104 protein-coding genes and 4 pseudogenes (2 of these 108 cut by a window edge) are annotated in these 114,314 nt (G+C 64.9%); 67 read left to right on the forward strand and 41 right to left on the reverse strand.

The features are described from left to right. From E3T46_RS08845 to E3T46_RS08870, 6 genes are all read left to right on the forward strand, one after another. Nucleotides 1–985: the 3' portion of a DUF3375 family protein gene (locus E3T46_RS08845; RefSeq protein WP_166790224.1), read on the forward strand. It extends 524 nt beyond the left edge of the window; the window shows 985 of its 1,509 coding nt (coding positions 525–1,509); the start codon falls outside the window, past its left edge; it ends in the stop codon at nt 983–985. Continuing rightward, nucleotides 978–1,637, forward strand: a complete 660-nt coding sequence (locus E3T46_RS08850) for a DUF4194 domain-containing protein (protein ID WP_104131709.1) — start codon at nt 978–980, stop codon at nt 1,635–1,637. The genes E3T46_RS08845 and E3T46_RS08850 overlap by 8 nt, the downstream gene beginning before the upstream one ends. After that, entirely contained in the window at nt 1,634–5,002 is a 3,369-nt protein-coding gene (locus E3T46_RS08855; RefSeq protein ID WP_134578270.1) for an SbcC/MukB-like Walker B domain-containing protein, read from the forward strand. Before E3T46_RS08850 ends, E3T46_RS08855 begins: the two co-directional genes overlap by 4 nt. A gap of 87 nt (nt 5,003–5,089) precedes the next feature. Further along, nucleotides 5,090–5,743: a hypothetical protein gene (locus E3T46_RS08860; protein ID WP_134578271.1), complete on the forward strand. Its 654-nt coding sequence runs from the start codon at nt 5,090–5,092 to the stop codon at nt 5,741–5,743. Between the two features lie 133 nt (nt 5,744–5,876). Continuing rightward, entirely contained in the window at nt 5,877–7,112 is a 1,236-nt protein-coding gene (locus tag E3T46_RS08865) for an amidohydrolase (protein ID WP_241980552.1), read from the forward strand. Further along, nucleotides 7,102–8,439: a DUF3100 domain-containing protein gene (locus E3T46_RS08870; RefSeq protein WP_134578272.1), complete on the forward strand. Its 1,338-nt coding sequence runs from the start codon at nt 7,102–7,104 to the stop codon at nt 8,437–8,439. Before E3T46_RS08865 ends, E3T46_RS08870 begins: the two co-directional genes overlap by 11 nt. 15 nt (nt 8,440–8,454) lie before the next feature. Here E3T46_RS08870 and E3T46_RS08875 read toward each other — a convergent pair whose 3' ends face one another. Beyond that, complete coding sequence (locus E3T46_RS08875) at nt 8,455–8,976, reverse strand: UPF0158 family protein (protein WP_134578273.1); 522 nt, start codon at nt 8,974–8,976, stop codon at nt 8,455–8,457. 132 nt (nt 8,977–9,108) lie between these two features. After that, nucleotides 9,109–9,642: a GNAT family N-acetyltransferase gene (locus E3T46_RS08880; RefSeq protein WP_134578274.1), complete on the reverse strand. Its 534-nt coding sequence runs from the start codon at nt 9,640–9,642 to the stop codon at nt 9,109–9,111. Nucleotides 9,643–9,934: 292 nt separating this feature from the next. Between E3T46_RS08880 and E3T46_RS08885 the strand changes: the two genes are divergently transcribed. Next, nucleotides 9,935–12,229 carry an FdhF/YdeP family oxidoreductase gene (locus tag E3T46_RS08885; RefSeq protein WP_134578275.1) on the forward strand — a complete coding sequence of 765 codons (2,295 nt, stop codon included), beginning with the start codon at nt 9,935–9,937 and terminating at the stop codon, nt 12,227–12,229. 66 nt (nt 12,230–12,295) lie between these two features. Here the strand turns inward: E3T46_RS08885 and E3T46_RS08890 are convergent, their stop codons facing one another. Then, complete coding sequence (locus E3T46_RS08890) at nt 12,296–12,613, reverse strand: DUF6457 domain-containing protein (RefSeq protein WP_134444595.1); 318 nt, start codon at nt 12,611–12,613, stop codon at nt 12,296–12,298. Between the two features lie 99 nt (nt 12,614–12,712). Beyond that, nucleotides 12,713–13,201 (reverse strand): DUF427 domain-containing protein, encoded by a 489-nt coding sequence (locus E3T46_RS08895; RefSeq protein WP_134578276.1) that lies wholly within the window; start codon nt 13,199–13,201, stop codon nt 12,713–12,715. Between the two features lie 271 nt (nt 13,202–13,472). Between E3T46_RS08895 and E3T46_RS08900 the strand changes: the two genes are divergently transcribed. Further along, the gene (locus tag E3T46_RS08900) at nt 13,473–14,306 is read left to right on the forward strand and encodes an aldo/keto reductase (RefSeq protein WP_134578277.1); all 834 of its coding nucleotides are present in this window, start codon (nt 13,473–13,475) and stop codon (nt 14,304–14,306) included. A 96-nt stretch (nt 14,307–14,402) separates the two neighbouring features. Then, nucleotides 14,403–15,020 (forward strand): annotated as a pseudogene (locus tag E3T46_RS08905) (ATP-dependent DNA ligase); the annotation flags it as partial. A 10-nt stretch (nt 15,021–15,030) separates the two neighbouring features. Here E3T46_RS08905 and E3T46_RS08910 read toward each other — a convergent pair. Then, nucleotides 15,031–16,032 (reverse strand): glutathione S-transferase C-terminal domain-containing protein, encoded by a 1,002-nt coding sequence (locus E3T46_RS08910; RefSeq protein WP_134578278.1) that lies wholly within the window; start codon nt 16,030–16,032, stop codon nt 15,031–15,033. Nucleotides 16,033–16,061: 29 nt separating this feature from the next. Further along, nucleotides 16,062–16,376, reverse strand: coding sequence for a hypothetical protein (locus tag E3T46_RS08915; protein WP_134444602.1), 315 nt, complete (start codon nt 16,374–16,376; stop codon nt 16,062–16,064). A gap of 253 nt (nt 16,377–16,629) precedes the next feature. Between E3T46_RS08915 and E3T46_RS08920 the strand changes: the two genes are divergently transcribed. After that, nucleotides 16,630–17,433 (forward strand): DUF1206 domain-containing protein, encoded by an 804-nt coding sequence (locus E3T46_RS08920; RefSeq protein ID WP_134578405.1) that lies wholly within the window; start codon nt 16,630–16,632, stop codon nt 17,431–17,433. A 27-nt stretch (nt 17,434–17,460) separates the two neighbouring features. On the opposite strand, the pseudogene E3T46_RS18815 reads toward E3T46_RS08920, so the two are convergent. The 3 genes and pseudogenes from E3T46_RS18815 to E3T46_RS18445 all read right to left on the reverse strand — a co-directional run. Next, nucleotides 17,461–18,153: pseudogene (locus E3T46_RS18815) on the reverse strand (phosphatase PAP2 family protein); the annotation flags it as partial. Nucleotides 18,154–18,179: 26 nt separating this feature from the next. After that, complete coding sequence (locus E3T46_RS08930) at nt 18,180–18,887, reverse strand: phosphatase PAP2 family protein (protein WP_198419159.1); 708 nt, start codon at nt 18,885–18,887, stop codon at nt 18,180–18,182. A 25-nt stretch (nt 18,888–18,912) separates the two neighbouring features. Continuing rightward, nucleotides 18,913–19,689 (reverse strand): hypothetical protein, encoded by a 777-nt coding sequence (locus tag E3T46_RS18445; protein WP_347232613.1) that lies wholly within the window; start codon nt 19,687–19,689, stop codon nt 18,913–18,915. 201 nt (nt 19,690–19,890) lie between these two features. On the opposite strand from E3T46_RS18445, the pseudogene E3T46_RS18450 reads away from it, so the two are divergent. Together E3T46_RS18450 and E3T46_RS08945 are read left to right on the forward strand one after the other, a co-directional pair. Then, nucleotides 19,891–20,055: pseudogene (locus E3T46_RS18450) on the forward strand (Ku protein); the annotation flags it as partial. Nucleotides 20,056–20,174: 119 nt separating this feature from the next. Then, complete coding sequence (locus E3T46_RS08945; protein ID WP_166790213.1) at nt 20,175–20,618, forward strand: hypothetical protein; 444 nt, start codon at nt 20,175–20,177, stop codon at nt 20,616–20,618. Here the strand turns inward: E3T46_RS08945 and E3T46_RS18260 are convergent. Further along, nucleotides 20,589–22,499, reverse strand: coding sequence for a M12 family metallopeptidase (locus E3T46_RS18260; RefSeq protein ID WP_198419161.1), 1,911 nt, complete (start codon nt 22,497–22,499; stop codon nt 20,589–20,591). The two genes, E3T46_RS08945 and E3T46_RS18260, sit on opposite strands and share 30 nt — an antisense overlap. A gap of 147 nt (nt 22,500–22,646) precedes the next feature. Next, nucleotides 22,647–24,209, reverse strand: coding sequence for a phosphotransferase (locus E3T46_RS08955; protein ID WP_134578281.1), 1,563 nt, complete (start codon nt 24,207–24,209; stop codon nt 22,647–22,649). Between the two features lie 242 nt (nt 24,210–24,451). Here E3T46_RS08955 and E3T46_RS08960 point away from each other — a divergent pair, with 242 nt between their 5' ends. Then, nucleotides 24,452–25,099: a GntR family transcriptional regulator gene (locus E3T46_RS08960; protein ID WP_241980554.1), complete on the forward strand. Its 648-nt coding sequence runs from the start codon at nt 24,452–24,454 to the stop codon at nt 25,097–25,099. An 87-nt stretch (nt 25,100–25,186) separates the two neighbouring features. On the opposite strand, the gene E3T46_RS17890 is transcribed toward E3T46_RS08960, so the two are convergent. The 3 genes from E3T46_RS17890 to E3T46_RS08970 all read right to left on the reverse strand — a co-directional run bounded on the left by E3T46_RS17890 (nt 25,187) and on the right by E3T46_RS08970 (nt 27,003). Then, nucleotides 25,187–25,324, reverse strand: coding sequence for a hypothetical protein (locus E3T46_RS17890; protein WP_166789546.1), 138 nt, complete (start codon nt 25,322–25,324; stop codon nt 25,187–25,189). 173 nt (nt 25,325–25,497) lie between these two features. Beyond that, a complete protein-coding gene (locus E3T46_RS08965) occupies nt 25,498–26,001 on the reverse strand; it encodes a GNAT family N-acetyltransferase (RefSeq protein ID WP_134578283.1) in 504 nt (167 codons plus the stop codon). Between the two features lie 45 nt (nt 26,002–26,046). Then, complete coding sequence (locus tag E3T46_RS08970; RefSeq protein WP_241980556.1) at nt 26,047–27,003, reverse strand: ornithine cyclodeaminase family protein; 957 nt, start codon at nt 27,001–27,003, stop codon at nt 26,047–26,049. Nucleotides 27,004–27,109: 106 nt separating this feature from the next. On the opposite strand from E3T46_RS08970, the gene E3T46_RS08975 reads away from it, so the two are divergent. The 3 genes and pseudogenes from E3T46_RS08975 to E3T46_RS18705 all read left to right on the forward strand — a co-directional run bounded on the left by E3T46_RS08975 (nt 27,110) and on the right by E3T46_RS18705 (nt 29,429). Then, nucleotides 27,110–28,828, forward strand: a complete 1,719-nt coding sequence (locus tag E3T46_RS08975) for an AMP-binding protein (RefSeq protein WP_134578284.1) — start codon at nt 27,110–27,112, stop codon at nt 28,826–28,828. 81 nt (nt 28,829–28,909) lie between these two features. After that, a pseudogene (locus E3T46_RS08980) lies at nt 28,910–29,271 on the forward strand (pyruvate formate lyase family protein); the annotation flags it as partial. 32 nt (nt 29,272–29,303) lie between these two features. Next, nucleotides 29,304–29,429 carry a hypothetical protein gene (locus E3T46_RS18705; protein WP_277870964.1) on the forward strand — a complete coding sequence of 42 codons (126 nt, stop codon included), beginning with the start codon at nt 29,304–29,306 and terminating at the stop codon, nt 29,427–29,429. On the opposite strand, the gene E3T46_RS18220 is transcribed toward E3T46_RS18705, so the two are convergent. Together E3T46_RS18220 and E3T46_RS08990 are read right to left on the reverse strand one after the other, a co-directional pair. Then, entirely contained in the window at nt 29,430–30,290 is an 861-nt protein-coding gene (locus tag E3T46_RS18220; protein WP_241980558.1) for a TIGR00645 family protein, read from the reverse strand. A 130-nt stretch (nt 30,291–30,420) separates the two neighbouring features. Next, nucleotides 30,421–31,188: a BTAD domain-containing putative transcriptional regulator gene (locus E3T46_RS08990; protein WP_134578286.1), complete on the reverse strand. Its 768-nt coding sequence runs from the start codon at nt 31,186–31,188 to the stop codon at nt 30,421–30,423. 238 nt (nt 31,189–31,426) lie between these two features. On the opposite strand from E3T46_RS08990, the gene E3T46_RS08995 reads away from it, so the two are divergent. Continuing rightward, nucleotides 31,427–32,284: a caspase family protein gene (locus E3T46_RS08995; protein ID WP_134578287.1), complete on the forward strand. Its 858-nt coding sequence runs from the start codon at nt 31,427–31,429 to the stop codon at nt 32,282–32,284. A 27-nt stretch (nt 32,285–32,311) separates the two neighbouring features. Here the strand turns inward: E3T46_RS08995 and E3T46_RS09000 are convergent, their stop codons facing one another. Then, on the reverse strand, nt 32,312–34,081 hold the full coding sequence (locus E3T46_RS09000) for a hypothetical protein (protein WP_134578288.1): 1,770 nt from the start codon (nt 34,079–34,081) through the stop codon (nt 32,312–32,314). Nucleotides 34,082–34,279: 198 nt separating this feature from the next. On the opposite strand from E3T46_RS09000, the gene E3T46_RS09005 reads away from it, so the two are divergent. Both E3T46_RS09005 and E3T46_RS09010 read left to right on the forward strand, forming a co-directional pair. Beyond that, on the forward strand, nt 34,280–36,475 hold the full coding sequence (locus E3T46_RS09005; protein WP_134578289.1) for a caspase family protein: 2,196 nt from the start codon (nt 34,280–34,282) through the stop codon (nt 36,473–36,475). 183 nt (nt 36,476–36,658) lie between these two features. Next, nucleotides 36,659–38,335 carry an SPFH domain-containing protein gene (locus E3T46_RS09010; RefSeq protein WP_166790225.1) on the forward strand — a complete coding sequence of 559 codons (1,677 nt, stop codon included), beginning with the start codon at nt 36,659–36,661 and terminating at the stop codon, nt 38,333–38,335. A gap of 126 nt (nt 38,336–38,461) precedes the next feature. Here E3T46_RS09010 and E3T46_RS09015 read toward each other — a convergent pair whose 3' ends face one another. Both E3T46_RS09015 and E3T46_RS09020 read right to left on the reverse strand, forming a co-directional pair. Beyond that, nucleotides 38,462–39,088, reverse strand: a complete 627-nt coding sequence (locus E3T46_RS09015) for a PKD domain-containing protein (protein ID WP_134578291.1) — start codon at nt 39,086–39,088, stop codon at nt 38,462–38,464. A gap of 939 nt (nt 39,089–40,027) precedes the next feature. Continuing rightward, on the reverse strand, nt 40,028–41,122 hold the full coding sequence (locus E3T46_RS09020) for a YbdK family carboxylate-amine ligase (RefSeq protein ID WP_134578292.1): 1,095 nt from the start codon (nt 41,120–41,122) through the stop codon (nt 40,028–40,030). Nucleotides 41,123–41,297: 175 nt separating this feature from the next. Here E3T46_RS09020 and E3T46_RS09025 point away from each other — a divergent pair, with 175 nt between their 5' ends. Next, on the forward strand, nt 41,298–43,571 hold the full coding sequence (locus tag E3T46_RS09025) for a transglycosylase domain-containing protein (RefSeq protein ID WP_134578293.1): 2,274 nt from the start codon (nt 41,298–41,300) through the stop codon (nt 43,569–43,571). Between the two features lie 15 nt (nt 43,572–43,586). On the opposite strand, the gene dnaE is transcribed toward E3T46_RS09025, so the two are convergent. Together dnaE and E3T46_RS09035 are read right to left on the reverse strand one after the other, a co-directional pair. Beyond that, nucleotides 43,587–47,015, reverse strand: a complete 3,429-nt coding sequence (dnaE, locus tag E3T46_RS09030) for a DNA polymerase III subunit alpha (RefSeq protein ID WP_134578294.1) — start codon at nt 47,013–47,015, stop codon at nt 43,587–43,589. Next, nucleotides 47,012–47,284: a hypothetical protein gene (locus E3T46_RS09035; RefSeq protein ID WP_092450722.1), complete on the reverse strand. Its 273-nt coding sequence runs from the start codon at nt 47,282–47,284 to the stop codon at nt 47,012–47,014. The genes dnaE and E3T46_RS09035 overlap by 4 nt, the downstream gene beginning before the upstream one ends. A 245-nt stretch (nt 47,285–47,529) precedes the next feature. Between E3T46_RS09035 and E3T46_RS09040 the strand changes: the two genes are divergently transcribed. The 7 genes from E3T46_RS09040 (at nt 47,530) to fdhD (ending at nt 57,246) form a co-directional block, all read left to right on the forward strand. Further along, a complete protein-coding gene (locus E3T46_RS09040; protein WP_166790227.1) occupies nt 47,530–48,672 on the forward strand; it encodes a sugar diacid recognition domain-containing protein in 1,143 nt (380 codons plus the stop codon). Nucleotides 48,673–48,744: 72 nt separating this feature from the next. Further along, complete coding sequence (locus E3T46_RS09045) at nt 48,745–49,917, forward strand: glycerate kinase (protein ID WP_166790228.1); 1,173 nt, start codon at nt 48,745–48,747, stop codon at nt 49,915–49,917. 37 nt (nt 49,918–49,954) lie between these two features. Then, entirely contained in the window at nt 49,955–51,319 is a 1,365-nt protein-coding gene (locus E3T46_RS09050) for a GntP family permease (RefSeq protein ID WP_134578296.1), read from the forward strand. 207 nt (nt 51,320–51,526) lie between these two features. After that, a complete protein-coding gene (locus E3T46_RS09055; RefSeq protein WP_241980597.1) occupies nt 51,527–53,566 on the forward strand; it encodes a PhoX family phosphatase in 2,040 nt (679 codons plus the stop codon). A gap of 192 nt (nt 53,567–53,758) precedes the next feature. Further along, nucleotides 53,759–54,976, forward strand: coding sequence for a formaldehyde dehydrogenase, glutathione-independent (fdhA, locus tag E3T46_RS09060; RefSeq protein ID WP_092450714.1), 1,218 nt, complete (start codon nt 53,759–53,761; stop codon nt 54,974–54,976). 250 nt (nt 54,977–55,226) lie between these two features. Then, complete coding sequence (moaA, locus tag E3T46_RS09065) at nt 55,227–56,345, forward strand: GTP 3',8-cyclase MoaA (RefSeq protein ID WP_092450712.1); 1,119 nt, start codon at nt 55,227–55,229, stop codon at nt 56,343–56,345. Nucleotides 56,346–56,394: 49 nt separating this feature from the next. Further along, nucleotides 56,395–57,246: a formate dehydrogenase accessory sulfurtransferase FdhD gene (gene fdhD / locus E3T46_RS09070; RefSeq protein ID WP_134578298.1), complete on the forward strand. Its 852-nt coding sequence runs from the start codon at nt 56,395–56,397 to the stop codon at nt 57,244–57,246. Between the two features lie 6 nt (nt 57,247–57,252). On the opposite strand, the gene E3T46_RS09075 is transcribed toward fdhD, so the two are convergent. Then, complete coding sequence (locus E3T46_RS09075; protein ID WP_134578299.1) at nt 57,253–59,553, reverse strand: FdhF/YdeP family oxidoreductase; 2,301 nt, start codon at nt 59,551–59,553, stop codon at nt 57,253–57,255. Between the two features lie 207 nt (nt 59,554–59,760). Here E3T46_RS09075 and E3T46_RS09080 point away from each other — a divergent pair, with 207 nt between their 5' ends. The 3 genes from E3T46_RS09080 (at nt 59,761) to E3T46_RS09090 (ending at nt 65,243) form a co-directional block, all read left to right on the forward strand. Next, nucleotides 59,761–61,155, forward strand: a complete 1,395-nt coding sequence (locus E3T46_RS09080) for an OFA family MFS transporter (RefSeq protein ID WP_134578300.1) — start codon at nt 59,761–59,763, stop codon at nt 61,153–61,155. A 399-nt stretch (nt 61,156–61,554) separates the two neighbouring features. Next, nucleotides 61,555–63,933 (forward strand): glycosyltransferase, encoded by a 2,379-nt coding sequence (locus E3T46_RS09085; RefSeq protein ID WP_134578301.1) that lies wholly within the window; start codon nt 61,555–61,557, stop codon nt 63,931–63,933. After that, a complete protein-coding gene (locus tag E3T46_RS09090; RefSeq protein WP_134578302.1) occupies nt 63,930–65,243 on the forward strand; it encodes a nucleotide disphospho-sugar-binding domain-containing protein in 1,314 nt (437 codons plus the stop codon). The genes E3T46_RS09085 and E3T46_RS09090 overlap by 4 nt, the downstream gene beginning before the upstream one ends. 81 nt (nt 65,244–65,324) lie before the next feature. On the opposite strand, the gene E3T46_RS09095 is transcribed toward E3T46_RS09090, so the two are convergent. Continuing rightward, a complete protein-coding gene (locus E3T46_RS09095) occupies nt 65,325–66,035 on the reverse strand; it encodes a nucleotidyltransferase family protein (protein WP_134578303.1) in 711 nt (236 codons plus the stop codon). Between the two features lie 318 nt (nt 66,036–66,353). Then, nucleotides 66,354–66,527: a hypothetical protein gene (locus tag E3T46_RS17905; RefSeq protein ID WP_166790229.1), complete on the reverse strand. Its 174-nt coding sequence runs from the start codon at nt 66,525–66,527 to the stop codon at nt 66,354–66,356. A 227-nt stretch (nt 66,528–66,754) separates the two neighbouring features. Between E3T46_RS17905 and E3T46_RS09100 the strand changes: the two genes are divergently transcribed. The 3 genes from E3T46_RS09100 to E3T46_RS09110 are packed head-to-tail and all read left to right on the forward strand — an operon-like array spanning nt 66,755 to nt 68,651. Beyond that, nucleotides 66,755–67,681 carry a M20/M25/M40 family metallo-hydrolase gene (locus E3T46_RS09100; protein WP_241980560.1) on the forward strand — a complete coding sequence of 309 codons (927 nt, stop codon included), beginning with the start codon at nt 66,755–66,757 and terminating at the stop codon, nt 67,679–67,681. Next, on the forward strand, nt 67,678–68,529 hold the full coding sequence (locus E3T46_RS09105) for a MurR/RpiR family transcriptional regulator (RefSeq protein ID WP_241980562.1): 852 nt from the start codon (nt 67,678–67,680) through the stop codon (nt 68,527–68,529). The genes E3T46_RS09100 and E3T46_RS09105 overlap by 4 nt, the downstream gene beginning before the upstream one ends. 14 nt (nt 68,530–68,543) lie before the next feature. Then, nucleotides 68,544–68,651: a hydroxyisourate hydrolase gene (locus tag E3T46_RS09110; RefSeq protein ID WP_134578304.1), complete on the forward strand. Its 108-nt coding sequence runs from the start codon at nt 68,544–68,546 to the stop codon at nt 68,649–68,651. 68 nt (nt 68,652–68,719) lie between these two features. On the opposite strand, the gene E3T46_RS09115 is transcribed toward E3T46_RS09110, so the two are convergent. From E3T46_RS09115 to E3T46_RS09130, 4 genes are all read right to left on the reverse strand, one after another. Further along, a complete protein-coding gene (locus tag E3T46_RS09115; RefSeq protein WP_134578305.1) occupies nt 68,720–70,132 on the reverse strand; it encodes an amidohydrolase family protein in 1,413 nt (470 codons plus the stop codon). Continuing rightward, nucleotides 70,113–70,505, reverse strand: coding sequence for a hypothetical protein (locus E3T46_RS09120; protein WP_134578306.1), 393 nt, complete (start codon nt 70,503–70,505; stop codon nt 70,113–70,115). The genes E3T46_RS09115 and E3T46_RS09120 overlap by 20 nt, the downstream gene beginning before the upstream one ends. A gap of 110 nt (nt 70,506–70,615) precedes the next feature. After that, a complete protein-coding gene (locus tag E3T46_RS09125; protein WP_134578307.1) occupies nt 70,616–73,579 on the reverse strand; it encodes a molybdopterin cofactor-binding domain-containing protein in 2,964 nt (987 codons plus the stop codon). Then, complete coding sequence (locus E3T46_RS09130; RefSeq protein ID WP_134578308.1) at nt 73,576–74,391, reverse strand: FAD binding domain-containing protein; 816 nt, start codon at nt 74,389–74,391, stop codon at nt 73,576–73,578. The genes E3T46_RS09125 and E3T46_RS09130 overlap by 4 nt, the downstream gene beginning before the upstream one ends. A gap of 209 nt (nt 74,392–74,600) precedes the next feature. Between E3T46_RS09130 and E3T46_RS09135 the strand changes: the two genes are divergently transcribed. Then, complete coding sequence (locus E3T46_RS09135) at nt 74,601–76,094, forward strand: NAD(P)/FAD-dependent oxidoreductase (protein WP_134578309.1); 1,494 nt, start codon at nt 74,601–74,603, stop codon at nt 76,092–76,094. Here E3T46_RS09135 and E3T46_RS09140 read toward each other — a convergent pair. Then, nucleotides 76,076–76,609 carry a DUF2017 family protein gene (locus E3T46_RS09140; protein ID WP_134578310.1) on the reverse strand — a complete coding sequence of 178 codons (534 nt, stop codon included), beginning with the start codon at nt 76,607–76,609 and terminating at the stop codon, nt 76,076–76,078. The two genes, E3T46_RS09135 and E3T46_RS09140, sit on opposite strands and share 19 nt — an antisense overlap. Then, nucleotides 76,606–76,890: an ATP-dependent Clp protease adapter ClpS gene (clpS, locus tag E3T46_RS09145; RefSeq protein WP_134443168.1), complete on the reverse strand. Its 285-nt coding sequence runs from the start codon at nt 76,888–76,890 to the stop codon at nt 76,606–76,608. Before clpS ends, E3T46_RS09140 begins: the two co-directional genes overlap by 4 nt. A 109-nt stretch (nt 76,891–76,999) precedes the next feature. On the opposite strand from clpS, the gene E3T46_RS09150 reads away from it, so the two are divergent. Together E3T46_RS09150 and sufU are read left to right on the forward strand one after the other, a co-directional pair. Continuing rightward, nucleotides 77,000–78,364 carry a cysteine desulfurase gene (locus E3T46_RS09150; RefSeq protein ID WP_134578311.1) on the forward strand — a complete coding sequence of 455 codons (1,365 nt, stop codon included), beginning with the start codon at nt 77,000–77,002 and terminating at the stop codon, nt 78,362–78,364. Beyond that, nucleotides 78,361–78,900: a Fe-S cluster assembly sulfur transfer protein SufU gene (gene sufU, locus E3T46_RS09155; protein WP_134578312.1), complete on the forward strand. Its 540-nt coding sequence runs from the start codon at nt 78,361–78,363 to the stop codon at nt 78,898–78,900. Before E3T46_RS09150 ends, sufU begins: the two co-directional genes overlap by 4 nt. Nucleotides 78,901–78,974: 74 nt before the next feature. Here sufU and E3T46_RS09160 read toward each other — a convergent pair whose 3' ends face one another. From E3T46_RS09160 to flgN, 4 genes are read right to left on the reverse strand one after another with little or no spacing between them, the layout of a single operon-like run. After that, nucleotides 78,975–79,358, reverse strand: coding sequence for a flagellar assembly protein FliW (locus E3T46_RS09160; protein ID WP_134578313.1), 384 nt, complete (start codon nt 79,356–79,358; stop codon nt 78,975–78,977). After that, a complete protein-coding gene (locus E3T46_RS09165) occupies nt 79,355–80,275 on the reverse strand; it encodes a flagellar hook-associated protein 3 (protein WP_134443164.1) in 921 nt (306 codons plus the stop codon). The genes E3T46_RS09160 and E3T46_RS09165 overlap by 4 nt, the downstream gene beginning before the upstream one ends. Before the next feature lie 3 nt (nt 80,276–80,278). Beyond that, entirely contained in the window at nt 80,279–81,691 is a 1,413-nt protein-coding gene (flgK, locus tag E3T46_RS09170) for a flagellar hook-associated protein FlgK (protein ID WP_134578314.1), read from the reverse strand. Nucleotides 81,692–81,701: 10 nt separating this feature from the next. Further along, nucleotides 81,702–82,187, reverse strand: coding sequence for a flagellar export chaperone FlgN (flgN, locus tag E3T46_RS09175; RefSeq protein WP_134471752.1), 486 nt, complete (start codon nt 82,185–82,187; stop codon nt 81,702–81,704). Nucleotides 82,188–82,531: 344 nt separating this feature from the next. Here flgN and E3T46_RS09180 point away from each other — a divergent pair, with 344 nt between their 5' ends. The 30 genes from E3T46_RS09180 (at nt 82,532) to csrA (ending at nt 108,169) form a co-directional block, all read left to right on the forward strand. Continuing rightward, the gene (locus tag E3T46_RS09180) at nt 82,532–83,398 is read left to right on the forward strand and encodes a sigma-70 family RNA polymerase sigma factor (protein WP_134578315.1); all 867 of its coding nucleotides are present in this window, start codon (nt 82,532–82,534) and stop codon (nt 83,396–83,398) included. A gap of 129 nt (nt 83,399–83,527) precedes the next feature. Further along, nucleotides 83,528–84,844, forward strand: a complete 1,317-nt coding sequence (locus E3T46_RS18710) for a flagellin (RefSeq protein WP_134578316.1) — start codon at nt 83,528–83,530, stop codon at nt 84,842–84,844. A gap of 157 nt (nt 84,845–85,001) precedes the next feature. Further along, nucleotides 85,002–86,369, forward strand: a complete 1,368-nt coding sequence (gene fliD / locus E3T46_RS09190; protein ID WP_134578317.1) for a flagellar filament capping protein FliD — start codon at nt 85,002–85,004, stop codon at nt 86,367–86,369. A 134-nt stretch (nt 86,370–86,503) separates the two neighbouring features. Then, nucleotides 86,504–86,947, forward strand: coding sequence for a flagellar export chaperone FliS (gene fliS / locus E3T46_RS09195; RefSeq protein WP_241980564.1), 444 nt, complete (start codon nt 86,504–86,506; stop codon nt 86,945–86,947). A 37-nt stretch (nt 86,948–86,984) separates the two neighbouring features. Then, a complete protein-coding gene (locus tag E3T46_RS09200) occupies nt 86,985–87,383 on the forward strand; it encodes a hypothetical protein (protein WP_134578318.1) in 399 nt (132 codons plus the stop codon). A gap of 188 nt (nt 87,384–87,571) precedes the next feature. After that, nucleotides 87,572–87,913 carry a flagellar basal body protein gene (locus E3T46_RS09205; protein WP_134443157.1) on the forward strand — a complete coding sequence of 114 codons (342 nt, stop codon included), beginning with the start codon at nt 87,572–87,574 and terminating at the stop codon, nt 87,911–87,913. Continuing rightward, nucleotides 87,913–88,305 carry a flagellar basal body rod C-terminal domain-containing protein gene (locus E3T46_RS09210; protein WP_134578319.1) on the forward strand — a complete coding sequence of 131 codons (393 nt, stop codon included), beginning with the start codon at nt 87,913–87,915 and terminating at the stop codon, nt 88,303–88,305. The genes E3T46_RS09205 and E3T46_RS09210 overlap by 1 nt, the downstream gene beginning before the upstream one ends. After that, a complete protein-coding gene (gene fliE, locus E3T46_RS09215; RefSeq protein WP_134471746.1) occupies nt 88,305–88,619 on the forward strand; it encodes a flagellar hook-basal body complex protein FliE in 315 nt (104 codons plus the stop codon). The genes E3T46_RS09210 and fliE overlap by 1 nt, the downstream gene beginning before the upstream one ends. Further along, nucleotides 88,619–90,217 (forward strand): flagellar basal-body MS-ring/collar protein FliF, encoded by a 1,599-nt coding sequence (fliF, locus tag E3T46_RS09220; RefSeq protein WP_134578320.1) that lies wholly within the window; start codon nt 88,619–88,621, stop codon nt 90,215–90,217. Before fliE ends, fliF begins: the two co-directional genes overlap by 1 nt. Then, a complete protein-coding gene (gene fliG / locus E3T46_RS09225) occupies nt 90,214–91,290 on the forward strand; it encodes a flagellar motor switch protein FliG (RefSeq protein WP_134578321.1) in 1,077 nt (358 codons plus the stop codon). Before fliF ends, fliG begins: the two co-directional genes overlap by 4 nt. Next, on the forward strand, nt 91,280–91,903 hold the full coding sequence (locus E3T46_RS09230; RefSeq protein WP_166790230.1) for a FliH/SctL family protein: 624 nt from the start codon (nt 91,280–91,282) through the stop codon (nt 91,901–91,903). The genes fliG and E3T46_RS09230 overlap by 11 nt, the downstream gene beginning before the upstream one ends. Then, nucleotides 91,900–93,267, forward strand: coding sequence for a FliI/YscN family ATPase (locus E3T46_RS09235; RefSeq protein WP_134578323.1), 1,368 nt, complete (start codon nt 91,900–91,902; stop codon nt 93,265–93,267). The genes E3T46_RS09230 and E3T46_RS09235 overlap by 4 nt, the downstream gene beginning before the upstream one ends. Continuing rightward, nucleotides 93,267–93,716 carry a flagellar FliJ family protein gene (locus tag E3T46_RS09240; protein WP_134578324.1) on the forward strand — a complete coding sequence of 150 codons (450 nt, stop codon included), beginning with the start codon at nt 93,267–93,269 and terminating at the stop codon, nt 93,714–93,716. The genes E3T46_RS09235 and E3T46_RS09240 overlap by 1 nt, the downstream gene beginning before the upstream one ends. Next, nucleotides 93,713–94,357 carry a C40 family peptidase gene (locus E3T46_RS09245; protein ID WP_134578325.1) on the forward strand — a complete coding sequence of 215 codons (645 nt, stop codon included), beginning with the start codon at nt 93,713–93,715 and terminating at the stop codon, nt 94,355–94,357. Before E3T46_RS09240 ends, E3T46_RS09245 begins: the two co-directional genes overlap by 4 nt. After that, nucleotides 94,354–95,895 carry a flagellar hook-length control protein FliK gene (locus tag E3T46_RS09250; RefSeq protein WP_134578326.1) on the forward strand — a complete coding sequence of 514 codons (1,542 nt, stop codon included), beginning with the start codon at nt 94,354–94,356 and terminating at the stop codon, nt 95,893–95,895. Before E3T46_RS09245 ends, E3T46_RS09250 begins: the two co-directional genes overlap by 4 nt. Nucleotides 95,896–95,904: 9 nt before the next feature. Continuing rightward, a complete protein-coding gene (locus E3T46_RS09255) occupies nt 95,905–96,345 on the forward strand; it encodes a flagellar hook capping FlgD N-terminal domain-containing protein (protein WP_134578327.1) in 441 nt (146 codons plus the stop codon). A gap of 82 nt (nt 96,346–96,427) precedes the next feature. Then, nucleotides 96,428–97,606 (forward strand): flagellar hook protein FlgE, encoded by a 1,179-nt coding sequence (locus E3T46_RS09260; RefSeq protein ID WP_134471738.1) that lies wholly within the window; start codon nt 96,428–96,430, stop codon nt 97,604–97,606. Between the two features lie 164 nt (nt 97,607–97,770). Further along, complete coding sequence (locus tag E3T46_RS09265; RefSeq protein ID WP_134443146.1) at nt 97,771–98,004, forward strand: flagellar FlbD family protein; 234 nt, start codon at nt 97,771–97,773, stop codon at nt 98,002–98,004. Continuing rightward, nucleotides 98,004–98,825: a MotA/TolQ/ExbB proton channel family protein gene (locus tag E3T46_RS09270; RefSeq protein WP_134578328.1), complete on the forward strand. Its 822-nt coding sequence runs from the start codon at nt 98,004–98,006 to the stop codon at nt 98,823–98,825. The genes E3T46_RS09265 and E3T46_RS09270 overlap by 1 nt, the downstream gene beginning before the upstream one ends. Further along, nucleotides 98,822–99,616 carry a flagellar motor protein MotB gene (locus E3T46_RS09275; RefSeq protein WP_241980566.1) on the forward strand — a complete coding sequence of 265 codons (795 nt, stop codon included), beginning with the start codon at nt 98,822–98,824 and terminating at the stop codon, nt 99,614–99,616. The genes E3T46_RS09270 and E3T46_RS09275 overlap by 4 nt, the downstream gene beginning before the upstream one ends. A gap of 49 nt (nt 99,617–99,665) precedes the next feature. Beyond that, complete coding sequence (locus E3T46_RS09280) at nt 99,666–100,577, forward strand: flagellar motor switch protein FliM (RefSeq protein ID WP_241980568.1); 912 nt, start codon at nt 99,666–99,668, stop codon at nt 100,575–100,577. Next, nucleotides 100,574–101,323 carry a flagellar motor switch protein FliN gene (fliN, locus tag E3T46_RS09285; RefSeq protein WP_166790231.1) on the forward strand — a complete coding sequence of 250 codons (750 nt, stop codon included), beginning with the start codon at nt 100,574–100,576 and terminating at the stop codon, nt 101,321–101,323. Before E3T46_RS09280 ends, fliN begins: the two co-directional genes overlap by 4 nt. Before the next feature lie 3 nt (nt 101,324–101,326). Continuing rightward, nucleotides 101,327–101,788 (forward strand): flagellar biosynthetic protein FliO, encoded by a 462-nt coding sequence (locus tag E3T46_RS09290; RefSeq protein WP_134578329.1) that lies wholly within the window; start codon nt 101,327–101,329, stop codon nt 101,786–101,788. A 41-nt stretch (nt 101,789–101,829) separates the two neighbouring features. Continuing rightward, on the forward strand, nt 101,830–102,615 hold the full coding sequence (gene fliP, locus E3T46_RS09295; RefSeq protein ID WP_241980570.1) for a flagellar type III secretion system pore protein FliP: 786 nt from the start codon (nt 101,830–101,832) through the stop codon (nt 102,613–102,615). Further along, nucleotides 102,615–102,890 (forward strand): flagellar biosynthesis protein FliQ, encoded by a 276-nt coding sequence (gene fliQ, locus E3T46_RS09300; RefSeq protein WP_134578330.1) that lies wholly within the window; start codon nt 102,615–102,617, stop codon nt 102,888–102,890. Before fliP ends, fliQ begins: the two co-directional genes overlap by 1 nt. A gap of 18 nt (nt 102,891–102,908) precedes the next feature. Then, on the forward strand, nt 102,909–103,667 hold the full coding sequence (locus E3T46_RS09305) for a flagellar biosynthetic protein FliR (RefSeq protein WP_134443143.1): 759 nt from the start codon (nt 102,909–102,911) through the stop codon (nt 103,665–103,667). After that, nucleotides 103,668–104,795 carry an EscU/YscU/HrcU family type III secretion system export apparatus switch protein gene (locus tag E3T46_RS09310; protein WP_134578331.1) on the forward strand — a complete coding sequence of 376 codons (1,128 nt, stop codon included), beginning with the start codon at nt 103,668–103,670 and terminating at the stop codon, nt 104,793–104,795. A 28-nt stretch (nt 104,796–104,823) separates the two neighbouring features. Further along, nucleotides 104,824–106,848 carry a flagellar biosynthesis protein FlhA gene (locus tag E3T46_RS09315; RefSeq protein WP_241978855.1) on the forward strand — a complete coding sequence of 675 codons (2,025 nt, stop codon included), beginning with the start codon at nt 104,824–104,826 and terminating at the stop codon, nt 106,846–106,848. Then, a complete protein-coding gene (locus tag E3T46_RS09320) occupies nt 106,823–107,839 on the forward strand; it encodes a hypothetical protein (RefSeq protein WP_134578332.1) in 1,017 nt (338 codons plus the stop codon). The genes E3T46_RS09315 and E3T46_RS09320 overlap by 26 nt, the downstream gene beginning before the upstream one ends. A 9-nt stretch (nt 107,840–107,848) precedes the next feature. Next, the gene (gene csrA / locus E3T46_RS09325) at nt 107,849–108,169 is read left to right on the forward strand and encodes a carbon storage regulator CsrA (RefSeq protein ID WP_134471734.1); all 321 of its coding nucleotides are present in this window, start codon (nt 107,849–107,851) and stop codon (nt 108,167–108,169) included. Between the two features lie 60 nt (nt 108,170–108,229). Here the strand turns inward: csrA and E3T46_RS09330 are convergent, their stop codons facing one another. Genes E3T46_RS09330 through E3T46_RS09355 form a run of 7 tightly spaced genes read right to left on the reverse strand, consistent with a single transcriptional unit; the run spans nt 108,230 to nt 113,850 of the window. Beyond that, a complete protein-coding gene (locus tag E3T46_RS09330) occupies nt 108,230–108,607 on the reverse strand; it encodes an RNA-binding S4 domain-containing protein (RefSeq protein WP_134578333.1) in 378 nt (125 codons plus the stop codon). Between the two features lie 29 nt (nt 108,608–108,636). After that, the gene (locus tag E3T46_RS09335) at nt 108,637–109,536 is read right to left on the reverse strand and encodes a prenyltransferase (RefSeq protein ID WP_134471733.1); all 900 of its coding nucleotides are present in this window, start codon (nt 109,534–109,536) and stop codon (nt 108,637–108,639) included. Then, nucleotides 109,529–109,849: a lycopene cyclase domain-containing protein gene (locus tag E3T46_RS09340; RefSeq protein WP_134578334.1), complete on the reverse strand. Its 321-nt coding sequence runs from the start codon at nt 109,847–109,849 to the stop codon at nt 109,529–109,531. Before E3T46_RS09340 ends, E3T46_RS09335 begins: the two co-directional genes overlap by 8 nt. After that, nucleotides 109,846–110,169 carry a lycopene cyclase domain-containing protein gene (locus E3T46_RS09345; RefSeq protein WP_134578335.1) on the reverse strand — a complete coding sequence of 108 codons (324 nt, stop codon included), beginning with the start codon at nt 110,167–110,169 and terminating at the stop codon, nt 109,846–109,848. Before E3T46_RS09345 ends, E3T46_RS09340 begins: the two co-directional genes overlap by 4 nt. Next, entirely contained in the window at nt 110,166–111,812 is a 1,647-nt protein-coding gene (gene crtI / locus E3T46_RS17910) for a phytoene desaturase family protein (protein WP_166790232.1), read from the reverse strand. Before crtI ends, E3T46_RS09345 begins: the two co-directional genes overlap by 4 nt. Further along, entirely contained in the window at nt 111,809–112,717 is a 909-nt protein-coding gene (locus E3T46_RS17915; RefSeq protein WP_166790233.1) for a squalene/phytoene synthase family protein, read from the reverse strand. Before E3T46_RS17915 ends, crtI begins: the two co-directional genes overlap by 4 nt. Further along, nucleotides 112,717–113,850, reverse strand: a complete 1,134-nt coding sequence (locus E3T46_RS09355) for a polyprenyl synthetase family protein (protein WP_166790234.1) — start codon at nt 113,848–113,850, stop codon at nt 112,717–112,719. Before E3T46_RS09355 ends, E3T46_RS17915 begins: the two co-directional genes overlap by 1 nt. A 125-nt stretch (nt 113,851–113,975) precedes the next feature. Between E3T46_RS09355 and E3T46_RS09360 the strand changes: the two genes are divergently transcribed. Continuing rightward, a protein-coding gene (locus E3T46_RS09360) for a MarR family transcriptional regulator (RefSeq protein WP_134578337.1) crosses the window boundary here: on the forward strand, nt 113,976–114,314 show its 5' portion. Its footprint extends 216 nt past the window's final position; 339 of the gene's 555 nt are visible here — the first part of the coding sequence; it begins with the start codon at nt 113,976–113,978; its stop codon lies beyond the right edge, outside the window.

The following is a 114,314-nucleotide window of genomic DNA, read 5'->3' on the forward strand; positions in this document are numbered from 1 at the left end:
CTCCAACGAGCAGATGCACGAGGGCTACGCCAACCTCATCAACCTTATTCAGCAGCTGCCGAGCGACTTCAAACGGGTCGAAGAGTCCGTCGCGGCCATGCATCGCCAGATCGTCAACGACTTCCGCGGCGAGGAACGGCCGATCAGCGAGGTTCTCGACGACTACCTCGCCAAAACGGATGCCCTCATGTCGTCGACCGCGGAGGGTCGCGCCTTCGAGGGCGCCTTCACCCTGCTGCGCAACGACGCTCTGCTGCAGGGGCTGAAAGCGGATCTCGAGACGATTCTGCTGCATCCGTTCGCCCTCGAACTCAGTCGCACCGAACGCCGCAGCTTCATGAGCACGGTCACCCTCATTCGCAAGGGCATCGACGACGTGCTGACCCAGCGCAAGGGGCTCACGACCACGCTGCGCGAGCACATCGTCAACCATGACGTCGTGAAAGATCGCGAGCTTGAACGTGTGCTGCGCGACGTCAATCGCGAGCTCGCGACTTGGATGCAGACCGCCGGGCCGCGCTCCACTGTCACCGCCGAACTGATGCCGGGCACCCTCGACGTTGAGCACCTGCACGAACGGTTCTACGATCCGGTCGCTCACCGCGCTCCGCCCGCGCTGGCCGATGTGTCGGGCGCCGCGCCCGCGGCGCCGAGCCTCGACGCCCTGCGGCAGCAGGGCGGGCCACTGCTCCAAGAACTGCGCGACGCCCTGGTGGCGGCTATGGGAGTGAAATACGGGACGGGAGAGGCGGCATCCATTGGCAGCGCCTTCAACGGGCTCGACGCGAGCCTGCGTCGGCCGGTCGAGATCCTCGGCCTGCTGCAGCTCGCCGCCCAGCTCAGCCCGGGCACGGCGGGGCTGGAGAGCTTTGAAACGGTGCGACCGGATGGCTCGGTGCGTTTCTTCGAGGTGCCGCGCCTCATTTTGACCGACGACGACACGGCGGCACTGGCCGCCCAGAATTTGGGTTCCGAGAATGACTGACGACCTGGCTGACGACGACACCGGCATAGACAGCGACCCGGCCAGCCTCTCGCTGTTCGAGGGGGATGAGGGCGGCCTGAGCGTGGAGCAGCGCCGGACGCTCGTGCTGCTGCTCAAACACCGCTATATTTCGTCGGCACTGCAGCCGGCCGAGTGGCAGACCCTGCTGAAGTCGCAGAGCCTGCTCAAATCCCGGCTCAACGACGTCTTTCTCGACCTGCACGTTGACCTGCACTACGAGATCGCCTTCAAAAGGCAGGCCCTCGCCGAGGGCGGCGAACGCTTCCCCACCCTGCTGCACGACGTCGCCTACAGCCGGGAAGAGACCATTCTGCTCGTGCTGCTCCGCCAGCGTTTTCGCAGCGAACGCGCCAACGGCCTGGAAATTGTGCTGGTCGACCGAGACAACCTGGTCGACAACGTTGCCCATTTTCGGCCGGAGCACGCGACCGACCTGTCCGGCGACGCGCGCAAGGCGACGGCCGCCGTCGACAGCCTCGCGAAGGCGCGGGTGCTGCTGAAAACCAGCGACCCCGACCGCTTTCGCATCTCCGCAGTGATCGAAGTGCTGCTGCCGGTGGAGCGCCTGCGTGAGCTGCTCGAGTGGCTGCGCGCCGAAAATAACGAACCGCTGATGGAGCCCCTGGTATGAACGATTCCCCGCTGTTCTATATCAACGGCGCCACCGAGGGCACCACGCAGTGGCGTGCCGAATCGATGCAACTGGTCAATTGGGGCGGCTTTCATGGCCACCACGAGGTCGACTTCAGTGCCTCGGCCACGCTCGTCTCCGGAGCTTCCGGCACCGGCAAGAGCAGCCTGCTCGACGCCTACCTCGCCCTCATGATGCCCTCGGACACCCCGTTCAACGGTGCGTCGAACGACGCCGGCTCCGGCCGGGCCCGCAGCGTCGACCAGCGCAACCTGATGACCTACCTTCGCGGCAAGACCGACGCCAACCGCGAAGCCGGCACCGACGAGCTGACCGACCAGGTGCTGCGCGGCGCAAACGCAGCCACCTGGGGCGCCATCGCCATGACCTTCGTCGACGACAACCAGCGCCGCTTCACCGTGCTGCGGGCCTACTTCGTGCCGCGCGGCGCCCACAAATTCGCCGACGTCACCATGAAAATGGCTACGACAGACGGATGCCTCGACCTGCGCGACCTCGCCGCCATCGCCGAGAATCGGTTCGACAAGCGCGCCCTGAAAGCCCACTTCGACGGCCTCGACGTCTTCGACACCTACGCGGCGTTCGCCCAGACGCTGTACACGCGGCTCGGCATCGGCGCCAACGGTGAGGGCAGCAAAGCGTTGCGCCTGCTCGCCCGCATTCAGGCGGGCCAGCAGGTGAAAACGGTCGATGGACTGTATAAGTCGATGGTGCTCGAAGAGCCGGCCACCTTCGCCGCCGCCGACAAGGCCGTCGACCACTTCGAAGACCTCGAGCGTTCCTACGGCGCCATGGTCACCGAGGCGCAGAAGGCGCAGGTGCTCGAACGCCTGCCCGAGCTCAACGCCGACTATGAGGCCGCGACGGCCAAAGCCGATCTGGTCGACACCTTCGGCGTGCACCGGGCCGGCGATACCCCGTTCGTGCTGTGGCAGTTGCAGACCGAGCAGGCCCTCCTCGAGACCGCCGCCGACACCAACCGGGTCGCCCGCCGGGACAACCGGGTCGCCCTGAGCGAGGCGCGTGACGGGGAGACCGCTCTGAAAACCAGGGTGGCCGACTTGCAACACCAGCAGCGCAACAACGGCGGCGACCTGCTCGAACGCCTGCAGAACGAACTCACCCAGCTACTCCACCGGCACGACGACGTGGCTCGCGAGCGCGCGAGCTTCGACGATCGGGTGCAGAATCTCGCCCGGCAGCTCGATTCGCCCGCATCCTTCGCGGCTGCTCAGCGCGCCGCCGAAGAATTCGCCGCCGGGTTCGCCGCCGGCGAGGCCGCACTGGAAGCGACCCGCTCTGCGCTGCAACGCGAGTCGTACCCGGTGGAGGAGCGCATCCGCTTGCTCAAGCAGGAACGTGCCTTTCTGACCGGACGCGAGAGCCTCGTGCCCCAGCAACTGCATCAGGCCCGGCTGCTGATTTCCGAAGCGGCGAACATTCCGGTCGATGAGCTGCCGTTCGTGGCCGAACTGATCGACCTCGCCGCCGGTGAAGAGCAGTGGCGGCAGGCCGCCGAGGTGACCCTCGCCTCGGTCGTCAAGGTTCTGCTCGTCGATGAGACCCGGCTCGCTCAGCTCAGCGCGGCGATCGACCCGCTGCAGCTGCCGCTGCGCATCCACTTTGAGGGTGTTGAGCTGAAGCCGCACGTCGTGGCCGTCGGCGACGCTCGTTACGTCTCGGGCAAGCTCGACGTGAAAGACTCGCCGTTCAGCAGCTGGGTGCAGGCGCGCCTGCGGAGCGCAAACCTCGACGCACTGTGCGTGGCCAGCCCATCCGAGCTGGGTGGCGCAGGTGCACGGGTGACTTCGAGCGGGCAGACTCGCAATGGGTCCCGGGGCGCCCACGGCACAAACGCGGGTCAGAAATCGATCATCGGATTCTCCAGCCGCGCCCGGCTCGACGATATTGCGTCGGAACTCGCGGCGCAGGGGCGGGTGGCCGATGCTGTCGCTGGACGGGCATCCGCTGTCGCAGACAGCTTGGTCGGACTGCGCGATAACCAGGCCGCTCACCAGCACATTCTCGACACCGACTGGTCGACCATCGACGTTGCGGCGGCCGCCGAGCGCATTGCGGGCAAGAAATCCGAGCAAGAACGGATGCTCGCCGGCAGCGATATCCTGCGCGCCCTGAACGATGAAGAGGGCCGGCTGGCCCTCCAACTCGATATTGCCGGAAAGCAGAAGCACGCGGCCGACCAGACCGGCGCAACGCTGGCCGAGGAGCAGAGCAGCATCGTCGACGCGCAAGACACGGTGAGCGGGCGGCTGGACCAGATCGATCAGGGCGACGCGCTCGTGCTCGCGGCCGAACATGCCGCGCACCTGAGTGAGCAGTTTGCTCTGGTCACCGACCAGAACGACCTTTCCAGTTTTCCCGCCGGCCTGAAACGCCTGCGCGAGCGGTTGATTGCGCAGTCGGCGCAGGACCGCGACAGCGCGGCACGCGATCGCGCGGCCATGATCGGCATCTTCGAGTCCTTCCAGAGCCGCTGGCCCGACCCGAACATCGGCGTCGCGCTCGAATCGGTCACGAGCTACACCGACATTCTCGACGCGATCCGCACCCTCGGCTTGTCGGAGCGGCGGCAGGAATGGAAGCGCCGACTCTCCGCCTGGAGCGGCCAGGACCTCGTGCCGCTCACCGGCGCGTTCAACTCGGCAATCGAGGAGATCGAAGACCGGCTGCGACCGATCAACGAAATTCTCGCGACCCTGCCGTTCGGCGCGGGCCGGGACCGCCTGCAGATCGCCCTGCGCCGCCTGCACCCGGGTGACGCGACCTCGTTCCGCAAGGAGCTCAAGGCGCTCTCTTCAGGCGCGACGGAGCAATTTACCGATGATGAAACCGAGGACCGCTTCACCCGGCTGCAGCGGTTCATGGCTTTGATTCGCCGGCCCGACGGGCTGAACAACTCCCAGCGGGACCTGCTGCTCGACGTGCGCCAGCATGTCGAAATCACCGCCGTGCGCGTGACGCCCGACGGCGTGGAGGTGAGCACCTATTCCTCGCTCGGCGGCAAGAGCGGTGGCGAGTCGCAGGAACTCGTGGCCTTCGTCGTCGGCGCCGCCCTGCGCTTTCAGCTCGGCGATGAGAGCCGCACCCGGCCGCGTTTTGCCCCGGTCTTTCTCGACGAGGGTTTCGTGAAATCCGATGCCGAGTTCGCCGGGCGTGCGGTCGCCGCGTGGAAGGGCCTCGGATTTCAACTCATCGTCGGTGCTCCGCTCGACAAGGTCACCGCCCTGGAACCGCACATGCAGTTGGTGCTCTCGATCACCAAGAACACCGCCACCGGTTACTCCTACATCACGCCGCTGGCGTCACCGGAGGTCGCTGCCTGATTCACTGAAGTGGATCAACGCTGGCGAACTCTACTCTTTGGGCTGCCAGCGGCTTGGGCGTAGCATGTTGGCGGGTCGGCGCGTGGAATGGCCAACGAGATTGGAGCAGAGATGATCGGATCGCGGCAACTCCATCGCAACCCCAGCTTTCGTAACCCCACTTTTCTCTCAACCTGGCTGCTCTGGCTCGTCGGTTTCCTCGCCTTTCCCATAGCCAGCCTCGCCGGAACCGCCGTCGGTGGGCGGCTCAGCAACCCCGTATCGGCCCTGATCGGTGGTGCAGTCTGCGGAGTCGTGATCGGCGTTGGACAGGTGCTGGTCAGCCGGCGTCGACTCGATCCGCTTATCTGGGTACCGCTGTCGGCCATCGGAATGGGCCTGGGGCTGCTACTCGGCTCAACCGTTGTTGACTATGGAACCACCCTGGCCGAACTAGCCCTGATGGGCGCGGTCACCGGGCTCGTTCTCGGCACCGCGCAGGCCATCGCCCTGCCGCGGCGGGCCAGACGCCGCTGGCTGTGGGCACTGGGTGTTGCCGCTCTTTGGGCTCTCGGCTGGACTTTGACCACCCTCGTCGGGGTCGACGTCGATGCCCAGCACACTAATTTCGGCGCCATCGGTGCGGCAGCTGCTACCGCATTGTCGGGGCTGCTGCTGCACTTTTTGCTACCGTATCACCCCGCTTCGGGCGTGTGGCTACCTTCCCGACGGGTCACGACCTCGACGCTTGGACCCCAATGAGGGGGATTGTTTCCGTTCAGTAAAAGCGAAAACGTCCCGACGTAATAGGCTCTGCAGAGCGGATGCCCCGAATCAGTGTCGGCATCGGCACGACCAGAACGGGCGGCCCGGGGCCGCCAGATCGGAATTACCCGTGGACTTCTCCGCCATGCTCGCCGAGACGACCGGGCTGAGGTCGGACGTCGTCAAACAGGTGGCGTCCGTGGCCGCCGACGTGCTCCGGCTGAGCCGCAGCATTCATGCCGACCCGGAGCTGTCCTTTCAGGAGCACCGGGCATCCGTTTTGGTCGCCGCCCGACTTGAAGAAGCGGGATTCGCGGTAGAACGCGGTGTGGCAGAGCTTGGGACAGCTTTTGTGGCGACCGCAGGAAGCGGACCGCTGACGGTGGCCGTCTGCGTCGAATACGACTCGCTGCCCAACATCGGGCATGCCTGTGGCCACAACATAATCGCCGGCGCGAGCGTCGCGGCAGCACTCGCCCTGCTCCCACTCGTGGATGACCTCGACATCACCCTGCGGGTGATCGGAACTCCAGCCGAAGAGCACGGCGGTGGCAAGGTTGTGCTTCTGGAACGTGGCGTGTTCGATGGTGTGGGCGTCGCCATGATGACCCACCCCGTTCAGGACGGAATGTCCTACAACCCGGAAGGAACGACGAGCCAGGCCGTCGGCCGATACCGGGCGACGTTCCGCGGCACAGCCGCTCACGCTGCGGCGGCACCACATCTGGGAGTTAACGCTGCGGATGCCGCAGTGTTGTCGCAGGTGGCGGTGGGGCTGCTGCGTCAGCAGATTCCCAGCGATCACCGAATCGCTCTCTATGTTTCTGAGGCCGGATTTGCGACGAACATCATTCCCGACACGGCGGTGGTGGAATTTGAATGCCGAGCCTTCACTCTGGCTCAGTACGAGGCGCTCCTCGTGCGCGTTCGTCGGTGCTTTGAGGCTGGCGCGCTGGCGACGGGGGCGACGCTGGAGTTCGAGCAGACCGAACCCCTCTACGAGCCGCTGCTCCAGGACGCGGTGTTGTGCGCCCATTGGAACGAGGGCATGGCGTTCTTCGGGCGCAACGTTGAACGATCCGCGGGGTTGAGCGGTGGGTCAACGGACATGGGTAACATTTCCCAAGTCATCCCCAGCATTCACCCGTGGGTGGGCATCCCCGGGGCTCAGGTTCCCATTCACTCTCACGGATTCGCGGCCGTAGCTGATACTCCGGAGGCCTACGAGATCATGTTCGAATCCGCCATCGCGATGGCGTGGACGGTGCTCGGCGTCAGCACCGACACAGTGCAGCGCGAGACTTTCATCGCCGCAGCACAATCACGCTCGACCGCGCAGACCACTGGGGAATCCGATGAACACTAGCGTCACGCCGACCAAGCCCGCCGAGCGGTCGGCATCCGTTCGACTGAAAAATGCCTGGCCGATCCTTGCAATGGCATTTGTCATCGCGGTGGGATGTCAGGCCATCGGGTCCCTGACGATCGACCTCGGCGTTGGATCCATCATCATTTTTCCGATGGTCTGGGCCATTCTGATCGGTGCCGTGGTGTCGGTGCAGACAATCAAGCCGCTCGGGCTGAACCTGCAAAAGATCGCCAACGCGTTCGTGGGCATCGCCGTGATGCTTCTCGTTGCCCGTTTGGCATTCTCGATCGGTCCGAGCCTTCCCCTGTTGCTCGACGCCGGGCCGGCCCTGCTGGTGCAGGAAATCGGTCATCTGCTGGGCACGGTCGCCCTCGCTTTGCCGCTCGCGGTCTTGCTGCGCATGGGCAAATCCACCGTGGGTGCCACATTTTCGCTCGACCGCGAACCAGCCTTCGCTATGGTCAGTGAGAAGTACGGCCCCGATTCCGACCAGTATCGCGGAGTGCTGGCGATGTATGTGTTCGGAACGCTGTTTGGTGCCGTGTACATCAGCCTGCTCGCGTCGCTTCTGACCTCAGCCGATATCTTCGACCCCCTTGCCCTCGCTATGGGCGCCGGGGTGGGGTCGGGGTCGATGATGGCTGCGGCCGCAGCGAGCATCGTGGCCCAGTTTCCGGCGCAGGCCGAGCAGATTCTCGCCATGGCCGCGGTGTCCAACCTCATCACCACGGTCCTCGGCGTTTACGTCGGCATCTACATCGCCCTGCCGCTCGCCGACCGGTTCTACCGGCTGTTGACTCGGAAACAGGTCGATCAGCAGCAGGCGGTGGATGCCACCGCCGTCGATGAGAACCGTCGGTTCCGGGAAGCCGCTGCGGAGGCCGCCGCGCCGGTGAAACTCCCGATCTGGCTGGCAATGAGCGTGCTCTCCATCGTCGGCATCGCGACGGCGTCGGTGGCCGCAAAGTCCTTTTCCTGGAGCATCGTCGGCGGCTACGCCATCATGGTCGCGCTGATTCTGGTGAGCATGTTTCTGGCGAAGGTCTCGCGAAAGATTTCGGCGATTGTCTGGGCAACGACCATCGGAGCGCTGATCTCCAGCCCTTGGTCTCCGGTCGGCGAGCTGCTCACGGCTCTGGTGACCAGCGTCGACTTTCTGTCGCTGGCGACCGTCGTGCTCGTCAGTGCGGGGCTGAGCCTCGGCAAGGATATGCCCCTGCTGAAGCGGATCGGCTGGAAGATCATTCCCGTCGGACTCGTGGCGATCACGGCCTCGTTCGTGCTCTCCACCGTCTTCGCCGAGTTCTCCCTGGGGTTCTGGTAGCAGTAACGGATGCCGTCAGGAACGGTCCCAGACCCAGCGCGCAGCCTCGCCCAAGGCCCGTTCCGCTTGGTCGGCTCGTTCCTGCACGGCTAGGGCGGCTTCGATTTCATCGCACAGATCGTTGTCTACCAGCCAATCGATCGCCCGTGAATCGGCACGTGCCTCGGCGAAACGGTGCCAAATCAGGTCGAGCCTGGGCTCTGCCTCCTGCACCGTGTTCGTGAAGCGGCGAAATGCTCCGGCACCGTTTAACGCTCGGGCCAAGCGGTCGGCGATGACGGGATCGGTGACGGCGTCCGCAAAATCGGACATATCCCGGTATTTGTCACGGGAGTCCTCAGCTCCAATTCCAATCCAGGCGGGGTCGTCAAGATCGATGTCTTCGGCGTCGCCCGTGATGACATCGCCGTCCATGATGGTCAGCATGTCCCCGGTCGCAGCGTTGTAGTAGCCACCTTCACCGTTGCCCAAGGTCATCACCAGCAGGTCCAGGTCAATGGTGGCCAGGGTGCGGTGCCGCGGCTGTTCGATAGTCATGCCCCCATAGTGGCCGCAATTCTGCGGGCAGGGGCACAAATAGTGCGATTCCGACTGCCCCCGCCGTCACCGCGCTAACTCCGGGTCGGCGCGCCCGCCATAGCTGGTGCGCCGAGTATACGGGCGACGTATTTAGCCGCGCCGCAGTCCCTTTTCGAGTACCTCGAGGTGCAGGTCATCGCGCCTGGGCACGCCGAATCGCGTGTCGACGTGGAAGGGTTTCCGCACGCCCGTGCGACGATAGCCGCGTCGTTCATAGAACGCGATGAGGGCGTCGCGCAGGCCAATGACGGTCATGATCATCACGGTCGAACCCCATTCGGCCACGGCCAGGCGTTCGGCCTCGACCAGGATCCGCGTGCCGTCACCCTGACTCTGGCCCGTCGGGCGCACGGCGAACATGCCGAAATAGGCGGTGTCGCCCAGGTCTTTGGCGATGTGGGCGCAGCCGACCAGATCGACGCCGCGTTCGGCGAGAATGACGAGGCTGTCGGGGCGATCGAGGTCCGCGTGCAGCAGGTCAGCGTCGATGCGCTGCCCATCGATGAGGTCGGCCTCTGTAGTCCAGCCGGCCCGGCTGGCCTCGCCGCGGTAGGCGTTCGTCACCAGCTCCAGCAGGGCCGGAATGTCGTCGTTGGTCGCGCGGCGAAACGTCAGGGTGTTCATTGCCCCACGATATCGCCCGCACCCGGCCCGGGTAATCTTCTGGCAGGTCTGGCAGGTCTGGCAGGTCTGGCAGGTCTGGCAGGTCTGGCAGGTAACCGCTCTGCACATGTTGGTGGCCTTTCACTCGGGGATGTGACGTAAAAACATACACCTCGGGGTATATTGCGAATGCGTGCAGACTGACCGAAACGGATGCCCCGGGCCCGGCCGGTGTATCGTGCCATCAACGAGCGTGTGGCTGGCCGACAATACGGCCCCGGCGCTCGTGAACCCCGAGGAGAGAGGCGCCCCCATGAGCAGTGACCCACCAATCGACGACGTCACCGACGACGACATCGAAGTCACCCATTCCAAGGCCTGGGCGGCTGGCGTTCCGGGCGTGCTGCACTCGATGGAACCGGCGATCACTCAGATGGGCGCCCGGCGGGGGATGCGGGCTCTGCTCTCGATGAATCAGAAGGACGGCTTCGACTGTATGAGCTGCGCCTGGCCCGACCCGGGCCAGCGCAAGGCCTTCGAATTCTGCGAAAACGGTGCCAAGGCCGTCACCTGGGAGGCCACACCGATCACAGTTCCCACCACCTTTTGGGCCGAGCACTCGCTGGCCGACCTGCGCGAGAAGAGCGAATACTGGCTCGGCATGCAGGGGCGGCTGATCGAACCCGTGTACAAGCCGGCTGGCAGCGACCACTACCGCCCGGTCAGCTGGGCCGAGGCGTTTCGGGTAATTGCGGCCAAGCTCAACGGGCTCGACTCACCCAACCAGGCCGCCTTCTACACCAGCGGCCGCGCGTCCAACGAGGCCGCTTTCGCCTATCAACTGTTCGCCCGCGCCTACGGCACCAACAACCTGCCGGACTGCTCCAACATGTGCCACGAGTCCACGGGCTGGGGCATGGGCCAGACCGTCGGAATCGGCAAAAGCACGATCAGTTACGACGATTTCGCGAAATCAGACCTGATCATCATCATGGGCCAAAACCCAGGCACCAACCATCCGCGTATGCTCACGGCGCTCGAAGAAGCCAAGGATGCCGGTGCCCAGATCGTCGCCGTCAACCCGCTGCCCGAGGCGGGCCTGCGCCGCTACAAAAACCCGCAACGGGTGCGCGGAATCATCGGTCACGGCACCGACATGGCCGACCAGTTTCTGCAAATTCGCATTGGTGGCGATATGGCGCTGCTGCAGGCGGTTTCCAAGCGGGTACTGGACGCCGATGCGGCCGCCCCCGGCACAGTGCTCGACCAGGCCTTTCTCGACGAACATTGCCACGGGCTGGCCGAGTTGCGGCAACATTTGTCGCAACTTGACGAGCGGATGGTCCTGGCCGCGACAGGCCTGCGTGCGGCCCAAATTGACGAACTTGCGCAGCGCTACCTCAATGCCGATCGGGTGATTATCACCTGGGCGATGGGGCTGACGCAACAGAAAAAGGGCGTCGAGACCATCAAAGAAATCATCAACCTGCTGTTGTTGCGCGGAAACATCGGCAAGCCCGGTGCCGGAGCCTCCCCGATTCGTGGACACAGCAACGTGCAGGGCGACCGCACCATGGGCATCTGGGAGCAGATGCCGCCCGCCTTCCTCGACGCCCTTCAGGCCGAGTTCGGCTTCGATCCGCCACGTGCGCATGGCGTTGACTCCGTCGACGGCGTGCGTGCCATGCGTGACGGAAAAATGAAGGTGTGGATGGGGCTCGGCGGTAACTTCGTCGCCGCCATGTCCGACACCGGCATTGCCGAGGCTGCCATGGCCCGCACCGAAATGAGCGTGCAGATCTCGACCAAGCTCAACCGGTCCCACGCCGTGACCGGCGAGGAAGCCCTGATTCTGCCGACCCTGGGGCGCACGGAAATCGACGAGCAGGCCAGCGGCGAGCAGTTTGTCTCGGTGGAGGACTCGGTCTGCGCGGTGCATCCGTCCTGGGGCAAGCTCACGCCGGTCGCACCGAACCTACTTTCCGAAGTCGCCATCGTCTCCCGGCTGGCGAGCGCCGTCCTGGGCGAGCGGGTTGCCGTCGACTGGGCCGGATTTGAGGCCAACTACGATCGCATCCGCGACCACATCGCCCACGTGGTCGGTGGGTGCGAGAACTACAACGAGCGCATCCGGCAAGACGGCGGGTTCGTGCTGCCGAACGGGCCGCGCGATTCGCGCACGTTCACCACCCCTACCGGCAAAGCGATGCTGACCACGAACACCCTCGAACACCTCGAGGTGCCACCCGGGCGCCTGGTGCTGCAGACACTGCGCAGCCACGACCAGTTCAACACCACTATCTATGGCCTCGACGACCGCTACCGCGGGATCAAGAAGGGCCGTCACGTGGTGTTCATCAACAAGAAGGACCTGATCGCCCTCGGGTTCGCCGACGGTGACCTGGTCGACGTGCACAGCGAGTTCAGCGACAACGTCGATCGGGTGCTACGCGGGTACCGGCTGGTCGCCTATCCGACGCCGCGCGGCTGCGCGGCCGCCTACTATCCAGAGGCGAACGTGCTCGTGCCACTCGACAGCGTCGCCGACGGCAGCAATACGCCGGTGTCGAAGGCGGTCATCATCCGATTGGAGCGGTCGGAGGTGTGATGCGGATGGTGGGAGCTCCTGCGCGGTTTGAGCTACTTCGCGGTTTGAGCTACTGAGCAGTTTGAGCTACTGAGCAGTATTGACCCAGCCGGTTTCGTCGGGTGCCTCATACGCAGGCTGCCGGCAGACAGCGATCACGATATCCGCTGCCCGGGCGATGGCCGCGTGCGACGCCATCGCCGAGTTGGCGGCGGCCAAACCGGCGGCATAGCCGACGACGAAAGTTGTGATCGGGGCGGCCATCGGACTGACCGCGTGGGCGGCTTCGTCTGCGACATTGAGCACGAGGTGGTTGTCTACGTCAAGGTCTAAAATCTGGAGGGCCTGGCTGAGACGGCGGGTCCACTGGTTGAGAATGTCTTCGTCTACGGCGTTGTGGGTCACAGCAGCTCCTTCAGTTGCCTGGTACCTCGGATGCATGGCTGATGAGAGGATACCCGGAACCAGAAAACTGTGTGCGAAGCAACGGTATCGAAGGGCGAACTACCAGCCCACGGTACCAGTAGAGCCCTTGAACGGCCCCACGATTTTCTTAGTGATCCAGCCGCCGTAATAGTCGCCGTCCTGCGCGCGCACCGTCTCACCGTCGACGGTGCAGCGGTCCATCGCGCCCGGGTAGACGGCGATACGTTCAGCCAGAATTTCGTACCCCGGTGACGGTGTGGAATAAAACCAGCCCGCACGGGGGCTGGAGCCGATCGAGAGGTAGCCGGCCATGCCCTTGTATTCGCAGTAGCTGTGGCCCGCTGCCGGCTTCAGCAGACCGGCGGCAAAAGCACTTCGCGGCAGGTAGTACACGGGCGGGTGGCTGGTTTCCAGCACCCGTACGACGTCGCTGGTGTCGACGATCGTCGCGCCGTTCAGCTCGATCGTGACGTGTTCCGTGGTGTGTTCAACCAGAGGTGGGCGCGGGTAATCCCACACTGATTCCTGGCCGAGACGTACCGGGTCGCGTTTCACTGGCTCAATCATGCCCCGATAATAGAGCGGCAAGCTGCGAACTACGTCGGCGTTCAGTTTGTGCGTTGCCGCGCCACACTCATTCAGCGCTCGACGGGGCTGCTAGTGCGCCCTGCATTGGGGCAGCCATGGAATAGGCCCGATGATTGCGTGGTTCGGTTACACGTGCCAGCAACTACCACCACCCGTATGCAAGCCGGGACATTCTCGAATTGACAGAGCAACGCGGGGCAGATGTTGGCGATGCCACGACCAAAGCACATTTGAACGAGGAGATCTACCCATGACCACAGTCCCCACACTCACTCTTAACAACGGCACGTCCATACCTCAGCTTGGCTTCGGCACATTTCAGATCACCCCAGAAACGACCAAAGCGGCGACCCTCGCCGCCCTTGAGGCCGGCTACCGACACATCGACACGGCGGAGATGTACGGCAATGAGAAAGAGGTCGGTGAGGCGATTGCAGCGTCCGGTATCGCCCGTGCCGATATCTACGTCACGAGCAAGCTCAACAATGGGTTCCACGACCGCGCCGACGCCCTCGCCGCGTTTGACCGTACCCTTGAAGCACTCGGCTTCGACTACCTGGACCTGTTCCTCATTCACTGGCCGCTCCCGGCCGTCGGCGACTACGTCGCAACCTGGAAGGCGATGGAGGAGATGCAGAGCTCCGGACGCGTCCGGACGATTGGCGTGAGCAACTTCCAGCAGGCGCACTTACAGCGCCTGTTCGACGAAACCGACACGGTGCCGGCCGTCAATCAGATCGAGGTGCACCCGTACCTCACGCAGGATTCACTGCGTGCATTCAACACCGAGCACGGCATTGCAACCGAGGCCTGGTCGCCGCTCGCGCAAGGGGCGGTTCTCTCTGACCCGGTGATTACCGGGATCGCCGACCGCCTCGGTAAGACCGCAGCGCAGGTTACCCTGCGCTGGCACCTGCAACGGGGCGACATCGTCTTCCCGAAGTCGGTCACCCGCAGCCGGGTCGAGGAAAACTTTGCCCTGTTCGATTTCTCCCTCACCGAAGCGGATATCGCCGCCATTACTGCGCTGAACCGCGACGAGCGCACGGGCCCGAACCCCGACGAGTTCAACTACATCCCGTAGCTTGCCGGCATCGGCGGCCGGAGGCTGCCGCTGCCAATAAATCTGGCTACAGTGTGCGCATGGTGAGCTCGGATGCGCAGGTTTTGATGGTCGACTGAACTGCGCGTCGATCTGGATCCCCAGCCGGGCACGGACTTCTCCGACACCATTCCGCTCGCTGTCGAACTGAAGAGCCTGCTGGCCGAGGCTGATCTGACCGCGTTTGTGAAGACATCCGGAAATCGCGGACTGCACGTGTTCGCGCCGATCACCCCGACCCGCGAATTTCTTGACGTGCGGCACGCGGTCATCGGCGCGGCGCGTGAGCTGGAACGACGGATGCCCACCCGGGTCACTACAAACTGGTGGAAGGAAGAGCGCGGCGAGCGCATCTTCATTGACTACAACCAGGCCAACCGCGACCGCACCATGGCCGGTGCCTACAGTCCCCGGCCGCTGCCGCACGCGCCGGTGTCCTGCCCGCTGGAGTGGAGCGAACTCGCCCAGGCCGACCCGCGCGCCTTCACGATTCTCACCGTGCCGAACCGACTGCGTGACCAGGGCGACCCATGGGCGACCATGCACGAGCAACCTGGCTCGATCGACGTCCTGTATTCGTGGTGGGAGTGCGATTTGGCCGATGGCCTGGGTGAGTTGCCGTTTCCGCCGGACTTTCCCAAGATGCCGGGGGAGCCGCCGCGCGTGCAGCCGAGCCGGGCCCGTCGCCCCGACTAGCGCTACGCGTTCAGTTCACGATGCGCTCGCCGGGCACGGGCGGCTCCGGCGGGGTGCCGGTGCCGAAGGGACGGCCACCGAGATCGGCGCGAGAATGCGGTGCCAGCCAGGCGGCGGCATCCGGACCCTTCGGCACTATGCCGCTGGGATTGATATCGACGTGGGTCACGTAGTAATGCTTCTTGATCTGATCGAAATCGATCGTGTCACCGAAACCCGGAGTCTGGAAGAGGTCTCGGGCATAGGCCCACAGCACCGGCATCTCGCTGAGCTTGTTTCGATTGCACTTGAAATGACCGTGATACACCGCGTCAAAGCGTGCCAGAGTCGTGAACAAGCGGATGTCCGCCTCGGTTATCGTGTCGCCCACGAGATACCGCTGCCCGGCCAGGCGTTCTTCGAGCCAGTCGAGCCGAGCAAACAGGGCGTCGTAGGCCCGTTCGTACGATTTTTGGCTGCCCGCGAAGCCGCACTTGTAGACGCCGTTGTTCACGTCGTGAAAGATCAGGTTGGCGACCTCGTCGATCTGGGTCCGCAGGGCTTCGGGGTAAAGGTCGGGGGCGCCGGCCCGGTGGTGTTCCGTCCACTCGGTCTCAAAATCGAGGGTGATTTGCGGGTAGTTGTTGGTGACGACCTTGCCAGAGGCAACATCGACGATCGCCGGCACGGTGATGCCGCGCGGGTAGTCGGGAAAACGGGCGAAGAAGGCCTGCTGCAGGCGTTCGATGCCGAGCACCGGGTCGAGCCCGTCGGGGTCGAGGTCGAAGGTCCAGCTGTTCCTGTCGTGGGTCGGGCCGGGCAAGCCGAGTGAGATGACGCCCTCGAGGCCGAGCAGGCGGCGCACGATCGTGGTGCGGTTCGCCCAGGGGCAGGCCCGCGCTGCGACCAAGCGGTAGCGACCCGCCTCGACCGGCCAGCCGTCCCGGCCGTCCCGTGTAATGCGGTCCTCGATGTAATTGGTGTCGCGGTTGAAGTCCAGGCCGGGCGTGATGTAACTGGGATTCAGGCTCATAGTGCCACGCTACGCGCCTCGGGCCGTCCCTAAACCGCTTCGCCGAGCTGCTCGGCGATTTCGGCGTCGGTGCGGGCGTCGATGATGCCCCACATTATGTGGGTGGGGCCGCTGCTGTCGCTCGGTTCGGTGCGTGGCCGGCTGGCCCAGCCGTGCGCAACGACGGCGGCACCGAGGTATTCGAGGGAGTCGGCGATGCGGGTTTTACGAATCTTGCCGGCCAGTACGCTGCCGTCGGGCGCCTGACGCCAGCCGCGCTTGTGGGCGACGACGCGAGCTATTTCTTCGTTGGTCAGCCAGCGCGAAAAGCTGCGGGTGGGCGGGTCGATGGCAATCAGCTTCATGCCGACACTGTACCCGCCCGGCCCGCCACCTCGTCACAGGCGCCGATCGGGGCGATCATCACAGGACCACACGAATCGACAAATTCGACACCAACTGGATGGTCAATATCGCCGGTGTCGCTGCCGATTCCGGGTTGGCTCCGAGCCCGGTGACTCGGAATTTCGGGACGACGTCACCCGGTGACTTGTTGGTACGTCGGCCAAGGAAAATTTCTGCGCGCGACGGCGTGTGTCGACCTAGGCTGAGCCCGTGATGAATTCATCGGCGACACACATCGCTCGCGACGCGAGCAACAGTTCGGCACTGCAACTGCTGGCACGGCTGGGGTTCGCCGTCAACGGGCTGCTGCACATCCTGATCGGGTCGATCGCGATTACCGTGGCGATCGGTGCCGGCAGCGGCTCCGCCGACCAAAGCGGGGCACTCGCCCAGCTGGCCTCGAGCCCGGGCGGGGTGTTTTTGCTGTGGATCGTCGTGGTCGGCATGTTCGCCCTCGGGCTGTGGCTGGTCGTCTCCGCATTCGTGATGCAGGGCGAGCCCAAACGAAAATGGGCGCGTCGTCTGGCCAACATTGCCAAAGCCATCGTTTATATCGCCCTCGGCGTCACGGCGCTGACCTTCGCCCGGGGCGGTGCGTCCAGTTCGGCCGGCAGTACGCAGAGCGCCAGTTCGTCGTTGCTGTCCTCGCCGGGCGGCGTCATCGTGCTGTTCCTGGCCGGTGTGGCCGTGCTCGGCGTCGGCGGCTATTTCATCTATAAGGGTGCAGCGCAGAAGTTCCGGTCAGACCTCGCCGTGCCGGGCGGATCGGCCGGCCGCGCGGTCGTCGCCCTCGGAGTCGTCGGCTACGTCGCCAAGGGCATTGCGCTCGCCGTGGTCGCGATCCTCGTCGGCGTCGCCGCGGTCACCAATGATGCCAGCAAATCCACCGGGCTCGACGGGGCGCTCAAGGCGCTCGCCGCCCTGCCGTTCGGAACCATTGCCCTGATCCTGATCGGTGTCGGCCTGATCGCTTACGGCCTGTACTGCTTCGTTCGCGCCCGCCGCGCCCGGTTGTAGTCCGCGGGACGCATGGCGGGTGTCCCAGGCGATCACCCCGCCGAGCACGACGAGCGAGATCGACAGTGAGGCGAGGGCATCCGTTGCCCAGTGATAGCCGAGATAGAGACGGCTGATCGCGGCGACCCCGATACAGAGCGCCGCGATGCTGAACCCGATGATGGCAGCACGCCGACCGGGGCGCCGGGACACGACCAGGTAGGTCAGCACCAGTACGAAATCGGCAGCGCCGAGAACGTGCCCCGATGGAAACGAGTACGAGTGGTCGGCGCCGAACAGCATCAGCTCGATCGGTGGGCGGCTGCGGGCGATGAGCGGCGCCAGAATCTGCGCCAGAATGACCCCGGTGAGCATGGCTATGGCGAGTAGGAGCGGTCGCCACGCGTGCTTGCCCCAGACCCCCCAGACGACGGTCAAAACCAGCACGATGATCGGCAACGCGACCGGCCCGAAGATGATGGCCAGACCGATCATGATCAGCGTCAGGGTCGGCGAGCGGTTGTCGACGAGCCACTCGCGAACCGGCGAATCGTAGAACGACGACCGGTCCGGTTGCATCACGTCAATGAGCACGCCGCTGAAGAGCAGGATGCCGACACCGGCCAGGGCGATGGCGGTCAGGCGCAATTGCCAACGCGTGGCCGTGGACAGCGGCCGGGCATCGACGACAAACTTTTCGTAGCGGGTGCGCCACACCGTTGCGGACCGGATACCGCCCATCTGTTCGTCCTTTCGGTAGAAGAGTGTCAGTGCCGTTTCAAATGTTCGGCGGCGCGCAACCGGCGTTCGCCGTCGAGTTTTGCCGCCAACGGCGCCCAGACTACAACGGCGATGCCCACGCCGAGCAGTACGGCGCCGATCGTGTCGGTCAGCCAATGCGCTCCCAGGTAGGTGCGGCTGATCATCATGGCCAGAGTGTAGGCAGCTCCGAGTATCCAGACCCACCATCGTGAAAAAAGGAGTGCGAAAATGGTGGCCATGACGGCCGCGTTTGCTACGTGCCCCGAGGGAAACGACCCAAAATCGACACTCACCAGAATGTCCTGGGGCCGGGTTCTCCCGAACAAATTCTTCAGCACCTGCACGGCGCCGCCGGTGAGTATCGTCGCTGCGAGGTAGAACCCGACCGCCCAATACCGCCGGGCCAGCAGCAGAACGCCCACGATCAGTGCGGGAATCAGCAGCGACGCCGTGAGCCCGAAACCGAGGTAATTCAGCACCAGTGCTGGCACGTCCAGGGCCGGCCCGCGAAACCGATCGATCCAGGCGAGCCAGGACCGGTCGATGGCGAGTGACCCGGCATCGATGGTGTCAGCGGTGCCACGCAGCAGCACCAGATAGCCGAGGGCGATTGTGAGAGCGAGCGCACCGAGACCGCTGATCAGCGGCCACCGACGCGTGATGCGTTTCGTGCGTGGTGTCGCCGATCTTTCCGGATGCCGATCACTCACCATGGGGTAATGCTAGATCGCGCGCACATCATTCGGTGACAATTTCGCCCGGGGTCTTGTCGGGACGCCAGCCTCGCCAGGACGCCAGCCTCACCAGTACGGCTGACGCAGCCGGCCGGTCGCGGTCGGCGAACCCGGTGCCGACCCGGCCGACGCAGCGCAAGGCCCCGTCGGTGGGAACCCCGAGCAGCAGGGATCCGATCGTGCCCGACCGGTTTCCTTTGCCGGGCCGCCAGCTGCCGACTACGACCTCCTGGGTGCGGAAGTGTTTGATTTTCACCCAGTCTCGCGTCCGGCGCCACGCGCTGTAACGGCCATCCTGTCTTTTGGCCATAATGTCTTCGAGCCCGAGCTGGTCGAACAGCATGAACTGCACCGGAGTCTTCTTCGCCGCAGCGGCCACCTCCAGCGGCTCGGTCAGCCTCAGGCGGGTCTGCAGCAGCCCGAAATCGGGGCGTCCGCGCGGGTCGACGGCCACGACCTCGCCGTCGAGCACCGCGGCATCCGTTTCGGTGGTGGCCAGCGCGGCGAGCAGATCGGTCGTGAGATCGGGATAGGACACGGTCACATCGTGCCCGTTGCGGGGGACCAGACGCACTCCCTGCTCGGCCGGGGAGACGTAGGCGAGTGCCCGCATGCCGTCCCAGTTCATCTCGAACGCCCAGTCGTCGTCGCCGAGGTCGGCTGCGGAGCCGGCGGCGGCGAGCATGGGGGAGTAGGTGTTCTTGGGTGGTGCGTGACCGATCTGCCCGGCGGTCGGGCGGGCATTGGTGTGTGAACCGCCAGCCCCGTCGCGTGGCTTCATCCGGTGAATCAGCCAGTTGTTCGCCGCCCCGCGTCCGGCGCTCGTGCGAATCAGGGCGAACCGGGCGGTGCCGCCGAGTCCGACGTGGGGTTCGCCGTGCAGAGTCACGATCACTTCGTCGTCGCGCCATTTTTTGAGGTTGTAGTCGCCGCGATCCCCGATCGAAACGTCACCGGCTCCGGTGTCTTGCTCGCGTCCCGCTTGTCGCGCATCTGGACCGGTGCGATCACCTTCGGACTCGTCAACGTGCCCGTCAAGGTGTACAGCGCCACCGAAGATCACGATGTCTCGCTGCACCAGGTGCACGATGCCGATGGGGGACGCATCCGCTATCAACGTCGGTGTGAAGTGTGTTCCAAGGTCGTTCGTGGCGCGTTGCGCTGGAGTTCTGGCCAGGCGCTAACTCCCGCGTACTGGCGCAAGTCCCGCGCGGCACGCTGCCGCGGCGACGAGCACGATGTTCGGGGCGGTGGCACCATGGCGACATGCCAGAACACACCGAAAGAGACGCCACCGTCACCGGCGTCATCGAGTTCGCACCGGGGGAGCGTCCGACCGGACCGTTCACCGTGACGGTGCTGATTGAAGACGTGTCCAAAGCGGATGCTCCGAGCACCATCGTGGGCTACTCCCGCACCGAGATCCCCGCGCTCGCCACGGACGCGAAGTTCGATGCCGCTGCCGGGTTGCCGTTTTCCGTGATCGTGCCCGCCGACGCGCAGAACGGCATCCGTCGTCTGAATCTCCGGGCGCACGTGCGCCAGAAGTCCGATTCGCGCGAACCCCTGGCGCACGTCGCGGCCGGGGAACAGCCCCAGCCTGACTCGGCCATCGAACGCCCCGACATCACCGAGGGGGACTTCGTCTCGACGCAGTCCCACCGGGTGCTGCCGACGGGGTCAGTCCGTGTCCCGGTTCAGCGTGTCTGAACCGGCACGCACTTCGGCCTCGTCGAACGACGTGATCACGCCGCCGAGGCTCTCATAGCCGGTGAGCGATGGACCCCACGCAGCGCCGTTGAACCACTTGTGGAACAGTGCGCTGTTGGTGCCGGTGAGGAACACGTCCAGCCGGCCGGGTGCCCAGGACACGACGCGCGGCTGCGAGGTGGCGATGCCGCCCATGTTTTCGTAGCCGAGCACCGAGGGCCCCCACGCGTTGCCGTCGAACCACTTGTGATAAAGCGCACTGTCGGTGCCGATCACAAACAGATCGAGCCGGTTCGGTCCCCACGAGACGGCCTCGGGTTCGCCGACGACAATGCCGCCGAGCCGCTCGAAGTCGTTGACCGACGGACCCCAGGCCGAGCCGTTCCACCACTTGTGGTACAGCGCACCGTCGGTGCCGGTCACGAAGATGTCGAGTCGGTTCGGACCCCAGGTGACGACCCGCGGCGCCGAGGTGCAGACCCCGCCGAGACGCTCATACCCGGTGAGCGATGGACCCCAGGCTGAGCCGTTCCACCACTTGTGGTACAGCGCCCGGTCGGTGCCGATCACGAACACGTCGAGCCGGTTCGGGCCCCAGGAGACGACTTCGGGCTGGCCCACAATGATGCCGCCCATGTTCTCGTAGCCGGTGACCGATGGGCCCCACGCTCCACCGAACCACTTATGGTACAGCCCGTGGTCACTGCCGACGACAAAGACATCGAGCCGGTTCGGTCCCCACGACACCACGCGCGGGTCGCCGAGCATCACGCCGCCCATGTACTCGTAGCCGGTGACCGATGGCCCCCAGGAGCTGCCGTTCCACCACTTGTGATAGAGCGCGCTGTCGGTACCGGTCACGAACAGGTCGAGCCGGTCTGGCGACCACGCGACCGCCTGCGGAACGCTCTCGGCGATGCCGCCCATGTTCTCGTAGCCGGTGATCGAGGGACCCCAGGCTCCGCTGAACCACTTGTGAAACACGGCCCGGTTGGTACCGAGCACGAACGCATCCAACCGGTTCGGACCCCACGACACCACCGGGCTCGAACTGGCCCGTACGGTTTGCGGATACATGAGGTTGACCGCGGCGATATCACCGGCCGATAGCGCGGTGCGCTGACCGATCTGCGCTCCGGCCTGCACCGGGGTGATCGTCTCAAGCCCATTCTTCGAGAAGGCGGTGCGCGGATAGTGCATGATCGAGCCGTAGTCATACCCACCGACATCGTCACCGTCGACGATGTGCTGGTCGAACTGGCTCTCCATACCCGACTCAATATTGGCCACGTTGATCGTCACGAAGGCGTTGCGATCCTCCCGACTCTGTTCGTGCCAGAGCCCGACCGCGTGGCCGATCTCGTGGATCGCGTTACCGGTGCTGCAGCCGGTCCCCAAACTGATGGTCTGCATGCCGTTACCCTGCATACCGAGCATCGACCAGCATCCGCCAGAATCGCTGAACTCGATGAAGTTGGAGAATTGACTCGCATTGGCCGCCGTGCGCTCGGTAAAGCGGATGGGAGTGCTGGCCTCCCAGTGGGAGATCGCGTCGCGCACCCGCTGCTGGTCCGGCAGGGCGGCGTTGATCCGAAACGGAACGTGGGCGTTCGGCCATCGAAAGCGCGCGCCGGTGATGGCCACGCCGCGGGCACGACCGTCATCGTGGCTTTCGGCATCCTTGGTCTGCTCCAACTCGGCGACCGTGCCCAGCACAATGTCACCTTCGAAGACGGCCAGATTGTTGACCTTGTAGTAGACCACTTCGGTTGGCCCGAAGGTGACGCCGGAGATGAAACCGGATGCCGATTCGCCCGCTTGAAATTCACCCTCACTAACGAATTTCTGGTCGCCCCCGGGGCCGGAAATATTTTCTGCCATGGAACTACTCCCTGTGTGCTCTGTCCCTTGCTGGCACTGTGCCGGAACGCGCGTCAGGCTACGCCGCCGGGCGTTATCGGAGCGTTACTCGGGGCCGCTGAACGGGGTCGCGCCCGGCGGCCCACAGTTAGGTACTGCGGACCACGATCAGTCCGGCGTGCCGACTAGCCGTTCGATCGCAGCGAGCGGGATCGGCAGCCAGGCGGGTCGATTGCGACTCTCGTAGACGGCCTCGTAGAGAGCTTTGTCGAGTTCGAAGGCCTCGAGCAGGGCAAGCTGCTCGTCCAGTTTGAGGCCGGAGCGTTCCGCGTAACCGTCGAGGAAAGCGCCACGGCAGGCCATTGCCCAATCGGAAATCATCGGCAGATTCTGCGTCATCGCACCGGACGACGAACCGGCTGAGGCGAGGGTGACCGCGGCTTCGGCCGTGGTCGCCGTCATCGCGCCGGACACGTAGGAGAAGGATCGCAGCATGCCGGCGACGTCGCGCAGCGGGACATCGGGCCGGGTTCGTTCCCGCAGAGTGCGCAGCGGTTCACCCTCGAAATCCAGCAGTACCCAGCCGCGGCCCTGCACGTCGAGAACCTGCCCGAGGTGAAAGTCACCGTGGATGCGCTGGAGTCTGGGCCACGCCGCGGATTCCGCCCGGGCAAACACCGCTTCGATGGCGCTCTGGTATTTGGCCAACAGCGGGACTTCACGCAGGGTCTGACTGCAGCGCAGTCTCATCTTGGCCATTTCCTCGGCAATGACTTCGGGGCTCGCCTCCAGGGTCGGCAGGGTGCGTGCGAGATCGTGGTGCACGTCGGCGGTGGCCTGCCCCAGCCGGAAGGCCGGGCCGGTGAAATCACTGCCCGCGGCGGCGGCGATCAGGGCCGTGCGCCAGGCATCCGGTGCATCGGGCAGAAACTCCTGCGCAAATGCCAGGTGGCCGACCGCTCTCTGGCCGGGCTCGGCCGGATCGTCCCACTGGCCGACCATGGCACCGAACGGCAACGGGATGCGAGTTGAGCCGGCACCGGCCAGCGCAGCCTGCACCGTCACATCCGGATTCTCTCCCGCATGAATAATTCGGAAGATCTTGCAAATAATCGGCACCGCTGGCGCTCCGGTGGCGTCGACGCGCTCCACGATGATCGAGGTATTGGATTGCTCTCCGCTGAGCACCCGACTCGAGATGACGGTTGCTGCCGTCGTACTGGAAGGGGCGGTGGAGTGCGGGCGCAGGTCCTCGCCCCGCGCGCTGGCGGCGGAGCGGTCGGTCGCCGTTGGTTTGGTGGACACGGACACGTCCTGCCGCTCCATGAATGCCAGCAACGCGGCAGCGAAGGCGGGATCGTAGGTGGCATCGTAAATGTAGCGGGCGTTGAGCGAGCCCGGTTGGCGCACGGTGATCAGTGCGTTGTCGGCGCCGGGCAATTCCTCGAAGCGTTCAGTGGTCGGCAACTGGTACAGCGTGAGGGTGAGGCTCGCTGTGTCGAGCACGAAATCAACGCGGATGGTGACTCCCGGCTCGGCGCAGTCGAGGGCGAAGTGCCCGATGCTGCGCAGCGCGGGAACTCGCCCCTTGTTGCCGAACCAACGCTGCGTCGACACCCAGGCATTGACGTAGCTGGGCAGTGGGGTGCCGCGATGGTTGGGGGCGAGGTCGGCGGTGTTGTGGGGCTGCGAATCTCGGTCTGGACGGTGAGCGCTGTCTCCATCGATCATGCGGCCAGCGTAGCGTCCCAACCGGGATTCTGCCGGCGCGCCCGAGAACCCGAACTTGAGGCTTGCGGTAGCCTCTGTCAAGCCCCCTAATCGGGATGCGTCGATCGGGCGATAATTTCGGCGTTCCAAGCTACAATTGTAAACAATGGACAGCGTGGTGGGACGCCTTCAGATGATTCAAGACATCCATTCGAGAAAGAACCGTGCAGGGTATGCCCCAGCGATATTCATTGGAACCGGTCGTGCAGGAATCAACTCCGTCGATCATCGCTCGCAAACTGCGCTACGCGATCGCGCACGGCGAGGTCGCTCCCGGGTCGCAACTGGGTGAGGCAGAACTCGCCCGCGAACTCGGTGTCAGTCGAGGCCCCCTGCGCGAAGCCATGCAGCGTTTGACGCAAGAGGGACTCCTGGTCAGCATTCGCAACCGGGGTCTGTTCGTCATCGAGATGACGGACGCTGAGATTCGCGACATGTACGTGCTGCGCACCGCCATCGAGTCGGCGGCCTGCAAGCTGCTCGTGCGCGCTGACCACGTAGCCGCCGGGCAGGACCTGCTGGGCAAGGTCGCGGAGATGGAGAGTGCCGCGGCGACCGGCGACCGCGCCGCCATGAGCGACGCCGATATGGCCTTTCACGAACGCCTCGTCGCCCTGAGTGGCAGCCGCCGCCTCGCGCGCATCCACAGCACCCTGATGACGGAGACCCGGATGTGCCTGACTGTACTCCAGGACTCCTATCGGGTCGACGGGGAGTGGATCGCGGAGCATCGCGGTATCGCCGAGGCTGTGTTCAACGGCGACGGGCCGCTGGCCGAGAGTCGGCTCAGCGACCATGCCGAGGCCGCGCTGGCGCGACTGACCGACTCGACGGCATCCATTTCGGTGTGACCGGCATTTGAATGCCCGGACCTTTGAGGTCCGGCACAGTCGTTCCAAGCCGGCACCTTCGCCGTCTTGTTCCCGGAGGCGAACGATTTAGGCCGTGCGCGCCGCGAGGATGACGTGGGGCAGGCTGGCCGGTTCGACGCGGATGCTGGTGCGCTCGCAGCCGGTGCACTTGAGGACGTAGAGCGGAAGAGTGATGCGCAGGGCCTGCGCGGGGTTGGGTTTCAAATCAGCGGGTGACTTGCAAAACGGGCAGGTGAGTCGCATCGCGGGGGTTTCCCTTGGCTCAGTTCTGCGCAAGCGGTAGCTCGCGTCAAATTGACCATAGGGTGTTCCGTGTTTCTCTGCTGCCCCTTGAATTCGCCGCCAAACTGTGTATAAAGAACAGTCTGGCCGCACCGCTAAACGGATGCCGCGAGCAGGCTCACGACGACGGTGTCATCCTTCGTCGACAGCTGGCCGACCTCGGCGAACCCGAGGCGGCCGTGGAACGCGAGGGATCCCGGATTCGGCGGTTCGAGGTTGACCTCGCACAGCACCTCGGCGAGCAGCTCGCGGCGGGCCGCACCGAAGATGGCGTCGTAGAGCACCTGGCCGAGCCCCTGCCCGCGAAAACCGTCGGCCACGACGATGCGGTCGACGTAGAGAAAATCGGTGGATCGCTGGGAGAACCAGCGGTAGTTCTCGCTCGCGTACTCGGCGCCGGCGACAAAAAGGATGGCAAAGCCGAGTACCTCGGCGACCGCATCGTCGTCGGCGACGACAGCGACCGCGAGGTGGCTGTGTTCGACCAGCGCGACCAGTGCCGCCGCATCCAGCTCATTGACCGCGGGAACGGCGGCATTGTTGAGCGCGAGCAGCCGCGGCAGGTCGGCGGCCACGAGGGAACGAATCGAGTAGGTCACCCACTAACGATAGGCCAACGCCCTGGCCCGCGAACCACGGGCCCGCTACGCCTCCGAGCGGGCTCCGGCCCGGTACACGGCGGTCGCGATGACGAGGTCTTCCCAGGACATCCCGGTGCTCTTGAAGACGCGCGGACTTTCCGCCGTGACGGCGACGGTTCCCGTCACGATGTCACGCAGCGGCACGAGCTCGTGCGGGGCGATGACACCCTCGGCCACCGCGATGATGACGTCGCCGGCCTCCCGCTGCGCCGTGGCCGGGTCTTCGACGACGACCTGCGCTCGGGCGAGGAGCGCTGAGTCGAGCTCACGGGCATCCGTTTCGTGCGAACCGACGGCGACGACGCAGCAATCGGCGGGCACCAGGCTGCCGTCGAACAGCGGAGTACGCGCGGTGGTGGCGCAGACGATCAGCTGGGCCGTTGCCACGTCAGCGGCCGTGCCGACCTGGGCCGGCAGGTCGCTGGCGGTCACCCGGGCGGCGAACAGCTCGGCGCGGGGCTGGTCTCTGGCCATGATCGTGACCCGGTCGATTGAGCGGATGGCCCGCATCGCCTCGATATGCCCCCAGGCTTGCGGCCCCGAACCGAACACCACCAGGTGCTCCACGCGGTCCGGAGCCAGGTAGTCGGCGGCCGCGGCCGACACTGCCGGGGTGCGCAGGGTCGTGATCGCGGCGCCGTCGAACAGCGCGATCGGCGTGAGCGTCAGGGCGTCGAGCAGCAGATAGACGCCCTGAATGCGCTCCCGACCAAGGGCCGGGTTGCCCGGCGCGACCGACGCGACTTTGATGCCGACGAAATCCGAAGCTTCAGTGGGCATGAGCAGCAATTGGCCGTTCGCGACCGCCAGAACCTGCCGGGCGAAGTCACGCACCGGATCGAGCCCGGTGGCGAGCGCGTTCTGCACGGCTCGCACCGCCGCACCGTAGTCCACCCGCTCAAAAATCTCTTCGGCGGTGACCATGGTGGTCGGAGCGGGTCTGGAGCTTGTAAATGTCATCCGTCGCAGACTATCGGGCGGCCTGCGTCCGCAGCACTGCCAGAATGAACTGACGCCGTTTCAGCCTGGCGACACGTTTCACGGTGGCAAGAGGAGACAACGGCGTATGACTCACCAGGTGAGCACGACCAAACCGAGCACGGATAACTACCGGGCCGCCCGCGACCAGTTGCTGGCGCTGCGGAGCGATCATGCCCGTGCCGCGCAGGAGTTTGAATGGCCCGACGTGGGGGAGCACTTCAACTGGGCCACCGACTGGTTCGACGTGCTCGCACGCGGCAACGACAAAATCGCTTTGTGGATCGTCGAAGAAGACGGCAGCGAGCAGAAGTTCAGTTTCGCCGAGATGGCGCAACGCTCCGACCAGGTGGCCACCTGGCTGGCCCGGCAGGGCGTGCGGCACGGCGACCATGTCATGCTCATGCTCGGCAACCAGCTCGAAATCTGGGAGGCGATGCTCGCCATTATGAAGGTCGGCGCGGTCATCATGCCGACCAGTGCCGTGCTCGCCGCTCATGACCTGACCGACCGGGTGCTTCGCGGCGGCGTCACCCATGTGATCGCGAACTCGTCCGATGCAGCCAAGTTCGACGATGTTCCCGGCGACTACACCCGCATCAGCGTCGGCGCGCCGCGCCCCGGGTGGGCCGACTTCGCGGACGCCTACGCGCTCACCCCGGAACCCATCGCGACGGTCGTGGCATCCGGTGACCCATCGCTGATCTACTTCACCTCCGGTACGACGAGCAAGCCCAAAATGGTGCTCCACTCGCAGACCTCCTACCCGGTCGGCCACCTGTCGACCATGTACTGGCTGGGCCTTCGCCCCGGCGACGTGCACCTCGCCATCAGCTCGCCCGGCTGGGGCAAGCACGCCTGGAGCTGCTTCTTTGCCCCGTGGATCGCCGAGGCGACCGTATTCGTCTACAACTACTCCAAGTTCGCTCCCAGCGCCCTCATCGCCCAGCTGCATCGAGCGAAGGTCAGCACGTTTTGCGCGCCGCCGACGGTCTGGCGCATGCTCATTCAAGCGGATGTCGGCCCCCGGCCGGCCGCCCTGCGCGAGTTGCTCTCCGCCGGGGAACCGCTTAACCCCGAGGTCATTCGGCAGATCGACAACGGCTGGAAACTGACCATCCGCGATGGCTTCGGCCAGACCGAGACCACCGCCATCGTTGGAAACGGTCCCGGATCGGTGCTGAAGGCCGGGTCGATGGGCCTGCCCCTGCCCGGCGTCTCGATCAAGCTGCTCGACCCGATCACCGAACTGCCCGCCGAGGAAGGTGAGATCTGCCTCGACCTGTCGACGAGCCCGGTCAACTTGATGACCGGCTACCACGGCGAACCCGACCTTACCGCGCACGCCATTCGCGGCGGTTTTTTTCACACCGGCGACGTCGCCACAGTGGATACCGACGGCTACCTCACCTTTATCGGCCGCACCGACGACGTGTTCAAGTCGAGCGATTATAAGGTGTCGCCGTTCGAGGTGGAGAGCGTGCTGCTCGAACACCCCGCGGTCGCCGAAGCCGCCGTGGTTCCCGCGCCCGATGCCACCCGGCTGAACATTCCCAAGGCGTACATCCACCTCGCTCCGGGCTGGGAACCGACGGCCGAAACGGCCGAAGCCGTGCTTCGGCATGCCCGCACCGGGCTGCCGGCCTACATGCGGGTGCGGCGGGTGGAATTCTTCGAGCTGCCCAAGACCATCTCCGGCAAGATCCGCCGGGTCGAACTGCGCGAGCGCGAAGCCGACGCGGCAAAAGCCGGCACCCGGCTGCCGAATGAATGGCGCGACGACCAGTTTCCGGGGCTCACGCGCTAGGGGCATCCGCTCGAAAAATCTGCGGGAAAGTCGGGGCTTACAGCCCGAGACCGGGCCTGGCCCCCTCGTTAGCGTAGAAGCATGACCCTCCTCGACAACCCGCGTGCCACGACAACCGACGACACAGGCTGGGCTGGCTTCACCGCCGGGCCGTGGCAGCACGGCAATGATGTTCGAGATTTGATCCAGCGCAACTACACGCCGTTCACCGATGATGCGAGCTTTCTGACCGGCGCCACCGACCGCATACTGGCGCTCTGGGCCCGGCTGACGGAGATGTTCCCCGGCAGCGCGCGCTCGGCGTCTACGACGTCGACCCGACCACCCCGGCATCGATTACCGCGCACGCCCCCGGCTACATCGACCAGCCGAGCGAGATCATTGTCGGTCTGCAAACGGATGCCCCGCTCACGCGCGCCATTATGCCCTTCGGCGGCCGGCGCACACCCGGGTCGAGGTACTGCCCTTCCATCAGATGGGTGAGCACAAGTGGAATCGCCTGGCCATTCCGCATCCGCTGTACGGCGAGCTGCCGCCCGATTCCGCGCTGCAGCAGCGGGTGCGGGCTCAGCTCCGGGCCCGCAGCCTCACGACGTTCTAGCTAGAAGCGGGCGAGCAACTCCGTTTTTTTGGCGTGGAATTCGGCATCCGTCACCACACCGGCCTCGCGCAGCTGACCGAGCTGGGAGAGGTGAAGGGCAATTCCGGTCGATCCCGCAGGGTGGCCTTCGAGTTCGCGGCGCGCGGGCGCGGGGGCGAGGGCTGAGACCGGTGCCGGTGCCGGTGCCGGGCTGACCGGGTGCACCGCGGCCACCGCAGCGGCCGGTGAGTGACCGGACTGGGACATCCGGTCGATCCAGGCCAGTGCGATGGCCGAGAGAATGAACACCATGTGAATGATGACCTGCCAGAGCACGCCGTCCCAGGTGTAGATATTGCCGGTGATGGTTTCGGTCGGGTTGTTATCGACGGGGGTGCCGCGCGCGGCCAGGTCGCCGACCTCGATGAAGGTCTTGAGCAGGTGGATCGACGAGATGCCGACGATGGCCATGGCGAGCTTGACCTTGAGCACGTTGGCATTGACGTGGGAGAGCCATTCCGGCTGGTCGGGGTGCCCTTCCAAACGGATGCGGGACACAAACGTCTCGTAGCCGCCGATAATGACCATGATCAGCAGGTTCGCGATCATGACGACGTCGATCAGGCCGAGCACCGAGAGCATGATCGCGGCTTCTTCGACGTGGATGCCGCCGTCGTCCCCTGGCACGGTCAGCGAGGTCCAGACGTCGCCGCCGAGGTTGATGAGCTCGACCATGAACACGATCACGTAGATGATCTGCGCGATGATGAGCCCGATATAAAGGGGCGCCTGCAGCCAGCGGCTGAAGAAGATCATCAGGCCGACGCTGCGCACCCAGCGCGACTGCGGGCGGAACGGGCGGGGGAACTCGGTTTCAGTCACCGGTTGATCATAAGGGAGGCCCGGGTGAGAACCTCCTGTGCGCCGCAGCGCCTGTGGACGTACGCTGACGTGTTGATGATTCCGGCCACGATGGCCGCGCGCCAGCATTGTGGGCGCGCGGGCGGGACGATCAGGAAGGTCGCAGCGAACGCTCAAAAGCTTTGCGGCCGGTGGGCAGGCCTCCGGACAGATCGGTCGGCTCCAGTCCGAGCAGCGCGGCGAAATGGTCGGATGGTTCGACGCCGAGCTCACGGCCCAGATGGGCGCGAAAACTGCGGTACACCTGCACCGCCGAGGCATAGTTGTCTTCGGCGAGATGGCAGCGCACGAGCAGATGCTGGGTGCTCTCCCGCAACGGATCGACAACCGCAGCGGCACGGGCCGCGCCCAGGGCGCGACTGAAACTGCCGGTCAGCAGATGGGAGCGGGCCAGGGATTCCAGGGCGTCCACCCTCTGATTGAGCAGATGGTCCTGTTGTTCCAGCACCCATTCCTCGTACCAGCCCGGCAACAGGTTGGCCTCCTGCAATACATCGACGGATTCCGGCGGCACCGGCAACCCGCCGGTCAGGGTGATCTCGGTGATCAAATCGCGTACCTTGTGCAGATCCACGCGCACCGCCGCGTCGAGCTGCAGCGGATCGGTTGCGCGGAGCAATCGGGGGAGTTCGTGCGAAATACGAAACACGCTCGCTCGCAGGTTGCCGGCCGACTGACGCTCGGAGCTATCCGGCCAGAGCAGCGCGGCCAGCACGTGCCGCGGTTGGGTGTGCAACACGGCGAGGGCCGCGAGCAGCCGCTGCTGGCGGGCACCGACCTCGACTGGCACGCCGATGTAGCGTAACTGCCAGTAGCCCAGCACGCGAAGATCCCAGCCCGGTGTCACCGAAAAACCCATGAGTGCTCGATCCGCAAAAAAAGTACAAAGCCGACCCGCAACCTCAGGCGGGATCCGCTACCGCCCAGAATGGCCAGCCCCGGGGCGGTTGTCAATGCCGTGTGCGCGCCAAAAAGTGGATGCTCCGCCACCGCCAACGCGTACCCCCGATAGCTGGCAGTAACCAGCCAGTAACGCCGGGGTTTGTACAGTTGGCCTGCGGCATCCGCTGGCAATCGGCCCTTTTGATCGGATCGTCATGAAGCAATTGGCACTCTGCGTGGGCATCAATCGGTTCGCGAACCTGCCGATGAGCAGTTGGCTGAACGGCTGCGTCAACGATGCCGAAGACGTCAGTGCATTGCTCGGGAGCGCCTTCGGATTTGCCGACTCAAGCATCACCCTGCTGACCGACCAGGCCGCGAGCCGGGATGCGGTTTATGGAACGCTGGTCGAGGCGCTCGACCGGGCGAATACCCCGGGGGAGCACCTGGAGCGCATTCTGTTCACCATGTCGAGCCACGGCACGCAGGTGGCCGACACCGATAACGAAGAGTCTGACGGCGTCGATGAGGCCTTCGCCACCTGTGACCTGCGTCAGGTCGGCTCCCAGTGGGACCTCGAATCGCTCATCGTCGACGACGAACTGCACACCTTGTTTTCCCGGTTGCCCGAGGGAGTGCTGCTCGACGTGATTTTCGACACCTGCCATAGCGGCAGCGGCCTGCGGGCGATGGACCAACTCCTCCTATCGGATGACCGTCGTCCACGCTTCGTGCCCCCACCGACACCGCTCGGCCGGGACGGCACAGCGGTCGCGGGCGCGAACACCCGCATGCTGCGCGATCTGGTGCGTACCTCGTCGGCCGTTGCGAAGCCCGCGTTGCTGGCCGCATGCCAGGCCGACCAGGAAGCGACCGACGCGAACTTTGACGGGCGGTACAACGGCGCGTTCACGCATTTTCTGCTCGAGGAGCTGCGCAGCGGGGCCGGCGCCAGTCGCGCCGACGTCGTCAAGCGCGTCAACAAGAAGTTGCGCGCCCGTAAGTTCGAACAGATCGCGCAGCTCGAGGCACCCGACCCCGGCAAAACAACGGCGTGGGGCACCGCGTTCTGAACGCCGCGCTCGTGCGCAGAAGACCGGTCAGGGGTGAAAGGTCGGCCGACGCAGTTCGGCTACGCCTGGTGCCGGGGTAGCGGGCACGGCGGCGGGCGACGGTGCGGGCGACGGTGCGGGCGACGGTGCGGGGGGCGGCGCGGCAGCCGCTTTCAGCGCCGGGCGAGCGAGGGCGTGCGCGGCGAGTTTAGCCCGCTGCCGATCCAGGTCGAGAATCGGCTTGAGTGCGGCGAAGCTCAGACGACCACCCTCGTCGAAGCGCAGTTGCCCGCCACCGCGAATGAAAACATTCGCCTGGGTGGTCAGCCCGAATCTGCGCGCTTCAGCGACGGTGAACGTGAATTCCTGGGTGAAGGTGGCACCGATCTCCGACACCACGAAGCCGTCGGGCCCAACCCGAAGTGTCGGCCGCACCCGTTCCACGGAAATGGGGCGAGTGGGGTCGATCTTCGCCGCCTCCAGCAATTTCGGGTTCTCCCAGAGAAAACGTACGATCTCTTCCGGGTCGGAGCTGAGGGCGGCCAGCCGAATCGGGTAACGCAGTCCGGTGAAGGTCGCAACGCCCGAAAGGTCGTGGTTCGGGGGCAATTTGATGCCGAGCTCGGCGAATGCCTCGGTGACGACGGGACGATACTCCAGGTCGTCGTCGGGCACGACCGCCATGTCGGCGGCGAGGATTCCGCCCAGCAGGTCTTCCCAGGTCACATCCACCGGTGCCATGTAGCCCAGGCTGCGGATGAGCATTCCCAAGACCTGACGGCCAACGTCTGCGCCGGCGCGGGCGATCTGGTACAGGCTCGAGCGGCCACCGGGCAAGTCGAGCCGTTTCAGCCAGAGTCGCACCACCACGCGCAGCAGTACCTGCACGATCGCGCCGCCGCGAGCGTGCGGGTCGCGCAGGGTGCGCCAGTCGGGCGGACTGTCCTCGCTCAGGGACGACCGAACGGTTCCGCGTTTGAAGAGCTCATCGCCCAAACTGAACAGGTCGCTCCGAAGCACATCCTCGCTGAGGGTATCGAGGTTGAGGGGGTCACCGCCGGACGACGTCAACATTTGTTCGACCAGGGTGCGGGTGGAAAACACGGACAGCAGCGCCACGAGGTCGGCGAACGTTTCATGCAGGGCGAGTTGGTCGGGCTCGGCCCTGGCATCAGCCCATTTCGGCCGGTAGCCATCGACGATGGCGTGGGTCACCTCGTGGGCCACCAGATCGCGAAAGAGGGCCAGCGGCACTGCTTTGCTCGTACGATTGTCACGTTTATGCCCGAATCGAATCAGACCCAGGTCGCGGTAGTAGCCGGATTGTCGGTACGACACCGGATCGTAGGCGCTGATGGTCAACCGTCCGCCACCGACCCAGCCCATCCTCCGGCCGAGTGTCGACTCGAACAGGGCGAGAGTGGATGCCGCCACCGCGTATACCTGCTGCGCCAGGAATCGGCTGTCCTCCAGCAGGGCCGCCAGATCATCGGGCGGTTTCTCGTCGACGATCATCCACGGCGGGGTCGGGGAGCCGATGTCGAGACTGAACGGCTTCTGACGGGGCTTACGCACGATCACGTCGAACCGGGCGCTGCGCGGCCCCGGGCCGATGCGTTCGACCGGAACCCGCAGCGTGGTCGTGAGGCGCGGCGCGGGTTCGCCCGGGGGCGGATTCGGTGGGACCGTGGTGAACGGCCCCTCGGCCAGAACCGTCAGGCTGACCTGCAGACCACCCTGCCCGGCGTCGCTCAGCCCGGGATCGCTCGGTTGCGCAAGCGACGCGTCAGCAGACTCGGGATCGGTACCAGTTGTCATGGCGGCCCCCACAGCATCCGTTTCTGTGTGCAATATGCAACCGCCGGCGTGGTTTGTCAAGGCTTCGGGTGAAGTAACGCAGCAGTAACGCTGGAGCGACATAATCGCAACGCCCCACCCCTGTTCCAGCATGAATTAGATGACATGAACTAGATGACATGAACTGAATGACATGAACTGAATGAGAGGAACGGTGCCATGCCCGAACCGATGCCCCCCGCCACACGGCAGCCGCCGCTGTCTCCAAGTGAGCTCGACCGCCTTCGCCCGCACGTGGTCAACCTCAGCGGCGGCAAATTCTCATCGAGTGGAGTGTTCCAGACCACTAAAAAGGATGTCGACGCCGTCTTTGCGACGCATCTGCCGGCCTTTGTGGCCGAGCATGGCGGCGTCGTACCCGTTGTGTTCTACGCCCACGGCGGGCTGGTCGGCGAGCAGTCCGGGCTGCGGATCGCTGCCACCCAGGTGGAGTGGTGGAAGTTCAACGGCGTGTATCCCATTCACTTCGTCTGGGAGACCGGCCTGGCCGGGGCCATCGCTGGTGCGGTGGGGGACTGGGCGCAGGGTCGTCGCGGCTGGCTCGACGAGGCCAAGGACCGCGTGCTTGAACTCGCGGCCCGATTCGGCCAGGGGCAGGCGATCTGGGGGCAGATGAAGCGCGCGGCCGAGGCTGCATCGGCCGGGGACGGCGGCGCCCGCTACGTCGCTGAAGCACTCGGTGCGTACTGCACCGCCCACCCCGACACGGTCAGCGTGCACGCCGTTGGGCACAGTGCCGGATCAATCTTTCATTCCTTCTTTATTCCCGCCGCATTGAAGGCCGGGGTACCGGCCTTCGACACGCTCAGCCTGCTGGCTCCGGCCGTGCGCACCGATGTGTTCGAGAAGCAGCTCGTGCCTCTGTGTGGCCAGGAGGTGAAGTCGCTGGCACTGTTCACCATGACCGAAAAGCTCGAGCGCGCTGACACCTGCCTCGGCGCCTACGGAAAGTCCCTGCTCTACCTGGTGCGGGCGTCGTTTGAGCCCGAAGAATTTTCGCCCATTCTGGGCCTCGAGGAGTGCCTCCGCGCCGACCCGGTGCTCAGCCGACTGTTCGGGCTGTCCGGCGCGAGCGGAGGTATCGCTGACATCATCTGGTCAAAAGCAACGGGCGGCCCCTTGACCAACCGCAGCACCTCGACCAGCCATGGCGGGTTCGACACCGATATCCCGACCATGGACAGCGTCGCGCGTCGGGTCACCGGCAGCTCGCGCATCCAGTCATTCCCGATCACCCGCTCCCGTGGCGACGAGCTCTGGCCGGTACCGGGCCCGGCCACGCCCCGGCGGGCCGGAACCCACCACGCACTCTGTGTCGGTATCAACGCGTATCCCGGCGGCGATGCCCTCTACGGCTGCGTAGCGGATGCCGAAGCCTGGGCAGCGCAGCTCACCGCGGCCGGTTTCGCGGTGCGCACACTGCTCGACGCGGAGGCGACCCGGCAGAATATCCTGCTCGGGCTGCTGGACCTGGTGGCGAGCAGCGTCGCGGGCGATGTGCTGGTCTTTCAGTACGCCGGGCACGGCACTTATGTGGACGACCTTGACGGTGACGAGGCGGAGTCTGGCAACGAGGAGAAGAAGTACGACGAAGCGCTCTGCCCGATTGACTTTCGCGAGGGCAATTTGATCATCGACGACGACCTCGGAGAGATCTTCGACCAGCTGCCCGACGGCGTCAGCCTCACTGCCTTCTTCGATTCCTGTCACTCGGGCGACGGCCAACGCCGGCTGCAGCTGCTTCCGGTTGACGTACAGAACCTGAGTACGGCATCCGCTCCCCATGGGCGTCGGGCGCGGTACGTCATTCCCGACAAGGAGACCAGCGAGAAATACCGGGCCAAGCGCGGAGCTCCCGCCCGGGCCGGCAAGCGGGCCTTGGCGCGGGAAGTGCTGTTCAGCGCCTGTAAACCGACCGAGGTAGCGTACGAGACGGACGGTCACGGCGATTTCACCGTGGCAGCCAGCCTGCTCGTGGTGCCGAGTGCAAATCGGCTGACCAACGGCGAGTTCCTGGCGAAGATCCGGGAGGCATTTTCGAGTCAGCCGCGACAGAACCCCGACTTCAACGGGCCGCGGGCCGCGAAATCACGGGTCTTCCTGGCGCCGCTGGTGGCTGCCGCAGCGGAACCGACTGATCGGCCGCCCGGCACCGCATCTGGCACGATCCCCGCCGCGATAACGGCGCTGCTCGACCCGGCCGCAAGCCCCGGGGGCGGGACCGACGCGCTCGCGGCATCCACTGGTACCGCCGGATCGGCTGGCGCCGCTGCCAGTCGCGAAGCGGATGCTGCGGATCGCGCCCGCGCGGCCGCCGCGTTCCTGCGCGCTGCCGCCGACTTCATCGACGGGTAGCGGCCCGCCGGTGACCCCGAAGACGGTGGGTGCCGTTGACGACGTGACCGACGGCATCCGCTTATTGTCGACATCTTTCGCATCCATCGCTGTGGCCTGCGACACTGGAGGAACAGCTCTGCGCCGAGGTCGTCGGACCGAATCGCGGAAACGATGTACGCGCCGGCTCCTCGGAAGGACCCCATGCTCGATTTCCTGTTCAGCCCGATCCCCGGGATCATTTTCACGATTGTCGTGGTTCTGCTTATCGGCCTGATTTACGCCAAGACGATCTATAAGAACGCGGGACCCGATGAGGCCCTGATCATCACCGGCAAGAAGAGCCGCAAGACCATCGTCGATGGCGCCACGCTCGAGGAATCCGGCCAGCGGGTCGTGCATGGCCAGGGTGTGTTCATCACACCGTTCTTCCAGAAGGCGTTCAAGATCAGCCTGCGCAGCCGGGCGATTGAGATCACGGCCGTCGCGCAGGACCGCAACGGCATCACACTCTCCGTCGAGGCCGTCGCCATCGTCAAGGTCGGCGACGACCCCGCTGCGATTCGCGCCGCCGCCCAGCGATTTCTTGGGCAGGACAAGAACATTGACGGCTTCGCGCAGGAGGTGCTGAGCGGTTCGCTGCGTTCGTCGATCGGCGCGACCGACGTCATGACCGTTATTCAGAAGCGCGATGAGCTCGGTTCCTCGGTGCTCGCCACGGCTCGCGAATCACTCGCCAACCAGGGCCTCGACGTTGACTCCTTCGAGATCAAGGGCATCACCGATGAGAACGACTACATTCGCGACATCGGTCGTGCCGAGCAGGCGAAGGTGCGTCGCCAGGCCGAGGTGGCCGAGCACGTTGCGAACCGCGAGTCGCAGGAAGCCCTGATTACCGCCGAGCAGGCCATCGCGGAAGCGCAGAATACGCTCGCGCTGCGTAAGGCCGCGCTGCAGCTTGACACCGACAAGGCGTCCGCCGAGGCCGCCGCGTCGAAGCCGCTCGCCGAGGCGAAGGCGCAGCAGGCCATCGTGCAGGAGCAGGAACTGACCGCCCAGCGCCGGGCCAGCCTGCGCAAGGCCGAGCTCGAGTCCGAGGTCAACGCGATCGCCGACGCCGACGCCTACCGCATCCGGGTCACCGCGATCGCGGCCGCCGAGGCATCCGTTGCCAAGGCCACCGCCGATCGCGACAGCCGTGTCGCCAACGCCGACGCTACCCGCGCGGAGGGCCAGGCCGAGGCCGACGCCATTCTCGCCCGAGGAACCGCCGAAGCGACGGCCACGCGCCTCTCCGCCGAGGCCGTCGCCCAGCAGTCCGAGGCGCTCATTCAGCTGCGCCTGATTGAAATGCTCCCGCAGATCGCGCACGAACTGGCCGCACCGATGGGTAACATCGACCAGCTCACCGTCATTTCAACGGATGGCGCCAGCCAACTCTCCAAGAACGTCGCGTCCGGCTTCAGCGAGGTCGACGCCGTGCTCGGCTCCACCATGGGAATCGGCATCAAGGACCTGCTCGGTGGGCTCCTTGGCGGCACTGCGGGAGCCGCTTTGCGGAACGCGACGCCCAGCCACAGCGGCGCATCCGCGTCGAACGTTGGTGCTGCGCCGACTCACCCGAGCGCAACCGGCGCATCGTCACAGCAGTCCGGGGCGTCGCCAACGTCGGCGTCGGCCGCGGCAGCGCCCTCGTCAACGTCGGTGGCCCCATCCGCAGCGACGGCTGCCGCAGCGGCGCGATCAGCAGCAGAAGCATCCGTTTCGCAGTCGATCGACGGCGTTGATTTCGATGCTGTCGCCGACGAAGCTGCTGCCACAATTACCCGTGCGGCGGCGGCCCGGCTGCCCAAGAAAGCTGGGGATCGCCTGCTGCCCTAGTGCACCGATCGCCGCAACCCCGGTGCAGCTAGCTCCCGAAGACTGTAACAGTGTCTGGCCAGCGCCCGGGGGCGCAGGGTCACCTGCCCCGTATCCTCCGGCACCGAAGTGCGACCCCCGACCTCGTCAGCAGCCGGGGCCGTGGGGGTTGGTGAGGCAGTCTTCGGCGACGAGCACGGTGGATTCGTTTGCGGCTATGACGGTGAATGGGGCTGAGGGCATGGTGATGGTGCCGTCGACGGGGCGCCAGCCTTGGTCGCCGAAGCTGTAGTCGGCGTGGTATTCGATGGTGAGGACGATGGAGTAGGTGCCCTTGGCCGTGTACTTGTGGCTGGTGTCGGTGGTGGTGAATTCGGCAAGTCCGAGGGCTTCCCAGCTGGCGCCTCCGGTCGGGGAGGTGGCGGTGTTTCCGTCGCCGAAGTTCCAGTGGTAGCTGATCGGGGTGAACATGACTTGCGCGGGTTGGCCGAGGAGGAGACCTTCGCTGATGTGGGTGGATGCGCCGGTCCAGAAGTTGGCGGCGAGTCCGATGATGGCCCAGCCGTTGGGTTCCATGCCTGTTGGGGCGGTCGGCGCGGGGAAGTTCTGCAGGTCGGAGATGCGGACGATGGTCTCGATGGAGCAGAGTGGGCAGGCTGCCGTGGGTGCGGCGATGGTGGGTGCCAGCTGGGGGTGTCGTTCCACTATGTCGCTGAGGCCGCCGGTGTTGCAGGGAACCCATTGGCTGGGTTCCGTCGTCGAGTTGTGGCTCACGCACATGGCCGGTCGCACCTGGCTGCCCGCCGAGCCGCCGCCGGACCCAGTGGCCTTCCCCGTGCCCGTGCCCGTGCCTGTGCCGTCCGAGCTCGTAGACCCTTCGGCGAATACATCGACACCGTCGCCATTGTTGAGTCCGCCCGAGACCAGCTCCCCCGGACAGTCTCCGATCAGACGGGACGCAAGTTCACACGCAGACGCACCTGGGACGATTGGCGGACAGAAAGTTAGCAGAGTGCCAATTATCAGTGCTAGCAGAAATTTCTGCCGGACCATACGTCCTCCTTGTCGAGGAGCAATAGCGAAGGGTTCGCCGCGCTCGAAGTAAAGCCCACTTGCAATGGCGTGCGGTTTGTGCGCCCGGCTGGAGTGACGTCAGCGCCTGTTTTGTCAATCAGTCGAACTTCCGAAATGTCTGAACAGAGGTAGAGCTCAATTGAGACTCCTCCACGCGGCTCGACGGAATTGCGTATTAATGAAACATTGTCAAAAGTTGACGAACCACGGCTAATGAAGCCCGTCTTCGAGAATCCAACGAATGATTCCAACAGGTCCGGTAGGTATTTGGGACTAGCCGCAGGCTCTATCCGATCGCCGCGAATTCCTCCATCGGCTGTGATTGAGTCTGAAAGCGCTTCGTACGCGGTATAGGCCGCCTCGGCGGCCGCGAGAGCTTCCTCGTCCGAGGCGAAGACCGGGGGTGTCGCGGTGGGTGCGGTTGCCGCAGACGGCGTGGAGCTGTCGGTCGGGGCGGGAGTGGCCATGCATCCGCTCAGCAGACCGATGGAGACCAGTAGGACAGCGCTCGGCACGACGGCGTGCAGGGGACGGCGACGCAACGGGTTTCGCATGGGGTCACAGTAGACCGGATTGCTACAATCCCGTTTAAGTTCTCCACAGGCTGGTTTCAGGCCTCAAATAACGGTAGAGCTTTGGTCAGTCGTGCGCGGTCAGCGCGTGCGCGAGCAAAGCGGCGAGGGCCGACTGGCCTCCGGCGCGCATGGCGGCGCGCTGACGCTCCGCCCCGGTTCCCAGTCGCCGCGTGCGGGCCAGCAGAGTCTGGATGCGGTCGCGATTGCCGACCTCATCGATGGCGTCGCCGCAGTAGTGCAGCAGGGCATCCGTCACGGCGGTCGAACTTTCCAGGGTGCCAGACACGGGATTCAACAGGTTCGACTCCACGCCTTCGCGGGCAGCGTGCCAGAGCCCGGCATCGAGCAGTTCCGGCGCGATGTCGATGGGGGCGACATCCGTTTCGCTGTCGCGCAGGGCGGTCGTGACGAGCGCACGGGTCAGGGCGGCGAGCAGCAGGGTCGACGGCGCATCGAGCTGGGCGTCGCAGACGCGAATCTCCATGGTCGGATGTTCCAGGGGCAGCCGCGCATTCCACCAGATCGTGCGCAGGTCGTAGGTACCGCCGACGCCGACGAGCTGGCGAATCCGGCGGTCGTAATCGGCGGCATCCGTGAAGAGCGGCGGGCAGCCGATGGTGGACCAGCGGCGCATGTGCACGCTGCGCCAGCTCGAAAACCCGGTGTCCGCGCCGCGCCAGAACGGCGAATTCACCGCAAGCGCGAGCAGCGTGGGCAGCCAGACGCGCACCCGATTGAGTGCCTGTACACCGGCCTCGCGGTTCGGAATGCCGACGTGCACGTGCAGCCCGTTGATGAGGTGATCGGGCACGAGCCCCCGAAATTCGCTCTCGACCGTGTGGTACCGCTCGACATCGGTCACTTCCGGCCAGCCCGCGGTCTGGAACGGCGCTCCGACGCCGGCGGCCAGGACCCCACGGCTGAGGGCGGCCCGCGCCAGCCGCGACCGAAATGCCAGCAGATCAGCGGATGCCTCTTCGAAGCGTTCAAAGACCGGCGTCGACCGCTCGATCTGCGAGGCCAAAAACTCGTGGCTGACGAACCGGGAAATCGGAGCGCGGCCGAGAAGTTCCGCGTGCACCGCGTCGCCCACGTTTGCTGGCTGAAGCGTCGCCGGTTTGAGAAAGATGAATTCCTCTTCAATGCCGAACGTTCGCATGCATCACCTCCAGCACCTGTACCGGATAGTACCGGCAAACCGGAATCAAGCCGATACATTTTCGTAACGGACTGTCGACCATCTAATCACCCGCATTTGACTAGCATGACCTTGACTCGCGAACCAATGCGCAGGCGTTGGCTCTCGCCCTGGATGGCATCAGCTGGGAGTAAACGTGGTGCAGGTCACTCAGATTCCAAGCAATTCAGCTCTGTCCCGTCGGCGCACACTGCACGGCGCGCTCGGTGGCCTGTTCGGTTTCGTGGCCATGAGCGTCGCGGCCGGTGTGCTCGTCACCGCATCGGTGACCCCGGTGGTTGCGCTCTCGGGCCTGGCCGCGACGAACACGATCTCGGTGTTCGAGAACCTGCCCGACTACGTGAATATCGAGCCGCTGTCCCAGAAGAGCGACATCCTGGCGACGCGCAGCGACGGAACCGTCGAACTCCTCGCCTCCTTCTATGACCAAAATCGCATCGAGGTGAGTTGGGATGCGATCAGCCAATTCGCCAAGGACGCTGCGGTGTCGGGGGAGGATCCCCGGTTCTATGAGCATGGCGGGGTCGACCTGCAGGGCACGTTGCGGGCCACAGCGACGACGGTGGCCGGCGGAGACACGCAGGGCGGGTCATCCATTACGCAGCAATACGTGAAGAACGTGCTGGTGCAGAAGTGTGAGCTTCTCACCGACCAGCGCGCGCACGACGCCTGCTACACCGCAGCGACCGAGACCACCCCCGACCGCAAACTCAAGGAGATGCGGCTGGCGATCGGGGTGGAGAAGAAGTACAGCAAGCGCGACATTCTGCGCCAGTATTTCAACATCACCGGATTCGGCGGCACCGTTTATGGAATCGAGGCCGCCGCCAACTACTATTTCAACACGACGGCTGCCTTACTCACCCTGCCGCAGGCGGCCAGCCTGGTGGCAATCGTGAACAACCCGGTCAAGTTTCAGCTCGACCAGCCCGCGAGTGAGACCAACGGTGCTGCCAACGGGTATGCCGCGAACAAACAACGTCGCGACTACATCTTGCGTGAAATGCTGCGCTACAAGAAGCTCAGTCGGGCCGATTTCGACGCCGCGATCGCCGCGCCGGTCGAACCGATCATCACCGAACCAAGTACCGGCTGCCAGACCGCAGTGGGCAATGCCTTCTTCTGCGATTATGTGACCAAGATTCTTCAGACCGACCCCACCTTCGGCGCCGATGCGGCCACGCGCATGCTCAACTTTCGCCGGGGCGGCTACGACGTCTACACGACCATGGACCTCGACGTGCAGAACGCGGCCGTGACCACCATGAACCAACAGGTTCCCAAGGTCTATGCCGGTGGCGATGTCGGCGCGATCATCACGAGCGTGCAGGTCGGCACCGGCCGGGTGCTCGCCATGACGCAGAACAAGGACTACAGCCAGGACCCGGCCGTGCAGGCGACCGGGGCCAACTACACCGGCATCAACTACGCCACCGACTATGCCGAGGGCGGCTCGAGTGGGTTCCAACCCGGATCGACCTACAAGGTGTTCACCCTGGCCGAGTGGCTCAAGGAAGGCCACTCCCTCAACGAACGGGTCGATTCCCGGCGCAAGGCAAACTGGGGCACCTTCCAGGACAGCTGCTTCGGCCCGCAGAATTACGATAAGGATGAACCACCCTGGAACCCGCGCAATGATGCCAACGAATCCGGCTCCAACTACAGTGCGCTGCAGGCCACCGTCGGCTCGATCAACACCGGCTTCATCGGAATGGCCAAGCGGCTCGACCTCTGCGGCATTCGCCAGACGGCTGAGGCATTCGGGGTGCACCGAGCCGACGGCAACCCGTTGTCGCAGTCCGCGGCATCCGTTATCGGAACCAACGAAATCGCACCCCTCACGATGGCCATCGCCTTCGCCGGCATCGCGAACAAGGGGGTGACCTGCTCGCCGATCGCCATCGACCGCATCGTCGGACCCGATGGAGTGGAGGTTCCGGTTCCGCCGTCGGTGTGCTCCCAATCGGTCGATGCCACGGTCGCCGCCGGCATGGCCTATGCCATGCGCCGGGTGATGCTCGGCGGCACCGGGCAGCAATCGAACTACAACACGAATCCGAATGTGCCCATGATCGGTAAGACCGGGACAACGGATGGCGCGAAAGACACCTGGATGAGCGGTGCGAGTACCAAGGTGGCGACCGTGGTCGCGGTGGTCAGCCTCACCGGGACGCTCAGTCAGCGGCGTCAATTCTTCGGCCGGGACCAGATCGCCACGGCACGCCACCGCATGTGGCCGGTCGTTATGTCGGCAGCGAACGCCAAGTACGGCGGTGACGCGTTCGAAGAACTGGCTCCCAAGTACATTCCACCGCCGAAGGTTGTGGCGCCACCGGCCGCCGCGCCGCCCGTTGATCCTGCACCGCCGGTCGCGCCGCCGCCCGGGGCTCCTGCCCCGCCTGGCCAATAACGTCGCCGGGAGACGTTACGCGCTCTGCGCGGCCTTGAGGTGGTGCAGGGTGCCGCCGGGACTGGACGTTTCCCGCGCAGATTCCTGCGCGGCCAGTTCGGCGGCATACGCGACCGCACTCGCCGCTTCCTCGGCGGCGGCGCGCTCAACGGCGTGCCGCTCCTTCACCTGCCTGGCCACGTCGAACAGATTCCAGATGTTCTCCCCGGTCACCGACACTCCGCGGGCGCCGGAGCGCCGGGTTCGACCGCGTACGAGCATGTAATTGGTCTGGAACACCTGCCCGCCGACCCGTTCCTGCGCGTCGTGAAAAAACACGACGTTGGAGACCGGTCCGGTGCCGTCGTCGAGGCTGATGAACACCACTCGGCGGCCGCCGCGCATCGGCGGCGTGTTGGTGGCCCGCCGCACTCCGGCGAGCAACACCTCGGTGCCGCCGGGCAGGTTGCCGAGTTCGCTCGCCGGGGTCACCCCCAATTCCTTGAATAGCGCGTGAAAGCGTTTCATCTGGTGCGACCCGACGGCCAGGTTCAGATCGAGCAGTTCCAGATCGGTTTGGGTGCGGCCGCGCAGCTCCAGCGAGGTGATGGCGCCCGCACGGTCACCGGAATAGCGCGGCACCGGCAGCTCCACCTCGAACGCGAGCTGGTCGGCGCGAATGACCACGGCGGTGCCGCGCAGCGACTGAATGTGCGCGAGCAGCTCGTGTCGCCGGGTGCGATCGTAGCCGATGAACGTGTCGAGGGCGCCCACCCGGGCGAGCGCCTCGAAGGTGCGCCGCCGGGGATGCACCCGGTCGCGAAAGTCCTGCAGCGATCCGAACGGCTGGTGCTGCGCAATGCGTGCCCGCTCTGCCTCCGTGCTGCCGACGAGTTCGGGCAGCGCCAAACGGATGCCCTGGCTCCCGTCGGCGAGATCTTCTACCCGGTAGTCCAGCGCGCTTGACTGCACGTCGAGGGGGAGTACCGGCACCCCGAGCACCCTGGCCTCGGCGACGATAAGGTCCTTGGGCCACATTCCGGGGTCGTGGGTGAGCAGCCCGGCGAGAAAAGCCGCCGGGTGGTGGGTTTTCAGCCAGGCGGACTGGTAGGTGGGCAGGGCGAACGCGGCCCCGTGGGCCTTGGCGAAGCCGAAGCTGCCGAACCCCGCCAATACCGTCCAGATCTGGTCGATGACCTTCGTACTGAACCCGCGGGCGAGCGCTTTTTCGCGCAGGTACTCCTCAATTTGCGGTAGCTGCTCGGGCTTGCCCAGGTGCCGGCGAAAGACATCCGCTTTGCCGAGGCCGCAGCCGGTGAGTTCGTCGAACAGTCGCATGACCTGTTCGTGAAAGATCACGACGCCGTTCGTTTCGCGCAGAATCGGTTCGAAGCGGGGGTGGATGTAGTCGGGTATGACTTCGCCGTGCCGGGCCTGCAGGTATTTGAGCGGCATATTGTTCTTCATTGGGCCGGGGCGAAACAGCGAAATCTCCACGGTGAGGTCGTTGAACACCTCGGGTTGCAGCTTGCCGACGAGTTCCATCTGGCCGGGGGACTCGATCTGAAAGATGCCCAGGGTGCGGGTGGAGCGAATGAGCTCGAAGGTTTTCGCATCGTCGAGCGGCACCCGGTCGAGGTCGATGCTTTCGCCGGTGAGTCGGTGGTGCTCTTCGACGGCGTGCGCCATTGCCGACTGCATGCGCACGCCGAGAATGTCGAGTTTGATCAGGCCCATCGGGTCCATGTCGTGCTTGTCGTACTGCGACATGGGCAGGCCCATGCCGCTCGCCTGCACCGGAGTGCGGTCGAGCAGGCTCGCGTCGGAGAGGATCACGCCGCAGGGGTGCACCGAAATGTGCCGGGGGAGCCGGTCGAGTTTCGCGGTGAGGTCGACCAGCAGATCGAGTTGTTGCGATTCGCGCACCTCGGTGGCGAGGGCCTCGAGCTCGGGCTTCTCTTCGAGGGCGCGGCGAAAGTCGCGGGCGTTGAACCGCCACATCTGCTTGGCGATCACGTTGATCTGCGCGTCGGGCAGGCCGAGGGCGAGGCCGGCGTCGCGCACGGCGCCGCGGCCGCGGTAGGCGTTGGTCATCGACATGAGCGAGACCCGGTCGCTGCCGAAAGCGCGAAAGACCTCGCGGTAGATGTCGTGTCGCCGGGCCGACTCGACGTCGATGTCGATGTCGGGCAGCGTTTGGCGTTCGGGGGAGAGAAACCGCTCCCAGAGCAGCCCGTTTTCGATCGGTTCGACCGAGGAGGTGCGCAGCGCATAGTTGAGCACCGAGCCGACCCCGGAGCCGCGCGCCTGAATGCGGATGCCCATGCCGCGAATAATGTCGGCTACCCGGGACACGGTAAGAAAGTAGCTGGCAAAGCCTAAGTGCTCGACCGTTTTCATCTCGTGGGCGAGTTGGGCGTGGGCGGCCTCGACCGCGCGCGAGCCGCTCGCCGAGTACAGGTCGGCGATGCCGCTGCGAGCCCGACGCCAGAGTTCGGTGACCGGGTCGCCGGTGACGCCGATGATGCGCGCCTCCGGCATGCGCGGGCGCCCGAGGCCGATGTCGAGGGCTGGATCGAGGCTGCAGCGGTCAGCGAGCTGTTCGGTATCGCGCAGCAGCCGTTCGAGGGCGCCCGTGTCATGCAGGCCGGCGTCAACGACCATACGGGCCACCTGGCGCATTGCTCCGGCCGGTTTGAGCCAGGCCTGGCCGTTGGTCTGCGGGGTTTCGAGTTCGGCGAGCGGCAGCAGATAGCGCGCGGCGTCGGCGAGGTCGGCGGTGACCGCTTCTTCGGGGGTGCCGTACCGCACGGCATTGCTGAGCACCGCCGGTAGCCCGGCGTTCTCGGCGAGGGCAAGCATGCGGGTGGCCGGGGTCACGCTGCCGACCGTGCCGCTTTCGGCGAGGTGACAGACGACCTCGAGCACGACGGCCTGGGCGGGCAGGGCACGCTGCCAGTGGGCGAGCCGCGCCGCGGCATCCGTATTGTCGCGCCGTGCGATCGCGAGACCGACGTCGGAGTCTGGGCCGAGCAGCACGGTGAGCGAAGCGAGGCCGGCCAGGTCGGCCAGCCGGGCGCGCGAGATGCTCGGCCCGGCGCTGCCGGTTGGGCTCAAAGAGCGGTGACCGGCATCGGCGGCGTGAGCGGCACTGACCGCGCGGCAGAGTGCGGCATACCCGCGACCGTTGGTGTCGCCGTGGGCGAGCACGACCACCCGGCCGAGCGAGCGGTACTCGTCGTCGTGCACGGCGAGTTCGGCGCCGAGCCCGGGGCGGATGCCCACGGCAACGCAGGCGCGCACGTGTTTGACGGCGCCGTAGAGCCCGTCACGGTCGGTGACGGCGAGAAACGTTGCCCCCTGTGCGGCCGCCTGCTCGGCCAGAACTTCGGGAAGTGTCACCCCATAGTGGGTCGAGTAGGCGCTCGCGACGTGCAGGTGTGGGAAGTTCAGTGCGCTGTTCATCCCCAGTCCAATGCTAAAGTCCAGGATCCGTCCGTGCCGCGGCGCAGGTCGTATCGGTGCTGCTCTTCGCCGCCCCGGCTGGCGTCGAGCCGCCACAGCTCGGTGTCGATGCGGGTGGGTGTTCCCTCGTTCTCCCACCAGCGGGTGCGCTTGAACACCGCCTGTGGTTGCCCGATGACGGTGTGCTCGAATCGATTCCAAATGAACGCGCGCGGGTCGCCATCGGCGGACAGCTCAACGTCAACCGGTGTATCAATGATCTGGGGCAAGGTGGCCTCCCTGTTCGGGTGCTGGTATTCGGGTGCATACGCACCGGCTGGTCACAAAAAAGCTGATGAGCCAGCCAGTGCTGTAAAAGTGCTGTAAAAGTGCTGTATCAAATTCGAACAAATGCTGTAAAAAACCGATTCTTCTAGAATGCATCTTCTATATGAAAAGTGTAGGTCAACCCACTGACACGCGCCACAAGAGATTGCGCGAGACCCATCCGCCGACCTCGATCTACGATGGTCAGGTGACTGACATCGTTCCGAGCGACGCCGTGCTGCCCGATACTGTGCAGATCAACCGGGCGCTCGCGCAGCGCCTGGTCGAGCAGGTCGCGCCGAGCCTCGTGCACAACGTCAACATCATGGATGCCGCAGGGCTGATCATCGGGTCGATGGACGCGTCACGTATCGGCACCCTGCACGACGGGGCGCGAAACGCCGCCGGACGCGGCGAGACGGTGCAGATTGCTCCTGGTGACGAGCACCAGGGCACCCGGCCGGGAGTGAATATTCCACTGATCCTCGATGGACGCGTCGCCGGGGTGGTCGGGGTCACCGGAACCCCCGCCGAAGTGTTGCCGGTGGCGCAGGTGCTCGTGCTCACCGTTCAGATGCTGATCATGCAGGAACGGCTGCGGGACAACGCGTCGTGGCGGGAATCGGCGACCCGGGACATCCTCTCGAGCCTGTCGCTGCGCAAGCTCACTGAAGGGCGCCTGATCGCGGCACTGCAGGGTATTGATGCTCCATTGCAGCCGCCGTGGAATCTGACCGGCATTCTGCATCTTGGAACCAGTCGTTCGGTGTTGTTGCTGCGTCAACTGCGCGATGTATCCGGAGTCGTGGCCGCCGATATCCACGGCGCTGTCTGGGTGTTGAGCGGATCGTCGACCGCTCTCGGTCTCGCGCTGCTCCAGCAACGATTGCAACAGCCCAGCTCCAAGTCCTTGCGGTTTCTGACCGGGCGGGTTGGCGCGACGATGATGCAACTCACCGATGATGCCGAGCGCCTGAGCGCGCTGCTCGCCCGGCCCGGTCTCATCGGCACCGCAGTCGGAGAGCCGCGCTCCGAAATTCCGCTCGACTCCCTCGGCCTCGAACTGGCCATCGCCGTCTTGCCAGATGAACTGCTGGGCGACGTGGCCGGGTCGGTGCTCGACCCGCTCGGCGAGGTTCTGCGCGAAACAGCGCGCGTGTTTCTGCGCGAAGAATTATCGATCGCGCACACCGCGGCGGCGCTCGGCGTGCACCGCAATACCGTGGTGCAGCGACTCGATCGCATCGAGTTGCTCACCGGTCTGAATATTCGTCGGTTCAGTTGTGCCGTTTCGATGCGAGTCGCGCTGGCGGCAGATTCGGCCCAATATGTTCACAATGCACAGGTTTAACGACGTAAGTTGCCGGTAAATGTGGGTTTGTTCCACCTGAATATGTGCGTAATTCTGTTCTAGCCTGAATTAATGAATGGTCGCACGGCGCTGAAGCCGCTCACACTGGTCATCGCACCCGATTCGTTCAAGGGGAGCCTGAGTGCGGCCGATGCGGCAGACGCCATGGCGGCCGGGGCACGGGGCGCTTGCCTCACCCTCGGCCTGCCGGAGGCCCGGATCACGCTGTGCCCGATGGCCGATGGCGGCGAGGGAACGCTCGATGCCATCGCAGCGGTCTGGGGAGTCACGCCCCGCACCATGCTGACCGTCGATGCGCTCGGTCGCAGCCGCCGGGCTCGGTACGCGACCTCGGCCGACGGCCGCATCGGTCTGATCGAGGCGGCCGAGTCCAATGGCCTGCCGCTGGTAGCGGATGCCGTGCCCCAGCCCCAGCGCGCCGACACCTTCGGGGTCGGTTTGCTCGCCCGCGAACTGCTCGATCAAAACGTCGAAGAGATTCTGGTTTGCGTCGGCGGCTCGGCCAGCACCGACGGTGGAACAGGTCTGTTGACTGGCCTAGGCGCGCGGTTTCTGGACGCTGCCGGCACCCCCGTCGCTCCCGGCGGCGCCGGGCTGGCCCGGATTGCCTTGATCGACCTGAGCGAGCTGCACCCGCGCGCCCGCACCGTGCGCTGGCGCCTCGCCGTCGACGTGAACAATCCACTCTGTGGCCCCACCGGTGCCGCTGCCGTTTTCGGTCCGCAAAAAGGTGCACAGCCCCGCGATGTCGCTGAGCTCGACGCCGGCCTGGCCCACCTCGCCGCGATCGTGCTCGATATGACCGGCGAGGACATGACCGACCGGCCCGGAGCGGGGGCGGCCGGCGGCATGCCGGCCACTCTCGTTCCGCTGCTTCGGGCCGAGTTGGTTCCCGGCTCCACCCTGGTAGCGGATGCCGTCGGCCTGCCCCACAAAATGGCCAACGCCGACCTCGTACTCACCGGTGAAGGCAGCTTCGACTCCCAGTCCCTCGGCGGCAAGGTGGCCGTGGCTGTCGCTCGTCTCGCACCGGCAGGATGCCCGGTCGTCGTCATCGCCGGGCGGGTGGCGCTGTCTGCGGCCGACACCGCGGCATCCGGTGTTGCTGCCGCGTTCTCGATCGCCGGTGGGCCGGCAACGCTCGACGACCTGCAGCAGAATGCGGCCGCACGGGTACGCGAAACCACGGCGCACGCCGTCGCACTCTTCCTTCACTCTCGCTAATCATGCAGTTCCACCCTGAAATAGAAAGGCCGTCTCAATGCTGAGCATTGCCATCCTGGTGACTCTCGTCGCCGCTATCGTCTTCGCCACAGCGAAGCTGAAAATCAATCCCTTCCTCGCGCTGCTGGCTGCGGCGCTGGTCGGGGGCTTTGCGTTCGGCATTCCGGTCGCTGAAATCGCCCCGACCATCACGACGGCCTTTGGCGCCACCCTGGGCAATATCGGTCTGATCATTCTGTTCGGCACCATCATCGGGGTGATCCTCGAGCGCACCGGCGCGGCGATATCGATGGCCGAAGCCCTCATTCGCGTGCTCGGCACCCGATTTCCGACCCTGACCATGAGTGTCATCGGTTTCATCGTTTCGATCCCGGTGTTCTGTGATTCCGGATTCGTTATTCTCAACTCCCTCAAGAAGTCGCTTGCCGCCCGGGCCAAGGTATCGCTCGTCGCCATGACGATCGCCCTGATGACGGGCCTCTACGCCACTCACGTCTTCGTGCCGCCGACTCCCGGCCCGCTCGCGGCCGCCGGTAACCTCAACATCATCGACCAGCTCGGCCTCATCATCGGGTTCGGCCTGATCGTCGCCGTCGTTTCGGCGCTGGCCGGGCTGCTCTGGGCCAACCGGTTCCTGAAAAAGAACATCGAGCTGATGCCTGAGCTCGCCGGCGAAGACAGCGACCTCGATGCGGACTACGAAACCATCCGTGCCGCCTATGGCAAGCTGCCCAACGCGTTCCTGGCCTTCCTGCCGATCCTCGCCCCGATTTTGCTGATCTGCATCGCCTCGATCGCCAAGCTTCCGGCCTTGCCATTCGGTGAGTCCGGCCTGTACGCCGCCATCGTATTTCTCGGAACCCCGGTCATCGCCCTGGCGGTTGGCCTCATTGCCGCGCTGTTTCTGCTGCGCGGTAAGGGAAAACTGGAGATGTTCGGCGAACGCGTGAGTGAGGGCATCCGTATCTCTGCCCCCATTCTGCTGATCACCGCCTCCGGTGCTGCCTTTGGAGCCATTCTCGCGGCATCCGACCTCACCGAATTTCTCGGCAGCACGCTCTCGACGCTCGGTCTTGGCCTGGCCGTACCGTTCCTGATCTCGGCCGCGCTCAAGACCGCCCAGGGCTCGTCCACGGTTGCCATGGTGACCACCTCCGTGCTGCTCCTGCCGCTGCTGCCGGCGCTCGGCCTCGACTCTGACCTGGGCAAGGTGCTCTCCGTGCTGGCCATCGGTGCCGGCGCCATGGTCGTCTCGCACGCCAATGACAGCTTCTTCTGGGTCGTCTCGCAGCTCAGCCGCATTCCGGTCGCGACCGCGTACCGCACGCTCACCCCGGCCACCGCTATCCAGGGCGTAGCCGGCTTCGCCGCCGTGTGGGTGATCGGGCTCATCGTTCTGTAGAAGCTAGCGGCCCCGAGCGTTCATGGTCCGTTCACCAACGCGGCACAAGGCTGTCGTGAATTGGAGAGGGGACAGCGAGAGAGTGGTTCTATCCCCAGTTCGGGGACCCCAACGACCACGAGGAGCGCCCGCATGCTGAGCAACGAATCCACCGGCCCCCGCCAGCACGCCCCCGCTCGCGACCGGCCATTGCTACCGCTCCTTCCCATGCAGGGGCACACCCTCGGCAAACGCAGCGCAGTCACCTGCCACCTCAAGTGCGCGGATGCCTGCTTTCACCCGGTACCCAATGAGAGCTCGAACGACTACTTTCGCGACATCGTGGGAGCCGCCATGAGCCGACGTTCCCTGCTCGTGGGGGTTGGCGTCGGTGCCGCCGCCATCCTGCTCGGTTCCGGCGAACCCGCTCCCGCCCTGGCCGTGCCGGGCGGCCCAGCCGGCGCTGCTGGCCGCGGCCTCGCGTTCGCCCCCATCGCTCCCGTTCCGGCTGCCGTTGACTCCTTCGTGGTTCCGACGGGCTATTCCTGGAACCCGATCATCCGCTGGGGCGACCCGCTCTTCGCCGCCACCGATCGTTTCGACCCCGAACACCAGAGCGCCGCATTGCAGGCCCGCCAGTTCGGCTACAACAATGACTACCTCGACATCATCGAGAGCAAGGGACCAAAGGGACGCTCCGGCATCCTCGTCACCAACCACGAGTACACCAACGAGGGCATCATGTTTTCGCCAGCGCTCACTACGGTCGAAGCGGATGAGCAGCGTCGCGTGGCCATGATGGCCCACGGCATGTCCGTGGTCGCCCTCGAACGGAAGCGCGCCGGCCAACCCTGGACCTACCGCGTGGGTGACCCCCTCAATCGCCGCATCACCGCGAGCACACCGTTCACCGTCACCGGCCCGGCCGCCGGAAGCGCCCTGCTGAAGACCGCGGCGGACCCGACGGGCCGCACCGTGCTCGGCACCCTCGGCAACTGCGCCGGCGGCACCACCCCCTGGGGCACGGTGCTGTCCGGTGAAGAAAACTTCAACGGATACTTCCGCACGAAGGGCACCAGCACAGCTGATGCCCGCTACGGCCTGGCAAATCGCCCCACCGGTCGGCTCTGGGAGCAGATCGACGACCGCTTCGACGCCACCGTCGCCGGCAACGAGAACGAGCCCAACCGATTCGGCTGGATCGTGGAGATCGATCCGGAGGCACCGAACGAGCCCCCGGTCAAGCACACTGCGCTCGGCCGGTTCAAGCACGAGGGGGCCAATGTCATCGTCGGAAAGACCGGCCACGTCGCCGCCTACATGGGCGACGACGAGCGCTTCGACTATCTCTACAAGTTTGTCTCCTTCGATCGTTTCGACAAGAAGAAGAGCCCGAAGGCACGCACCCACAACAAGTCCCTGCTCACCCGGGGATCCCTCTACGTGGCTCGCTTCACTGGAAACTCGCCAGAGCGCGAGATCACCGGCACCGGCCAGCTACCCGCCGACGGCCTCTTCGACGGCACCGGTCAGTGGGTGGCGCTCGTCATCGACGGCGTCTGCCAGGTTCCTGGCTTCAGCACCGACGATGCCCTCGTCAACACCCGTCTGGTAGCGGATGCCGTCGGCGCCACCAAAATGGACCGTTGCGAAGACGTCGAGCCGAGCCCGGTGACCGGCAAGATCTATGTCGCCTGCACCAACAACACCGATCGCGGCGCGCCCGGTCAGGAAGGTGCCACCGAGCCCAATCCCCGGGTGGCCAACCGTGACGGCCACATCGTAGAGATCACCGAAACGGGCTCTGACGCGACCTCGGTGACCTTTGACTGGAACCTGCTGCTGGTTTGCGGAGACCCCGCGACGAACACGAGCACCTACTTCGCCGGTTTTCCGAGAGAGAAGGTGTCGCCCATCTCCTGCCCCGACAACGTGGCTTTCGACGTCCAGGGCAACCTGTGGATCTCCACCGACGGCGCGCCGAACACAATCGGATACTGCGACGGACTGTTCAAAGTGCCGCTCACCGGCCCCGAGCGTGGCCGGGTGCAGCAGTTCCTCTCAGTGCCGCGCGAGGCCGAAACCTGCGGTCCGGTCATCCGCTCTGAGCAATCGATGGTCTACGTCGCCGTGCAGCACCCGGGGGAAAGAGGCAGCTGGGCGGCCCAGTCGAGCCGATTCCCCGACTACGTTCCGCTCGGCGCACCCGTGCCGGCCGGTGCCTGGACCGGTCCACGGCCATCCGTTGTGCAGGTCTGGAAGGTCTGAGACGCTCACCGGTCTGGTCGTGCCGTAGTCCTGAAAGGGGGGCGCGAACTGGCAATTTGCTGATTGTAATTTCAGTTGAGCGGTGATGGAGTGGAGGAGCTGCCGTCACACGCAGCGTTCAGGAACATCCAGTGCCGATCGGGTCGTGCCCAACACATCATCCTGATCAGCGTAAAACCAGGAAGGTAGTTCATGACGGGGAACAGAGCAGTTGCCTACAAGAGCCCGGGTGTCGTCGAGGTAATCGACATTGATTACCCGAGTTTCGAGCTGAAAGACGGGCCGGGCGTCAACCCGGAAAACGTGGGACGCAAGGTGCCCCACGGAGTCATTCTCAAGACCGTGACCACCAATATCTGCGGCTCCGACCAGCACATGGTGCGCGGCCGCACGACCGCACCGGCGAACCTGGTGCTGGGTCACGAAATCACCGGCGAAGTGGTCGAAGCTGGCCCCGACGTCGAATTCATCAAGGTGGGCGACATCGTGTCCGTGCCGTTCAACATCAGCTGCGGTCGCTGTCGCAACTGTAAGGAACGCAAGACCGGCATCTGCCTCAACGTCAACCCGGACCGTCCGGGTAGTGCATATGGTTACGTCGACATGGGCGGTTGGGTGGGAGGCCAGGCCGAGTACGTGCTGGTTCCCTATGCCGACTGGAACCTGCTGAAGTTTCCCGACCGGGATCAGGCGCTCGAAAAGATCATGGACCTCACCATGCTGTCCGACATCTTCCCGACCGGATTCCACGGGGCCTACACGGCCGGTGCCGGCGTCGGAACGACCGTGTACGTGGCCGGAGCCGGCCCGGTGGGCCTCGCGGCCGCCGTCTCGGCGCAGCTGCTCGGTGCGGCCGTCGTCATTGTCGGTGACATGAACGCGGATCGTCTCGCGCAGGCCCGCAGCTTCGGCTGCGAGACCATCGACCTCAGCAAAGGCGAGCCGGGGGAGCAGATTGAACAGATCCTCGGCGTGCCAGAGGTCGACGCCGGTGTTGACGCCGTGGGCTTCGAGGCGCGTGGTCACGGTAAGGACGCCGACCACGAGGCTCCGGCCACCGTGCTCAACTCGCTCATGACGGTCACCGCCGCCGGCGGTGCCCTCGGCATTCCCGGCCTCTACGTCACGGGCGACCCGGGCGCCAAGGAAAAGGCCGCTCAGGTGGGCTCATTGTCGATTCGGCTGGGCCTCGGCTGGGCCAAGTCGCTGTCGTTCACCACCGGCCAGTGCCCGGTGATGAAGTACAACCGCCAGCTGATGATGGCGATCCTGCACGACAAGGTACAGATTGCCAAGGCCGTCAACGCCCAGGCCATCAGCCTCGAAGATGCCCCGCGTGGCTACGCCGAATTCGACGCCGGCGCGGCGACGAAGTACGTGCTGAACCCCAACGGCTACGTCAAGGGATAACAGCAGATAGGTGAATGGCCCGCCCGGGAATTCTCCCGGGCGGGCCATTCCTGTATCGGCGTCATCAGCATCCGCGCGCCGCGTGGCTTATTCAGGAAATCCGACCCGAATCTGAGCGAATAGCGGCGGATCCGCTCAGAAATTGAAATAATTCCTGAATTAGCCACGGATTCAGGCCCCGAGCCGCGACATCCGCTTAGAACCGGTGTTCTCGGTATCCCCGTGCGGAGCGCGGGGTTAGGGTGGAAACATGACCGGCGCCGACCTTGCACAACCAGCTCCGCGCTTCTATCGAGAGCGCTCGGACATTCCGGTGGACCTGGAAACGCCCACCGGCACCGTGACCGACCGGCTGAACCGGCCGCTGCACGACCTGCGCCTCAGCGTCACCGACCGCTGCAACTTTCGCTGCGTCTACTGCATGCCGAAGGAGATCTTCGGCCGGGACTTCGCGTTCATGGAACACGACGAACTGCTCAGCTTCGAGGAACTCACCCGGCTCGCGCGCGTGGCCGTCGCCCATGGCGTTGAGAAGATTCGGCTGACCGGCGGTGAACCACTGCTGCGTAGGGGGCTTGAAGACCTCATTGCCCTGCTGGCCGAGCTGCGCACCCCCGACGGCCGTGAGATCGACATTGCCCTGACCACGAACGGGTCGGCGCTGGCCGTGAAGGCACAGGCGCTCAAGGATGCCGGCCTGAAGCGCGTCACGGTGTCGCTCGACTCGCTCGACGACACCACGTTTCGCACCATGAACGACGTGAAGTTTCCGGTCGCGAAGGTGCTGCACGGCATCGACGTGGCCGAAGCCGTCGGCCTCGGCCCGATCAAGGTCAATATGGTGGTGCAGCGCGGCAAGAACGACCAGGACATCGTCGCCATGGCCCGGCATTTCAAGGACACCCCCTACATTTTGCGGTTCATCGAGTTCATGGACGTCGGTTCGAGCAACGGCTGGGAGATGGGCGCCGTCGTTCCGTCGAAGGACGTGATCGCGCGCATCCACGCCGAGCTGCCGCTTGAAGAGATCGCCCCGAACTACAGCGGCGAGACCTCCCGCCGCTGGCGCTACCAGGACGGCGGCGGCGAGATCGGCGTCATCTCGAGCGTCACCCAGAACTTCTGCCAGACCTGCTCGCGTGCCCGCGTGTCGACCGATGGCAAGCTGTTCACCTGCCTGTTCGCCACCGAGGGCCACGACCTGCGGGCGCTCATGCGCGGCGGATGCTCCGACGCGGAACTCTCCACCGTTATGGCGCACCTCTGGCGGGAGCGCACCGACCGCTATTCGCAGCTGCGGAGCGCGAAGACCAGTGAGCTGCGGGCGTCTGGTGCCAAGAAAATCGAAATGTCCTACATCGGCGGCTAATGGGCAAGGCTGGAGTGCGGTACCGGCACCAGCGTGGGAGACTTTAAGAATGAACAGAATTACCGCGCGACGCAAAATTACCCGAATCACCGTCGGTGCCCAGCCTCTGGCTGGCGAGGACCTGCTTGCGGTCGAAGAACCGCTGGAAATTCGAGTGAACGGCCGCCGCCTTGCCGTCACGATGCGTACCCCGGGTAACGACATCGACCTTGCGGCGGGGTTTCTGGTCTCGGAGGGCGTCATCACGCAGGGCGACGATTTTAATTCGGCCCGCTACTGCGCCGGGGCGCTCGACGGGGTCAACACCTATAACGTGCTGGACGTCACCCTCGGTGCCGGCGTCGCGCCACCGGAACGGAGCTTGGAGCGCTCCCTCATCACCAACAGCTCCTGTGGCCTGTGCGGCAAGGAGAGCATCGATGCCGTGCGCACCAAATCAGTCTTTGAGATAGCGGATGACGCGGTGCGAGTGACTGCCGAATTGCTCACGACTTTTCCCGACAAGCTGCGCGCGGGGCAGAACGTGTTCGAGAAGACTGGCGGCATTCACGCGGCCGGCCTGTTCGATGCCGCTACCGGCGAAATGCTCGTGCTGCGCGAAGACGTCGGCCGGCACAACGCCGTCGACAAGGTCATCGGCTGGGCGGTCAAGGAGAACAGGCTGCCGCTGACCGGCACGGTGCTCATGGTATCGAGCAGGGCGAGTTTCGAACTCACCCAGAAGGCCCTGATGGCGGGCATTCCCGTGCTCGCGGCAGTCTCGGCGCCCTCGTCACTCGCCGCGGAGTTCGCCGTCGAGGTCGGCATGACCCTGGTCGGCTTTCTCCGCGGCAACTCCATGGTCGTCTATGCCGGCGGCGACCGGATCATCGACGCACACAGTGACGAGCAGGCCGCCTGACTCAGGCTAGGCAGCGGCGCCGGCCGGAACGAAGCGCACGGTCATGGCCTTGTAACCGGGGGTGTTCGATTCGCGGGCCACGAGCTCGCGGTGCATGAGTGCGTTCGCCTCCGGAAAGTACGCAGCCGCGCAACCGCGCGGTGTCGGATAGACCACGAGGCGGAACGTGTTGGCTCGGCGCTCGACGCCCTGGTACGTGCTGATCACGTCGACCATATCGCGGTCGGCGAAGCCCAGCTCGGTGACATCGTCTTCGTGGATGAGGATGACGCGACGACCGTTCTTGATGCCGCGGTAGCGGTCGTCAAGACCGTAGAACGTGGTGTTGTACTGGTCATGGCTGCGGATGGTCTGCAGAATCAAGTGACCCTCTGGCGCCGACAGGTACTCGATCGGGCTTACCGTGAACCGGGCCAGACCAATATCGGTGGCAAAGCTGCGCGTATCGCGCGGCGGGTTGGGCAGCACGAACCCATTCTTGGTCTTGAGCCGAACGTTGAAGTCGACGAAGCCGGGTACGACGCGGGAGATGTGGTCACGAACGACGTCGTAGTCTTCCGCCATCGCCTTCCAATCGACCGGGTGGTCTTCGCCGAGCGTGGCGTTGGCCATGCGGGCAATAATCACCGGTTCGGCGAGGAGGTGCTCAGACACCGGCTCGAGGCGTCCCTGAGTGGTGCGAACGACCGACATCGAGTCTTCCACTGAGAGCACCTGGCGGCCCGACGGATGCTTGTCATCGGTATCCGTTCGGCCGAGCGTCGGCAGGATGAGCGAGGTCAAACCGTGCATAACGTGCGAGCGATTGGGTTTGGTCGACACATGCACGGTGAGACCGACGCGCTGCATGGCTTTCTCCAGCAGGTCGGTATCGGAGCAAGCCAGGGCGAAGTTGCCGCCCATGGAGACGAATACGTCGACGCGGTCGTGCACGAAGGCATCCACCGTGTCGACGGAGTCGAGGCCATGCTCCCGCGGGGATACGATGCCGAACTCGGCGTCGAGGGCGGCGAGCATGGGCTCCTTCGGCTTTTCCCACACACCCATGGTGCGGTCACCCTGCACGTTGGAGTGGCCGCGCACCGGGCAGGCGCCTGCGCCGGGCTTGCCGAAGTTGCCCTGCAGGAGCAATAGGTTGATGATCTCCTTGAGGGTGTTCACCGAGTGCGGCTGCTGGGTCAGTCCTAGCGCCCAGCAGATGATGGTGGCCTTGCTCGCGATGAGCAGTTGCGCCACCGTCTCGATCGCGGCACGGTCCAGGCCGGTGGCTTTTTTCGTTTCGGCCCAGTCGACCACCGAACGGGCGGCTCGATAGGCCTCGATTCCGTCGGTGTTCGCGGTGACGAACTCGTGGTCGATGACCGACCCCGGTACGCGGGCCTCCTCTTCGAGCAACAGATGACCGAGCGCCTGGAACAGGGCCAGGTCACCGCCGACCTTGATCTGCAGAAACTCATCAGCCAGGTTGGTGCCCTTGCCGACGACGCCCTTCGGAGTCTGCGGGTCCATGAAGTTGAACAGTCCCGCTTCGGGCAGAGGGTTGACGGCCACAATCTTGCCGCCGTTGTCCTTGCATTCGGCCAAGGCTGACAGCATGCGCGGGTGGTTGGTGCCCGGGTTCTGGCCGACCACCATAATGAGTTCGGCCTGGTGGATGTCTTCGAGCGAGACCGTACCCTTGCCGATGCCGATCGTGGGGTTCAGTGCTGAGCCGGAGGACTCGTGGCACATATTGGAGCAGTCGGGCAGGTTATTGGTGCCGATCGACCGGGCAAACAGCTGGTACATGAACGCCGACTCGTTGGCGGTGCGGCCAGACGTGTAGAAGACGGTGCGGTCGGGCACCGTGGCGCGAATCTGCTCACCGATGAGTTCGAAAGCATCATCCCAGGAGATCTGCGAGTAGTGCGTGTCGCCCGGGCGAATGACGACGGGGTGCGTAATGCGGCCCTGGTTTCCGAGCCAATACTCGGTCTTGGTGGCGAGCTCGGCGATGGAATGCTCTGCCCAGAACTCGGGCGTCACCGTGCGTAGCGTGCTCTCTTCAGCGACGGCCTTCGCGCCGTTTTCGCAGAATTCTGCGGTCTTGCGATGTCCCTGGGATTCCGGCCACGCGCATCCGGGGCAGTCGGTGCCGTCGCGCTGGTTGAGGCGCAGCAGCGACCGTGCGGTGCGAACGAGACCAGCCTGGGCAATACCCCGATCGAGCGCCACCGCTACGGCTTGGATGCCAGCAGCGTGGGTCTTGGGCGCGGTGACGACAAGATTATTTTCGTTGATGTCGTCGATAGGTGCTGAACGTGTCATATATCTATCCTGCCTTGCCGCCAAGGGGAATTCCCCCGAATTACTAAATGGGCGAGATTTTGGAACGAAATGTGCTTGATGAATCCTCTAGGATTGCCTCCGCAGACTATTAAGTCAATCCGTTTGCGGAGTACGTCCACGGCCATCGTGGACAGCCGAAACGCACAGCAGAGTCGCTATCGCCATACCGGCAGCAAGGATATCTCCATGAGCTGGCTCGACCGAGACCGCACCATCGCCCCACCCGGTTTTAACCGCTGGCTGATTCCGCCGGCCGCACTCGCCGTGCACCTCTGCATTGGTCAGGCCTACGCCACGAGTGTTTACAAGACCGCGCTTGTGGCGCACTTCGACGCCAGCCTGGTGCAGATCGGGGTGATCTTCTCAATCGCCATCGTGATGCTCGGCCTGTCGGCGGCCATCATGGGTACCTGGGTCGACACCAACGGGCCGCGCAAGGCCATGTTCGTCGCGGCTCTGTTCTGGTCGGGCGGATTCCTCATCGGTTCGCTCGGAATCTTTACGAACCAGCTGTGGCTGGTCTACGTCGGCTACGGCTTCATCGGTGGTATCGGCCTCGGCATCGGTTACATATCGCCCGTCTCGACGCTCATCAAGTGGTTTCCGGACCGCCCGGGCCTCGCCACCGGCATGGCCATCATGGGCTTCGGCGGCGGCGCCCTCATCGCCAGCCCGGTGTCGACGGCGCTCCTCGGCTTCTATGACCCCAACTCCGGGGCAGCGAACTGGGTGGCGAGCGGCGACTCCGTGGGCAAGCTTTTTCTCACCCTCGCCGTGATCTATCTCGCGTACATGATGTTCGGGGCTTTCACGATCAAGGTTCCGGCTGCTGATTGGGTGCCGGCCGGTTTCGATCCGTCGAAGGTGCGGGTCAAGGCCCTCGTCACGAGCAACCACGTTTCAGCCAGGAACGCCATTCGCACGCGTCAGTTCTGGCTGCTCTGGGTCGTCCTGTTCTGCAACGTCACGGCCGGTATCGGCATTCTCGAGCAGGCCGCACCGATGATCCAGGACTTCTTCCGGCAGAGCGACGGCAACTCGCTGGTCTCGGCGGCCGTCGCCGGAGGCTTTGTGGGCTTGTTGTCGCTCGCTAATATGGGCGGACGATTCGCCTGGTCGGCCACGTCGGACAAGACCGGACGCAAGAACATCTACATGGTGTACCTCGGCGTCGGCATGGTGTTGTACGTGCTGCTGGCCCTCTTCGGATCGAGTACGACGGCGCTCTACGTTGTACTGGCCTTCGTTATCATTTCTTTTTACGGTGGCGGTTTCGCTACCGCTCCGGCCTACCTGCGGGATTTGTTCGGAACCTTTCAGGTGGGGGCCATCCATGGTCGCCTCCTGACGGCCTGGTCAGCGGCCGGCATTGCCGGTCCGCTCATTGTCAACTCGTTCCTCGATGCTCAGGGCGCTCCGGGTGAGTTGACGGCCGCGGCCTATCAGCCGGCCCTGCTCACCATGGTTGGGCTGCTCGTTGTTGGCTTTGTGGCGAATCTTTTCGTGCGACCGGTTCACACCGACTTTCACGAACCCGAAAAGCCGCTCGTCGGTGCAACAGCTCGGAAGGCGCACGCATGAAGGTTCTAAAAGTCATTGTGGCTTGGGCGCTGGTAGGGATCCCGCTGGCCTTTGGCATTTCTCAGACACTCGCGAAGGTGACGGCCCTGTTCGGCTAAACCCGGCATTTGCAGATATAAACAGATAGAGCCATGCCCCATTCACTGGGGCGTGGCTCTTTTTTGCGTCTTGAGTGCTCGGCACCGATCAGGCAGTCTGTCAGCCCTGGCGCCCTCATTCATGCAATGATGGCAAATGGGGAAGTCGCTAGCCAGGCTAGCTATACCTGATTCGTTCGCTTTCGGGTTCGGGATCCTCGACGTTTCTCGCACCGAAAGTTCCGAAATTCACCCATGTTCACTCGTGGCAACCCCGAATCGCCACGATTGATTCGACGAGTTTCACGAAAAGGAGCAGTCAATGGCTACCCACACCGCACTCGATGAACAACGATCCGCCGCAACGCTGCTCGAGGGAATTCGACGCGCCGACGACCTCACCGTGGCAGCCAGCCGCGATGGAGGCGCCCGGGCTGTGCGCCTGCTGGCACAAGCCGCGACCGATCCGAGCGACCAGCTCACCGCCATCGCCGCCGTGCACGCCCTCGCCCAGGTCTTCGACGACTCCGCTGACGAGGTGCTTGTTGCCTTGCTGCACCACGACTCGGCTTTTCTGCGTGAGCACTCCGCCTGGGCCTTCGGCACCCGCCTGCCGCGCTATGACGCCATCGCCGACCTCGTCACGCTCGTTCGGCAGGGCGGCTTTACCGGCATGCTCGCCCAGCGCACTCTGGAACAGTGGGGATCTTCGGCCGCCGATCAGGTGGCCCTGTTCCTCGAAGGTTCCCTGCTCGGCATGACCGAAACGGATGCCCGCACCCGCCTCATCGAGACCATCGGCCTCATGCCTGGCCGCATTCCCGAGCGGTTGCTGCGTCGGGTGGCCACCGACCGTGCCGAGAGCCTGCCCGCTCGCGCCGCCGCCATCGCCGGCCTCGGTGACCGATTCCCGAGCGAAGCTGTGCTCGAATTACTGAGCGTCCTCTCTCAGGACGACAATGCGAGCGAACTCGCCGCCGTTGCCCGGCTGGCCCTGTTCGACCTGACGGCGACGACCGCACCACGCCCGAAGTGGAACCAGGGCGCCACAATCGCCCAACTCTTTCTGCACGCCGACATCGACGGTGAACTCTCCCAGGTCGGTGCCGGCGACAACGGTGGCATCGCGACCCTGCTGGTGCGGCTCGGTGACGCCCTCGTCGCCGAGCCGGCCGGCCGAGGCAGCGGAACGGAGAGCGCCGCGGCATCCGCTTTGCGTGCGCCGTTTGTCGGAAGCCGTCTCGGGACGGGCCGCGAAGATCGGGTCGATCGGGTCATCACCATGTCCCGCGGCAGCCACGAGTCAGCGCTTGATGGACTGGCCGACGTCGGAGCGACCCGGCGCGGGCACTCCTTCGCGGCGGTTCCGTTCGTCGGTGGTCCGGTGCCGTCGATCGACTCCTGGCCTCGGCGGGTCGCAGCGCAACGCGGCATTCGGCGCATCCTGCGCTCGGCCGGAGTCGTCGACGCGATTCACCTCCGCATGGCCGATGTCGGCAGCCTCGCCGCCGCGACCGTGGCCCGCGACCTGGACATTCCGGTCGTCTTCACCGTGGCCCCCGACCCGCACGGCGTGATCGACTCGCTCGAATCGAGTGGCGCGCTCACCCGAACGAACTTCGGCGAGGTTGATGCGGTCGAACACTTCTGGTTTCGTGCCCGCCTGGTGCAGCGACTCGCCGCGGATGCCGCGCACACCGTGCTTTTTCCGCGCCCGCACCTGCAGCAGGACATTGAGCGCCTGATCGGAATCGACATTGACGCACACCCGGAACGACACTCGGTCATTCCGGAGGGTATCGACCTTGCGGTGATCGATTGTGCCCGAACGGATGCCCTGGCATCGCTTAGCCAGTCCGGCGTGAGCGGTTTGGTCGCCAGCGACGACGACCTCAGCCACGACCAGGACCCGATTGATCACTTCGACCACGACCTTGACCGCATCGACCGCACGAATATGGACGATGCTCGCGCTGCGTCCGCCGCGCTTGCCTTCGACCAGCTCGACGCGCTGCTGGGCACCCTTCCGCCGTCCCGGCGCGGACTGCCGCTGCTGATCAGCGTCGGAAGGCTGCACCGCGTCAAGGGCATGGCGGCCCTGGTCGAAGCCTGGACCGGGGACCCGACCCTGCAAGAGCGCTGCAACCTGCTGATTGTGGGCGGTGATTTGGAGCATCCGTCCTTTGATGAGGGCATTGAGCTGGCGCGCATGGCCCGTTCCCTGTCTGGCGCGAATCGTGACGACGCTGCGTCCCACGGCCTGCTCCTGGCCGGGCATCGCGCCAACGACACGGTCGCCCGCTGGCTGGCCGCGATCCGCTACGGCCGGCCCGGGCTCGCTGCGCCGTTCGGTGTGTATGTCTGTGCGAGCATGAAGGAGGAGTTCGGCATCGCGCTGCTCGAGGCGATGGCGACCGGCCTCGCGGTCGTCGCGCCGAACGGCGGCGGACCGGCCACCTACGTCGAGAATGGCGTGACTGGTTTTCTGGTCGACACCGGCGACGCGCAGGCTCTCGGTTTTGGCATCCGCGATGCCCTCGCCGTGGCGGCCGGAGTGCACGGCGGCGAGTACGCTGACCTGGCCCGGCGCATGGTGGCCGACAACTTCACGATCGAAGCCATGGCGAGCACACTCGGTTCGGTCTACCGGGACGTCGCCGTGGCGACCGAGCCGGTCGCCTGGGAGCTGAGCGTCTCATGACCCTGCTCATCATCAGCCCCGACTACGCCTCGCACCTGTACCCGCTCGCGACGCTCGGCACCGCCTGGGCGCAGGCCGGCGAACGCGTCGTGGTGGCGAGCGGACCGGCAACGGCCGACATTGTGGCCGCGTTCGGGTTCGAACGGGAGAACCTGCAGCTGGGCCGCGGTTCCAACCCCGGCACCATCCGGGTCGAGCAGCAGCCCGCCGGCGAAGATGACGCCCTGCGCGGGTTTTTCGACGCCACCCGCCGCGGAATGGTCGATACCCTGCTCTTTCAGGCTGAGGCCCGCAGCAGCGATCTGCTCTATAACCCGGTCGCGATCGCCCGCAAGGTGCAGCGCATCGTCGAACGGGTGCAGCCCGACCAGGTGATCGTCGACCACCTCGCCTTCAGCGCCCGGCTCGGGCTACTCAGTGCGGGCGTGCCGCACGCGGATGTGGTGCTCGGGCATCCGTCTGCCCTGCCCGTCGGCCCGGAGATCTACGGTTACCCGCCGGCCTGGCCCGCCGTGTTCTCGCCCGACGTTGGCGAGTTGGCGCTGCTCGAGCTGCAGTGTGCGGCCGTTCGCGACTCGTTCACCGCTCAGTGGAACGACGCGTTTTTTGAACTCGATCCGTCCGCGGCACCGACCCTCGATGCCTTTCAGGAGTGCGGGGATCTGCTGCTGCTCAACTATCCGGGCGAACTGCACTCGTCGGCGCGCACGGACCAGCTTCCACCCCACCGGTTTCTTGGTTCGGCGGTGCGCTCCGAGGCCGTCGACCCCGAGGTCGAAGCCTGGCTGGCGGCGGATTCTCGGCCCGTCGTCTACGTGAGCTTCGGAAGTTTTCTCTCGGTGCGCGGTGATGTGCTCGCGCGCGTCGCCGAGGCCCTGAGCGGGCTGCCGGTGCGGGTGGCCATGGCTGTCGGAGCGACCGAGCGCGAAACGCTCGGCCCCATTCCTGATTCCTGGCTGGTGCGCGGGTTTCTGCCGCAGGTGCGCCTGCTGCAGGAGGCCGTGCTCGCGGTGACGCACGGGGGTAACAATTCTGTGACCGAGGCGATGACGGCAGGCGTGCCGCTCGTTGTGCTGCCGTTCTCCACCGACCAATTCGCCGGCGCAGCCGCCCTCGACGCGGCGGGCTTCGGCACCTCGCTGCCGCCCAATACCGCAACCGTTCTCGCGTTGCGCGACGCCTGTGAGCGGATGCTGAACCTCGCCGGCGAAACGCGTGCCCGTCTCGACGCCCTCGCGGTGTCGCTGACCGTGCAGCCGGGCGCGGCGCGCGCCTACGCGGCGCTGACGCGGGTGGTGGCGCGGGGGTAGTTCAGGCGCAGTTTCGTTGAGCCACGAGGGTTCGGGACCTCACCATTTGTTCCGGGCCTGGGCCCGGAACGTGGGCCCAGGTTAGATCATGGGCCCATGTTCCGAAGGTGGGCCCGGTGGTTCGCGGGGACGGTCGACGTCGGCCCCGGTGCCGAGGTCGCCACACTCGACCGCTTCGACGTCGTGCGCGCGCAGATAGGGTCGCGCGCCGGAATCGCCGGCGAGAGTCTCGAGGAGGGACGCCCAGTGCGACCGGCCGATCACCACGGGATGCCCCGGCTGGCCGGTAAACCGGGCCTGACGCAGTGTGCCGGCCGACGCGGCGGCCGAGCCGGGCGCATCCGTCGTCTCGTAGGTCCTGCCGATCAGGCGAGCCACCGTCGCCGCGTTCAGGTCGGGTACGTCGACGGGAACGACCGCGATAGCCGTGAGCTCGGGGTGGTCGAGGGCGCAGCGCAGGCCGGCGCGCAGGGAGGCAGAGAGTCCTTCGGCCCAATCGTCGGCCTGCACGACTAAAACGGATGCTGTTGGCCGGTTCGTGCTGCGGGGTCGCGCACCGTCCCTTGAGGCCAAGGGATCCGTTTTGAGCAGCGCCGCGGCCTCGGCACCGCGGGCGCCGAGCACGACGATGACCGGGAAACACCCGGCGGACGCGAGCACGTCGACGGCATTCTGCAGCCAGGATCGGCCAGAGGCATCGTGCACGAGCGCCTTGGGCATGCCATAGCGGGAGCCAGCACCAGCGGCGAGCACTAGTCCGGCCACGTGGTTGGGTGCCGGCGGCTTGTGCATGTCTGCCATCGTAGGGTTCACGAGCCGTGGCGTGGCGCCATGTTCAACTACAGGGCTCCGCCGAGCCGTGAGTTTCGGGCGCCGAGACGTGAGGTTTGGGCCTGTTTTGTGCCGTTTTGGCCCCAAGACTCACGGCTCGGCGAGCGGATGTGTCCCTAGCTCTGCCCCGCCCGCTCCAGCCCTGCGCGCGATGTGGGCGTGCTCACCAGGGACTCCGGCGACGAGGTCCTTGACGTTGGGTGGCACAGGCTGGTCGCAGCGGTAGCGATGTGCTCGAAACCTGGCTACTCCGCCGCAAAAGCGCATACGCTGTGAATGTTACCGACCGAAGGATTCGCCGTGTCCCTCCACTTCGAACATTCCCCTCAGCGCCACGTTCCCGGCCCGGGTGAGTCGTCCATCCCACAGCTCGAGGTCGACCAGACCATCGCGCCGCGTCCGGAGGAAGAGATCGCCGACGCCCTGCGAGCGGAACCAGACGTAGTAGATCACAGCGAGCATCGAGTGACAACACCCCCGGGTTCGGGAGCGAAATAAGGCGAAAAGGGTCGTCACATGTCGCTGGACTCTGGATGCCAAGTGGGCGACATCGAGTCCGGAAGCTCATACGCGTTCGATTTTCAGGCCCAGGATGTCAGCTGCGACAGGCCCGTAACGCGCCGGAAACCTCCGCTGCCTAAACTGGCCACCTGAAACTTTGGTTTCACCATGCCGAGGGAGTGAAACACATTTCCAGCCTTCCGATCAACCCGCCAGCGCGGCTTCTCATGGGTCCGGGCCCGATCAACGCCGATCCCCGGGTGCCGCTCGCCGTGGCTGTGTCCGAACGCATCGCGCGTTCCGGCCGCGCCTTGCCGTTCGCGCTCGGAGTCGTCGCGTTCGGCGATGAGGAGGGCACCCGGTTCGGCACCACGCTGCTGGGCAGCCGTGCCCTCGCCGGAACCTGGCAGGCCGAGTCGTGGGAGTTGCGCGACCGGAACGGTGTGCGCCTCGAGGCGGCCTGCCGGGCGTTCGGGCTGGATCCGGCGTTGATCGGTGCAGCCGCGCGAACTCCAGCCAACCTCATCGGCTACCTCGAGGCGCACATCGAACAGGGTCCGGTGCTCGACGACAGCGCCCTCGCCTTCGGCGTCGCCTCCTCGATCGCCGGGGCGCGGCGGTTCAATCTCGTGATCGAGGGGGCCGCCGAGCACTCCGGCGCTCGCGATGGCGACCTGCCGTCGACCCCGTTTTCGATGGCCGGGCATGACGCCATGGCGCTGGCGGCGCTGACCGACATCGGCATGCTGCTCGTGCGGTGTCGCGGTGGCGTCAGCCATCACCCCGACGAGTCGGTCACCGAGGCCGATGTGGCGCTGGCGCTCGATGCCTCAGAGGCCGCAATGCTCGCCCTGGCCGAGCAGTATGACGTCGAGGAGATGGATTCCGAGTTCGATGCGCGGGCCTGCGCTCTGCTCGATTTTCGGGGTGATTCCGGCCGGCGTGGCCGAACCACCGGACGGCATGCCGGTGGGTGCATCCCAGACCAGAACCGCTCCGACCGGCACGATTCGGACCGGCACGATTCGGACCGGCACGCGTCAGACCTGCGCGCGTCCGACCGGCGCGCGTCCGACCGGCTCGACACCGATCCGGCAGCGCAGTGACCGCCACCATGAACATCGGACAGCGCATCGACGGGCAGTACGGCGACCTGTCGCCGCAGGAACAGCGGGTGGCGGACTTCATCCTCGACCATCTGAGCGACCTGGCCGTCTACAACGCCACCGAACTGGCCCGGCTCAGCGGGGTCTCCAAGGCGACCGTGTCGCGGCTGTTCCGCCGGCTCGGCTTTCAGGATTCGGCCGAGGTGCGCGAACACGCGCGTGCCCTGCGCCGCAACGGGGCCCCGGTGGGCGGGCCGGGGGCATCCGCTGGAACGCCGTCGCGCCTCGCGGCGCACCTTGCGGGGGAGCAGGAGAACCTGCGCCAGCTGCTGCAGAATCTCGAAGACGGCCGGCTGGATGCCGCGGCGCGGCTGATCGCGCACGCCGGCAACGTCGTCGTGATCGGGCTGCGCAACAGCTACCCGCTCGCCCTGCACCTGCGTCAGCAGCTCGCCCAGGCCTGCGACAATGTGCGGCTCGCGCCGCTGCCCGGGCAGTCGATCGGTGAGGACCTGGCCGGCCTCGGCGCGCACGATGTCGTCGTATTGTTCGGATTCCGGCGCCGCACGGCCGGGTTCGGGCAGCTGGTCGCGGCGATCGAGCGGCGCGGGATTCCCCTCGTGCTGATCGCCGACTCCTCCGCCCGGCGGCACGCCGATGGCGCCGCCGTCTGGCTCGACTGCCCGATTGACAGCGCCAGCGCATTCGACAGTTATGCCACCGCGATGAGCCTGATCAACCTGCTCGCGACCGGCGCCATGGGCGCGCACGTGCGCGTGACCCGCACCCGCATCGCGGCCATCACCAGCATCTACGACGATCTCGACGAACTCGAGGCGCCGTGGTGAGGTAAGTGGGCCCCATGCTGACTCTCGCCGCCCAGCGCTCTGCGACCGCCGACGTGTCGGAGCACTATCACGTGGCCCTGCTGCTCGCCCCGTTCGCGTACTCCACCTATCGCGGTAGCTGACCCGTGCCGAGCCGTGAGACTTGGCCTCAAAATCACGGCGCGACGAGCGGATGCGCCACCCGACTCGACTATTCCACGCTCACCCGGCGGCCACGAACGTAAACCCCGGTGATCGCGGGCTCGCGCAGGGCGAGCAGCAGCGCGAACAGGGTCTGCTCGGCGGCCAGCACCGCGTCGTCGGCGCGCACGGCGTTCGCCAGCACGAGTGCGAGCGGTTCCCAGCGGTCCGGGTCGATGAGCAGAAAATCCGCATCCTTGCCGAGGTCGAAGTTGCCGAATCGGGCCTCCATATCGAGCGCGCGGGCCCCGGCGAGTGTGCCGGTGAACAGCAGCGCGGCCGGGTCGAGTGCCACTCCGGCGTCGCCGGGCTCGGACAGGTGTGATTTGTAGCAGTCGTTGAGCACCCGCGCGACGAGCCATTCGTCGCCGGCACCGACATCCGTTCCAATCGCGACGTTCACCCCGAACCCGGTCGTGCGCCGCCACGGCATGGTGCCGGAGCCGAGGAACGCCTGCGAGGTCGGGCAGTGCGCGATCGACGTGCCGGTGTCGGCGAGGCGGGCGAGCTCCGAATTCTGGCAGTGCACGGCGTGGGCGAGGATGCTGCGGCGGCCAAGCAGCGACGAGCCGCCGCGGACGGAGCCCGGCAGGAAGCATCCGTCGTAGGTGTCGAGGTAGGTTTTCGTGCCGAACACCGAGCGCACCGCGTCGATCTCTCCCGTGCCCGGCCGGTCGTTCTCGTTGAGGTGACTGTGAAAGTACACGCCTCGCCCGCGCACCGAGTCGTAGAGCTCGCCGAGGCCTGCGAGGGTTGTCGGCGTCACCGACAGACTGAACCGGGGCACGATCGCGACCTGCAGCAGCGCGGTCTGGGCGTCACCGGTGTCGACGGCGTGCCAGCGGTCGATCTCGGCCGCCGTGAGCTCGATCGCGGCCTGCTCGCTCGTGACCAGCGCCTTGGCGGAGTCGGTGCCGACGGTCTGGATGCCGCGCCCGCTCACCAGGCGAAGGCCGGCCTTCTGCGTTTCTTCGAACAGGGCGTCCTGCGCCGGCGCAAACGCTGAGCCGAACACGAGGGCGCTGGTCGTACCGACGGATGCCCGCCGCCGCGTGAAATCGCGCGCCACCTGCCGGGCAAAACCCGGGTCTTCCAGCCGCGACTCGGCCGGGAAGACGCACTCGTCGAGCCATTCGAGCAGCTGGCCGCCACCGTAGGCATCCGTTGTGTAGGTCTGCGGAAAATGAATGTGGGTGTCGACGAACCCCGGCAGGATGAACCCGGTTCGGGTCACCGGCAGCGCAGTGAACGCGGCCGGCAGGTCGTTGAAGGGCCCGACCCAGGCGATCGTGCCGTCGTCGGCCGTGACGAGGGCCCCGTCGGGCACCGAAACGAGCTGCGAATGGGCCTGCGCCACTGTGGGAGCGCCGGCTATGTGAAAAATGTGGCCGCGAAAGACCGCGCTACCCGTTGATTCGTACATATCTACGGATATTATCGTGTTCTGGCGTCGAAATCGGCAATTTTGACCGTTTGCGGCGAGATTTCTCGTTGTCCTGCCGGTATGTTCTCGACCAGCCCGTTATGCGAGTTCCCGGCCGGCGCGGTGTCTGCAACGTGCCGCGGGAGCCTGTTTTCACCCTACTGAAATCGGATTCGTCCCATTCGTGGGTTTGGAAACCTGCCTGATACGCCGCGTGATCCCGCCGAAATATGCGGCCCGGCAGGTCGCGGGAGTGCTGCCCCGCGTTCGTCGAGATTGCGTCGGTTAGTCGTATGGTGATCTCTGTAAGCTCGATCAGCGAAATGGTCGGCTCGCGCGGGTCGGCCGCCTGTCCGGTGGCCGTGACCGCCATCGACTGGCGCTAGCCGGTTTCGGGGCCGCGACCCGATGTGTTGGTCGAGCTGGCCGAGACCGCCATCGACCGGCGCGAGCTACCCTGCGCGAGCCGGGCCGCGCATCCGCTCAGCCGTGCAGCAGACGCCAGATCCGGTCGCGGGACATGGGCAACTCGGTCGGACGGATGCCGATCGCGTCGCGTATCGCATTGGCCAGCGCCGGCGCGACCGGGTTGTAGGTTGACTCGCTCATCGACTTGGCACCGAAGGGCCCGAGCACGTCGTGGCTTTCGGCAAAGTACACCTCGGTGACCGGCAGATCCACGAGCTGGGGCACGTGGTAGTTGCGCAGCACCCGCGTCGTCACCGCTCCGGCGCCGTCGAGCACGATTTCTTCGAACAGGGCGGTGCCGAGCGCCTGCGCGACTCCGCCCTCGATCTGTCCGCGACACTGTTCGGGGTTCATCACGAAGCCGGCATCGGCGGCCTGGATCGACTGCAGAATGCGCACCTCGCCGGTGTCGGTGTTCACGGCCACTCGAAACGCGTGCACGTTGAAGGCGAGCGAGCGCAGCGCTCCGTCTTCGCGGCGCATCGCTGTGAGGTCGACGTCGTTGGCCGCGGCCCAGGCTGCGAGGTCGTCCAGGGTGACGACCGCACCCGTCGCACGCAGCCCCTCCCGTTCAAGCTGCCAATCCACCTCACCGAGACCGCTGCACGATGCCGCTGCCCCGGCCAGGGATTCGGCCAGCGCGGTCGCCGCGGCGAGCACGGCTTTGCCGGCGACGACGACCCCGGCCGAGCCGAACGCGCCGGAATCGTAACCGGCAGCATCCGTGTCGGAATGCACCAAATCGATTCGGTCGACAGACGTGTGCAGCGCCGTCGCCGCGATCTGCGCGTGCACGGTCGTAGTGCCGTTGCCGAACTCGGTCGTGCCGACCCGCACCAGATAGCGTCCGCCAGCGAGTAGCTGAACGGATGCCTGCGAGCGGTGGCCGCGGGGCGGCGTGGTCGCGATCATCGACGACGCCATGCCGGAGCCGACTTTCCACTTTGCACCGACCGGAACGACGGACCGGTTGCCGCGCCCCAGCGCCGACTCGGCGAGGTCGAGGCACTGGTCGAGGCCGTAGCTTCCGAAAACGAGGTCGGGCCCTTCCTCGTGCGTGACCACGAGCGGGTCGCCGGGCTGCACCGAATTGAGTCGGCGCAGTTCGAACGGGTCTATTTCGAGTTCCCGGGCCAGGTCGTCGAGCGCGCTTTCGATCGCGAAGATAATCTGGCCGAGGCCGTAGCCGCGGAAGGCGCCCGACGGCGGGTTGTTCGTGTAGACGCTCTGGGCATCCACTCTTTTGTTGGGCACGTTGTAGAGCGCGACGGACTCACTCGTGCCGTGGAACATCACGCCCGGGCCGTGGTTGCCATAGGCGCCGGTGTCGGCGAGCACGCCCAGTTTCAGGGCGGTGAGGCGGCCATCGGCCGTGGCGCCGAGGGTCACGTCGATCGCAAACGGATGCCGCACCGGGGCGATCGTGAGCTCGTCGGTGCGGGTGAATTCGTACTGTACCGGCTGGCCGGTACTGAGCACCGCGAGGGTGACGAGGTCTTCGGTGAGCAGCTCCTGCTTGCCGCCGAAACCGCCGCCGACCCGGGCCGTGAACACCCGCACGCCGGCCGGGTCGAGGTCGAACAGCCGGCATATCTCCTTCTGCACCAAAAACGGAACCTGCGAGCTCGTGCGCAGCACCAGCCGGTCGCCGTCGATCCAGCCGATCGTGCCGTGGGTTTCGAGGTGGGTGTGCGAAATGCGTTGGGTCTGCCAGCTGCCCGAGATAACGGTGGTCGCCTCGGCGAGTCCGGCCGCAACGTCACCGAATTCGCCGTGCAGTTCGGCGACGAGGTTGCGCCCCGGGTCGGCCAGTCGCGACACGACCGGGTCCTTGTCGCCGTGCACCAGCGGGGCACCCGGCAGGGCAGCCAGCCGAGGGTCGAATACGGCATCGAGCACCTCGTACTCGACGTCGATCAGTCGGCAGGCGGCCTCGGCGATCGCGACCGAGTCGGCGACGACCGCTGCCACGCGCTGCCCGCGAAAACGCAGGGTCTGGTCGAAGACCAGGGTGTCGTCGGGGTCGTCGAACCGGCTCTCGTGCCGCGCGGTCGAAAACAGGGTCGTGGGGGAGTCGGCATGGGTGAGCACGCGGTGCACCCCGGGCAGCCTGGCCGCTCTCGACGCATCAAGAGAGCGGATGCGCGCGTGCGCGTGCGGACTCCCAAGCACCGCGAGGTGCAGCAGCCCGGCAACGGAAACGTCGAGGGTGTACGGCTCGAGCCCGCTCACGACGCGCTCCCCGGCGATCGCGCCGGCGGAGGTGCCAACCGGGCCGATCGTGCGGCTCGTGGTGGAGTGGCCCGTCGTGGACTCGCTCGCCCTGACCCGTCCGGTCGAGGCCGATCCGGTCGAACCCGCACCAGCCGAAGCCGGCTCGGGAGTGGCCCGGCCGGTCGTGCGCACCGGTCCGAGGCTGGACGTTTCGGCGTGCTCGCGCTCCGGGGCGACGTGGCAGGAGCCCGCCGGCGGGGTGTGCTGGCCGCGAATGGCGTCATTGATCGAACGGTAACCGGTGCAGCGGCAGAGGTTTCCCTTGAGCAGGCGGGGAAGTTCGTCGGGGTCGGTGCTGAAGCCGGCGTCGACGCCGTTTGCACGGGTGGTGTCGGCATCCGCTTCGATGGCGGCGGCGGTGACGACCATGCCGGGTGTGCAGAAGCCGCACTGAAAGCCGGCGGCGTCGACGAAGCGCTGCTGCACCGGCGCGAGGTCGCCGGGCTGGCCGAGGCCAGCCGCGGTCGTGATCTGCTTGCCGGCTGCCCGGTAGGCCGGGTAGATGCAGGAGTGCACGGGCGTGCCGTCGACCTGAACCGTGCAGGCGCCGCAGTCGCCGGTGTCGCAGCCCTTCTTCACCTCGAAGTGTTCGTGGTCGCGCAGCAGGGTGCGCAGGCACTGGCCGGGTTGGGGCGTCGCCTCGACCGGGCTGCCGTTGACCTCGAAAATGACCGTGCCGACCGTCGCGACCCGTTCCAGCGTCATGCGAGACCTCCAACAAGTTCAGCGCGAATTTCTTCGCCGAGCAACAGTCCCATCGCGCGTCGCCAGTCGGCGGCGCCGTGGGCATCCGTGAACCAGCAGTCGATCGCGGTAATATCCCCGGCCAGCACCTCGGCGGCGGGTAGCTCCGGGTACCGCAATTGCACCGGATGCAGCGTCGCCGCCGTGACCGTGAGCACGAACAGACCGTCGGCATCGAGCCGCCCGGCGAGCACCGCGCCCGAGCGTCCGAGCGGCGACAGGGCGATCTTGCGATACGCCGTCTGCGACTGCAACGCGGCGAGCGGAACGTGAATAGAGCGCAACACATCACCGGGTGCGAGCACGTTGGTCATGTTTCCCGTGACAAACGAACGGGCCGGCACGACCTCATCGCGCCCACCAGCACGCCAGACCAGAACCTCCGCGTCGAGCGCGACGGCGAGAGTGATCATGGGGCCAGCCGGCAGAGAGGTGGCCAGGTTGCCGCCGATCGTGGCAACATTCCAGACCTTGAACGAACCGAACAATGCCGTGCAGCACTGATAGAACAGCGGATGCGCCGCCCAGCCCTCCCGCATCGGCAGCTGGGAGAGTTCGGTGAAGGTGCAGGTCGCGGCAATCTCGAGGCCGTCGTCCGTGATGGTCAGCGCGCGCCACCCGAAGGTGTGCAGGTCGACCAGGCCCCTGAGGTGGGCGCGCGGGTCGGCGAACAGCTCGGATCCGCCGGCCAGCGGCACGACGGTCGGACCGAGCGCGGCGAGGTCGCTCCGCTGTCGAGCGGAGGTGACGTGTGTCACAGTGCTGAGGTCCATGGGTCTCCGTCGCGGGCCAAGTCGAGCCGTGCGTGCGGCCTTGAGCACACGGTAATAGCGGGTTCACAGAGTAGGCTACCGCACGCTTTGCCCACCAAACTGAACCCACCATGATGATGGGATTTCGTGTAGAAACGGGGTGTCGGCACCGGTTGATTCCCAGCCGACACTGTCAGGATTTAGGCACCTTTTGACGGTGGGAGACCGAGATGACTACGACCCCAATCTTCGCGCACACGAAGTCAGCCGCCAACCCGGCTCCCGATTCACGCGTGCTCGGACGCGACCATTTCGACGTCGTCGTGATCGGTGCCGGCCCGGCCGGAGCCGCTGCAGCCCTGCGCGCCGCCGAGCTTGGAGCATCCGTCGCCATCTGTGAGGCTGATCGCCTGGGGGGCACGTGTGAGAACACCGGATGCGTGCCGACTCGCGTACTCGCCAAAACCGCAAGACTCATGCGAGAGATCCGAACGGCCGATGCGTATGGCATCTCCGTGACTGAACGTCCCATCGACTGGCCCGCCACGGTCGCCCGAGTACGGGAGACCGTGGACCGGGTTCGTTCCATGAAGGGTGAGGCCACCCGATTTGCCGATGCCGGCGTTCACCTCATCCTGGAGGGGCGCGCCCGCTTTGTAGATGCCTTCACGCTCAAGCTCGACACCGGGCGCACAATTTCGGCCGACACTGTCGTGGTGTGCGTGGGAGGTCATTCTCGCCGTCTGCCGGTGCCGGGAGCTGAACTGGCGGTAGTGCCCGAACACGTGCTCGACCTGCCTCGAGTTCCCGATCGGCTGGCGGTTATCGGCGGCGGCAACACCGGCGCACAACTGGTCACCGTGTTCAATTCTTTCGGTTCAACCGTGACGCTGCTCGACGTGGCCGACCGGGTACTCGCCACCTCCGATGAGTCCGTCTCGCAGGCCGTCGCGGAGGCCTTCGTCGAACAGGGGGTCGCCGTCCACCTCGGCATTGATGGTGTCGCCGGGCTCGATCGTGCCACGGACGGCTCGATCACGCTGACCTGGCGCGAGCACGGGCACGACGTGACAGGCAGCTTCGACGCCGTGATCATGGCAACCGGCTGGCCAGCGGATGTCGACGACCTGGGTCTGGAAGCAGCCGGCGTCGTAACGAGCCGATCGTCTATCCCTGTCGATGCGTATTTTCGCAGTTCGGTGCCGCACATCTTCGCCGTCGGCGATGCCAACGGCCGAGACATGCTGGTGCAAGCTGCACAGTCCGAGGGAGAGGCAGCAGCCGAGAACGCCGTTTTGGATGCCAACCGGCGAACCGCGCACCATTTGCTTCCGGCGGGTGGGTTCACGGATCCGGATTACGCTGGTGTTGGGCTGTCCGAGGTGGAGGCCCGGCGTCGCGACGAGCTGTGTGTGGTGGCGGTGGTACCGTTCTCGCGGCTGGATCGTGCAGTGATCGACGATCGCCAACGTGGATTTCTCAAACTCATCACCGATCGTCGGCGTGAGCTCATTCTGGGTGCTCACGCGGTCGGTGAGAACGCCGTGGAGGTTATTCAGTCGGTCACCACGGCGATGGCCGCCGGAATAGACGTGGCCACGCTGGCCAAAGTGCGCTTCGCTTACCCCACCTACAGCGCCGTGATCGGTATCGCTGCCCGAGATCTGTTGGCCGAGAACGCCGATGGGTCAGCTCGTCGCCGAGGTCACACGTCGATCGCGTAGACGAGTTCTTCCTGCAGCATGCCGAGCCAGTCATAAAGTTCGCGCAAAAACGGTGCGTCTTCACCCTCGAGGTGGACGACTCCGTCGGCGGAGACCTGCAACCGGTCGGCGAGAGTCAGCCGTAGGTCGGTGAGGCTGCGCAGCCAGGCCTGCACGGCATTGGGGTCGAGGCTGATGGTGACCGGTTGGTGTTCCTCGTCGTCCGTTTCGGTTTCGTCCCGTTCCGTTCCGAGGGTGTCCAACACAATCTGGGCGTTGTGCTCTTTGCGTTCGAGCAGGCCGGGCGCTGTGAAGCGACGAAATTCTGCCGCCGCCTCATCGTCGTCACGGTAAGCGTCGGGCAGCAGACGGCCGAAGACACCGTCGCTGCGGGCGAGCACGGGGTCGGCGGCTCCGGCATCGAGCATATCGACCAGTTGGCTGGTGGCCAGACGCAGCAGATCAACCTCGATCGCCTCGAATCGTGCGTGCAGGATACCGGAGACGTGCGGGGTGAACCGCCTCAGGCCGCTCATTCGTCAGCCTTGGCCAGGGTCGCCCAGAGTCCGTAGCCGTGCATGGCTTCGACGTGGCGTTCCATCGATTCGCGATTGCCGGTGGCCACGACGGCCCGACCGGTGTTGTGGACCTGCAGCATGAGACGTTCGGCCTGCTTCGGGGTGACCCCGAAGTAGCTACGAAAAACGTAGGCGACGTACGACATGAGATTGACCGGGTCGTCCCAGACCAGCGTCACCCACGGTCGGTCCAGTAACACGTGCTCGCGTAGCTCCGTGTGTTCGGCAGTCTTGGTCACCCCTCAAGCCTCACACGCCGCCGCGGAGTTTTCCACCGCACACGCAGACTTCCCGTGCAGATGTGCCCGCGCGGTGCCCGGGTTCGGGGAGAGGCAATATCCTTGATGTATGACGTCTTTTGCACCATCGTCCGCCGTTACACCAACCGGAACTCCCGTAGCTGGTTCCCAGCACCCCGAGTTGGCCCCACTGACCAACATTGACGTTGAACGCATTCGCAACGACTTTCCGGTGCTGCATCAGACGGTGAACGGGCATCCGCTCACCTATCTCGACTCCGGGGCAACCTCGCAGAACCCGATCAGCGTGATGGAAGCCGAGCAGGAGTACTACGAGCAGCGCAATGCCGCCGTGCACCGTGGAGCCCACACGCTCGCCGTCGAAGCGACCGAGGGGTTCGAAGCCGCCCGCGAGAAAGTCGCTGCGTTCGTCGGCGCCCAAACCGACGAAATCGTCTGGACCTCCAACGCCACCGAAGCCATCAACCTTCTGGCTTACAGCTTCTCCAACGCCTCGCTCGGCCTCGGCGGCCCGGCCGCCCGCCGGTTCAGCCTCGGCGCCGGCGACGAGATCGTGGTTACCGAGATGGAGCACCACGCCAACCTCATTCCCTGGCAGCAACTCGCGCTGCGCACGGGCGCGACGCTGCGCTTCATTCCCGTGCTCGATGACGGCACCCTCGACCTGCTGGCCGCAGCGAACATTGTCGGCCCCCGCACGAGGCTCCTCGCCTTCACGCACGGCTCGAACGTCACCGGAACCCTGAACCCGGTCGCAGACCTCGTCGCTCTCGCCCGCAAAGTCGGCGCCCTCGTCGTGCTCGACGCCTGCCAGACCGTGCCGCACCTGCCGGTCGACGTTGCGGCGCTCGACGTGGACTTCGCAATGTTCTCGGGTCACAAGATGCTCGGCCCCACGGGCATTGGGGTGCTCTATGGCAAGACCGACCTGCTCGCCGATATGCCGCCGTTCCTCACCGGTGGGTCGATGATCACCACCGTGAACATGCAGACCGCCGAGTTCTTGGCGCCGCCGCAGCGTTTTGAGGCCGGCACTCAGCGCATCTCGCAGGCGATCGCGTTGGCCGCGGCCGTCGACTACCTCCGGGAGACCGGCATGGATCGGGTCGCAGCGTGGGAGGCGCAGCTCGGTCAGCGCCTCGTGGCGGGGCTGGCCGAAATTCCCGGAGTGCGCCTGCTCGGCCCCGGGCTCGGCGTGGAACGGCTCGGACTGGCCGCCGTGGATATCGCCGGCGTGCACGCCCACGACGTCGGCCAGTTTCTCGACGACGCCGGCATCGCCGTGCGGGTCGGCCACCACTGTGCCCAGCCGCTGCACCGTCGACTCGGCGTGACCGCCTCGACCCGGGCGAGCACCTACCTCTACAACACCACTGATGAGGTCGACCTGTTTCTGGCTACCCTCGCTGAGGTCGCGCCCTTCTTCGGGGTCAGCACGGGAGTGCGCCGATGAGCGACCTGCAGCAGCTCTACCAGACGATCATTCTGGAGCACTCCAAGGCCAGGAACGGAGCCGTCGACCTCACGCCGCTGTCCGACGCCGTAGCGCTCGGCGCGGCGAGCGGCCTGCGCGTGGCCGAATCACACCAGATCAACACAACCTGCGGCGACGAGGTGACGCTGCGCGTGTCGCTCGGCGCGGGTACTTCTGCCGAAACGGATGGCGCTGACTCGGCCGGTGGCGCGGAAACAGCTGCGAGTGCCATCGTGGCCGACCTGGTCTGGGCCGGGGAGGGCTGCTCGATCTCGCAGGCATCCGCTTCGATTCTGACGGACACACTGCGCGGCCTCAGTGTGAACGAGTCCCGCGCCCTGCTCGACAACTTTCGCGAGATGCTGCGCTCGCGCGGCAAGATCGAACCCGACGAAGAGATTCTCGGCGATGCGGCCGCGTTCGGGGGAGTCTCGCGTTATCCAGCCCGGGTCAAGTGCGCGATGCTGCCGTGGGTAGCGTTCGAGGCCGCCCTGATCGAGGCCGAGTCGCGCTGACTCGCTGAGTACCTCGCGACAGCAAGGTAGCTCTCCGCCAGAGCGGAGAGCTACGAGCCATCGGGAATTGGCAGCTACCCCGCGAGAGCGGAGAGCGGAACCTGCAGCGGCCAGTCCTGGTCTTCCAGAATGAATTGGGCCGAGAGCCCGGTGGTGGCGTTGATGACGATCGGCGCCATCAGGTTCACGGTGGTCTCGGTCTCGCCGGGGTTGGCAATCACGAGCACCATGGCGTCATCGGAGCTGATCAGTTCGAGCGACTCCACCTGGGCGTCGGTGATCACGGGCGAGTAGTGCGGCAGGTAGAGCGCCGCACTGAGGGCGTAGAGCCGCGCGGTCGCGCCGTCGACCGACTGCATCGAGTACAGCCCGTCGACGCCCTCCACCTCGAAGAGTGTGAATTCGGTGAGCGGGTCGAAACCGGGCGGGGGAGTGACAAAGGTCAGGGTAATACTCATCGAAGAAAGTCCATCAGGGTTGGTTGGAGTACGCGGGCGGTGACGGCCAGGGCCGCCTGGTAGGTGACTTCCTGCAACTGCAGGTCGAGAATTGCCTGGCCCAGATCGAGGTCTTCCACGTCGGAGCGCTGGCCCTCGAGCGTGGCGGCACTCTCGGAAAGCGAGAGCCGGGCACGGTCGACCAGGGTCTGTCTGGCACCGGCGGCCGTGTGCTGGGTGAGAATGCTCCCCATGCGCTCGTCGATGTCGGTCAGAGAGGAGCTGACCGATTCGTCGGTACGCAGCTTCGTCACGATCGAGTCGATGAGGCTGAACACAGAGTCGTCGCCGGTTCCGAAGACCGCACTTCCGTCGGCATCCACGCGAATGGTGCTGTTGGCGCTCGTTCGGCGTTCCACCGTCGTCGTGGCGTCCCCGGTGAAGGTGTACACCTGCGGACTGGAAAAATCGGCAGGATCGGAGAGTGCGACGCTGTAGGCGACGCCGGCGTCGGAGTTGCCGGCGAACACCGTGCGCCCGAGGTAGCTGGTGTTGGCCACGTTGAGCAGTTCGTCGCGCAGGCCCACGAGTTCGACCGCGATGGCTTCCTTGGCGGTCGCCGACATCGATCCGTCGTTGGCGCCCTGCACGGTCAGATCACGCACGCGGTTCATGAGCGAGGTCGTGGCCGAGAAGCTGGATTCCAGCGTGGTGAGCCAGGCATCCGCGTTGGCGGTGTTGCGCTGGTACTGACCGTTGGCGCGCAGGTCCGACCGTACCTGCATGGCCGTCGCTGTGCCGGTCGGGTCATCCGACGGTCGCCGAATGGCATTGAGAGTGGATGCCGCCTCCTGCGTTCGCGCCAGCTGGGTCATGTTCTCCTGCAGGTTGCGCTGGGCTGCGCGCATCTGGGTCTGGGTCGTGACGCGTTCAATCATGGGTTACCTTCCCACCAGTCCGGTGCGGTTGATCAGGGTGTCAAGCATTTCGTCGATGGCGGTGAGCATACGAGCCGCACCCTGGTAGGCGTGCTGGTACATGAGCAAGCTCACGTTCTCTTCGTCGAGATCGACCGTGGAGTTTGCGAGCTGCCGACCCACGGCTGAATCCTGGGCGAGGCTGGCCAGGGACGCCGCCTGGAGCTCAGACCGCGTGTTGACCACGAAGCCGTTGACGAAAGTGAGCCAATTGGAGTCGGGAGAATCACTTTGGGTGCCGATCTGGGCAACCGCATCGGCCACGGATCCGTCAAAGGCTCCGCCGGTACCGGTACCGGCTCGCACGTCAGAGGTGCTCGTGGGTATCACGCGGAGCGAGAGCGCGGCCGACTCGGCGGTGAACTCAAAGAACGGGTCCGCATCGTCGGGGGAATAGGCAGCGTTGACCTGCGTGGCCAGGTCAGCCGCAAAATTGTTGTACGACGCTGCAGCTTCGGCGAGCATTCCGCCGGTCCCGTCGGCGTTGGCGGCAGTCAACAGCGATAGTGCGCCCGCCATCTCGCCGCCATCGAGGCCGACCGGTGTTGAAGATCCAGACCCCCAGGCGAGACCTACAGCACCGCCAGCCCCGCCGAGGCCAGCCAGCTTCATGGTGCCGGTCACGGTGACGGTCTTGGCGCCGAATTCTGAGACGATTGCGTTGCCGCCGATAAAGACGCTGACGGTGCCATTACCTTGGTCGCGCACGGTGGCTCCGGTAAGCGCTGACATAGTCGTGGTGAGCTGGGTGCGTTCGTCAAGCAATTCGTTGGCATTACCGCCACCCGTGAGCACAGCCAGAATCTTCGCGTTCAGCACGTCGATCTGCTCGGCTGAGCTGTTCAGCTCGGCGGCCATGGTGTCGAGTTCGCCGCGCACGCTGTTCCACTCTGCCTCGACAGCGCGGTACCCGGCAGCGATCTGATTGGTGAGTGCTCCCGCCCCAACCAACAGCAGCGCGGCAGGGGAAGCCTGGTCTGCGCTGTTGCTGAGGTCTGCCCAGGCATCCCAGAAATCCTGCAGCTGCGCTGAGATGCCGTCGTCGCCGGGTTCGCGAAACGAGCCCTCGACCACGCTGAGCGCATTCGCCCGAACGGCGGTGTATCCGGCCGAGTTGGCTGCGGCTCGTACGTGGGCATCGAGTTGAGCACTCGCGAGGCGAACGATTCCGGTAACCGTGACCCCCGCGCCCGGCGAGAAGGCGTTATTGGCCAGAACGCCGGTCTGGGCAAGGGCGCTTGTCGAGTTCGTGGATAAGCGCTGTCGGGTATAGCCATCGGTGTTCGCATTGGCGATATTCTGCCCAACCACGTCGAGCCCGGCGCGAGCGGCTACCAGACCGGAATAAGCGGTGTTCAGACCACTGAATGTACTCACGCGCTGTGCCTCACAGGTTCTGGTCCATCATGGTCGCCCCGTTGCCGGTGGTGCCGGTGGCACCCTGGGCGTTGTAGGTCTTCGTCTCAGCTGTCGACGACACGACCGATTCCTGGGCCGACCGGGCGGCCACCCGAAGAAAATTTTCGTTCACGTCGCGCAACTCTTTGATCTGCGCAGTCAGGGTGGACATCGCTTTCAGGTGTGCGTTGAGAATCTCGCCCCACGGGCCAGCCGGAGCGTGCAGCACGAGTTCGCGAAGGGTGGCCTCAGCGTCGGTGCGCCATTCGTTGGCGACCGCGGCAACCTGTACTGAACGGCTCAGGGTGGCCTCGCGCACCAGGTTGAGCACTTGCTCTACCTCCCGGGTGGCGTGTTGCAGCCACCTGGACTTTCCGCTCTCCAGCAGCAGGTGTTCCTCTTCGAGCTTGAAGATCAAAAGCTCGAGCAATTCACGCTCGCGCCACAACATCGCGGACAGCTCGTTCGCGCCCATTCATTCCTCCACACATCTCTGCTACTGGGTCAGGAACGCAATCTGATTCCCTGAGTTGAAGATCACTATCGGCTGCACCCGGCAGATTGTTAGAAAGAACTCAGACATATGCCGCGTACAAACGCCCGGTCTGTCCGCAAAAGAGAGGACACCCATATACCACTTTGGGGGGTAGTCACTATGTCTATTGGGGGTAATGTCCTGATAGATTACAGAGTGACAGGTCGATTCGCTCGAAGTCAGCCCCAAATACAGGGGGTCCTGTGCGCTACCAGACGACGCTGTCACCTCGTGTGTCACTGGCGAGAGCGCAGGCGAATTCTGAACACCCGGGGGATCGGCATATGAGTACCGCAGGCGACGCGCGCGTCCAACCGCCCGCCCCGCGTCTCAACCGCAACGAGCGGAACCGCCTGGTGGTCGAGAACCTGCCCCTGGTCGGCTACTTGGTCTCTGAGGTCTGGGCTAAAGCCCGGCACCTGTCCCGGGACGACCTCGCCTCGGCCGGGTCTGTCGCCTTGATCACATCGGCGGATTCCTTCAACCCGGCCCTTGGCATCCCCTTCGGCGCTTTCGCCCGCCGACGCATCATCGGTGCCTTCGCCGATGAGATGCGCTCAAGCGACTGGGCCAGCCGCTCCGCCCGTCGCCGCATCAAAGAAACAATGGGCGCACAAGAGGCGCTTTCGGCCGCTCTCGGCCGCAAGCCCAGCATCGACGAGATCGCCTCCGCCCTCGGAGTGGATCGGGACACCGCCGTGGCCGGCCTCACCGATGCCGCCCGCACCGTCTCTACCCTCGACGAGACAACTATCGATCTCATCGTGGCCGACATTATGCTGCCCGAAGAGGCACTGCTGGCCGAAGAGCAGTCCGTCTACCTGCGGGCATCCGTTGCGGCCCTGCCCGACAGCATGCGCCGAGTGATCGAACAGGTCTACTTCGAAGACCGCTCGGTCAAAGACATCGCCGCCGACCTCGGCACCACCCACTCCGCCGTCTCCCAGACGCGCGCCGAGGGTATTCGTCTGCTGCGCGACGGGCTGGGCACCCATTATGCCGACGATGCCGAGGCCATTCACGTGCCGCAGTCCCGCATTGCGCCGGCGCGCCGGGCTGCCTACCTCGCTCGGCTTGCCGCGACGGCGAATGGCGATATCGCCCGGGCAGCGGATGCCCGCGAACTCGAATACAAAAGCGTCGCCTCGTAGCCGGCCGGCATCAGAATTTCTCCGCGAGTTTCTGCAGTCTGCTAACGGATGCTCCGCGAGGGTCGATAGCTACGAACGCAGGCCCATGGATGGGCCCGCGTACCGAAACCCACTCACGGAGGATTCATCATGGGCATGCAAGTCAACACCAACCTGGTCGCCAACAACGCGTACCGCAACCTCAGCAACACCCAGAACGACCTGAGCAAGTCGCTCGAAAAGCTCTCCAGCGGCCTGCGCATCAACCGCGCTGCCGATGACGCGGCCGGCCTGGCCATCTCGGAAGGCCTCAAGTCGCAGGTTGGTGGCCTCACCGTCGCCGCCCGTAACGCCCAGGACGGCATCAGCGTTCTGCAGACCGCAGAAGGCTCGCTCAACGAGGTCACCTCCATTCTGCAGCGTATGCGTGACCTTGCCGTTCAGGCCGGTAACGACTCGAACAGCGAGCAGTCGCGTGACGCGATCACCACTGAGGTCGTTGCCCTGAACGCAGAGCTCGTGCGCATCAAGGACTCGACGAACTTCAACGGCACCAAGCTGTTGGATGGTGCCACCACGGCAAACCCGACCAGCGTTTTGAACTTCCAGGTCGGCGCGGATGGAAATTCGGCCAGCCAGATCGGGGTTAGCCTCGCCTCCAGCGATATCGGTCTGGTGTCGGACGCGCTCAAGTTCGGCACTGAGCTCGGCGATACCCTGTCCACAACCCGACTCGATGTCAACACAGCTACCATTCTGGGTGACCCCACATTTGCTGTTGCCGCAAAGACAACACCAGCGGTCGCTGCGCATGTTGGAACTGCCGAACTGCTCTTCACGACCGGCAACACCACAATATCCGTCGGGATCGACACCGACATCACAAACAAGGAGGAGCTCGCTGCAGCGCTCAATGCGGACGCAGACTTTGCCGGTTCTTACACGGCAGACTACAGCGAAGTCCGCGATGCTACCGGAACCGTTACCTCGACATCGCTGGTAGTCACAGCACGAGACATAGCGACCGAGGCAAACGACCCTACCAGCACACGGGCCATTGCCATCAGCTTGCGAACCGCTGAACACCTGGAAGCAACAACCCAGACCACAACCACGCAGAACGGAACGGCTCAAACCGGTGGCGTTGAATCGAGGACCGCGATTCTGCTGGGCTTCGACACCGCAGCGAACGCTCAGGCGTCCATCTCCGCGATCGACGCCCAGATCACGGCCGTCTCCACGGCCCGTGCCGAGCTCGGTGCGTACCAGAACCGCTTCGAGAGCGTCATCAAGAACCTGGCCGTCTCGAAGGAAAACCTCACCGCTGCCGGTTCGCGCATTCGCGACACCGACATGGCTTCCGAAATGGTCAACTTCACCCGCGCCAACATCCTGGCCCAGGCCGGTACCGCCATGCTCGCGCAGGCGAACCAGTCCAACCAGGGCGTGCTGCAGCTCCTGCAGTAAACCGTCCGGCTCAGTCTGAGCTAATTGCATCGGTCGCCCCGCGCGACCATACCCGGTGGTACCGCGACGCGTGTTGCGGTACCACCGGTTCTCACCACCCCGAACGGGCTCGACACCGGGCCGCACGCTTTGCCTCAGCAGCTCAAAAGGAGCCAGCATGTCGCTTGCCATCGACGGCCTTGTCAGCGGTCTGGACACCACGTCCCTCATCAACTCGCTCATGCAGCTCGAGGCCGTGCCTCAGTCGCTGCTCAAGAGCAAAGTCTCCGAGTCACAGACCTTCATCACTGCCCTGCAGGGGCTGAACTCCGCCGTTGCGAGCCTCGCCACAACCGCAGCCACAGCCGCCAAGAGCGATTCGCTCGATCTCTTCTCCGCCAGCAGCAGCTCCAGCAAACTCACCGCTACCGTGGCCACGGGCGCGAGCGCGAGCCAAATCGACATCGTCGTCGACCGCACGGCGCAGAGTCAGGTCTCGGTCTCCGACGCCATGCCCTCCTGGCCGGGGGCCAACTTCACCATCACCAGCGCCTCGGGCGGGTCGACCTTCATCGGTGCGAGCTCGGGCAACCTCGACGACGTCGTCGCGGCGGTCAACTCGGCCGACGCCGGCGTCAAAGCGGTCAAGGTGTCGGCCGGTACCGTCGATGGCGTGCCGCAGTTTCGTCTGCAGTTCACGGCGACGAGCACGGGCGCCGCCAGCGCTTTCACCATTACACAGCCGACCAATGGCACAGCTGCCACGACAGACCCTGCAATGACCGGTCTCACCACCACTCGTACCGCAGAAGACGCAGCGGTGACGCTCTGGGCCGGCACTTCGGCCGCGCAGACCATCACGTCATCGACAAATAATTTCGAGAACCTGCTTCCCGGTGTCTCGGTCACCGTGAGCGGGGCGTCGACCGACCCGATCTCCCTCACCGTAGCCCGCAACACCTCGGGGGCCAGCAAGATCGCCGAGACCCTGGTGAGCTCGCTCAACACGGTGTTTGCCAACATCTCCACCAAGAGTGCTGTGGTGAACAGCACCGACAGCGGTGGCAATCCCATCGTCTCGGGCGGCGTCTTCACCGGCGACAGCAGCGTGCGCGATGTCGGCCAGCGCCTACTCCTGGCCGCATCGATGCCCGTGAACGGCAGGTCTCCCTCGGAGATCGGCATCAGCATCACCCGCAATGGCACCATGGAGTTCGACTCGGCGAAGTTCTCGGCCGCCTTGATCGCCGACCCCGAGGCCGTGCAGGCAACGCTCACCGAGATCGCCAGCAGGGTTGAAGCGGCCGCCAAGTCCGCTTCGGACAAGTACGACGGCCAGATCACCTCGCGCATCACCGGCCAGGAATCCATGGTCAAAGACCTCGGCAGCCAGATCGAGAACTGGGACCTGCGACTCGCCTCGCGTCGCTCGGGCCTGGAGCGCACGTACTCCGCTCTTGAAGTGCAGCTGAGTGCTCTCAACTCGCAGCAAGACTGGCTCACGTCGCAGATCGCCTCACTGCCCAGCTACAACTCGGGCAAGTGATCTAAGCCGTGTCGCATCCACTCTTTCAGCGCAACCCGTTTCGCATGGTGACGCCCGTTCCACGCCCGGCACAGCCAACGCCGTTGCCCGTCGTGCCGCGACCAGTGGCTCAGTTGTCATTCGGTGCGCGCCCCGTGCCTACTCCAGGTCTGTCAGATGCTGCGCGCAGTCAACGCGCCCGGTATACCCGCGACGCCGTGCTCTCGGCCAGCCCGGCGCGCCTGCTCACCATGCTATATGACCGACTGCTGCTCGACCTCAATCGGGCGGAGTCAGCGCAGCTCGCCGAGGATTGGGCGACGGCGTCGAACAACCTCATTCACGCCCAGGCCATTGTCTCTGAGCTGGCCTCTACCCTCAAGGTTGAGGCATGGAATGGGGGAGCCGGCCTGTTCGCCCTGTACACCTACGTCTCCAACGCACTGATGGGTGCCAACACTCTGCGCGACGTGCGCCGCACCCGAGAGAGCATCGCCCTGCTCGAACCGCTGCGCCAGACCTGGCATGAGGCCGCCGATCTGCTCGCCGACGCGCCATCGCGCACCGTCGTTCCCGGCGGGGACCTCGGAATTGGCTAACCACGCGGCAGCGCACCAGCAACCAAAAGCGCCAACCGTGGTCAATGACGTGGAAGCCATCGTCGAGATCAGCCCGGTCGATTCCCCGGAACACCGCAACTGGTTGCTGGTGCTCGAGCAGATGGAGTCTGGCCTTGATCGGGCCTCCCGCACGGCAACGCTCGGTCGGCTGGCTACGGTGACCGCCGTGGTGACCGCCGCGGCCGCTGAAGAATTGGCCGCTCCGACACCGTCAGTCGAATGGAAGCTTCCGTTGGCCGAATTAGGCCAGATTCCTGCGGAGTTGGTCGAGCGTGCCCGCGACGTGCTCATCAACCAACAGAAGCTGATCGGCGAGATTCACCAGGCCCGATCGGCGATCGCTCTGCACCTCGCTGCGGTACGTACGGTGCAACAGGGAACCGGGCAGTCCATCTACGTGGATGTGACCAGCTGACTCGGCCGGCACTGATTCGCTTGGTGTGTGACGATCCCGACTGAACCAGTCGAATATCTGTTTTGCCTTTTCTCGGAGAACTCCTAACGCAGTGTCGTAGTCGGCCGATAGGTTTTTTCGAGCATGGAACGCTCGAACATGCAGGCCACGGACAGGCCGCCGATTTTTTGACGACGAAGTGAGTCTCCGTGCTTGAATCCGTGACATCCTCAGCCATGGCTAGTGCGCTTGACGGCTTGGCCATGCGGCAGCGTGCTATCGCCAGCAATATCGCCAATGTGAACACGCCGGACTACCATGCCCAGCGTGTGACCTTTGAGAGTGCCTTGGCCCGCTCAGTGGAAGATGGCAGTGGTCGAGTCGCGCCAACGACCGAGCGCTCGCTCGAGCCCACCCGCCTCAACGGCAACAACGTGAACCTCGATACCGAGACGCTCAGTAACGTCGATACCGTTCTGCGCTATCAATTTGCTGCCCGGGCCGTGGAAGGCCCATTCACCTCCCTGCGAACAGCGATCAAGACCAACTGATGACGTTCGACGCGATCGGAATCGCGGGCTCGGGCCTCACCCTGCACCGCAAATGGCTCGACGCGGTTTCCGACAACATGGCCAACGCGAACAACGTATCCGCCATGGACGACGACGCCTTTCAAGCGCGGTACATTCTCGCCCAGCAGGGCCAGAACAGCGAGGGGGCCTATGTGGCGGGCACGGTGTACGGCGATGCAGCGGGGCGCGTGGTCTTCCAGCCCGACCATCCGCTCGCCGATGAGGCCGGTTACGTGCGATATCCCGACGTGGATCTCGGAGAACAGATGGGCATGCTCATCATGGCCCAGCGGGGCTACCAAGCGAATGCGGCCGTAGTCGACCGCGCCAAGACAATGTATGAATCAGCTCTTCAGATTGGTCGTTCCTAATGCCGCTCAGCGCCGTCAACATGGTCACAGCGACTACCGGCACCGGGTATCTGCCCTCCGTCACCAGCGCCCAGAACACGCAGTCGACCGATGGCTCAGATTTTGCCAGCACTCTCGGTGGGGCCATGGAGGGGCTGCAGCAGCTGCAATCGACCTCCAACACGCTCGCCATCTCGGCCGTCACGGGCGACCTCAACGACATTCACAACGCCACCATTGCCAGTTCGCGGGCCCAGGTGACTCTCGAACTGGTCTCGGCCATCCGCAATAAGGGCGTCGATGCCTTCACTGAGATTATGCGGATGCAGGCCTGATGCCCGCTCCGATCTCCGCCGCCTTCGGCCGTTTCGGGCGCGCTATCCGCGAATTCACCGTCGCCCAGCGCACGGTTGCCATCATCGGCATTGCCGTTCTCGTGCTGGGAATTGCAGCATTAGCGATGTGGGCGGTCAAGCCCAACTACACGCCGCTGTTCTCCGGGCTGAGCGGTGCAGACGCGAGCACCATCGTCGAACAACTGAGTACTGACGGCGTACCCTATGAACTCAGCGACGGCGGAGCGACCATTCTGGTGCCCGAGGCTGACGTCTACGACCAGCGACTCAAGAGCGCTGCTGCCGGCCTCCCGTCGGACAGCACGGGGGGATACTCCCTCCTCGACACGATGGGTGTGACCTCGTCGGAATTCCAACAGTCGGTTACCTACAAGCGCGCCATCGAGGGCGAGCTGGCCCGCACCATCAGCTCCCTCGACGGCGTACAGACTGCCTCGGTGCGTCTGGCGATTCCTGAGGCCAGCGTGTTCGTCTCGGAGACCAACGACCCGACGGCATCCGTCTTTGTGCAGACCAAGAGCGGTGTGACCCTCAGCAGCAGCCAGGTGCAGGCCATTGTTCACCTCACCAGTGCGTCGATCGACGGCATGAAGTCGTCGGACGTAGCCGTCGTCGACGCTGCCGGAACCGTGTTGTCGGCCGTAGGCGTAGGAGCCACCGGTACGGCCGGCCAGCAGGCCTCTGACTACGAAACCCGTGTGAGCGGGGCCGTGCAGACCATGCTGAACCGGGTTGTCGGGGCCGGTAACGCGACCGTCGTCGTGACGGCCGACATGAGTACGGAGTCGGCCTCGCGCGTTGAGGAGGTGTTCACGACCCCTGAGGATGCACCGGCGCTCACCGAGACGGTCGACACCGAAACGTACGCCGGTACCGGGGGAGGCGCCGCCGGCGTTCTCGGGCCGGACAATATCGCCGTGCCTGACGGTGCAACCGGTGACGGCACCTTTGCGTCGGAGTCAAGCGTGCGCGACAACGCCATCAACAAGGTCACCGAATCGCGGACCATTCCCGCCGGTGCTGTCACCCGCCAGACGGTGTCGGTGGCGATCAATGCCGACGCGGCCGCCAACGTCAACCTCGCCGACCTCACTGCCCTTGTTTCGACGGCGGCCGGTATCGACGTGATCCGCGGCGACGCCGTCACGGTCGAGGCGATCGCCTTCGACACGACCGCGGCCGACGCTGCCGCCGCGGCCATTGCCGAGGGGACCGCAGCCGAGGCGTCAGCCCGACTGGTCCAGATGGTGACCGTGGGCATCATTGCTGTGTCAATTCTGCTGGCCATTGTCGCCGGTCTCGTGATCTACGCACGACGTTCCAAGCGGATGAGCCGCGAAAGCCTCGACATCGGCGACCTCGCCGGCGAACGGGGCGCCGTCGGGGCGCCGACCGTGGCACTCAGCCTGGGCAGCGGTGATCTTCTGCCGGACCCGACCCCAGTTCTTGCCGCCATCAAGCGTGAACCATCGATAACCGATCAGCAACGCGCCGATATCGACGAACTTGCCCTGCGCGACCCGCAGAAAACCGCAGAATATCTGCGACGACTCATGGACGATCGGGAACTCGTATGACCGGGCAGGTAGTCGCCGACTCTGCTACCGACGAGACCGTTGCGATAGCAGCGTTCGTGGCGGCAACGCCGAATCTCACCGGCAGCCAGAAAGTAGCCGTCGTGCTGCTCAATATGGAGCGCACTCGGGCCACGTCGGTCATGAAGCAGTTCTCTGACGTCGAGGCCGAGGCGATCGCCGCCGAGATCGTGCAACTCAGCCGCATCGACGGAGTTGTCGCGGCGTCGACCATCAATGAATTCCACGGCATCACCGTGGCGGGTGGGCAGCTCGCCCGTGGTGGTCACGATTTCGCCGTGGGTCTGCTCGAGGCATCGTTCGGTGCGGAGCGCGCCGCCGGCGTGATGACCCGGGTCGCCACATCGATGGCCGGCAAGGCCTTTGAATTTCTCGACGCCGCCGACCCCAGCCAAGTACTGTCACTACTCGACGGCGAGTTGCCACAAACAATTGCCCTCGTGCTGGCTCATTTGCGGCGTGAGCAGGCTTCCGCGGTCTTCAGCGGCATGGACCCTGAACTCCGCACTGAAGTGGCCCTGAGTATCGCGAGCATGGGCAGCGCGGCACCGGAAGCCGTGCGCACCGTCACCGATATCCTCAAGCTCCGGGCTGGTTCCTTCGTCGGCTCCCGTGAAGCCCTCGAGGTTGCCGGCGGCGTTCAGCCCCTGGTCGAGATTATCAACCGTACCGATGTCGCCACGGAACGTGCTCTGCTCGAAGCCCTCGACCTGCGTGACCCCGAACTTGCCGTCGAAGTGCGCTCCCACATGCTCACCTTCGTCGACATCATCAAGCTCGACAGCAGGGACGTGCAGAAGGTTCTGCGTGGTCTCGATACGAAGATGCTCTCGATCGCAATGAAGGGTGCACCCGAGGCCGTCGTCGAGGTCATCCGCGCGAACCTCTCGGAGCGCAACCGCAGCATCCTCGATGACGAAGCCAGCCGACCCGGAACGATCCGCATGCGTCAGATCGACGATGCCCGTGCCGAGATCGTGCGCGCCATCCGCAGCCTTGAGGCCCAGGGCCTCATCACCGTGCAACGCGGGGAGGAGGAGATCTTTGAGAACTAACGGTGCCTTCTCCAGTCTGTCCTTTCCCGAGCTGTCGGCCAAGATCGACGTCGACCAGGCCGCGCTCGATCATGCCCGCGGACATGCAGCGGGGTACACGGAAGGACTGCGAGCCGCAGCCGTGGAAGTCGCCGCCCAGGCGGAATTCGCGCGGGCGGAACAACGAGCCGCGTTGGTGGACATCGAGCAGCAGCTGGCCACCCGGGTTGCGGCACTGGCCGTAGCGAGCCGAGCTATTTCGGCAACGGTGTTTCCGATCCTGTCCGAGGCCGAGAGCATGCTCATCGTTGCCGCCGTCGATCTCGCGGAGGCGGTGCTTGCGACCGAGCTCGCTTCGACCGGTTTCGACGGCGCTCGTCAGGCACTCGATCGAGTGCTCAACGACCTCGAGAACATCGAATACGCCGACCTGCACACGGTGCGTATGCACCCCGCCGACCTCGCCGACATCGAACCGAAGGACCGTCTGGCAACGGGCGTCACCTTCATCGCCGACTCGGCTCTGGCGCGCGGCGATGCGATCGCCGAGTTTCCCGACGGCATTCTCGACGCCCGAATCGGCACCGCTTTCGCTCGGGTGAAGTCCACGCTCCTCGCCGGGTTGCCTCGATGACCGCGACTACACTTTCGAATCGCTCCGCCGTCACTGTGGATCGCGGCGACGGTTGGCAACCACGCCTGCGCGTAGCGACGGCGTCGACTCTCGCTCGCCCGGAACGCCTGGGAGTGGTTTCGACCTTGGTCGGGCTCGGTGTCGAGGTTCGTGGCATCCGTGCCGCCATCGGCGACTTTGTCGTGCTCGGGGACGACACCGGGGTTGATGCTGAAGTGGTTGCGATCACGCGGGAGGGCATCCGCTGCATGCCGCTGGGAGTCACCACCGGTCTCACGGTTGGCTCCGCCGCACGGTCGGCCGGCAATCCGCAGCGCATTCCGACCGGTACGGGACTCTTTGGTCGGGTACTGGATGGTCTCGGCCGGCCGATTGACGGCAGGGGACCGCTCGTGAGTGGGCCGCGGGTGGGTTTCGACAATCGCAGTCCCTCGGTTATGCACCGCACTCGCATCGACACTCCGTTGCATCTTGGAGTGCGCGCGCTCGATACCCTCACAACGGTGGGTCGTGGACAACGTCTGGGTCTTTTTGCGGGTTCCGGAGTGGGAAAGTCTTCACTTCTGTCGATGATTGCGCGCGGCACCGAGGCCGAAGTGTCGGTGATCGCCCTGGTCGGCGAGCGTGGCCGTGAAGTACGCGAGTTTCTCGAAGACGACCTCGGCGCTGAGGGCCTCGCCCGGTCGATTGTGGTTGTCTCCACCTCCGACGAACCGGCCATGATGCGTTTGCGTGCAGCGTTCACAGCAACACGTATAGCTGAGTCCTTTCGTGACCAGGGTGCCCACGTCATGCTCATGATGGATTCCATCACCCGGGTTGCTATGGCGCAACGTGAAATCGGTCTCTCCGTCGGCGAGCCACCCGCCACGCGCGGCTATCCACCGTCGACGTTCTCCGTGCTGGCGCGACTCCTCGAGCGGGCGGGAACGGCCGAGACCGGTTCGATTACGGGAATCTATTCGGTGCTCGTCGACGGCGACGACCACAACGAGCCCATTGCCGACGCTGCTCGGTCAATTCTCGACGGACACGTCGTGCTCGACCGCAAACTCGCCGTGGCCGGTCATTTTCCGGCGATCGACGTGTTGGCGTCGATCTCTCGAGTGGCGTCCAAGGTGAACCCGAGCGAGCGAACGCAGCTGGCCGCGCAGCTGCGTCAGGTTCTGGCGGCACGGAGCAACGCCCAGGACCTGCTCGACGTCGGTGCCTATCAGCCCGGCACCAACCCGCTCGTTGACGCTGCTGTCATGCACGAGAGCGCCATCAACGCGTTTCTGCAACAGCGAATGGATGACCAAACGCCGGCGGCTATCGCCTGGGACCGACTCGGGCAGCTCACCGGAATCCTGGGGATGCGTTGATGCAACGACTTTTTCCCCTGGCCGGACTGCTACGCCTGCGCCACCTGGAGCAAGACCGCGCTGCGGGCGAGCTCGCCGAAGCCCACCACCGATCTCGCCTGCTGGAGGACCGGCGCGCCCGCACGCGCGAGCAGTTGCACGGCTCCCTCGGCAACCCCACCAACGTCAGGGGTCTCAACGCTCTTGCGGCCGCGCGAGCATCGTCGCGCAGCATGCTCGCCGACCTTGATGCCCTGGGCCGCACCCATGCCACCGCATTGGCGAGCGCACAGGCCGCATTCGCCACCGCCCGAGCCGCTTCCATTGCCTTGGAAAAGCTCGAGGTTCGCCACACCGAGGCTGTGCGTGCTGAAGACCTGCGCGATGAGCAGGCCGTGCTCGACGAGATCTCGGCAACGCGTTGGCACCGAGACCGAACCGAATCCGAGACCGAAGGGAGAGACGCATGAGCATGGTTGACGCCATGGGGCGAATCGATCAAATCCAGGCCCGCCTCTTGCAGCTCGCACAGGGACAGAATGTGCGCGCCCAGGCTGCTGCGCCGGCGACGAGCGCCTCGGCCACGACGTTCGCCTCGAGCCTCTCTGACGCGATGGCGACGTCGGGAGCGACGGCGGGTTCAACCGTTGCAAATCCCGCCGCTGTGGTCGGAAGTGACGTGGCCGCGGCCGCCCAGAAGTACCTCGGAGTGCCCTACGTGTTCGGCGGTGAAGACGCTTCGGGTATGGACTGTTCGGGACTCGTGCAGAAGGTCTTTGCAGACCTCGGAATCGAGGTTCCACGACTGGTCTCCGGGCAGATGACGATCGGCACCGAGGTCGCATCCCTGGCCGAGGCCCGACCGGGTGACCTCATCGTCACCGGCGGTGGCGACCACATTCTCATCTATGCCGGCGATAACAAGGTCATTCACGCGCCGTATCCCGGCCGTTCTGTGTCGCTCGTCGACGCGTACATGACGGATGCCCAGATCACCACAATCCGCCGGGTCGTACCCGCTGAGGCGACCGCGGTTGCCGCCTCCTCGAGGGGCGCCAGCACAGATATCGTCACGGCGGCGCTGGCAGCGCTCGCCCGGAATGGAGCATGATGAACAACCAGCTTGGACTGCTCCGCCAGTCGGCCGTGCCAGCGGGATCGTCGACGGCGCCCAGTACCCTCGGTCGGAACGAGCCGAAAACGGGTGGGGGCGAGATATTCGGAACGGCGATGCGCGATGCCGTGGAGACCGCCCAGGCCTCACGTCGTGATGTGCACCAGCAGCAGGCCTTGGCTACCCGAAACGCGGTGGCAGTGCGCGAGCGCTTGACGAGCGATGCCTACACCGCGCGCGCTGCGGCATCCGATTCGATGCGCAGCCAGCGCTCGGCGGCGTCGGAGACGGCCGCAGTGACGCACGTACGAGCGGCGGAACGGGGAGAAAGATCGGCCGACCGCGCACGATTGGAGTCTGCTGAGAACGAACCGTCCGACAGCACCGGTGGGGCCGCGCCGGTCTCTGAGGCACCGACGAACTCACTGGCGGCGCGTATTGCCGAGCCTGAGCCGGCATCCGTACAGGCTGCTTTCCCGCTGCCCGTGGCCGATGAGGTAGACGCAAAGAACTCGGCCCTGATCCCGCCGGCGTCGTCGTCCACGTCGCTCCAGGCGCTCGACGTGCCGGAGATGTCGGAGCGCGCTGCCGTCGCGCCCACGGATACTCGTGCCGATGCGAGTGGGGCATCCGTTCTGACGACTGCTGAAGGCGCCGACGCGACCCAGGCGACGGGCGGAGGAACCGCCGTGGCAACGTTGGCCGCAACCGCGCCTGCCGTTCGTGCTGCGGTGCCGATGGCCACCACTCGTGGTGGCGACCAGACCGGCAAGGCATTTGGCGCTGCAGTGCCGACCCCGGCATCGACTGCTGCTGCTGCTGCTGCTGCTACCGCTGCGCTACTCGCTGGCTCGGCGCCGGCGCTGGCCGTCAACCCTGACGCTCCCGTCGCTCCAGCACCAGCACGCGACACGTCGACCGCGTCGGCAACAGTGCCGCCCGTGCTCGCGACAGCTACCGGTGCAGCGGTGACCACCGCTGTTCCGTTGATCGGCGGCGACGCCGTTACGGCGCCGTCGACGGCACCTGCGGCGAACGTCGCGGTTGTCATGCCTGCACCCGCCTCCCTGTCAGCCGCGACCGCGGTCGCACCGGTTGCAGCAACCGCTCCCCAGCCGCCCGCTTTGGCCGCGCAGGTCACTCGGGCGCTGTTCACCCTCGTGGGCGTGGCACCGGGTGAGCACACCATGGTGGTGAAGGTCACCCCCGAGAACCTGGGGCCGCTCACGGTTCGGGCCCACATCACGCCCGACGGAATGCGACTCGAGCTCTTCGCGCCGACCGAGCAGTCTCGGGAAGCCCTGCGCGCGCTCTTGCCCGATCTGCGTCGCGACGTTTCCGGTTTCGGAGCGAACGCCCAACTCGACCTCTCTTCAGAGAATGAACCGGAACACACCGATCGCGGTCCTGGAGATGACCGGCCGGGCGAGCGCCGCCCAGGCGGATCAGAAGCGGATGCCCCGCGCACCTCCTCCATTCGCACCCTGCCGTCCGCCCTATTCGGACCGACATCAACCATCGACGTACTGGCTTAAGGAGCCCTCATGACCATCACCTCCATTGTGGGCAACTCGGCCTACACCCCGATCGACCTCACGACCGAGACCACTCGCACTCCCAGCCAGAGCATGGACTCGGAGGTGTTCATGTCGCTGCTCGTCACGCAGCTGCAGAACCAGGACCCGAGCTCGCCGATGGACACCAACGAGATGCTCGCTCAGACCACCCAGTTGGCGATGATGGAAAAGATTACGGAGATGACGGCAACCAACCAAGAGAACTTCTCCCTGCAGATGCGGATCGCCGCTGCCGCCCTGATCGGACAGCAAGTGGCCTACACCGCTTCTGACGGCACCGAGATGACCGGAACGGCCACCGCCGTGTCCTACGCCGGTCCGGTTCCGCAGGTGACGGTTGGCGACAAGTCCGTTGCCCTCGACACCATCTCCGGCGTCACCTCTGCGCCAGCGACCGACGCGGCCTGAGCCCCCCGCACGACCAGCTACAGCCCCTTGAATTTCGCACCACCACTTCACTTCTGTTCCAACGACTGAAAGGCGGCACCCCGTGCTTCGTTCCCTGTACTCCGGAATTTCCGGACTTCGCGCCCACCAGACCATGCTCGACGTCACGGGCAACAACATCGCGAACGTCAACACCGCCGCGTTCAAGAGCTCGGCAGTGCAGTTTCAGGACACACTGTCGCAGCTCAACCAGGGTGCCGGCGCCCCGCAGGCCCAAGTCGGTGGAACCAACCCCGCCCAGGTCGGCCTCGGTGTGCAGGTCGCGGGAATCTCGACCAACTTCTCCCAGGGTTCAGCTCAGCTCACCGGACGCGCCACCGACATCATGATCTCGGGTGAAGGTTTCTTCGTGACCCAGCTCGGTAACGAGACGCTGTACAGCCGTGCCGGTGCTTTCGACTTCGACGCCCAGGGTCGCCTCGTAGCACCTGACGGCGCACTGGTTCAGGGCTGGAACGCCGTCGACGGTGTGATCACGGAGGGTGGCGCAACGGGAAGCATCACGCTTCCGTTCCAGCAGGTCATCGCGGCTTCAGCAACGAGCACGGCCTCGATGGGTGGCAACCTCCCCTCTGATGCTGCGAGTGGCACCCAGATTATTCGTGACATCGAAGTGTTTGATGCTGCCGGTGCGTCCCGAACTATTGCGCTAACATTCACAAAAGTTGCTGCTGATCCCAGTGAAGATTGGGATGTCTCTTCGGACGGTGCCACTGATGTGAGGCTTGATTTCACCGATGGAGTACTGCAGGCACCCACGACCGCAGTGATCGTTGCCGATGGGGTGAGCTTTGATATGTCGACCCTCACCGGCTACGCCAACCTCACCTCGGTGGCCGTGAATACCCAGAACGGCCAGGCGGCCGGTTCCCTCGAATCCTTCCGTCTCGGAAAGGACGGCTCGCTCGTCGGCTTGTTCAGCAACGGCGGCACGCAGTCCATCGGTCGAATCGCTCTCGCCAGCTTCATCAACCCCGGCGGCCTCGAAAAGTCCGGCGCGTCAGGCTACCGCGCCACATTCAACTCGGGCCTGCCCGACCTCGGGATCCCGACCGCCGGCGGTCTCGGTTCGCTCACGGCCGGCGCCCTCGAAATGTCGAATGTCGACCTGTCGCAGGAGTTCACCAACCTCATCGTCGCCCAGCGCGGGTTCCAGGCGAATGCCCGTATCATCACCACCTCGGACGAAGTGCTCCAGGAACTCACCAACCTCAAACGCTAACCCGCTACGGGGGCAGAACACACCCGGAATCGCGCAGAATGCCGCCATCACCACGATGGCGGCATTCCCTGCATAAACAGGGCGTTCGCCGAGCTAACGGATGCACTCGCTCGGCCGATTGTTGACCGTGACGTTGCCCTTCGTGCGTCTCGTCCGGAGGTCTCATGATCATTCTCACCAAGCTCAATGACAGTCATTTCGCTATCAATCCCGATCTCATCGAGCGCATCACCGAGAATCCTGACACCACGCTCGTGATGCTCGACGGTGCCATGTACATCGTCACTGAATCCATGCACGACGTCATCGAAGCCATTGCCCACTATCGGGCCCGCGTTATTGCCCTGGCCTATGACCCCGAAACGGTCTACCAGCCCCGAGCCCCGAAAGAGTCTTGATGGATCCCGCAACACTTATCGGCATAATAGTCGCCTTCGGCGCACTGTATGCAATGATCACCGTCGAGGGCGCACAGGTCTCGTCACTATTGCTTCCCGGACCGATCGTTCTGGTCTTCGGCGCGACCTTGGCCATCGGTATTGCCAGTGGAACCCTGCGCGACGCTCTCCAGGCCTTTCAGGCGCTTCCGGGAGCCTTTCGTGGAAAGATTACGGCTCCGCAAACTGTTATCGATGAGATCGTCGAATTGGCTGAGGCGGCACGAATGAACGGCCTGCTCTCACTGGAGCAGGCGGCCGACAGTGTTAAAGACCCATTTTTGAAAAGTGCACTGCGCAATATTGCGGACGGCATCGACAATGAAGAGTTACGCAATACGCTTGAAGATGAAATCGCTACCCGAGGGGCTCGGGATCGGATCGCGAGCAAGTTCTACATGGGCCTGGGCGGGTATGCCCCCACTGTCGGCATTATCGGCACCGTCGTCTCGTTGACCCACGTGCTCGAGAACCTGTCCGAGCCAGATGAGCTCGGTCACATGATCGCCGCTGCCTTCGTGGCTACCCTGTGGGGATTGCTGTCGGCAAACTTTATGTGGCTACCGATCGGCATGCGACTCAAGCGATTGTCTGACCTTGATATTGAACGGCTCACGCTGCTTATGGAAGGGTCCCTGGCCATTCAGGCCGGTAGTCAGCCGCGTCTTCTCGGCGAGCGTTTGCAATCTATGGTGCCAGCCGCACCGGTGCGGCGCGTTCGCGGCAAAAAGAACGATGAGCCAGATCCCGCCGAAGTTGATGACGTCCTGATGAGCGCGTGAATACGCGTCGTCGTCGGCCTGTCGCCCACGTTGAAGACGAACATCCCGACGAGCGTTGGATGGCCTCGTACATGGACATGGTCACGGTCCTCATGTGCATGTTCATCGTTCTCTTTGCCATGTCGACCGTAGACGAGCAAAAATTCGAAATGCTGCGCGAATCACTGGCAACCGGATTTGGCAACGAAGACATCGAGAAAATGGACGTGGCTGTCGGTAACGCCTCGGTGGCGGAGATCATCGCTGCAGAGCATGCCGAGCTCAGCGATATCCAAAAAGCCATGGCCGAAGTCGATCGCCTTATTGAACTGCGCGAACAGATGCGCGCCGCTCTCGACGCCCAAAACCTCAGCCATCTCATCGATTTCAACATCGACGAGCGCGGACTCACAGTGGGAATGATCGGCTCGGAAACTTTTTTTGAACCCAATCTCGCCCGCCTCAGCGATCAGGCGGTGCAGGTGCTCAATGCCATCTCGCCTGCGCTCGCCGTGTCGGCTCGGGAGATTTCGGTTGAGGGGCATGCCGACCCGCGCGGCGTGAACGTGAACTTCGAAACCGACTGGGAACTCTCCGGCGGCCGAGCGACAGCGGTATTGCGTTACGTGGTTGAATCCGGTGGGGTCACCCCCGCGCTTATCTCGGCAGTCGGCTTCGGTTCGTCCCGGCCCGCCACGCTTCTCGCTTCGACCGGCGATTCCGCAGCGAACCGCCGTGTCGACCTGGTGGTGATGTCCGACCAGCCCGAGAACATTCGTGCCCTGATTCCTACGGTCATTGAGTCGCAATAATCTCGACAGTCTGCTTACGCCGTGGTTCGAGCGGCCGATAGTGGCCAATGTGACGGTCAAGGAACAGAACTCTATTGGTGCGCCGGGAATGCAGGCGCCCGACGTTGAGGTGTACGATTTTCGGCGGCCGCGCACGTTGCCGCGAGAGCATTCGCGTGCGCTGGAACTGGTTTTCGAGACCTTCGCTCGGCAATGGGGCACCCAGCTCACCGCGCGGGTGCGGGTTTTGTCTTCGGTTACCTGCGAACAGGTACTCATGCAGACCTACGACGAGTACGCAGCGAGTCTGCCCTCTACGACAGCCATGGTGCTGTTCAGTTTGGAGGGCCTGACGCCCCGCGCTGTCATCCAGTTTCCGACGGCTGCAGCCCTGGCATGGGTGGGGCATATGCTGGGCGGGACCGCCGGTGGACGACCGGTCGAAGAGCGCAAGTTCACCCAGATCGAGCAGGCACTGCTTCGGCAGCTGATGACTGAGGCACTGGAAGACCTAAAGTACTCCCTCGGTTCCCTGATCACAGCCGCGATGACCGTCGACACGATTCAGTACAACTCCCAGTTTGCCCAGGCGGCCGCGACCGGTGACCTCATGATCGTCTCCAAATTCAATATCCGTGTCGGCGAGATTACCTCGCTGGCCACGGTCGCCATTCCCGCCGTGGCCATCATGCCGCAACTCGGTGAGGCCAATCCCACGAGCAACACAGCGGATGCCCAGGAACTCGTGTTGGCCCAGGTCTCTGCCGTGCCCGTCACTGTCGCGCTGCGCCTCGTTCCTGCCCAGGTCTTGCCACAGCGCATTCTCACCATGACCCTGGGCGATTTGATTCCCATACCGCACCCGCAACATCGCCCGCTGGACATCGTGGTTGACGATCACGTGCTGGCCCGCGCCGCCATGGGGGCCAATGGGTCCCGACTGGCGTGCATCATCATTGAATCCGAGGAGAAACGCCCATGATCACCACCGACCTCATGCATGCCCAGGCGGTTGGCGCGTTAGTTCAATCCCTTCCCACTCCGGTGCGCTTGCGCCCCGTTGCGTATGTGGGCGAGCGGATGCTCATCGACGGTCGGTTGGCCACCGGTCCCGACACCGACGGTACCTTTCCCGAGCAAGTCGGCCAGGCCATCGTTGCCCGCTTCGTCGGGTCGACCTCCGCGGATCTCGCCCTGGTGCTGGCCGACCCGAATTCCCTTGATGCAGCCGCAGGTCCGCAAACGAGCCTCGTGTCACGCGCCGATGTCGTGCGGCCCGCCCTCGAGAGTGCGGCCACTGTCTTTGGTGTCGGCGTGCTCGGCGACAGCACCATCGAAGATGCCGCGGCGCTTTTTGCCGATGCCGAGACAACCGTCTATGAGCTCACGGACGGCATAACCGTGAGCGGATGGTTCGCCCTCCGCATGCGCGCCAACGGGTCCTCGAATGGTGTTTCCCGGCCTTCTGCAGATCTCTCCGGTGGAAAGATCGGCCGCATCAACAACGTGGAGATGACCATGACCGTGGAAATCGGCCGCACCAAGATGGCGGTGCGCGACGTGTTGTCTTTGGAACCGGGAGCCGTCATCGAACTGGATCGCTCGGCGGGAGCTCCTGCGGACGTGCTGCTGAACGGTCGTTTGATCGCCCATGGGGAGATCGTCGTCGTGGACCAGGACTACGCCGTGCGCATCACCAGGATCCTTGATATCCATGAGGGTGCCTAGTAGGTGGACACCCTTATAGTTGCAGTCCGCGTTATTCTGTCCCTTGCCGTCGTGCTTGGCTTGCTCTGGTACATCCAGCGACGTCTGTCGCGGGGGAGTCGGAGGGCCGGTATCGCGCAGGCAGTGACCATCGTGGGGCGTCACGGCGTCGGGCAGAAGGCATCCGTTGTCGTCGTCGATGTCGAGGGGCAACGACTCGTGCTGGGCGTGACCGAGCAGTCAGTGACCGTGCTGTCGAGCGCGACGTCCCCGCCCGCGCCGGAGCCCGCAGAAGCTGCGGTCGAGGGCGCCAACGGTTCGGCATTCGCTCGTGTTTTGCGGGCCGTTTCAATTGAGCCGCCGACGCCCGTCTCGCTCGCGCCCCGTGAAAGCGACGTGTCTGCGCCGCCGGCGCGCCTCGCGGGATCGATTCTCTCACCGGCCACCTGGACGCAGGCCGTCGATGCACTGCGACACCGCCGGTGAGCGTGACCAGCGTCGACGCGCGTGGAAGGAGGTCCATTCCTTTGACCGTACGACTGATCGCTGTGTTGATCGTTGCCGCGGCAATCGTTCTGGTGTCAGCAACCGGGGCTGAAGCGCAACCCATCCATCCGCTCATGCCGGATGATTCCGGTGGGACCGACGGCTTCACGATTGATATCAACGGGCCGAACGGTGGGCCGTCTTCGTCGATCGTGACCCTTGTCGGCATCACCCTGCTCTCGGTTGCCCCGGCACTGTTGCTCATGATGACGTCGTTCACGAAGATTTTCGTAGTTCTCGCTATGACGCGTAACGCTCTCGCGCTGCCGTCGATCCCGCCGAACCAGGTGCTCGCCGGGCTGGCGCTTTTCGTGTCGCTGTTCATCATGGCGCCGGTGCTGACGGACATCAACGTTCTCGCGGTCGGCCCCTATTTGGAAGGGACGATGTCGTTCACCGACGGGTTGGCTGCTGCGTCCGACCCGCTGCGGCAATTCATGCTCGGCAACACCCGCGAAGAAGATCTCGCGCTCATGACCAGAGCGGCCAACCAGGCGAATCCTGAGGATGCCGCCTCGGTTCCCCTGCTTACGCTTATTCCCGCGTTCATGATCTCGGAGTTGCGAGCCGCCTTCATCATCGGGTTTGTCATCTTCATTCCCTTTCTGGTCATCGACATCGTGGTGGCGGCCGCGCTCATGTCGATGGGTATGATGATGCTCCCGCCCGTGATGATCTCGCTGCCATTCAAGATTCTGCTGTTCATTCTGGTCGATGGCTGGGGCCTGATCATCACAACGCTCGTGGGCAGTTACCGGACCGGCTGATGGATACCAACGCGGTTCTCGACATCGGGCTTCAGGGTCTCATCCTGGCGGCCAAACTTTCAGCACCCATCCTGATCACGGCCCTCGTCGTGGGCTTCGGCATCTCCCTCCTGCAATCCATCACCCAGATTCAGGAGGTGACACTGTCCTTCGTCCCGAAGGCCGTCGCGGTCGCCCTGGCCCTGCTGGTCACCGGTCACTGGATGATCGCAGAATCGGTGTCGTTCACCTACGCCATGTTCGAAAAGATACCGGCGCTACTCGGCGGTGGCTGACCGTGGGCACCTTCTGACATGGAGTTCGTTCTCAACTTCTCGATGATCGAGGCGACCATGCTCGCCGGAGTGCGGATGATCGCCTTTCTGGTTATCGCGCCTCCATTTTCGTTCAATGCATTTCCGTTGCGGATCAAGGCGATGCTCGCGCTCGGACTGGCCCTTGCCGTTTCACCGGTCGTCACGACCGGGTATGAAACGCTGGATACGCCCGCGTTCATTGGGGCGCTCGTACTCGAGGTCGTCGTAGGGGCCGTGCTCGGCATTCTGGTCTTCATCATCTTTGCCGCCATCCAGGTGGCCGGCGGTCTGATCGACATGTTCGGCGGATTTTCTATGGCGCAGGGGTTCGACCCCCAGTCCATGGTGAACGGTGCCCAGTTCACCCGCCTCTTCCACATGACGGCGATCGGGCTGATGTTCGCGTCTGACAGCTATCAGTTGATAATCGGTGGACTCGTGCGCACCTTCACGGCGATTCCTCTCGGCGGTGGACTGAACCTTGCCGATCCGGTCGAAGCCATGATCGGTGCCGTGTCACAGATGTTCCTGGCCTCCGTGCAGATTGCTGGACCCCTATTAGTCGTGCTGTTTCTCGCCGATGCGGGATTGGGCCTCATCACCAGGGTTTCGCCGGCACTCAATGCTTTTGCGCTCGGGTTTCCCCTTAAGATCTACCTCACTCTCACCCTGGGATCGATCGTCTTCATTGCTCTGCCCGGTATCGTCTCGACTCTGACTGGTCAAGCCGCTGAGTTCTTATTGGGGGTGAGGTGAATGTCTGATCCCGGCAATTCCGGGGAGCGCACGGAACCGGCGACGCAGAAGCGGATGAAGGAGGTTCGTGAGAAGGGCCAGCTTGGAAAGTCGCAGGACGTGACTGCCTGGGTAGGCATCGGTGCCGCGGCGGTCATGTTTCCGTTCACCATCTCGCGGTCAGCCGATGCGGGCGTCGAGCAATTCGTGGGCATCCGTGATCTGATTCTCTACGCCGACGCCGATGCAGCCGTCGTCGTCCTCGTAGACGCCGTTGCCTCACTCGCGTACATCATGACGCCGTATTTCGGTGTGGTCATGTTTGCCGTCCTTGCTAGCGCGGCCTTGCAGGGCGGCATCCACTTCAAAAAATTCACCGGAAAGTACGAGCAGTTCCAACTCGTCAAGGGGCTGGGTCGAGTTTTCGGAGGTCAGGCGCTGTGGGAAGGCATCAAAGCCCTACTCAAGACCGCTGTCGTCGGCATCGTACTCACCCTGGTGATCCAGGGAATGATCCCGGTGCTGATGACCGGTGGCGGACTGCCCCTCACCGAGCTCATCGACGTGGCCGCTGAGGGTACCGCGTTGCTCATTCAGGCGGCGGTCATCGCCGGTCTCGTTCTCGCCGTGGCAGATATCTACGTCGTCATGCGTCGAAATCGCAAGAAGACACGCATGACGAAAAAGGAGGTCTCCGACGAGCACAAGAGCTCTGAAGGTGACCCGATGATCAAGTCGCAGCGTCGCGCCCGCCAACTGGCGATGAGCCGAAACCGAATGATCGCCGCCGTGACCGATTCGGACGTGGTCATGGTCAACCCAACCCACCTGGCCGTTGCACTCAAGTATGAGCCTGGCCGCTCGGCGCCACGCGTGGTTGCCAAGGGGGCCGGGCATATTGCGACCCGCATTCGAGAGCAGGCCGAAACTGACAAAGTGCCGATCGTGCGTGACATTCCGCTGGCTCGAGCGCTGCACTCAGCATGTGAGATCGGGCAGGAGATTCCTGTTGAACTGTACAATGCCGTAGCGCGTGTTCTCGCTTTTGTGATGGCGCTCAAGTCGCGCGGCGCGGCTTCGGGAGTGCACACGATGTCATCCCCCTCCACCCTGCCGTCCCCACCCGCCCCACCATCCGGAGAGCACTGACGTGAATAAGAATCTGGCGAAGATCGCCATGCCGGTCGGAGTGGTGGGGATCATCCTGCTGCTCATCGTGCCGATCCCGGCTGGGCTGCTCGACGTGCTCATCATCGTGAACATCATGCTCGCGTTGGTCACCCTCCTGACCACCATGTTCGTGAAGAAGCCGCTGGAATTCTCGGTCTTCCCCTCCCTGCTGCTCGTGGCCACTCTCTTTCGCCTTGGCCTCAACGTGGCATCCACGCGCCTCGTACTGGGAGATGGATACGCGGGCCAGGTGATCGAGGCCTTCGGTCACGTTGCTGTCGGCGGCTCCATCATCATCGGCGCTGTAGTCTTCCTTATTCTCGTTGTCATTCAATTCGTGGTGGTGACCAAGGGAGCGGAGCGCGTGGCCGAGGTCGGAGCGCGATTCACCCTCGACGCCATGCCAGGTAAGCAGATGGCGATCGACGCCGACCTCAACGCCGGTCTCATTACGGACTCCGAGGCCAAGGCCCGGCGCGCGGAAGTCTCAGCCGAAGCGGACTTCTACGGTGCCATGGACGGAGCGTCGAAGTTCGTCAAGGGAGATGCCATCGCTGGCATCGTCATCATCATCATCAACCTCATCGGTGGAATCACCATCGGCATGGTGCAGCGTGGAATGGGCGTCGGGGAGGCGCTGGAGACTTACGCGCTACTCACCATCGGCGATGGTCTGGTCACGCAGATTCCGGCGCTGCTGATGGCGGTGTCCACCGGTATGATTGTCACCCGATCGAATGCCGAGTCCGACATCGGCTCGACGGCCACCACCCAGCTGACTCAGTCTCGTCACTCGTTGACGATCGCCGGCTCGGCGGCGATTCTGATGGCAATTATTCCGGGAATGCCCGTGCTCCCTTTCCTCCTTGTCGGTGGCACGCTCATCCTGGTGGCCCAACGATTGAAGGCCCAGGACAGCAACGCGCGGGCAGCGGTGGATTCCGCCGCCGTCGTCGGGGCGCAGGCCCCGCAGACCGACAGCTCCGAAGACCTCATCGCCCAGATGCGTGTACACGCACTAGAAATCCTTCTTGCTCCCGACCTCATCGATATCGTGTCGGGGGGATCGGACGACCTGCTGGCCCGTGTCCGTGGCCTGCGTCGTAAAATCGCCATGGATCTTGGTGTCGTTGTTCCTCCCGTGCGCACCCGCGACAGCATTGAGCTGCCACCCTCGACCTATGTCATCCGCATCTCAGGAGTGGAATACGGGCGAGGGGTGGCCCCAACCGGCCGGGTGCTGGCCCTGGGCGATGCCTTGGAGAGCCTGCCCGGAATCGCCACGGTGGAGCCGGTCTTCGGTCTTGCCGGCAAATGGGTACCCAGCGAGATGCGGCACAGCGCCGAAATGACCGGCGCGACTGTAATCGACAGAGTGTCCGTGCTCGTCACCCACCTCTCGTCGATCATCACCACCAACGCGGATCGGCTTCTCACGCGCGAAGACGTGCGAGTTTTGACCGATGGCGTCAAGCAGGTGAACCCGTCGGCCGTCGACGACCTGATTCCTGGGCTGCTTTCTCTTGCCGAGATCCAGCGCGTACTGCAGGGGCTTCTCGGTGAGCAGATTCCGATCAACGACCTGCCGCGCATTTACGAAGCCCTCGCCCTGCGCGCCAAGGCTTCGAACGACCCGGAAGGGCTGATCGAGACCGCCCGGGCAGCGCTAGGACCGGCACTCACATCCCAGTATCTCGATGCGGGAATTTTACGCGTCATCATGATCGAGCCGATACTGGAACAGGCCATGTTGGAAGGCCTGCGACCCTCTGAGCAAGGAACACAGATCCTCATGGACCCGGACCGCATTGAGGGCGTTCTGGACTCCGTACGGTCACAGGTCGCAACGGTTGAAGCGAGCGGCCAGACGGCGGTTCTGGTCTGCGCTCCGGCGCTTCGACCCGCGATCCGCAGGATGGTGTCTGCGCAGGCAGGCGGCCTGCCTGTGCTGTCCTATGGAGAAGTCACCTCAGCCAATGTCGCCATCGAGACGGTAGGAGTGGTTCGTGGAACCGGCCAGATTTCTGCTTAAAGGTACAACGCTGCTCGAGGTCACCGACCGGGCGCGCACCCTTCACGGTCCGGATGTGCGAATCATTTCCGCTGAACGAATCACTGTCGGCGGAATCCGTGGTTTCTTTGCACGCCAGTCCTACGAAGTGCTCGTCGAAGTGCCCCGACCCGATTCAACGTCGCAAATCGACGACGATATTCTGAATCTACCGAAACGTCTCGGTATTGCCGCACTCCTCGATGACGCGGACGAGGGCGATGTTATCGAGCCGAAGAGGGGGGAGCGAGCAAACGCGCGGCATGTCTCCACTGAGACCGACCGATTTGCCGAGATCATGGACGAGCTCACCTTCGATACCAACGATCCGGACCAACCGGACTATAGCGAGGGGCTGGATCACGAATTCGTGCCCACGCCCCGGTTCGATGAGCCGATCATTGCGTCCAGGGGATCATCATTTGCCGAGCGATTGTCAGAATCAACTTCGGAGACAGCTGTACCGCCCGTCAGCCGTGTTGCGCCTTTTCCACTCACCGGCGCCGGCGACCTGGTGGTTGTCGTAGCACTGGACGACGCGGCGCTGCTGGCTGCCCGGTCCATGGCAGACTCCAGCGGCTCGAGTGAAGTCTATGCGGCAGGTCGTGCGGGACTGACTGGGGTCGACCGCGTCAGTGATTCCCGAGCGGCACTGGCTGCGCGGGCACGCGGAGTCGGGCGCGATCAGGTTGTATTCATCGCTTTTCAGTGGGAATCGCAGGACCTCAATCGGCTCACGGCCGCGCTGCGAGCGCTGGGGGCCGACCAGGTCTGGGCCGTTGTCGACGCGTCCCGCAAACCTGACGACACCGCGGAGTGGGTGTCCATGGTCGACGCCGCCGTGAGCATCGACGCCATCGTCGTGATGGGCGAGGAACTGACTCGCAGCCCGCAGACCGTGGATTATTTGGGAATTCCTGTGGGGTGGGCGAGCGGCCGTCCAATTCAGCGCCGCCCGACCCTCGAACGATAGGATTGAAGGATGCTCGTTCTGACACGGAAAATCGGGGAGAAGATCCTCATCGGCGACGACATCGTCATCTCCGTGCTCGACGTACGCGGCGACAGCATCCGCATCGGGGTGGACGCCCCTCGTGGCCTGAAAATCCAGCGTGATGAAGTTGTTCGAGCGGTGTTAGAGGCCAACGTTGCCGCAAGCCAGGTCGACCCGGCCGCCGAAGACCGCATCAAAAATTCCCTCAAGTCGCTTGCCGCCCTTCAGTCGGTTCGGATCCAGGCTTCGCCCGCCGTGCCGCTCGAGGCCGCGGAGACGCCCGCTCCGCATCCGCCACAGGTGCATTAGCCAGCACCTGCAGGATCAGCTGCACCGCAGCGTCTGTTTCGCGGTTATCCGGTGATGCCGTTACTCGGTGATGTGCCCGCGCAGCTCGTCGATTTCCCGGCGCTCGCGCTTGGTCGGCCGCCCGGCGCCGCGATCTCGCATCGGCACCAGCGCGACCTCCTCGCGCGGCGGCGGTGGGGGAGTGTGGTCGACGTAACACTCGGCGGCGAGCGAGGCCCCGACCCGCTTGACCACGAGGCGCGACACGATCAGCACCCGGTCGAACCCGGCCGTGCGCACGCGTACCTCGTCGCCGATATGCAGCGACTGCGCGGCCTTGGCCTTGTCACCGTTGACCTTGACATGCCCAGCGCGGCAGGCGGTCGTGGCCATGGACCGCGTCTTGAACAGGCGAACGCCCCAGCTCCAGCTGTCGACCCGGGCAGAAGTGAGCTCCATCATACGACTCTAGCTGGCCTCGGCCTGCGTCACGCGGCCAGACGGATGGAGTAGAGCAGCAGCAGGGTCACGAGAAATCCGCTCAGAAAATTGAGCCGGAGAAAGCGCTTCCAGCCCCGGTTTGCGCGGCCCGACTCGGCATCGCTGACTGTCCAAAATGGCCGAACCGCGAGTATATATGGCACGACGAGCAGAGCGGCCAGCGGCCCGGGCCACGGTGTGAACATCATGAGCAGGCCGGCCAGGGCCCAGAAGGTGATCGCGAGGCGCACCGTAGGCCAGGCGCCGAGCGCCGTCGCGATCGACGCGATTCCGGCGTGGCGATCAGGTTCAACGTCCTGCACGGCGCCGAAGGCATGGCTGGCCATACCCCATAGAAAAAACGCCGCGAGCAGGGCCAGCAGTCCAGGGGTGATCGTGGCGCCGGCCACGACGAGGCCGTAGACGGCCGGGCTGACGAAGTGCGTGCTCGAGGTGATCGAGTCCAGAATGGGGCGTTCCTTGAACCGCAGTCCGCGCACCGAGTAGGCGACGACGGCGAACAGGCTCCCGGCCAGGACGACCCATGACAACGGATGCTCCGCCCCCGCCAGCACCAGCATCGCCGCCCCCACAATCCCCACGTTCACGACGCCGGCGCCGATCACCAGGTGGTGCAGAGCGGGATGCAGCAGAGCCCCCTCCGCGCCGCCCTTCCGAGGATTGCGCAGATCGGACTCGTAGTCGAAGACATCGTTGATGCCGTACATCAGAAGGTTGTACGGAATGAGAAAGAACAGGGTGCCAACGATCAGCAGTGCATCGATGCGTCCGGTGGTCATGACGTAGGCCGCGGCAAAGGGAAAAGCCGTATTGATCCAGCTGAGCGGCCGGGACGACAGCACCACCTGGCGGGTCTTCCATGACACCGTGCCGAGCTGCTCAGTCATCCGTTCGTCCTATCTTGGTGCGGCCCAGGAGAACCCACAGTGCAGGCAGCAGAATCGCCGCGGCGAGTGGGTAGGCAAAATCTTCGATCGGAGCGAGACCGATGAACAGACCCGAAATATGCGCCGGGTCGTAGCTGAACAGTCCAGCCCCGATCATCAGGTTATCGAAAACGGCCGTGAGTAGCAGGGTCAAGGCGAGGGCCAGCGTGACGGACACCACGAATCGGCGGGAAATCAACTGGCGCGCGAGCGCCATCGTGGCGATCGTGGCGGCCACGGCCAGAAAGATCGCATTCAGGATGAGATAGGTCATGCTCGGGTTTGCCGGTACAGCACGAGCTGGGCCCCCCGTACCAGGTTCATGGTGAGATAGCAGAGAAAGGTGAGAAAGACGAGCTCCTCGAGCGGTAGCTCCGGCGCCAGCTGCAGCCCGGTCATCAGGGTGGTTTCCCCGCGGTAGAAGATGCCCAGGCCGATTCCGAACAGGTCCCAGGTCAGAAAGAACAGCACGCCGATGCCGACTACGAGCGCGGCTCGAACCGGCGAGTGCCAGAAGAACAGACCAAAGCGCCAGTCCAGAACGACCATGCCGCCGAGCGAGACCAGCAGGGTGAGCAGGTACAGCAGGGTCACGATTGCTGCGGCGCAGACTCCACCGGGTCTCCGGCAGCCCCGTTCGAGTGAGTCGGACGTGCGGGCAACGGTTCGGCGAGCGGTCCCGTGGTCGTGTCGTGGCGCATCCGCTTAAGCAAAATCTCGGCGCTGATCAGGCACATAGGCAGTCCAATACCGGGAATGGTTGTGCCGCCGGCGTAGTACAGTCCCGAGATTTTCTTTGACATGTTCGAACCGCGTAGAAAGGCGCTCTGCCGCAGGGTGTGCGCGGGGCCGAGGGCGCCGCCCTTCCAACTGTTCAGGTCAGCGGCGAAGTCGGCCGGACCGACGGTGCGGCGCACCACGATCCGGTCGGCCAGGTCGGGGATGCCGGCCCAGCGGGAGACCTGCTCGATGGCGGCATCCGCGATCAGCTCGATCGCCCGCGAGCCGGCACCGTTGACACCACCGTGGCCAAGGGTCACGTCGGGCGGCATCGGCACCAGCACGAACAGGTTGCTGCTTCCGGCCGGCGCCACCGACTTGTCCGTGGCGCTCGGCATGCAGACGTAGAGCGAGGCCGGTGACGGCACCGAGGGGCGCTTGCCGAAAATCTGACCAAAGTTCTTGCCCCAGTCCGTGGTGAAGAACAGTGAGTGGTGCTGCAGCTGGGGGATTTCCCCGGTCACGCCGAGCATGACCAGCACGGCCCCGGGGCCAGAGACGCGCTTGTCCCACCAGCGCTGGGGATAGGTTTGCAGTTCGGCCGGCACCAGCTCGGTCTCCGTGTGGTGCAGGTCAGCCGACGACACGACCGTGTCGGCGTGCAGATACTGCAGCTGGTCCTCGGCGTCTAGGTAGCTCACCCCGGCGATGGCCTTTTGATCGCTGACCCGAATCGCGGTGACCCGTGCGCCGGTGACGAGCTGCACACCCTCGGCGCGAGCGAGCGCGGAGATGCTGTCGATCAGGGTTCCGAAACCGCCCTGCGGGTAAAGCACGCCGTCGGCCAGATCGAGATGGCTCATGAGGTGGTACATCGAGGGCGTCAGGTTCGGCGCCGACCCGAGAAAGACCGCCGGGTAGCCGAGGATCTGCCGCAGTCGGGGGTCGCTGACAAAGCCGGCGACGAACTTGTCCAGTGGTTGCAGCAGCAGACGGGCCAGCCGTCCGAGCCGCCGCAGCACGTCGGGCACTAAAAACGGGCGAAACGATTCGTAGCTGGAGTACAGAAAACGCTGCACGGCCAGGTCGTAGGTCTCGGCGGCCGAGTCGAGATAACGGCGAAGCGCCGCCCCGGCCCCTGGCTGCAGCTGCTCAAATAAGCGGATGTTGGCGGCCCGGTCAGCGAGAATATCCACCGGCGCCTTGTCCCCTTCAAAGTGCACCCGATAGCCCGGGTCCAGCTTGACGAGGTCGAGTTGTTCGGCTGCGGAGGTGCCGAGCAGACGGTAGAAGTGCTCGAAGACCTCGGGCATGAGATACCACGACGGGCCGGTGTCGAAGCGAAAGCCGTCGGTGTTCCACACGCCGGCCCGCCCGCCGAGCTCGGAACGGGCCTCGAGCAGGGTCACCTCATGGCCCTCGCGGGCGAGCAGGGCTGCACTCGCGAGGCCGGCGATACCGCCGCCGATCACGATCGTGCGAGTACGTCCGGTGCCGGTGGTTCCTGGGCCGGTCATCGCTTCCACGCGCCGGGTCCGAGGGTAGCGGTCAGAGCAATCACGAATTTTTCTCCATCCGGCACCCGAACGCGGGAGCGCAGTAATCGATCGGCCGGTGTCGACCGTAGTCGATTCGACAGGCGGGTGAACAGGCCCTGCGCTGCGGCCACGGCCCGGCGGCAGCTGGCGGGCAGCAGGGGCAGCACGGCGCTGGCGATCTCGAGGTCGGCATCAATGTCTTCGAGGATCGCATTTTTCTGCGGGTCGCTGAGGTTCAGCGGGTCGATTCCCGGAAAGTAGTTGCGGCCGAGCACCTCACGATCGCAGGACAGGTCGCGCAGAAAATTGATCTTCTGAAAGGCCGCGCCCAGGTGGCGGGCACCGTCTTCGAGCACACTGACTTCGGCGGCGGTGCGGGGTGAGTGCTGCAGAAAGCAGCGTAGGCACATGAGTCCGATCACCTCGGCCGAGCCGTAAATATACTCGGCGACGCCCTCGGCGGTGAATGGTCCCGGGTCGAGGTCCCGGCGCATCGACGCAAAGAATGGGGCGATCAGACTGGAGTCGATGCCCGACTGGCGGGCCGTTGCGGCAAAGGCGTGCACTACCAGGTTCGTGCTGTAGCCGCGTACGATCGCCCGCTCGGTCTCGAGTTCGAGCTCGTCGAGCAGGTGCCGCTGTTCCTCGATGGAGACACCGGCCTCGGCGGCGGCGCCGTCCACGATCTCGTCGGCGATGCGCACGAGGGCATAGATGGTGCGCACCGGCGTGCGCACCTGGGCGTCGAGCAGCCGGGTGGCCAGTCCGAACGAGGTGGAATAGTGCCCGATGACGGTCGTCGAGCTCGCCCGGGCCGTCTCGGCGTACTTGTTCAGGTTGGTGGTCGTGCTGCCGGTTTGAACCGCGGCCCGAAACGGGCCCATCAGCGTGACCGATTCACGGCGGCTTCGGCGAGTTCAATCAGGCTGGCGCGCAGTTCCGTCGGAATGATCGCCGGGTCGAGGGCCTCCACCGCCAGCCGGGAGTGGTCGTAGGCCAGGCCTTCGGCCGCTTCCTTCGCTCCGCACGCGCGCAGGTATTCCCTGGCGCGTTCCGCTTCGTCGTCATTCAGGTCGACCTTGCCGAGATAGGGAGCGATCAGCGACCAGCTGGCGGTGCTGCCGGCGTGGGCGATCAGGGCGGTCTGCTTGCCCTCGCGCAGGTCGGCCGTCACGCTCTTGCCGGTTTTCAGTGGATCGCCGAAGACGCCGAGCAGGTCATCGGTCAGTTGGAACGCGACTCCAACGAGCCGTCCGTAGCGGCCGAGAACGCTAATTGCATCGGCTCCGGCCCCGGCCAGTACCGCTCCGGCCTGCAATGGGGCTTCGAAGGAATACACGGCGGTCTTATTCTCGAGGGTGGTGATGACCTCGGCCACCGTGAGCGGATGCCGCGCCGAACTGTTGGTGACGTCGGCCAGTTCCCCGGCTGCCGAGACGAAAACCGCCCGGTCGAGCAGGTCGAGCAGGCGCAGCCGGGTGGGTACATCGACCGGCAGTTTCGCCAGAGCGCGGTGCGCCTCACTCAGGGCGAGATCGCCCGCGAGAATTGCCGCCGCCGCAGCCCAAACCCCAGCCTGGTCGGCCGCTGCACCGTGGGCGAGCGCGCGGTCACTGAAGCGACCGGCGATGTTGGCCACCCCGCGGCGGGTCAGATCGCGGTCGATGACGTCGTCATGAATGAGGAAGGCCGTGTGCAGCAACTCGAAGCTCACTGCGACCGGAGCGACGAGGCCCTGATCGCGCCCGCCGAAACCGGCATACGCCGCCAGGACCAGGGCGGGGCGCACGCGCTTGCCGCCACTGCTGGCCTGGGCCAGGGAATCCCAGAGGGCGACGTAGTGCTCGCCGTAGTCGCTCGCCCGCAGGCGTGCGGCAGCGAAGAATCGAGCCAGCTCGATTTCTACTCCGGCCGGAACCGTGTCAAGCATGAACACGGTCCACGTGCTGTACTTGTGCCGGCAGTGTTGGCGGCGACCCGTTGGGCTGGGGTGCTGCTCCGTCGTGCGTGTGCTCATCAACCAGCAGAATTTCGTGTTCATTCAGCGCGTTGGCGGTGTGCACGTTCTCTCCTTCTTAAGTCAACCCGATCAGTACACGAATAACTAACCAGGTTAGCGACTGCTCACGTTAGCATGGTCATATGATCCAAGATGAGCGTAACCCCCTGCAACAGGGGGCGTACTGGTATGACCCTGAGAAACACGGTGTTTCTTTCGCCATCGAGGTCTTGCGTGCCGTGCGTCGCTTTCGGGTAGCCGATGCCGCCATGCGTCATCGTGCGCAGGCCGAGATGAACATCAACGAAACCGATCTGATGGCGCTGCGTCATCTCATCGCCTGCGAGCGGCAGGACCGGGTCGCCAGCCCGAAGGATCTCACCGAATTCTTGAACATCTCCTCGGCGGCCACGGCAAAACTTCTCGCGAGATTGTCGGCATCCGGTCATATTCGCCGCGAGGTGAACCCGTCAGACGGGCGC

The sequence above is a fragment of the Cryobacterium sp. Hh11 genome (assembly GCF_004404045.1).
Lineage (GTDB): Bacteria > Actinomycetota > Actinomycetes > Actinomycetales > Microbacteriaceae > Cryobacterium > Cryobacterium levicorallinum.

Excerpts from the sequence above, each read along its gene's own strand:
- E3T46_RS08850 (WP_104131709.1), top strand. The coding sequence starts at position 978 with ATGACTGACGACCTGGCTGACGACGACACCGGCATAGACAGCGACCCG.
- E3T46_RS08855 (WP_134578270.1), top strand. The coding sequence starts at position 1,634 with ATGAACGATTCCCCGCTGTTCTATATCAACGGCGCCACCGAGGGCACC.
- E3T46_RS08860 (WP_134578271.1), top strand. The coding sequence starts at position 5,090 with ATGGCCAACGAGATTGGAGCAGAGATGATCGGATCGCGGCAACTCCAT.
- E3T46_RS08870 (WP_134578272.1), top strand. The coding sequence starts at position 7,102 with ATGAACACTAGCGTCACGCCGACCAAGCCCGCCGAGCGGTCGGCATCC.
- E3T46_RS08875 (WP_134578273.1), bottom strand. The coding sequence starts at position 8,976 with ATGACTATCGAACAGCCGCGGCACCGCACCCTGGCCACCATTGACCTG.
- E3T46_RS08880 (WP_134578274.1), bottom strand. The coding sequence starts at position 9,642 with ATGAACACCCTGACGTTTCGCCGCGCGACCAACGACGACATTCCGGCC.
- E3T46_RS08885 (WP_134578275.1), top strand. The coding sequence starts at position 9,935 with ATGAGCAGTGACCCACCAATCGACGACGTCACCGACGACGACATCGAA.
- E3T46_RS08895 (WP_134578276.1), bottom strand. The coding sequence starts at position 13,201 with ATGATTGAGCCAGTGAAACGCGACCCGGTACGTCTCGGCCAGGAATCA.
- E3T46_RS08900 (WP_134578277.1), top strand. The coding sequence starts at position 13,473 with ATGACCACAGTCCCCACACTCACTCTTAACAACGGCACGTCCATACCT.
- E3T46_RS08910 (WP_134578278.1), bottom strand. The coding sequence starts at position 16,032 with ATGAGCCTGAATCCCAGTTACATCACGCCCGGCCTGGACTTCAACCGC.
- E3T46_RS08915 (WP_134444602.1), bottom strand. The coding sequence starts at position 16,376 with ATGAAGCTGATTGCCATCGACCCGCCCACCCGCAGCTTTTCGCGCTGG.
- E3T46_RS08920 (WP_134578405.1), top strand. The coding sequence starts at position 16,630 with ATGAATTCATCGGCGACACACATCGCTCGCGACGCGAGCAACAGTTCG.
- E3T46_RS08930 (WP_198419159.1), bottom strand. The coding sequence starts at position 18,887 with ATGGTGAGTGATCGGCATCCGGAAAGATCGGCGACACCACGCACGAAA.
- E3T46_RS18445 (WP_347232613.1), bottom strand. The coding sequence starts at position 19,689 with ATGAAGCCACGCGACGGGGCTGGCGGTTCACACACCAATGCCCGCCCG.
- E3T46_RS08945 (WP_166790213.1), top strand. The coding sequence starts at position 20,175 with ATGCCAGAACACACCGAAAGAGACGCCACCGTCACCGGCGTCATCGAG.
- E3T46_RS18260 (WP_198419161.1), bottom strand. The coding sequence starts at position 22,499 with ATGGCAGAAAATATTTCCGGCCCCGGGGGCGACCAGAAATTCGTTAGT.
- E3T46_RS08955 (WP_134578281.1), bottom strand. The coding sequence starts at position 24,209 with ATGATCGATGGAGACAGCGCTCACCGTCCAGACCGAGATTCGCAGCCC.
- E3T46_RS08970 (WP_241980556.1), bottom strand. The coding sequence starts at position 27,003 with ATGACATTTACAAGCTCCAGACCCGCTCCGACCACCATGGTCACCGCC.
- E3T46_RS08975 (WP_134578284.1), top strand. The coding sequence starts at position 27,110 with ATGACTCACCAGGTGAGCACGACCAAACCGAGCACGGATAACTACCGG.
- E3T46_RS18705 (WP_277870964.1), top strand. The coding sequence starts at position 29,304 with ATGGGTGAGCACAAGTGGAATCGCCTGGCCATTCCGCATCCGCTGTAC.
- E3T46_RS08990 (WP_134578286.1), bottom strand. The coding sequence starts at position 31,188 with ATGGGTTTTTCGGTGACACCGGGCTGGGATCTTCGCGTGCTGGGCTAC.
- E3T46_RS08995 (WP_134578287.1), top strand. The coding sequence starts at position 31,427 with ATGAAGCAATTGGCACTCTGCGTGGGCATCAATCGGTTCGCGAACCTG.
- E3T46_RS09000 (WP_134578288.1), bottom strand. The coding sequence starts at position 34,081 with ATGACAACTGGTACCGATCCCGAGTCTGCTGACGCGTCGCTTGCGCAA.
- E3T46_RS09005 (WP_134578289.1), top strand. The coding sequence starts at position 34,280 with ATGCCCGAACCGATGCCCCCCGCCACACGGCAGCCGCCGCTGTCTCCA.
- E3T46_RS09010 (WP_166790225.1), top strand. The coding sequence starts at position 36,659 with ATGCTCGATTTCCTGTTCAGCCCGATCCCCGGGATCATTTTCACGATT.
- E3T46_RS09020 (WP_134578292.1), bottom strand. The coding sequence starts at position 41,122 with ATGCGAACGTTCGGCATTGAAGAGGAATTCATCTTTCTCAAACCGGCG.
- dnaE (WP_134578294.1), bottom strand. The coding sequence starts at position 47,015 with ATGAACAGCGCACTGAACTTCCCACACCTGCACGTCGCGAGCGCCTAC.
- E3T46_RS09045 (WP_166790228.1), top strand. The coding sequence starts at position 48,745 with ATGAATGGTCGCACGGCGCTGAAGCCGCTCACACTGGTCATCGCACCC.
- E3T46_RS09050 (WP_134578296.1), top strand. The coding sequence starts at position 49,955 with ATGCTGAGCATTGCCATCCTGGTGACTCTCGTCGCCGCTATCGTCTTC.
- E3T46_RS09055 (WP_241980597.1), top strand. The coding sequence starts at position 51,527 with ATGCAGGGGCACACCCTCGGCAAACGCAGCGCAGTCACCTGCCACCTC.
- fdhA (WP_092450714.1), top strand. The coding sequence starts at position 53,759 with ATGACGGGGAACAGAGCAGTTGCCTACAAGAGCCCGGGTGTCGTCGAG.
- moaA (WP_092450712.1), top strand. The coding sequence starts at position 55,227 with ATGACCGGCGCCGACCTTGCACAACCAGCTCCGCGCTTCTATCGAGAG.
- fdhD (WP_134578298.1), top strand. The coding sequence starts at position 56,395 with ATGAACAGAATTACCGCGCGACGCAAAATTACCCGAATCACCGTCGGT.
- E3T46_RS09075 (WP_134578299.1), bottom strand. The coding sequence starts at position 59,553 with ATGACACGTTCAGCACCTATCGACGACATCAACGAAAATAATCTTGTC.
- E3T46_RS09080 (WP_134578300.1), top strand. The coding sequence starts at position 59,761 with ATGAGCTGGCTCGACCGAGACCGCACCATCGCCCCACCCGGTTTTAAC.
- E3T46_RS09085 (WP_134578301.1), top strand. The coding sequence starts at position 61,555 with ATGGCTACCCACACCGCACTCGATGAACAACGATCCGCCGCAACGCTG.
- E3T46_RS09090 (WP_134578302.1), top strand. The coding sequence starts at position 63,930 with ATGACCCTGCTCATCATCAGCCCCGACTACGCCTCGCACCTGTACCCG.
- E3T46_RS09095 (WP_134578303.1), bottom strand. The coding sequence starts at position 66,035 with ATGCACAAGCCGCCGGCACCCAACCACGTGGCCGGACTAGTGCTCGCC.
- E3T46_RS09110 (WP_134578304.1), top strand. The coding sequence starts at position 68,544 with ATGCTGACTCTCGCCGCCCAGCGCTCTGCGACCGCCGACGTGTCGGAG.
- E3T46_RS09115 (WP_134578305.1), bottom strand. The coding sequence starts at position 70,132 with ATGTACGAATCAACGGGTAGCGCGGTCTTTCGCGGCCACATTTTTCAC.
- E3T46_RS09120 (WP_134578306.1), bottom strand. The coding sequence starts at position 70,505 with ATGGCGGTCACGGCCACCGGACAGGCGGCCGACCCGCGCGAGCCGACC.
- E3T46_RS09125 (WP_134578307.1), bottom strand. The coding sequence starts at position 73,579 with ATGACGCTGGAACGGGTCGCGACGGTCGGCACGGTCATTTTCGAGGTC.
- E3T46_RS09130 (WP_134578308.1), bottom strand. The coding sequence starts at position 74,391 with ATGGACCTCAGCACTGTGACACACGTCACCTCCGCTCGACAGCGGAGC.
- E3T46_RS09135 (WP_134578309.1), top strand. The coding sequence starts at position 74,601 with ATGACTACGACCCCAATCTTCGCGCACACGAAGTCAGCCGCCAACCCG.
- E3T46_RS09140 (WP_134578310.1), bottom strand. The coding sequence starts at position 76,609 with ATGAGCGGCCTGAGGCGGTTCACCCCGCACGTCTCCGGTATCCTGCAC.
- E3T46_RS09150 (WP_134578311.1), top strand. The coding sequence starts at position 77,000 with ATGACGTCTTTTGCACCATCGTCCGCCGTTACACCAACCGGAACTCCC.
- sufU (WP_134578312.1), top strand. The coding sequence starts at position 78,361 with ATGAGCGACCTGCAGCAGCTCTACCAGACGATCATTCTGGAGCACTCC.
- E3T46_RS09160 (WP_134578313.1), bottom strand. The coding sequence starts at position 79,358 with ATGAGTATTACCCTGACCTTTGTCACTCCCCCGCCCGGTTTCGACCCG.
- E3T46_RS09165 (WP_134443164.1), bottom strand. The coding sequence starts at position 80,275 with ATGATTGAACGCGTCACGACCCAGACCCAGATGCGCGCAGCCCAGCGC.
- flgN (WP_134471752.1), bottom strand. The coding sequence starts at position 82,187 with ATGGGCGCGAACGAGCTGTCCGCGATGTTGTGGCGCGAGCGTGAATTG.
- E3T46_RS09180 (WP_134578315.1), top strand. The coding sequence starts at position 82,532 with ATGAGTACCGCAGGCGACGCGCGCGTCCAACCGCCCGCCCCGCGTCTC.
- E3T46_RS18710 (WP_134578316.1), top strand. The coding sequence starts at position 83,528 with ATGGGCATGCAAGTCAACACCAACCTGGTCGCCAACAACGCGTACCGC.
- fliD (WP_134578317.1), top strand. The coding sequence starts at position 85,002 with ATGTCGCTTGCCATCGACGGCCTTGTCAGCGGTCTGGACACCACGTCC.
- E3T46_RS09210 (WP_134578319.1), top strand. The coding sequence starts at position 87,913 with ATGACGTTCGACGCGATCGGAATCGCGGGCTCGGGCCTCACCCTGCAC.
- fliE (WP_134471746.1), top strand. The coding sequence starts at position 88,305 with ATGCCGCTCAGCGCCGTCAACATGGTCACAGCGACTACCGGCACCGGG.
- fliF (WP_134578320.1), top strand. The coding sequence starts at position 88,619 with ATGCCCGCTCCGATCTCCGCCGCCTTCGGCCGTTTCGGGCGCGCTATC.
- fliG (WP_134578321.1), top strand. The coding sequence starts at position 90,214 with ATGACCGGGCAGGTAGTCGCCGACTCTGCTACCGACGAGACCGTTGCG.
- E3T46_RS09235 (WP_134578323.1), top strand. The coding sequence starts at position 91,900 with ATGACCGCGACTACACTTTCGAATCGCTCCGCCGTCACTGTGGATCGC.
- E3T46_RS09240 (WP_134578324.1), top strand. The coding sequence starts at position 93,267 with ATGCAACGACTTTTTCCCCTGGCCGGACTGCTACGCCTGCGCCACCTG.
- E3T46_RS09245 (WP_134578325.1), top strand. The coding sequence starts at position 93,713 with ATGAGCATGGTTGACGCCATGGGGCGAATCGATCAAATCCAGGCCCGC.
- E3T46_RS09250 (WP_134578326.1), top strand. The coding sequence starts at position 94,354 with ATGATGAACAACCAGCTTGGACTGCTCCGCCAGTCGGCCGTGCCAGCG.
- E3T46_RS09255 (WP_134578327.1), top strand. The coding sequence starts at position 95,905 with ATGACCATCACCTCCATTGTGGGCAACTCGGCCTACACCCCGATCGAC.
- E3T46_RS09265 (WP_134443146.1), top strand. The coding sequence starts at position 97,771 with ATGATCATTCTCACCAAGCTCAATGACAGTCATTTCGCTATCAATCCC.
- E3T46_RS09270 (WP_134578328.1), top strand. The coding sequence starts at position 98,004 with ATGGATCCCGCAACACTTATCGGCATAATAGTCGCCTTCGGCGCACTG.
- fliN (WP_166790231.1), top strand. The coding sequence starts at position 100,574 with ATGATCACCACCGACCTCATGCATGCCCAGGCGGTTGGCGCGTTAGTT.
- fliQ (WP_134578330.1), top strand. The coding sequence starts at position 102,615 with ATGGATACCAACGCGGTTCTCGACATCGGGCTTCAGGGTCTCATCCTG.
- E3T46_RS09305 (WP_134443143.1), top strand. The coding sequence starts at position 102,909 with ATGGAGTTCGTTCTCAACTTCTCGATGATCGAGGCGACCATGCTCGCC.
- E3T46_RS09310 (WP_134578331.1), top strand. The coding sequence starts at position 103,668 with ATGTCTGATCCCGGCAATTCCGGGGAGCGCACGGAACCGGCGACGCAG.
- E3T46_RS09315 (WP_241978855.1), top strand. The coding sequence starts at position 104,824 with ATGCCGGTCGGAGTGGTGGGGATCATCCTGCTGCTCATCGTGCCGATC.
- csrA (WP_134471734.1), top strand. The coding sequence starts at position 107,849 with ATGCTCGTTCTGACACGGAAAATCGGGGAGAAGATCCTCATCGGCGAC.
- E3T46_RS09330 (WP_134578333.1), bottom strand. The coding sequence starts at position 108,607 with ATGGAGCTCACTTCTGCCCGGGTCGACAGCTGGAGCTGGGGCGTTCGC.
- E3T46_RS09335 (WP_134471733.1), bottom strand. The coding sequence starts at position 109,536 with ATGACTGAGCAGCTCGGCACGGTGTCATGGAAGACCCGCCAGGTGGTG.
- E3T46_RS09340 (WP_134578334.1), bottom strand. The coding sequence starts at position 109,849 with ATGACCTATCTCATCCTGAATGCGATCTTTCTGGCCGTGGCCGCCACG.
- crtI (WP_166790232.1), bottom strand. The coding sequence starts at position 111,812 with ATGACCGGCCCAGGAACCACCGGCACCGGACGTACTCGCACGATCGTG.
- E3T46_RS17915 (WP_166790233.1), bottom strand. The coding sequence starts at position 112,717 with ATGGGCCCGTTTCGGGCCGCGGTTCAAACCGGCAGCACGACCACCAAC.
- E3T46_RS09355 (WP_166790234.1), bottom strand. The coding sequence starts at position 113,850 with ATGAGCACACGCACGACGGAGCAGCACCCCAGCCCAACGGGTCGCCGC.